The sequence below is a fragment of the Serratia sp. 14-2641 genome, from assembly GCF_001692375.1.
In the GTDB taxonomy this organism is placed as follows: Bacteria; Pseudomonadota; Gammaproteobacteria; order Enterobacterales; family Enterobacteriaceae; genus Chania; species Chania fonticola_C.
The window spans coordinates 286,052-400,112 of record NZ_LXKR01000066.1 but is presented as its reverse complement, the minus strand read 5'-3'; the positions used below and the strand labels follow the sequence as shown (position 1 = coordinate 400,112).

112 protein-coding genes and 1 pseudogene (2 of these 113 cut by a window edge) are annotated in these 114,061 nt (G+C 53.8%); 59 read left to right on the top strand and 54 right to left on the bottom strand.

Annotated elements, in window-relative coordinates; translation table 11 throughout:
- Nucleotides 1-829, bottom strand: the 5' portion of a protein-coding gene (locus A6U95_RS23170) for a hypothetical protein (RefSeq protein ID WP_139102440.1). It extends 8 nt beyond the left edge of the window; only the first 829 of its 837 coding nucleotides appear in the window; it begins with the start codon at nt 827-829; its stop codon lies beyond the left edge, outside the window.
- A gap of 362 nt (nt 830-1,191) precedes the next feature.
- Here A6U95_RS23170 and A6U95_RS30150 point away from each other — a divergent pair, with 362 nt between their 5' ends.
- The 3 genes from A6U95_RS30150 (at nt 1,192) to A6U95_RS23160 (ending at nt 4,831) form a co-directional block, all read left to right on the top strand.
- Nucleotides 1,192-1,458, top strand: coding sequence for a tyrosine-type recombinase/integrase (locus A6U95_RS30150; protein WP_074423394.1), 267 nt, complete (start codon nt 1,192-1,194; stop codon nt 1,456-1,458).
- 238 nt (nt 1,459-1,696) lie between these two features.
- The gene (fusA, locus tag A6U95_RS23165; RefSeq protein ID WP_065686192.1) at nt 1,697-3,802 is read left to right on the top strand and encodes an elongation factor G; all 2,106 of its coding nucleotides are present in this window, start codon (nt 1,697-1,699) and stop codon (nt 3,800-3,802) included.
- Nucleotides 3,803-3,961: 159 nt separating this feature from the next.
- The gene (locus A6U95_RS23160; RefSeq protein ID WP_065686191.1) at nt 3,962-4,831 is read left to right on the top strand and encodes an arginase family protein; all 870 of its coding nucleotides are present in this window, start codon (nt 3,962-3,964) and stop codon (nt 4,829-4,831) included.
- A gap of 103 nt (nt 4,832-4,934) precedes the next feature.
- On the opposite strand, the gene A6U95_RS23155 is transcribed toward A6U95_RS23160, so the two are convergent.
- Together A6U95_RS23155 and A6U95_RS23150 are read right to left on the bottom strand one after the other, a co-directional pair.
- Complete coding sequence (locus A6U95_RS23155) at nt 4,935-5,900, bottom strand: DMT family transporter (RefSeq protein WP_065686190.1); 966 nt, start codon at nt 5,898-5,900, stop codon at nt 4,935-4,937.
- Between the two features lie 195 nt (nt 5,901-6,095).
- Entirely contained in the window at nt 6,096-7,178 is a 1,083-nt protein-coding gene (locus tag A6U95_RS23150; protein ID WP_065686189.1) for a Gfo/Idh/MocA family oxidoreductase, read from the bottom strand.
- A 130-nt stretch (nt 7,179-7,308) separates the two neighbouring features.
- On the opposite strand from A6U95_RS23150, the gene A6U95_RS23145 reads away from it, so the two are divergent.
- A complete protein-coding gene (locus tag A6U95_RS23145; protein WP_065686188.1) occupies nt 7,309-8,259 on the top strand; it encodes a LysR substrate-binding domain-containing protein in 951 nt (316 codons plus the stop codon).
- A gap of 65 nt (nt 8,260-8,324) precedes the next feature.
- Here the strand turns inward: A6U95_RS23145 and A6U95_RS23140 are convergent, their stop codons facing one another.
- From A6U95_RS23140 to A6U95_RS23120, 5 genes are all read right to left on the bottom strand, one after another.
- Nucleotides 8,325-9,149 carry an AraC family transcriptional regulator gene (locus tag A6U95_RS23140; protein WP_065686187.1) on the bottom strand — a complete coding sequence of 275 codons (825 nt, stop codon included), beginning with the start codon at nt 9,147-9,149 and terminating at the stop codon, nt 8,325-8,327.
- 32 nt (nt 9,150-9,181) lie between these two features.
- Nucleotides 9,182-11,050 (bottom strand): KUP/HAK/KT family potassium transporter, encoded by a 1,869-nt coding sequence (locus A6U95_RS23135; protein WP_065686186.1) that lies wholly within the window; start codon nt 11,048-11,050, stop codon nt 9,182-9,184.
- Between the two features lie 108 nt (nt 11,051-11,158).
- Nucleotides 11,159-12,076, bottom strand: coding sequence for an alpha/beta hydrolase (locus tag A6U95_RS23130; RefSeq protein WP_065686185.1), 918 nt, complete (start codon nt 12,074-12,076; stop codon nt 11,159-11,161).
- Nucleotides 12,063-12,962: an alpha/beta hydrolase gene (locus A6U95_RS23125; protein ID WP_065686184.1), complete on the bottom strand. Its 900-nt coding sequence runs from the start codon at nt 12,960-12,962 to the stop codon at nt 12,063-12,065. The genes A6U95_RS23130 and A6U95_RS23125 overlap by 14 nt, the downstream gene beginning before the upstream one ends.
- Nucleotides 12,963-12,977: 15 nt before the next feature.
- The gene (locus A6U95_RS23120) at nt 12,978-14,033 is read right to left on the bottom strand and encodes a sugar phosphate isomerase/epimerase (RefSeq protein ID WP_065686183.1); all 1,056 of its coding nucleotides are present in this window, start codon (nt 14,031-14,033) and stop codon (nt 12,978-12,980) included.
- Nucleotides 14,034-14,171: 138 nt separating this feature from the next.
- Here A6U95_RS23120 and A6U95_RS23115 point away from each other — a divergent pair, with 138 nt between their 5' ends.
- The 4 genes from A6U95_RS23115 (at nt 14,172) to nudI (ending at nt 16,305) form a co-directional block, all read left to right on the top strand.
- Nucleotides 14,172-14,768, top strand: a complete 597-nt coding sequence (locus A6U95_RS23115) for a TetR/AcrR family transcriptional regulator (protein ID WP_065686182.1) — start codon at nt 14,172-14,174, stop codon at nt 14,766-14,768.
- A gap of 88 nt (nt 14,769-14,856) precedes the next feature.
- Nucleotides 14,857-15,204 carry a metalloregulator ArsR/SmtB family transcription factor gene (locus tag A6U95_RS23110; protein WP_065686181.1) on the top strand — a complete coding sequence of 116 codons (348 nt, stop codon included), beginning with the start codon at nt 14,857-14,859 and terminating at the stop codon, nt 15,202-15,204.
- 4 nt (nt 15,205-15,208) lie between these two features.
- Nucleotides 15,209-15,742 carry an SRPBCC family protein gene (locus A6U95_RS23105; RefSeq protein ID WP_024531294.1) on the top strand — a complete coding sequence of 178 codons (534 nt, stop codon included), beginning with the start codon at nt 15,209-15,211 and terminating at the stop codon, nt 15,740-15,742.
- A gap of 134 nt (nt 15,743-15,876) precedes the next feature.
- The gene (gene nudI, locus A6U95_RS23100) at nt 15,877-16,305 is read left to right on the top strand and encodes a nucleoside triphosphatase NudI (RefSeq protein WP_065686180.1); all 429 of its coding nucleotides are present in this window, start codon (nt 15,877-15,879) and stop codon (nt 16,303-16,305) included.
- 213 nt (nt 16,306-16,518) lie between these two features.
- Here the strand turns inward: nudI and A6U95_RS23095 are convergent, their stop codons facing one another.
- The 6 genes from A6U95_RS23095 to A6U95_RS23070 form a co-directional block, all read right to left on the bottom strand.
- Nucleotides 16,519-17,778: a NupC/NupG family nucleoside CNT transporter gene (locus A6U95_RS23095; protein WP_065686179.1), complete on the bottom strand. Its 1,260-nt coding sequence runs from the start codon at nt 17,776-17,778 to the stop codon at nt 16,519-16,521.
- 115 nt (nt 17,779-17,893) lie between these two features.
- Nucleotides 17,894-18,832 carry a pseudouridine-5'-phosphate glycosidase gene (locus A6U95_RS23090; protein WP_065686178.1) on the bottom strand — a complete coding sequence of 313 codons (939 nt, stop codon included), beginning with the start codon at nt 18,830-18,832 and terminating at the stop codon, nt 17,894-17,896.
- On the bottom strand, nt 18,817-19,920 hold the full coding sequence (locus A6U95_RS23085) for a PfkB family carbohydrate kinase (RefSeq protein ID WP_065686177.1): 1,104 nt from the start codon (nt 19,918-19,920) through the stop codon (nt 18,817-18,819). The genes A6U95_RS23090 and A6U95_RS23085 overlap by 16 nt, the downstream gene beginning before the upstream one ends.
- Before the next feature lie 411 nt (nt 19,921-20,331).
- Entirely contained in the window at nt 20,332-22,494 is a 2,163-nt protein-coding gene (gene dcp / locus A6U95_RS23080; protein ID WP_065686176.1) for a peptidyl-dipeptidase Dcp, read from the bottom strand.
- A 220-nt stretch (nt 22,495-22,714) separates the two neighbouring features.
- On the bottom strand, nt 22,715-23,842 hold the full coding sequence (ompC, locus tag A6U95_RS23075; RefSeq protein ID WP_065686175.1) for a porin OmpC: 1,128 nt from the start codon (nt 23,840-23,842) through the stop codon (nt 22,715-22,717).
- A 415-nt stretch (nt 23,843-24,257) separates the two neighbouring features.
- Nucleotides 24,258-24,716 (bottom strand): GNAT family N-acetyltransferase, encoded by a 459-nt coding sequence (locus tag A6U95_RS23070; RefSeq protein WP_065686174.1) that lies wholly within the window; start codon nt 24,714-24,716, stop codon nt 24,258-24,260.
- 283 nt (nt 24,717-24,999) lie between these two features.
- On the opposite strand from A6U95_RS23070, the gene A6U95_RS23065 reads away from it, so the two are divergent.
- The 5 genes from A6U95_RS23065 (at nt 25,000) to ydfG (ending at nt 29,768) form a co-directional block, all read left to right on the top strand.
- Nucleotides 25,000-25,641 (top strand): HAD-IA family hydrolase, encoded by a 642-nt coding sequence (locus tag A6U95_RS23065; RefSeq protein ID WP_065686173.1) that lies wholly within the window; start codon nt 25,000-25,002, stop codon nt 25,639-25,641.
- Nucleotides 25,642-25,828: 187 nt separating this feature from the next.
- On the top strand, nt 25,829-27,271 hold the full coding sequence (locus tag A6U95_RS23060) for an MFS transporter (protein WP_065686172.1): 1,443 nt from the start codon (nt 25,829-25,831) through the stop codon (nt 27,269-27,271).
- A gap of 3 nt (nt 27,272-27,274) precedes the next feature.
- The gene (locus A6U95_RS23055) at nt 27,275-28,333 is read left to right on the top strand and encodes an aldo/keto reductase (protein WP_065686171.1); all 1,059 of its coding nucleotides are present in this window, start codon (nt 27,275-27,277) and stop codon (nt 28,331-28,333) included.
- Between the two features lie 98 nt (nt 28,334-28,431).
- Nucleotides 28,432-28,956: a GNAT family N-acetyltransferase gene (locus tag A6U95_RS23050; protein ID WP_021804471.1), complete on the top strand. Its 525-nt coding sequence runs from the start codon at nt 28,432-28,434 to the stop codon at nt 28,954-28,956.
- Between the two features lie 65 nt (nt 28,957-29,021).
- A complete protein-coding gene (gene ydfG, locus A6U95_RS23045) occupies nt 29,022-29,768 on the top strand; it encodes a bifunctional NADP-dependent 3-hydroxy acid dehydrogenase/3-hydroxypropionate dehydrogenase YdfG (protein ID WP_021178016.1) in 747 nt (248 codons plus the stop codon).
- A 42-nt stretch (nt 29,769-29,810) separates the two neighbouring features.
- Here ydfG and A6U95_RS23040 read toward each other — a convergent pair whose 3' ends face one another.
- Nucleotides 29,811-30,137, bottom strand: coding sequence for a YnfA family protein (locus A6U95_RS23040; RefSeq protein WP_065686170.1), 327 nt, complete (start codon nt 30,135-30,137; stop codon nt 29,811-29,813).
- Between the two features lie 134 nt (nt 30,138-30,271).
- Between A6U95_RS23040 and A6U95_RS23035 the strand changes: the two genes are divergently transcribed.
- Nucleotides 30,272-30,631, top strand: a complete 360-nt coding sequence (locus tag A6U95_RS23035; protein ID WP_024486637.1) for a DUF1283 family protein — start codon at nt 30,272-30,274, stop codon at nt 30,629-30,631.
- A 77-nt stretch (nt 30,632-30,708) separates the two neighbouring features.
- The gene (locus tag A6U95_RS23030) at nt 30,709-31,008 is read left to right on the top strand and encodes a DUF1161 domain-containing protein (RefSeq protein WP_065686169.1); all 300 of its coding nucleotides are present in this window, start codon (nt 30,709-30,711) and stop codon (nt 31,006-31,008) included.
- 42 nt (nt 31,009-31,050) lie between these two features.
- Here the strand turns inward: A6U95_RS23030 and A6U95_RS23025 are convergent, their stop codons facing one another.
- Entirely contained in the window at nt 31,051-32,544 is a 1,494-nt protein-coding gene (locus A6U95_RS23025) for an MDR family MFS transporter (protein ID WP_065686168.1), read from the bottom strand.
- A gap of 365 nt (nt 32,545-32,909) precedes the next feature.
- On the opposite strand from A6U95_RS23025, the gene A6U95_RS23020 reads away from it, so the two are divergent.
- Together A6U95_RS23020 and clcB are read left to right on the top strand one after the other, a co-directional pair.
- A complete protein-coding gene (locus tag A6U95_RS23020; RefSeq protein WP_065686167.1) occupies nt 32,910-34,283 on the top strand; it encodes a cytochrome-c peroxidase in 1,374 nt (457 codons plus the stop codon).
- Between the two features lie 107 nt (nt 34,284-34,390).
- Nucleotides 34,391-35,671, top strand: a complete 1,281-nt coding sequence (clcB, locus tag A6U95_RS23015) for a voltage-gated ClC-type chloride channel ClcB (protein ID WP_021178022.1) — start codon at nt 34,391-34,393, stop codon at nt 35,669-35,671.
- Here the strand turns inward: clcB and bioD are convergent.
- The 4 genes and pseudogenes from bioD to A6U95_RS22995 form a co-directional block, all read right to left on the bottom strand.
- Complete coding sequence (gene bioD, locus A6U95_RS23010) at nt 35,659-36,339, bottom strand: dethiobiotin synthase (protein ID WP_065686166.1); 681 nt, start codon at nt 36,337-36,339, stop codon at nt 35,659-35,661. The two genes, clcB and bioD, sit on opposite strands and share 13 nt — an antisense overlap.
- A gap of 246 nt (nt 36,340-36,585) precedes the next feature.
- Entirely contained in the window at nt 36,586-37,032 is a 447-nt protein-coding gene (locus A6U95_RS23005) for a cyclophilin-like fold protein (RefSeq protein ID WP_065686165.1), read from the bottom strand.
- A gap of 59 nt (nt 37,033-37,091) precedes the next feature.
- A pseudogene (locus tag A6U95_RS23000) lies at nt 37,092-37,313 on the bottom strand (hypothetical protein); the annotation flags it as partial.
- An 11-nt stretch (nt 37,314-37,324) separates the two neighbouring features.
- Nucleotides 37,325-38,521, bottom strand: a complete 1,197-nt coding sequence (locus tag A6U95_RS22995) for an MFS transporter (protein ID WP_065686163.1) — start codon at nt 38,519-38,521, stop codon at nt 37,325-37,327.
- A gap of 227 nt (nt 38,522-38,748) precedes the next feature.
- Between A6U95_RS22995 and A6U95_RS22990 the strand changes: the two genes are divergently transcribed.
- The gene (locus A6U95_RS22990; RefSeq protein ID WP_065686162.1) at nt 38,749-39,672 is read left to right on the top strand and encodes a LysR family transcriptional regulator; all 924 of its coding nucleotides are present in this window, start codon (nt 38,749-38,751) and stop codon (nt 39,670-39,672) included.
- Between the two features lie 55 nt (nt 39,673-39,727).
- Here A6U95_RS22990 and A6U95_RS22985 read toward each other — a convergent pair whose 3' ends face one another.
- Both A6U95_RS22985 and A6U95_RS22980 read right to left on the bottom strand, forming a co-directional pair.
- A complete protein-coding gene (locus A6U95_RS22985) occupies nt 39,728-40,945 on the bottom strand; it encodes an ROK family transcriptional regulator (RefSeq protein WP_065686161.1) in 1,218 nt (405 codons plus the stop codon).
- Between the two features lie 143 nt (nt 40,946-41,088).
- Nucleotides 41,089-41,991 carry a LysR family transcriptional regulator gene (locus A6U95_RS22980; protein WP_065686160.1) on the bottom strand — a complete coding sequence of 301 codons (903 nt, stop codon included), beginning with the start codon at nt 41,989-41,991 and terminating at the stop codon, nt 41,089-41,091.
- A gap of 144 nt (nt 41,992-42,135) precedes the next feature.
- Here A6U95_RS22980 and A6U95_RS22975 point away from each other — a divergent pair, with 144 nt between their 5' ends.
- The gene (locus A6U95_RS22975; RefSeq protein ID WP_193569076.1) at nt 42,136-43,392 is read left to right on the top strand and encodes an MFS transporter; all 1,257 of its coding nucleotides are present in this window, start codon (nt 42,136-42,138) and stop codon (nt 43,390-43,392) included.
- Nucleotides 43,393-43,517: 125 nt separating this feature from the next.
- Here A6U95_RS22975 and A6U95_RS22970 read toward each other — a convergent pair whose 3' ends face one another.
- Nucleotides 43,518-44,105 (bottom strand): TetR family transcriptional regulator, encoded by a 588-nt coding sequence (locus tag A6U95_RS22970; RefSeq protein ID WP_065686158.1) that lies wholly within the window; start codon nt 44,103-44,105, stop codon nt 43,518-43,520.
- Between the two features lie 107 nt (nt 44,106-44,212).
- Here A6U95_RS22970 and A6U95_RS22965 point away from each other — a divergent pair, with 107 nt between their 5' ends.
- The 5 genes from A6U95_RS22965 (at nt 44,213) to tus (ending at nt 49,061) form a co-directional block, all read left to right on the top strand.
- Entirely contained in the window at nt 44,213-44,932 is a 720-nt protein-coding gene (locus A6U95_RS22965; protein ID WP_065686157.1) for an SDR family NAD(P)-dependent oxidoreductase, read from the top strand.
- The gene (locus tag A6U95_RS22960) at nt 44,925-46,166 is read left to right on the top strand and encodes an MFS transporter (RefSeq protein ID WP_198927319.1); all 1,242 of its coding nucleotides are present in this window, start codon (nt 44,925-44,927) and stop codon (nt 46,164-46,166) included. Before A6U95_RS22965 ends, A6U95_RS22960 begins: the two co-directional genes overlap by 8 nt.
- Entirely contained in the window at nt 46,163-46,888 is a 726-nt protein-coding gene (locus A6U95_RS31295) for a hypothetical protein (RefSeq protein WP_198927318.1), read from the top strand. Before A6U95_RS22960 ends, A6U95_RS31295 begins: the two co-directional genes overlap by 4 nt.
- The gene (locus tag A6U95_RS22950; protein ID WP_065686156.1) at nt 46,876-47,943 is read left to right on the top strand and encodes a metal-dependent hydrolase; all 1,068 of its coding nucleotides are present in this window, start codon (nt 46,876-46,878) and stop codon (nt 47,941-47,943) included. Before A6U95_RS31295 ends, A6U95_RS22950 begins: the two co-directional genes overlap by 13 nt.
- A gap of 182 nt (nt 47,944-48,125) precedes the next feature.
- On the top strand, nt 48,126-49,061 hold the full coding sequence (tus, locus tag A6U95_RS22945; protein WP_065686223.1) for a DNA replication terminus site-binding protein: 936 nt from the start codon (nt 48,126-48,128) through the stop codon (nt 49,059-49,061).
- Nucleotides 49,062-49,150: 89 nt separating this feature from the next.
- Here the strand turns inward: tus and A6U95_RS22940 are convergent, their stop codons facing one another.
- From A6U95_RS22940 to A6U95_RS22930, 3 genes are all read right to left on the bottom strand, one after another.
- Nucleotides 49,151-49,522, bottom strand: a complete 372-nt coding sequence (locus tag A6U95_RS22940) for a VOC family protein (RefSeq protein ID WP_065686155.1) — start codon at nt 49,520-49,522, stop codon at nt 49,151-49,153.
- Nucleotides 49,523-49,604: 82 nt separating this feature from the next.
- Nucleotides 49,605-50,291, bottom strand: a complete 687-nt coding sequence (locus A6U95_RS22935; protein WP_024530509.1) for a YafY family protein — start codon at nt 50,289-50,291, stop codon at nt 49,605-49,607.
- A 3-nt stretch (nt 50,292-50,294) separates the two neighbouring features.
- Nucleotides 50,295-51,182, bottom strand: a complete 888-nt coding sequence (locus A6U95_RS22930; RefSeq protein WP_065686154.1) for a LysR family transcriptional regulator — start codon at nt 51,180-51,182, stop codon at nt 50,295-50,297.
- A 106-nt stretch (nt 51,183-51,288) separates the two neighbouring features.
- Between A6U95_RS22930 and A6U95_RS22925 the strand changes: the two genes are divergently transcribed.
- On the top strand, nt 51,289-51,945 hold the full coding sequence (locus A6U95_RS22925; RefSeq protein WP_065686153.1) for a peroxiredoxin-like family protein: 657 nt from the start codon (nt 51,289-51,291) through the stop codon (nt 51,943-51,945).
- A gap of 41 nt (nt 51,946-51,986) precedes the next feature.
- Here the strand turns inward: A6U95_RS22925 and fumC are convergent, their stop codons facing one another.
- Nucleotides 51,987-53,384, bottom strand: a complete 1,398-nt coding sequence (gene fumC / locus A6U95_RS22920) for a class II fumarate hydratase (protein WP_065686152.1) — start codon at nt 53,382-53,384, stop codon at nt 51,987-51,989.
- A gap of 205 nt (nt 53,385-53,589) precedes the next feature.
- Here fumC and manA point away from each other — a divergent pair, with 205 nt between their 5' ends.
- The gene (gene manA / locus A6U95_RS22915; RefSeq protein WP_065686151.1) at nt 53,590-54,768 is read left to right on the top strand and encodes a mannose-6-phosphate isomerase; all 1,179 of its coding nucleotides are present in this window, start codon (nt 53,590-53,592) and stop codon (nt 54,766-54,768) included.
- Nucleotides 54,769-54,903: 135 nt separating this feature from the next.
- Nucleotides 54,904-56,451, top strand: a complete 1,548-nt coding sequence (locus A6U95_RS22910; RefSeq protein WP_065686150.1) for a YdgA family protein — start codon at nt 54,904-54,906, stop codon at nt 56,449-56,451.
- Nucleotides 56,452-56,489: 38 nt separating this feature from the next.
- Here the strand turns inward: A6U95_RS22910 and A6U95_RS22905 are convergent, their stop codons facing one another.
- Nucleotides 56,490-57,638, bottom strand: coding sequence for a serine hydrolase domain-containing protein (locus A6U95_RS22905; protein ID WP_065686222.1), 1,149 nt, complete (start codon nt 57,636-57,638; stop codon nt 56,490-56,492).
- A 91-nt stretch (nt 57,639-57,729) separates the two neighbouring features.
- Here A6U95_RS22905 and A6U95_RS22900 point away from each other — a divergent pair, with 91 nt between their 5' ends.
- Nucleotides 57,730-58,647 (top strand): LysR family transcriptional regulator, encoded by a 918-nt coding sequence (locus A6U95_RS22900; RefSeq protein WP_065686149.1) that lies wholly within the window; start codon nt 57,730-57,732, stop codon nt 58,645-58,647.
- Nucleotides 58,648-58,734: 87 nt separating this feature from the next.
- Here A6U95_RS22900 and A6U95_RS22895 read toward each other — a convergent pair whose 3' ends face one another.
- Both A6U95_RS22895 and A6U95_RS22890 read right to left on the bottom strand, forming a co-directional pair.
- Nucleotides 58,735-59,772 (bottom strand): alpha/beta fold hydrolase, encoded by a 1,038-nt coding sequence (locus tag A6U95_RS22895; protein WP_065686148.1) that lies wholly within the window; start codon nt 59,770-59,772, stop codon nt 58,735-58,737.
- A gap of 121 nt (nt 59,773-59,893) precedes the next feature.
- Nucleotides 59,894-60,925 carry a Mal regulon transcriptional regulator MalI gene (locus A6U95_RS22890; protein WP_046808213.1) on the bottom strand — a complete coding sequence of 344 codons (1,032 nt, stop codon included), beginning with the start codon at nt 60,923-60,925 and terminating at the stop codon, nt 59,894-59,896.
- A gap of 224 nt (nt 60,926-61,149) precedes the next feature.
- Between A6U95_RS22890 and malX the strand changes: the two genes are divergently transcribed.
- Nucleotides 61,150-62,733: a maltose/glucose-specific PTS transporter subunit IIBC gene (malX, locus tag A6U95_RS22885; RefSeq protein WP_029711750.1), complete on the top strand. Its 1,584-nt coding sequence runs from the start codon at nt 61,150-61,152 to the stop codon at nt 62,731-62,733.
- A 46-nt stretch (nt 62,734-62,779) separates the two neighbouring features.
- On the top strand, nt 62,780-63,961 hold the full coding sequence (locus A6U95_RS22880; RefSeq protein ID WP_065686147.1) for a MalY/PatB family protein: 1,182 nt from the start codon (nt 62,780-62,782) through the stop codon (nt 63,959-63,961).
- Between the two features lie 44 nt (nt 63,962-64,005).
- On the opposite strand, the gene A6U95_RS22875 is transcribed toward A6U95_RS22880, so the two are convergent.
- The gene (locus A6U95_RS22875; protein ID WP_065686146.1) at nt 64,006-64,596 is read right to left on the bottom strand and encodes an NUDIX domain-containing protein; all 591 of its coding nucleotides are present in this window, start codon (nt 64,594-64,596) and stop codon (nt 64,006-64,008) included.
- Nucleotides 64,597-64,695: 99 nt separating this feature from the next.
- Between A6U95_RS22875 and A6U95_RS22870 the strand changes: the two genes are divergently transcribed.
- The 3 genes from A6U95_RS22870 to A6U95_RS22860 all read left to right on the top strand — a co-directional run bounded on the left by A6U95_RS22870 (nt 64,696) and on the right by A6U95_RS22860 (nt 67,750).
- Nucleotides 64,696-65,451: a DeoR/GlpR family DNA-binding transcription regulator gene (locus tag A6U95_RS22870; protein WP_065686145.1), complete on the top strand. Its 756-nt coding sequence runs from the start codon at nt 64,696-64,698 to the stop codon at nt 65,449-65,451.
- Nucleotides 65,452-65,618: 167 nt separating this feature from the next.
- Complete coding sequence (add, locus tag A6U95_RS22865; protein ID WP_065686144.1) at nt 65,619-66,617, top strand: adenosine deaminase; 999 nt, start codon at nt 65,619-65,621, stop codon at nt 66,615-66,617.
- A 230-nt stretch (nt 66,618-66,847) separates the two neighbouring features.
- A complete protein-coding gene (locus A6U95_RS22860; protein ID WP_065686143.1) occupies nt 66,848-67,750 on the top strand; it encodes a LysR family transcriptional regulator in 903 nt (300 codons plus the stop codon).
- 14 nt (nt 67,751-67,764) lie between these two features.
- Here A6U95_RS22860 and A6U95_RS22855 read toward each other — a convergent pair whose 3' ends face one another.
- The 8 genes from A6U95_RS22855 to A6U95_RS22820 form a co-directional block, all read right to left on the bottom strand.
- Nucleotides 67,765-68,949: an MFS transporter gene (locus A6U95_RS22855; RefSeq protein ID WP_065686142.1), complete on the bottom strand. Its 1,185-nt coding sequence runs from the start codon at nt 68,947-68,949 to the stop codon at nt 67,765-67,767.
- 275 nt (nt 68,950-69,224) lie between these two features.
- Entirely contained in the window at nt 69,225-69,530 is a 306-nt protein-coding gene (locus A6U95_RS22850; RefSeq protein ID WP_029711754.1) for a hypothetical protein, read from the bottom strand.
- A gap of 16 nt (nt 69,531-69,546) precedes the next feature.
- Nucleotides 69,547-70,542 (bottom strand): bile acid:sodium symporter family protein, encoded by a 996-nt coding sequence (locus A6U95_RS22845; RefSeq protein ID WP_065686141.1) that lies wholly within the window; start codon nt 70,540-70,542, stop codon nt 69,547-69,549.
- A gap of 75 nt (nt 70,543-70,617) precedes the next feature.
- Nucleotides 70,618-71,658, bottom strand: coding sequence for an oxidoreductase (locus A6U95_RS22840; RefSeq protein ID WP_065686140.1), 1,041 nt, complete (start codon nt 71,656-71,658; stop codon nt 70,618-70,620).
- A 270-nt stretch (nt 71,659-71,928) separates the two neighbouring features.
- On the bottom strand, nt 71,929-72,846 hold the full coding sequence (gene araC / locus A6U95_RS22835; protein ID WP_065686139.1) for an arabinose operon transcriptional regulator AraC: 918 nt from the start codon (nt 72,844-72,846) through the stop codon (nt 71,929-71,931).
- 348 nt (nt 72,847-73,194) lie between these two features.
- Nucleotides 73,195-74,178 (bottom strand): L-arabinose ABC transporter permease AraH, encoded by a 984-nt coding sequence (araH, locus tag A6U95_RS22830; RefSeq protein WP_024486688.1) that lies wholly within the window; start codon nt 74,176-74,178, stop codon nt 73,195-73,197.
- 17 nt (nt 74,179-74,195) lie between these two features.
- The gene (gene araG / locus A6U95_RS22825; protein WP_065686138.1) at nt 74,196-75,719 is read right to left on the bottom strand and encodes an L-arabinose ABC transporter ATP-binding protein AraG; all 1,524 of its coding nucleotides are present in this window, start codon (nt 75,717-75,719) and stop codon (nt 74,196-74,198) included.
- A gap of 60 nt (nt 75,720-75,779) precedes the next feature.
- Complete coding sequence (locus tag A6U95_RS22820; protein ID WP_024486690.1) at nt 75,780-76,763, bottom strand: arabinose ABC transporter substrate-binding protein; 984 nt, start codon at nt 76,761-76,763, stop codon at nt 75,780-75,782.
- Nucleotides 76,764-77,122: 359 nt separating this feature from the next.
- On the opposite strand from A6U95_RS22820, the gene A6U95_RS22815 reads away from it, so the two are divergent.
- From A6U95_RS22815 to rsxC, 7 genes are all read left to right on the top strand, one after another.
- Complete coding sequence (locus A6U95_RS22815; RefSeq protein WP_065686137.1) at nt 77,123-78,802, top strand: ribulokinase; 1,680 nt, start codon at nt 77,123-77,125, stop codon at nt 78,800-78,802.
- A 55-nt stretch (nt 78,803-78,857) separates the two neighbouring features.
- Nucleotides 78,858-80,363 carry an L-arabinose isomerase gene (araA, locus tag A6U95_RS22810; protein WP_065686136.1) on the top strand — a complete coding sequence of 502 codons (1,506 nt, stop codon included), beginning with the start codon at nt 78,858-78,860 and terminating at the stop codon, nt 80,361-80,363.
- A gap of 105 nt (nt 80,364-80,468) precedes the next feature.
- Nucleotides 80,469-81,881 carry a family 1 glycosylhydrolase gene (locus A6U95_RS22805; protein WP_065686135.1) on the top strand — a complete coding sequence of 471 codons (1,413 nt, stop codon included), beginning with the start codon at nt 80,469-80,471 and terminating at the stop codon, nt 81,879-81,881.
- A gap of 188 nt (nt 81,882-82,069) precedes the next feature.
- Nucleotides 82,070-82,510 carry a DUF2569 domain-containing protein gene (locus tag A6U95_RS22800; RefSeq protein ID WP_024529933.1) on the top strand — a complete coding sequence of 147 codons (441 nt, stop codon included), beginning with the start codon at nt 82,070-82,072 and terminating at the stop codon, nt 82,508-82,510.
- A gap of 144 nt (nt 82,511-82,654) precedes the next feature.
- A complete protein-coding gene (gene rsxA / locus A6U95_RS22795) occupies nt 82,655-83,236 on the top strand; it encodes an electron transport complex subunit RsxA (RefSeq protein WP_021178056.1) in 582 nt (193 codons plus the stop codon).
- The gene (rsxB, locus tag A6U95_RS22790) at nt 83,236-83,811 is read left to right on the top strand and encodes an electron transport complex subunit RsxB (RefSeq protein ID WP_021804523.1); all 576 of its coding nucleotides are present in this window, start codon (nt 83,236-83,238) and stop codon (nt 83,809-83,811) included. Before rsxA ends, rsxB begins: the two co-directional genes overlap by 1 nt.
- Nucleotides 83,804-85,900 carry an electron transport complex subunit RsxC gene (rsxC, locus tag A6U95_RS22785; protein ID WP_065686134.1) on the top strand — a complete coding sequence of 699 codons (2,097 nt, stop codon included), beginning with the start codon at nt 83,804-83,806 and terminating at the stop codon, nt 85,898-85,900. The genes rsxB and rsxC overlap by 8 nt, the downstream gene beginning before the upstream one ends.
- A gap of 34 nt (nt 85,901-85,934) precedes the next feature.
- Here the strand turns inward: rsxC and A6U95_RS22780 are convergent, their stop codons facing one another.
- Entirely contained in the window at nt 85,935-86,828 is an 894-nt protein-coding gene (locus tag A6U95_RS22780; protein WP_065686133.1) for a helix-turn-helix domain-containing protein, read from the bottom strand.
- A 296-nt stretch (nt 86,829-87,124) separates the two neighbouring features.
- Here A6U95_RS22780 and rsxD point away from each other — a divergent pair, with 296 nt between their 5' ends.
- The 6 genes from rsxD (at nt 87,125) to A6U95_RS30420 (ending at nt 92,734) form a co-directional block, all read left to right on the top strand.
- Nucleotides 87,125-88,210, top strand: coding sequence for an electron transport complex subunit RsxD (gene rsxD, locus A6U95_RS22775; protein ID WP_065686132.1), 1,086 nt, complete (start codon nt 87,125-87,127; stop codon nt 88,208-88,210).
- A 9-nt stretch (nt 88,211-88,219) separates the two neighbouring features.
- Entirely contained in the window at nt 88,220-88,849 is a 630-nt protein-coding gene (gene rsxG, locus A6U95_RS22770) for an electron transport complex subunit RsxG (RefSeq protein WP_065686131.1), read from the top strand.
- Nucleotides 88,846-89,547, top strand: coding sequence for an electron transport complex subunit E (locus A6U95_RS22765; protein ID WP_024529926.1), 702 nt, complete (start codon nt 88,846-88,848; stop codon nt 89,545-89,547). Before rsxG ends, A6U95_RS22765 begins: the two co-directional genes overlap by 4 nt.
- Complete coding sequence (gene nth, locus A6U95_RS22760; protein WP_024529925.1) at nt 89,544-90,185, top strand: endonuclease III; 642 nt, start codon at nt 89,544-89,546, stop codon at nt 90,183-90,185. Before A6U95_RS22765 ends, nth begins: the two co-directional genes overlap by 4 nt.
- Nucleotides 90,186-90,779: 594 nt before the next feature.
- Entirely contained in the window at nt 90,780-92,288 is a 1,509-nt protein-coding gene (gene dtpA, locus A6U95_RS22755) for a dipeptide/tripeptide permease DtpA (RefSeq protein ID WP_024486618.1), read from the top strand.
- Nucleotides 92,289-92,581: 293 nt separating this feature from the next.
- Nucleotides 92,582-92,734: a Hok/Gef family protein gene (locus tag A6U95_RS30420; RefSeq protein ID WP_059200725.1), complete on the top strand. Its 153-nt coding sequence runs from the start codon at nt 92,582-92,584 to the stop codon at nt 92,732-92,734.
- 104 nt (nt 92,735-92,838) lie between these two features.
- Here the strand turns inward: A6U95_RS30420 and A6U95_RS22750 are convergent, their stop codons facing one another.
- Entirely contained in the window at nt 92,839-93,402 is a 564-nt protein-coding gene (locus A6U95_RS22750; RefSeq protein WP_065686130.1) for an XRE family transcriptional regulator, read from the bottom strand.
- A 110-nt stretch (nt 93,403-93,512) separates the two neighbouring features.
- Between A6U95_RS22750 and A6U95_RS22745 the strand changes: the two genes are divergently transcribed.
- Nucleotides 93,513-94,697 (top strand): benzoate/H(+) symporter BenE family transporter, encoded by a 1,185-nt coding sequence (locus A6U95_RS22745; RefSeq protein WP_065686129.1) that lies wholly within the window; start codon nt 93,513-93,515, stop codon nt 94,695-94,697.
- Between the two features lie 6 nt (nt 94,698-94,703).
- Here A6U95_RS22745 and A6U95_RS22740 read toward each other — a convergent pair whose 3' ends face one another.
- Complete coding sequence (locus tag A6U95_RS22740) at nt 94,704-95,558, bottom strand: aminoglycoside phosphotransferase family protein (protein WP_083196451.1); 855 nt, start codon at nt 95,556-95,558, stop codon at nt 94,704-94,706.
- A gap of 126 nt (nt 95,559-95,684) precedes the next feature.
- On the opposite strand from A6U95_RS22740, the gene A6U95_RS22735 reads away from it, so the two are divergent.
- Nucleotides 95,685-96,062, top strand: coding sequence for a RidA family protein (locus tag A6U95_RS22735; RefSeq protein ID WP_065686220.1), 378 nt, complete (start codon nt 95,685-95,687; stop codon nt 96,060-96,062).
- 11 nt (nt 96,063-96,073) lie between these two features.
- Here A6U95_RS22735 and A6U95_RS22730 read toward each other — a convergent pair whose 3' ends face one another.
- Nucleotides 96,074-96,454 (bottom strand): nuclear transport factor 2 family protein, encoded by a 381-nt coding sequence (locus A6U95_RS22730; protein WP_065686128.1) that lies wholly within the window; start codon nt 96,452-96,454, stop codon nt 96,074-96,076.
- A gap of 31 nt (nt 96,455-96,485) precedes the next feature.
- Nucleotides 96,486-96,797 carry a hypothetical protein gene (locus A6U95_RS22725; RefSeq protein WP_065686127.1) on the bottom strand — a complete coding sequence of 104 codons (312 nt, stop codon included), beginning with the start codon at nt 96,795-96,797 and terminating at the stop codon, nt 96,486-96,488.
- A gap of 187 nt (nt 96,798-96,984) precedes the next feature.
- On the opposite strand from A6U95_RS22725, the gene A6U95_RS22720 reads away from it, so the two are divergent.
- The 5 genes from A6U95_RS22720 to gstA all read left to right on the top strand — a co-directional run bounded on the left by A6U95_RS22720 (nt 96,985) and on the right by gstA (nt 100,231).
- Nucleotides 96,985-97,254: a hypothetical protein gene (locus A6U95_RS22720; protein ID WP_065686126.1), complete on the top strand. Its 270-nt coding sequence runs from the start codon at nt 96,985-96,987 to the stop codon at nt 97,252-97,254.
- Nucleotides 97,255-97,292: 38 nt separating this feature from the next.
- The gene (locus tag A6U95_RS22715; protein ID WP_065686125.1) at nt 97,293-97,958 is read left to right on the top strand and encodes an HD domain-containing protein; all 666 of its coding nucleotides are present in this window, start codon (nt 97,293-97,295) and stop codon (nt 97,956-97,958) included.
- Between the two features lie 71 nt (nt 97,959-98,029).
- Nucleotides 98,030-98,293, top strand: coding sequence for a DUF3811 domain-containing protein (locus A6U95_RS22710; protein ID WP_024486509.1), 264 nt, complete (start codon nt 98,030-98,032; stop codon nt 98,291-98,293).
- A gap of 356 nt (nt 98,294-98,649) precedes the next feature.
- A complete protein-coding gene (gene dapA, locus A6U95_RS22705) occupies nt 98,650-99,531 on the top strand; it encodes a 4-hydroxy-tetrahydrodipicolinate synthase (RefSeq protein WP_065686124.1) in 882 nt (293 codons plus the stop codon).
- A gap of 97 nt (nt 99,532-99,628) precedes the next feature.
- Nucleotides 99,629-100,231 (top strand): glutathione transferase GstA, encoded by a 603-nt coding sequence (gene gstA / locus A6U95_RS22700; RefSeq protein ID WP_021178076.1) that lies wholly within the window; start codon nt 99,629-99,631, stop codon nt 100,229-100,231.
- Between the two features lie 53 nt (nt 100,232-100,284).
- Here gstA and tyrS read toward each other — a convergent pair whose 3' ends face one another.
- From tyrS to anmK, 4 genes are all read right to left on the bottom strand, one after another.
- The gene (gene tyrS / locus A6U95_RS22695; protein WP_065686123.1) at nt 100,285-101,559 is read right to left on the bottom strand and encodes a tyrosine--tRNA ligase; all 1,275 of its coding nucleotides are present in this window, start codon (nt 101,557-101,559) and stop codon (nt 100,285-100,287) included.
- Nucleotides 101,560-101,700: 141 nt separating this feature from the next.
- A complete protein-coding gene (gene pdxH / locus A6U95_RS22690; protein WP_021804541.1) occupies nt 101,701-102,354 on the bottom strand; it encodes a pyridoxamine 5'-phosphate oxidase in 654 nt (217 codons plus the stop codon).
- Between the two features lie 233 nt (nt 102,355-102,587).
- Nucleotides 102,588-102,905 (bottom strand): MliC family protein, encoded by a 318-nt coding sequence (locus A6U95_RS22685; protein WP_065686122.1) that lies wholly within the window; start codon nt 102,903-102,905, stop codon nt 102,588-102,590.
- A 44-nt stretch (nt 102,906-102,949) separates the two neighbouring features.
- Nucleotides 102,950-104,071 carry an anhydro-N-acetylmuramic acid kinase gene (gene anmK, locus A6U95_RS22680; protein ID WP_065686121.1) on the bottom strand — a complete coding sequence of 374 codons (1,122 nt, stop codon included), beginning with the start codon at nt 104,069-104,071 and terminating at the stop codon, nt 102,950-102,952.
- A gap of 368 nt (nt 104,072-104,439) precedes the next feature.
- Here anmK and A6U95_RS22675 point away from each other — a divergent pair, with 368 nt between their 5' ends.
- Nucleotides 104,440-104,904 (top strand): glycine zipper 2TM domain-containing protein, encoded by a 465-nt coding sequence (locus tag A6U95_RS22675; RefSeq protein WP_021178081.1) that lies wholly within the window; start codon nt 104,440-104,442, stop codon nt 104,902-104,904.
- An 89-nt stretch (nt 104,905-104,993) separates the two neighbouring features.
- Here A6U95_RS22675 and slyA read toward each other — a convergent pair whose 3' ends face one another.
- Complete coding sequence (gene slyA, locus A6U95_RS22670; protein WP_021178082.1) at nt 104,994-105,428, bottom strand: transcriptional regulator SlyA; 435 nt, start codon at nt 105,426-105,428, stop codon at nt 104,994-104,996.
- A gap of 179 nt (nt 105,429-105,607) precedes the next feature.
- Here slyA and A6U95_RS30855 point away from each other — a divergent pair, with 179 nt between their 5' ends.
- The 3 genes from A6U95_RS30855 to A6U95_RS22660 are packed head-to-tail and all read left to right on the top strand — an operon-like array spanning nt 105,608 to nt 108,742.
- Entirely contained in the window at nt 105,608-105,844 is a 237-nt protein-coding gene (locus tag A6U95_RS30855) for a DUF1656 domain-containing protein (RefSeq protein ID WP_024486868.1), read from the top strand.
- 3 nt (nt 105,845-105,847) lie between these two features.
- Nucleotides 105,848-106,711: an HlyD family secretion protein gene (locus tag A6U95_RS22665; protein WP_065686120.1), complete on the top strand. Its 864-nt coding sequence runs from the start codon at nt 105,848-105,850 to the stop codon at nt 106,709-106,711.
- A 3-nt stretch (nt 106,712-106,714) separates the two neighbouring features.
- A complete protein-coding gene (locus A6U95_RS22660) occupies nt 106,715-108,742 on the top strand; it encodes an FUSC family protein (RefSeq protein ID WP_065686119.1) in 2,028 nt (675 codons plus the stop codon).
- Between the two features lie 14 nt (nt 108,743-108,756).
- Here the strand turns inward: A6U95_RS22660 and sodC are convergent, their stop codons facing one another.
- The 5 genes from sodC to A6U95_RS22635 form a co-directional block, all read right to left on the bottom strand.
- A complete protein-coding gene (gene sodC / locus A6U95_RS22655; RefSeq protein ID WP_021804545.1) occupies nt 108,757-109,281 on the bottom strand; it encodes a superoxide dismutase family protein in 525 nt (174 codons plus the stop codon).
- Nucleotides 109,282-109,580: 299 nt separating this feature from the next.
- Nucleotides 109,581-110,546 carry a hypothetical protein gene (locus A6U95_RS22650; RefSeq protein ID WP_241810712.1) on the bottom strand — a complete coding sequence of 322 codons (966 nt, stop codon included), beginning with the start codon at nt 110,544-110,546 and terminating at the stop codon, nt 109,581-109,583.
- Nucleotides 110,547-110,776: 230 nt separating this feature from the next.
- Entirely contained in the window at nt 110,777-111,673 is an 897-nt protein-coding gene (locus A6U95_RS22645; RefSeq protein ID WP_065686118.1) for an aldo/keto reductase family oxidoreductase, read from the bottom strand.
- A 108-nt stretch (nt 111,674-111,781) separates the two neighbouring features.
- The gene (locus tag A6U95_RS22640) at nt 111,782-112,021 is read right to left on the bottom strand and encodes a DUF1289 domain-containing protein (RefSeq protein WP_065686117.1); all 240 of its coding nucleotides are present in this window, start codon (nt 112,019-112,021) and stop codon (nt 111,782-111,784) included.
- Nucleotides 112,022-112,042: 21 nt separating this feature from the next.
- A complete protein-coding gene (locus tag A6U95_RS22635) occupies nt 112,043-112,972 on the bottom strand; it encodes a LysR substrate-binding domain-containing protein (RefSeq protein ID WP_065686116.1) in 930 nt (309 codons plus the stop codon).
- Nucleotides 112,973-113,110: 138 nt separating this feature from the next.
- On the opposite strand from A6U95_RS22635, the gene A6U95_RS22630 reads away from it, so the two are divergent.
- Complete coding sequence (locus tag A6U95_RS22630) at nt 113,111-113,752, top strand: NAD(P)-dependent oxidoreductase (protein WP_065686115.1); 642 nt, start codon at nt 113,111-113,113, stop codon at nt 113,750-113,752.
- A 122-nt stretch (nt 113,753-113,874) separates the two neighbouring features.
- On the top strand, nt 113,875-114,061 hold the 5' end (the start) of the coding sequence (gene eptA / locus A6U95_RS22625; RefSeq protein WP_065686114.1) for a phosphoethanolamine transferase EptA. It continues 1,448 nt past the right edge of the window; only the first 187 of its 1,635 coding nucleotides appear in the window; the start codon lies at nt 113,875-113,877; the stop codon falls past the right edge of the window.

Here is a 114,061-nt window from a genome sequence, read left to right as displayed (position 1 = left end):
CTCTAAACACCCATCTCAATTTAGCAGGATAGACTTCGCCTGTTTTAGCATTTACAAGTCTTGCTGCGATTAATTCAGCATTGAACGCCACAATATCCCCTTTGATATCATCTGGACTGTCCAGCGTGGGGGACCGGTCCCTTCCCCCAATAACGAAACTATTGCTTAATCCTGTTACTCTCGCTAAATATTCTATTTTGCATTCTTGCATGCTTAAGGTTGTGGGTAGATCACCGATCACCTCTATATCAGCATCAACGCCAAGCTCGCTATCAGGATTGATTCTATTGTTTCCGAAAACTAAGAGTGCCCCCTTATAACGCAGGCGCTCTACACGAGCAGTAACCCCAAATGCATTGGACCCCACATATTTATCATGGCTAGTGGTAACATTATCACCAACGGGGAATCCATGCCAACCAATAACATTCCTTACGGCACCTTCCCGGGTGCCTTGCATTACAAAATACCCTCTAAGGTTGTAACTTCCTTTTTTATAATTCTCTGTTCCTGCAAACCATCCTTTTTTACTCCATGTATTGTTATAAGGTGCATATGTGACAGAGTGAACAATATATCCTGACAACTCACCATTTTTGCTGCGTTTTGCAATCTCTTTTCTGAGTTGAACTCCGTTTATTGGCTTTCCTGAGAAATCACCTTGTGAAGATATCTCTAATATTTTGTAATTCTCTTTTTCCTCAACACGTTGTTCTGCCTGTTTTTCGCGCTGATACGAAGGATTGTGCGAAGCACACCCGATAAGCGATAGTGATAACAGAGATAAAAAAGTAATTTTTTTCACTTCCATGCCCAAAAAAAATAACAAGTGGCAGCATCCTATCACTACTTGTAACCACCAAGCATCTCAGCGCATCACGATCTTGAAAATTATCTCCGATTCAGCACCGTCCATATCTGCCCGCTTGGTTTAAACTCCCTTGCAATGCCCTTCCTAATCGATGCATCAACAACTTGCTGATAAGCTCTAGCAACTGCGTCATTTTTACGGGCTGCGTTTGCCCCCCTCCTTGTTGATTAATGGTCACAGGCGCATTGACGGTTAACGGTGGATTATCAGAGCTACGTAATCCATAAATTGGCGCAGAGTCGGTAACGGCGTTTCCGACTAACCCCCCAGTGGCATAGCCTGGCATCATGGCATACAGATTATCAACGCCAATACGCTGCGTGGCCACTTTGGGCACCACGAACTCGCCACGATGCACAACACCGGCTGGTTCGTATTTATCTACAGCATTCAAAGACAGCAGGCGCGCTTCTGGGCTTGAGTGGAAAACATCCCCGCCTTCATTTCATGAACTGCGCAGTTTGTCCGCAAGACTGCACAAAAAAGAAAATGGCGAGGAATTCTCTCAGCATTTACTTGGCCATAAATCCGCAGAAATGACGGCCAAGTACCATGATGAACGCAGCGATAAATGGGTGTTTGTGTAGGTTAATTATGACCTAATAGTGACTTATAGTGACCTGTCACTTTTAACATTATGATTTTAAATGTTTTATTTTTATGCGACCTATCACAGTCATAGGTTAATAAACTTAATACTATCAACTACGATTACTCTAAGGCCGTAGGACGTTGTTGTTCCAGGCCTGGTTGATAACCCATTGAGGGATATCATTTTACGTAAACAGTTAAAGCCGTACGCCACAAGGCTAAGAAAGGTTGATTATGGCACGCACTACCCCCATCGAACGCTACCGCAATATCGGCATCTCGGCGCACATTGATGCCGGCAAAACCACGACGACCGAGCGGATTCTGTTTTACACCGGGGTCAGTCACAAGCTGGGCGAAGTCCACGACGGCGCCGCTACCATGGACTGGATGGCGCAGGAACAGGAGCGCGGGATAACCATTACCTCCGCGGCTACCACCTGCTTCTGGAACGGCATGGAGCATAATTATCCTCAGCACCGGATCAATATCATCGATACCCCCGGGCACGTCGATTTCACCATTGAGGTGGAACGTTCGATGCGCGTGCTGGACGGTGCCGTGATGGTGTATGACTCGGTCGGCGGCGTGCAACCGCAGTCTGAAACCGTGTGGCGTCAGGCTAATAAGTACAAGGTGCCGCGTCTGGCCTTCGTCAACAAAATGGACCGTACCGGCGCAGACTTTTTCCGCGTGCGTAGCATGATGATAGAACGCCTGAAAGCCAATCCGGTGCCGGTGGTGATCCCCATCGGTGCAGAAGACCATTTTGCTGGCGTAGTGGATTTGATCCGCATGCAGGCCATCTTCTGGGATGAAGCGACTCAGGGTATGACCTACCGCTTCGAGGCGATCCCAGCTGAAATGCTCGAGCAGGCCCAAGAGTGGCGCGACAAGATGATTGAAGCTGCAGCGGAAGGCTCCGAAGCGCTGATGGACAAATACCTCAATCAGGTCGAATTAACCAATGAGGAGATCGTTCATGGGTTGCGCGCCCGCACCGTTGCCGGTGAGATCCAGCCAATGCTGTGCGGTTCGGCATTCCGCAACAAGGGTATCCAGCGCATGCTGGACGCGGTGATCGAACTTATGCCCTCTCCGCTGGATGTACCGCCGATGGAAGGCCATGATGAACGCGATAACATTATCACCCGTAAGGCCGATGATAATGAAAAATTCTCCGCGCTGGCATTCAAGCTGATGACCGACCCGTTTGTTGGTCAGTTGACCTTCGTGCGCGTCTATTCCGGCATCGTGGCCAAAGGCGATAGCGTCTATAACCCGGTAAAAGGCAAAAAAGAGCGTATTGGGCGTATCGTGCAGATGCACGCCAACGATCGTAAAGAAGTCGATGAGTTGCACGCCGGGGATATTGCCGCCTGTGTGGGCCTGAAGGATGTGACCACCGGCGATACGCTATGCGATCCCAATGCCATTATCACGCTGGAACGCATGGTGTTTCCGGAGCCGGTTATCGCACAGGCCATCGAACCAAAAACCAAGGCCGACCAGGAGAAAATGGGGGTTGCGCTGCAACGCCTGACTTCGGAAGATCCTTCGCTGCGCGTACGCACCGATGAAGACTCTGGCCAGACCATCATCTACGGCATGGGTGAATTGCACCTTGAGATCATAGTCGACCGGATGCGGCGCGAGTTTGGCGTTGAAACCAACACCGGCAAACCGCAGGTCTCTTACCGCGAAACCATTCGCCAGAAAGTGACCGACGTAGAAGGCAAATTTGTACGTCAGTCCGGTGGTAAAGGCCAATATGGCCACGTGGTGTTAACGGTGGAACCCAATGAACCCGGTAAGGGTTTTGAGTTCTTTGATGAGATCAAAGGCGGCGTGATCCCCGGTGAATATATTCCAGCAGTCAAAAAAGGCATTCTGGAGGCGCTGAATAATGGCGTGCTGGCGGGTTATCAGATGGTCGATGTCAAAGTGCATCTGACCTTCGGTTCCTACCACGATGTGGATTCCTCCGAGCAGGCTTTCCGTATGGCGGCTATCTTTGGGTTTAAAGAGGCCTGTCGCCTGGCCAGTCCGGTGATCCTGGAGCCGCTCATGGCGGTAGAGGTGGAAACGCCTGAGGATTACGCCGGAAACGTGATGGGCGATTTGTCGTCACGACGCGGTATGGTGCAAGGGATGGAGGATATCCCCGGTGGCGGAGGCAAAGAGATCCATGCCAAGGTTCCGCTGTCTGAGATGTTCGGCTATTCCACCACCCTGCGCTCCATGTCGCAAGGCCGTGCCACCTACACCATGGAGTTCAGCCACTACGCAGAGGCTCCGCGCAATGTGGCCGAAGAGATTATCCACCACAGTAAACGTTAATCGATAACGGCTACGGGGAAACCCGTAGCCGCTTTTCTAGCTGGGGCCACCCCTCATCTGGGATGAAGTCTGGCAACCCACCCACCACTTCTCTACAATGCCAAAGGCGGCGCGCCTCTCAGCTGCGTTGCTTTTAGCATCAATCGAGTAGGAGAAGTGATGGAATCTGAAAATAAGCATATCCGCGTGGTTTTCCCTATGTGGCAAGGGGGTAACAACCCCGCCTACCAGTTTGGTGCCGAACTGCTGGCATGGCTGGCACCGCACACCGACTCTCCTGTTATCCATATTCCTGTGACGCCGCCAGGCGAGCCGCTGGCGATAGAAGATGGCATAACCGGGCGCTCTCAAATCAAACAGCAGCTTGCTAGTGCCGAACAGCTCATTGCAGAACAGTCCCCAGACACCATTGCCGTATTGGGCGGCGACTGTCTTGTCGATCTGGTTCCCTTTGCCTGGCTGAGTGACAAATATCAGGAAGGGTTTGGCATACTCTGGATCGATACTCACCCTGATGTTATGACTCCGGCACAATTCCAACACTCCCATGCCCACGTGCTTGGTGCACTGATGGGAAACGGGGATGCGGATTTGACGTCAAAAGTCAGTACACCCGTTCCAGCATCAAAAATCATGATCACCGGTATTCACGGCACAACCCCTTATGAAACCGAGTTTTTGGCCAAACATTCGATTGCCACTTGCTCGCCTGAACAAGCGGCCAAAAGTACCGACAGCCTGAAAGCGTGGATCCAACGTGAGAACATAACGCATCTGGCCATTCATTTTGATCTGGACGCGCTGGATGAGAGGTCATTTAAATCTCTGCTGTTCCAGAACCCAGATGCGGATGAAAATGCCTTCGAAGGGATCGCTCGTGGAAAAATGACGCTGACGAACGTCGCCAAATGGATCGCCGACGCAGAGCAACTTACCGACATCGTCGGGCTGGGGATCACGGAGTTTTTCCCGTGGGATGCCATCAAACTCAAAGAATTGTTCAGGAAATTGCCGCTGATCGGTAAATAAGCCGTGAGATGGGCCGCCAGGGGTCCACTATGGCGGCAACGGGCGCACTGCGCAGAGTTTGCTCAATCTCTGACGCAGTCATCCCCATCAAATAAAAAATGTTTTATCCCCGTTCCTCTAACGCAACGACTACCGGTTCCAGCTTGATGCGCATAGCGTAAATCACCCCGATCATCAAACAGGCAATGCCACATAGCGTCATCAACGGCGGCCAGCTATGACGCAGCATAAAGGTATAGGCCAATCCAGCCAGGATCTCGAACACGATCAGCGGCCCAAGCAGCACCGTCGGTAAACGCTGGCTCGCCTCGTTCCAACACAACGTACCTAGCCAGGAACACAAGACGCCAATAGCAATCATCAACGGGATAAACACCTGCGGCCTTGGGCCAAACGGCAGCGCGAACTGCGGCTGTGTCAGCGCCAATTGCCCGCAAACCAGCACATAACCCACCAACGCCAAAGGTAAGGTCACAATCCCCTGCGCCGTGGCCCAGGTTGTGGGCCGTTTATCCGGGTTATCGCGTAGCCAACGCGCGTTACGCAGAGGGAACCAGGTCCAACACGCCACCGCTAATAGTGCCAACCCCAAGCCGCTGGTATAACGCCAGACATCAATAGGCTCGCTATTGCCTTGCAGTTCCGCAACGTTGACCAGCACCAGCCCCAGCGCAATCACCAGCAAGGCCGGAGTCAATTTTCGCCAGGAGAGACGGCCGTCGTGATGGCCGTAAAACAGATTGGCAGCGACCGATATCACCACCGGTAGCGTGCCGATAATCATGGTCGATACCGGCGCTCCGGTACGTTGGATCGCACTGGCCAGGCACAGGTAATACAGCAGATTGCCAATCGCGGTCAGTTTTAACGCCTCTAGCCAATCTTTAGCCAGCAGTTGACGCAGGCGGCGGCGATCCAGCCAGGCCAGCGGCAGCACGACAAGCCCAAAAGCCAGATAGCGCCCGGTGGATTGCAACGCGGCTGGATAGTCCGGCACCAATACCGGGCCAATAAATATCAGCCCCCACATCAACCCGGCAATCAGGGCAAACAACACACCGACAAACATAGTGACTCCATCATCAACAGCCATTCTCAAGTGGCTTAAGGATAGAGGCACGTGGGGGCAGAATATTGTACCAGGTTGCTGTTTTTAGAATGATGGCACGCTGCTAACTATGCATAGGGTCGAACATGCTCACCCCCTGGCCACGCTTGCCCGCCCATAATGTCTCCATTCTGAGCAGGCGATTGGAACAAAATCTCAGCTGAAGAAACGCTCAGAAGATTCAGTGATCCGATCGATTAAACGATGCTGGCGCAACGCATCTTCAAACGTAGTTGCTTCACTGGAGCCCCTCGCTTTGTCCCGGGCATAGGCCGCGTAGAGATAGGCCACATCCTGTGAACTGGCATCAAGATGAGAAACGGGTAAAAACGCATATTCTGCGGGGACAGTCAGAGGTTCAAATGTCTCAACGCCATTGCGCATTATCGCTATCGCGTTATCATCTTTATTCTCAAAACCACGCGCATTAGTAATACGCAGCACGCCTTCAGTGCCAGTGATATCAATCTGCAGGCCGGTACGATGTTTCTGGCCCCCCTCAAGCTGCACCGAGAACAGCCCACCGTCGGTAAGTGTCCCTATAACCATCACTTCATTTGGGCTGGTATAAGGCACTTTCTCACCGGTTTCCGCAATCGTGGTGACAGGAAACTGGTTTTCAGTAATTGCCGTCAGTTTTTGTGGGAAACCCACACCGTGGAACAACATATCGTGGAAGTGGCCGCCGTATATCGACAGTATTTCGGTGAAGTTAGCCGCATCCAGCGCCCATTTTGCAAACGCCGGCATGACCTCACCAAAAGCATCGACACCTACGGACATGCGTACCGCACGGATTTTACCGACGCAGTTTTGTTTTATCAGGTCGTGCCAGAAACGCGAGCTGGGAGAAAAGCGGCGCTGAAGGCCGACAATATGTTTAACCCCCTTTTCACGCGCCAGCGCCAGAATCTCTTCTGATTCTGCTGTGGTGGTGGAAAGAGGCCATTCGCTGTAGACATCCTTTCCTGCCTCAATGACCGCTTTCGCCAGACGGCCATGTTCAGGCGTCGGTGCCAACACCACAACCAGATCTACATCAGGATTAGCCAGCAGTTCTTCCGGGCTACCATAGGCCTGGCCGATGCCGAACTGAGCGGCATACTTCTCAACCTTTTCTTTATTACGCCCGGCCAGCGCCGTAATCTCAAAATCTTCCAGCGACTGAAGGGCCGGAATATGGCCATACCTTGCCCAACCGCCGGTACCAATAATACCTACGCGAATTTTGCTGCTCATGATGTTTCTCCTGTGTCTGTTTATCAGAACTCTGGGACGGTCTTAGTAAGCCGTCCGTTGGGTCGTGTTATGACGGTAATAATAAGCGGATATCCGCTTGCCATTGATGGGGCTGACTGGCATAACACAAATGACATATTTGTCAGCAATGATCGGGCAGAAACAAATGATGGAAAAAATGACCGGGCTGGAGGTGTTCATGCACGTGGCACAGACGAGAAGCTTCGTCGCCACCGGGCGGGTAAAAGGTATTTCATCATCCGCGGTCAGCAAGAGCATATCGAGGCTGGAAGAGCGCCTGGGCGTACGCCTTTTCCAGAGAAGTACACGCTCGGTGCGTCTGACATCTGAGGGCGAGGTTTTCCTGGAACGGTGTCACCGAATTTTCAGCGAAATTCAGGCCGCAGAAGATGAGATTTCAGCCATGACCGGTCAACCTCGCGGAAGGCTCCGTGTTGGACTGCCGCTAGCCGGAGGGTTGATGCTGCCGATGATTGCGCAATTTATGGAGCGTCATCCGCAGATTGAGCTTGATCTCGATTTTTCAGACAGATTATCTGATGTCATTGAGGACGGGATGGACGTTGTGATACGAGGGGGAGAACTGAGCGATTCCAGGTTGATATCACGTCGTCTGGGGTCATTCAGACTCTGCATTGTGGGTTCTGCTGAATACTTCGAGCGAAATGGAGCGCCATCCAGTCCGGATGAACTGTCCGGGCATGCCTGCTTTCACTATCGCTTCCCCAGTTCAGGGAAAGTTGCACAGTGGCCGTTTCAGCATGTAGGGGCAAGAAGTAGCGGAAAGGTCGCTCCCTTGACACTTGTCTGCAGCAGCCTCGACGTTCTGTTGTTTATGGTAAAAGAGGGGCGTGGTGTCGCCTGCTTGCCGGATTATTCGGTAAAAGATGAACTTGCCACCGGGGAACTGAAGACGGTGCTGGACAGCTTTATGGCTCCCGTAACGACCACTTTTCACATGCTCTGGCCCAGTACCCGCCAGATGACGCCAAAGGTACGCGTTTTTGTGGATTACATGGCGGATATTTTTGACAACTTCATGGTCCCCTCCAAGCGATAAGCCGCAGAACATAGTGTAAAAATACCGTTGGCAGCGTACTGGTATTCCGTTTGCCAAGTGTGCCCTTAACGCATCACCTGCTTTTGGTAGCGCGCAGGCGTGACACCGTAACGATTGACCAGGGCTTTGGTGAGATGTGCCTGATCGGTTAACCCCACAGCTACGGCCACCTGGGCCGCAGGCATTCCCCGCCCGAGCATCTGCTTGGCCTTCTCGAGCCGGATCGCCATCAGCATCTGATGTGGGGTGACATGGAATTGCGCTTTGAATTTACGTTGGAAATGATACGGGCTGAGCGAGACCAACGCTGCCAGATCGCTCAATGTGATCGGTGAAGCGAAGTTATCCCGCAGATACTCCTTCACTATCACCATACGATGAGCGGCTTCATTCTGCTGCGGCTGAGCAATACGCACGTGAGGACGGAAAACATCAACGACGGACAGCAGCAGGCTATCGAGCGCCAGCGTGTCCCGGGTTTGCCATAACGCCGCCAGCGTTTGCGAAAGCCGCTTGGCGGCCGCCGCATCATGGTGGATCACGTCGTGGAACCAGCAGCCCTTCTCACCGGAAATCCGCTCCAGCGCCGCAGGCTCCAGATAGATCATCCGATAGTTCCAACCGCCTGCCGTTTCCGCTTCACCGGTATGCAGCTCGTCCGGATTCATCAGCACCAAGGCACCCGGAGCGGCTAAATGTTGTGCCCCACGGTAGCGAAAACGCTCCGCACCGGCTTCCACCGTGCCGATGCCAAACGCATCATGGGAGTGTGGTTCAAATGCATAGCGATCGATATGGGCCTGATAAAGCTCCACGCCCGGCAACTGCGGCAAATGCCGGAACTGGGCGCGATCTTTCTCAAACGGAAACTGTTCTGGCACACCTTGCACTTCCCTGGCTCCTGTTATCTTTTAGGGCGGAATTAAACCGGTACGCGACGGCTGATTTCGACCACCTGATCGCTGGGTAGGTAATAATAATCGGTCACATGCATGCCGTTACGCACCATCAGTGCAAAGAGACTACGCTGCCACGCTGGCATCGCGCCACGGCCTTCACGTTTGACAATGGTTTCATGCCCCAGATAGTAGGTTACGTCGTTGAGATTAAAGCCGCACTGCTGCGCTTCCAGATGACGTAACAGCTGAGGAATGTTTGGCCGCTCCATAAAACCATAATGAGCGACGCCACGCCAGAAGTCGGGTGCCAGTTCGGTCATGGTTAACCGTTCTTCGTCGGCCACTCGCGGTACGTTTTGCACCTCGATACTCAATGCCAGCAAGTCGGTATGCAGCGAACCATTGCGTTTGACGTGCCATTTCATTACCGGCGGCGTGCCTCCCTGGGAGCGCGTCAGGAAGATCGCCGTGCCCGGTACCCGTGGGATAGCCTTTTGCTCAATCTCCGTCATAAAGGTGGTCACCGGCACCACTTTCTCGTCCAGGGTTTGCGAAGCAGACACCACGCCACGGTGCCAAATCAGCATCACGGCATACACCGCTGCGGCCAGTAACAGCGGCATATAGCCGCCCTCCAACACCTTACTCATGTTGGCAACCAGGAAACTGAGATCGACGATGAAGAAGCCCCCTGCCACTATCAGGCTGGTCGCCAGGCTCCATTGCCACACTTCGCGCATGGCGACAAACAACAACCCCGTAGTCATGATCATGGTCAGGGAAACGGCGATCCCGTAAGCCGCCGCCAGATTATCGGAGGATTTGAAAAACACCGCCAGGAACACCGTTACCGCCATCAATAACCAGTTGATCGCGCCAATGTAGATCTGCCCGTAGCTCTCTTCGGTGGTTTGTTTAACCCGTAAACGCGGTAACCACCCCAGTTGGATGGCCTGACGCGTCATGGAAAACGCACCGCTGATAATGGCCTGGCTGGCGATAATGGTGGCTAGCGTGGCCAAAATAACCAGCGGGATCTGCAGTACGGGTGGGCACAGGCGGAAGAAGATGTTTTGTGTCACATCTGCACCGGACAAGATCAAGGCCGCCTGCCCCGCATAGTTCAGTAGCAGGCTGGGGAAGACGATAGCAAACCAGGCCAGCCAGATAGGCTTTTTACCAAAGTGCCCCATATCGGCATACAGCGCTTCCGCACCGGTCACGCAGAGGAAGACCCCGCCGAGCACCAGAAAGCTGACCATCCCGTTGGAGAACAGAAACTCGACGCCATACATCGGATTGATCGCCATCAGCACCGCTGGGTGTTGGATAATGCCCCAAATGCCCAGCGCAGCAATCACCGCAAACCACAGCGCCATAATCGGCCCGAACACTTTACCGATGCGGGCCGTGCCCAGCGCCTGAATGGCAAACAGACTCACCAGGATCGCCACGGTTGCGGGCAGAATATAAGGCTTGGACTGTGGTAAGACGATGTTCAACCCTTCCAACGCTGAAAGCACCGAAATCGCCGGGGTAATGGCCCCATCGCCGTAGATGAGTGCTGCACCAAACAGCCCGGCAAATACCACCACCGGTCGAGTGCTCTTCTTACTGACCAGCAACGACATCAGCGCCAGGATGCCGCCTTCGCCGTTGTTATCGATACGCATAGCGAAGGTGGCGTATTTTACCGAGGTGACGATCACCAAGGTCCAGAAAATCAGCGACAGCAACCCGAGGATCACCGCTGGTGTTGGTGCATCCCCAGACAGGAACAGCACGGTTTTCAGGGTATACAGCGGGCTGGTACCAATATCGCCAAATACCACACCCAGAGCACCGCCTGCCATCAGCGTCAGGCTGCTCTTGTTACTACCTTCGGCGGACATTGCATCTTCCTTAACTGTTTGATCGGACAAGGTGAGTCTTACGTAACAAGGATAGTGCAAAACAACACAAACAGGTCTATTGCCCTGCCTTCCTTGGCGGGCAACAAATTAAGGCAATGCCTCCAGCGCAGTAAATAAAACCTGGGCAGCCGGAGTCAAACCGGTCATATGTATACAAGCATGCACCATCCCAGGCAAACGCTGGCAATTCACGTTAACGCCTGCTTCTTGCAGTCGCTGCGCATAGCGTTCACCTTCATCCCGCAGCGGATCGTATTCGCATACCAGGATCGTCGCTGGTGGTAAACCTGCCAACGTTGACGCATACCAAGGAGAAGCGTAAGGCTCCCGAGAGTCGGTATCCTGCCCAAGGTAGTTTGCCCAGCACCACCCCATGATCTCTTGTGTCAGGTAGTAACCTTCGCCATAAGCGGCAAAGCTGGGCATCGCCATCTCGCTATCCAATGCAGGGTAAAGCAGGTATTGATGTTCTACTGCAGGCCCTGACCGATCTCTTGCAATCAGAGCGGCCGCAGCCGCCAGGTTCCCCCCCGCACTATCCCCGCCAAGCGCAATTCGCAGAGGGTCAATGCCGATTTGCGCTGCTTGTTCCGAGGCCCAACATAGCACCTGATAAACGTCATGCAACGGCGTCGGGAAAGGGTATTCCGGTGCCAGGCGATAGTCGACAGACAGGATCACTCGCCCAGTGGCATTGGCCAACGCGCGGCAAGGCCCATCGTAAACGTCAAGCGAGCCCAGACACCATCCGCCGCCGTGAGCGAACACCATCGCCGGAAGCGGTATTTTCTCCAGTGCATTAAGGGGAATATAACCGCGCACGGTAATAGTTTGCCCACCGCCAACCAGGATATGGAACTCAATTATTTTCTGGACGGGCTGGAGTGCACCCTGCAAGCGCTGTAACCCAACTGCCGTCTGCGCACGTAGCTCCTCCAATGAAGATGGTGCGGGCGCATCGTCCTGTTGCTGCAAAAATAGCGCGATCTGCTTATCCAACGGCATGGGCTTTACCCTCCTGTAAAAAAGGCAGGATCAGGGCGATAAATTCCTCGTGGCACTCCTCGGTAATGAAATGTCCACAGCCAGGCACCACTTCCCCTTGGAGTTGATGAGCCTTGCCCTGCAAGGTAAGGAATGGCGCATCGCGGGTAGCATGCTCTGCGCCAATCGTCATTACTGACATCGTTAGGGGCATTTTAGCCCGTTGTTGGTTTTGTCGAATGGTCTCCGGTATGGCCCGATAATAATCAAAACCGGCCCGCAAGCTACCAGGCACCGAGTAAGCCGCGATATAGGTTTCTGCGGCAACTCGATCGCGGCGGTAAGACCAGCGGTTGAAAATGTACCCCAGATACTCAGCCTCTCGGCCGGTGGTCAAGGCTTCGGGCAGGTCGGTTAGCTGGTTAAACATAAAATGCCACAGGAAGATGTTGTCCTCGGCGGGAACAAAGATCGGCGGTGCCTCTGCCAAGCCGGGGATCACCGCTTCGGTCAGCACCAGTCTGCTAACCGCATGAGGGTAATCGCTTGCCAACGCATAACCCAACCACATGCCAATATCATGGCCGATCACCGCATAGCGCTGATGCCCCAGTTGCGCCATGACCTGATGGAGTTTTTCGGCAACGCTGCCGGTGTCATAACCGCCGAGGGGTTTGTCCGAGTCTCCAATACCAGGAGGATCTACAGCAATAGCCTGAAAGCCCGCATTAGCTAACGCCTGCATGACGTAACGCCAGGTGTACCAGGTTTGTGGCCAGCCAGGGATCAGCAGCACCGGTTGCCCACTTCCGGCGATGGCGCAGTGAATACGGTGGCCGTTGATTTTAATATAGACGTGTTCGGCCTCGAGCCCATTGGATAATGGCCCGTGAGTCAGCATAGTCATAAGGTGCTCCGGAGGTTAGCGAATGCCCAGCAAGGCGTTGATTTGTTGTTGGTTGACCGGCGCACCGGCAAAGTCATCGAACACTTTATCCGTGATCGGAATAATATGGTTGCGGATAAACGCAGCTCCTTCTTCCGCCCCGGTTTGCGGATGCTTCAGGCAGCATTCCCATTCGAGCGTGGCCCAACCGGCATAATCGTACTGCGTCAGCTTGGAGAAGATGCCTTTAAAGTCTACCTGCCCATCCCCTAATGAACGGAACCGCCCCGCCCGATCCGCCCAGGACTGATAGCCGCCATAAATCCCCTGCCGACCACTTGGATTGAACTCCGCGTCCTTAACGTGAAACATACGGATATGATCTTTATAGATATCAATAAATTCCAGATAGTTGAGCTGTTGCAACACGAAATGGCTGGGATCGAACAGCATTTGGCAGCGTGGATGAGCCGCAACGCGCTGATGGAACATTTCAAAGGTAATGCCATCATGCAGATCTTCGCTGGGGTGGATCTCATAGCACAGGTTGATGCCCTGCTCATCACAGGCGTCGAGCACGGGTAACCACCGTTTGGCCAGCTCATCGAAGGCCGTTTCAATCAGCCCTGCTGGCCGTTGCGGAAATGGAAACAGATAAGGCCAAGCCAACGAACCGGAGAAGGTGCCCATTTCAGTCAGGCCTAAGCGTGCAGAAGCTTTTGCCGCCAGCAGCAGGTTTTCTTTGGCCCAAAGCGTTCGCCCTTGCGGATCGCCACGCAGCCCCTCCGGTACAAAGCTATCGCATAGCGCATCGTAGGCTGGATGCACCGCCATCAGTTGCCCGAAAATATGCGTGGTCAATTCGCTGACCACCAGGCCGTGCTGCGCCAGCATGCCAGTGATGTCATCGCAATAACTTTGACTTTCCGCCGCCGTTTTCACATCAAACAAACGGCTATCCCACGCGGGGATCTGCAAAGCTTTAAAGCCGGTCTCTTTTGCCCAGGCGGCAATCGCTGGCAGGCTGTTGAACGGAGGAACTGCATCACTAAATTGGGCAAGGTGCAGGCTGGGGCCTTTGATCGTTTTCATCGTCTTTCCTATTGTTTGTCGATTGACAAACAATAGGCTTAAATCCAATTATCGGCAAGAGGATTTTGAAATTCGTTGGCGTTATCCGCCATTTAAGCGATCCTGTAGCCCGCAGCAATATCACCGGAGAAGATGACGATGGCAGGCAGACCCAGAGAGTTCGATCGTGAACAGACCCTATTGCAAGCACGTGACTTATTTTGGCGACAGGGATTTGAAGGCACCTCAATGTCCGACCTGGTGGCCGAACTGGGCATTGCCTCGGCGCGGATCTACAAAGCCTTTGGTTCGAAAGAGCGACTGTTTCGTGAAGCAATAGCACACTACGAAGCCCACGAAGGCGGCTTTGCCGAGCGTGCGTTCGAAGAAAAAGCCAGTGTGCGTGAAGCCATCAAACAAATGCTAAACGACGCGGTTGCCCTCTACAGCCACGGTGATCTTCCCCAAGGATGCATGGTGGTTTCATCTGCGGTCAGCGTCAGTGAAGAAAATCAGGGTGTCAGGCACTGGTTGATGGAACACCGCCAACAGCGCACCCAAGGCATTATCGACAGATTACAGGCTGCGATTGAGGCTGGTGAACTGCCCGCCAACACCGATGCAGAGAGCCTTGGCGATTATTTTGCGGCGTTCCTGCATGGCTTGTCCGTTCAGGCTCGGGATGGCGTGAGCCGTGCCCGGCTGGAAAAAGCGGTGAATGTCGCCCTTACTATGCTCGATCGTTCTCCGGCGTAACGCCTTACCCACACTTTTATTGTGACAAGGTTAAAAAATATTCAACAAACCGGTTGAGTATTGACGTTGACGTTCTATATTTAACCATATGGTTAAATTATCTTCCTCACCGCTGGACGCCATTTTCCACGCACTGGCCGACCCGACAAGGCGCGCCATTCTGCGCACATTGGCCGAAGGCGAACACAGCATCGGTGAACTGGCTGCGCCGTTCGAGATGTCGTTTGCCGGAGCTTCCAAGCATATCAAAGCGCTGGAGCTTGCCGGGCTGGTGCAACGCACCGTGCAGGGAAGAAACCATATCTGCCGGCTCGCTCCCGAGCCAATGGTGCAGGCCATGCAGTGGCTGCAAACCTACGAACATTTCTGGAATGAGCGGCTGGACGCGCTAGAACAAGCGCTGTTGCAGACTGACTCGCATCCTCCGACGGAGTGAACCCATGAACGACTACGGTATGATTATTGAAACCGGTACGCTGCGGATCCAGCGGCTGCTGCCCGGCCCGCTCAAACGCGTCTGGGCCTACCTGATCGAATCCGATAAACGTGCCAGCTGGCTGGCCGCCGGTGAGATGCCCATGCAGGTCGGGGCCAAAATCGAGCTACTGTTCTGCAATGCCGATTTGGCCGGTGAGGATGAAAAACCGCCGGCAAAATACAAATCCTGTGCCGGTAAAATCGCCCAGATGGGGCATATCACCTGCATTCTGCCACCGCGCCTGGTGAGCTTTACCTGGGCAGAAACAGGGGAAGCCCGCCCTTCTGAAGTCACTATTGAACTGACCGAGCAAGAGGATAAGGTGCTGTTGACTCTTACCCATCGCCGTCTGGCCAACCGCGATACCCTGCTCAGCGTTGCCAGCGGCTGGCATACTCATCTGGATCTGCTGGCCGATCGCCTGCTGGAGCGGACACCAAGCCCATTCTGGGCCTCAATGAGCCGGTTGGAAGACGAGTACCGGGCCAAACTGTAAGCCAGCGGGATGAGGATCGCGGTTCTCATCCCCGTTACCGCTCAAAGCCGGAAGATGAGAATTTAAAACTCCGACCTGGTGACTGGCGTATAATGCGTTGCACCAATATGATGCCCTTGAAACATGGAGTTACGATGCGTCAACGTATTATTGTTTGCCCGTTAATTGAAAACGATAACGCCTATCTGCTGTGCAAAATGGCGGCCCATAAAGGGGTGTTCCCCGGTCAGTGGGCGCTATCCGGCGGCGGGACCGAGCCAGGAGAAACCATCGAGGAGGCGTTGCGTCGTGAAGTAAGTGAAGAACTGGGTAGCGATCTGGTGCTGGACCGCATTCAACCCTGGACGTTTCGCGATGACGTGCGGGTAAAGACCTACGAAGACGGCAGCAAAGAACAAATCTATATGATTTACCTGATTTTTGATTGCCATGCCGCCAACCGCACCATCACGCTTAATGATGAGTTCGAAGAATATGCCTGGGTGCGGAAGGAAGAACTGGCCAGCTACGATCTGAACGAAGCGACCCGATTCACTCTGCGCCAGCGTGGGTTGTTGGAGTAGTGATGCCCCTCACCCTAACCCTCTCCCACAGGGAGAGGGAACCGATCGAGTTCGTTGATTGTCTTGAGTAAAACCGTGCCTTTCTTGTTTTTATTCCCTACTTCCCGAAGCTGCACAACCTCATCCAAAAAGCCGTGCAGCTCCCTCGCCTACGGGAAAGGATTGGGGTGAAGGGCAATCGAGGACGGATTAGCCTGCAATTGCCCCGGTTCTTCAAATCCCCCCTAACCCGATAAACAACCCGGCAATGGTGGCGCTCATCAGGTTGGACAGCGTCGCCGCCAACAGGGCCCGGAACCCTAACTGGGCAATTTCCGAGGCCCTTTCCGGCACCACCGCACTGAATGCCCCCACTACCACGGCAATCGAACCAAAATTGGCAAAACCGCACAGTGCGAACGAAATCACCGCGATGGTTTTCGGATCGAGTAACATCGCGCTTTCTTTCAGGTAAGGAGAGAAGCTGAGGTAGGCAACAAACTCGTTAATTGCCAGTTTCTGGCCAATCAGCCCCCCTGCCAGATCGGCATGTTCCCAGCTCACGCCCATGATGTAGGCTAACGGAGCAAACAGATAGCCCAGCAGGCTTTGCAGGCTGACGCTTTCAACGCCAAACAGGCCGCCAACGCCCCCGATAATGCCGTTGATCAACGCGATCAGCGCGACGAAGGCCATCACTACCGTGGCAACCCCCACCGCAATTTTCAGCCCCAACATCGCACCGTTAGCCGCTGCTTCGATTATGCTGGCGGGCCGTTTATCGCTGAATGACATTTCGCTGAACTCAACGCGGGAAGGCTCCGTCGCCGGGCTGAGCAAACGGGCGAACAGGATCCCCCCAGGGATAGCCATCAGCGAGGCCGCCAGCAGATACTCGATGGGGACGCCCAAACCGGCATAACCAACCAGCATCGAACCGGCAATCGAGGCCATGCCGCTACAGATCACCGTGAACAGTTCATTGCGGTTCATGTTTTTAACAAACGGCTTCAACACCGCAGGCAGCTCATTTTGCCCCAGGAAAATGGTGGTGACGGCGGCAAAGGACTCCACCTTGCTGATATTCATAAGCCGCTGGAAGACATAGCCAAGGATATTGATCACCCACTTCATCACCCCAAGATAATATAAAATAGAAATCAACGAGGTGATAAAGATGATGGCGGGTAGCACGTGAAAAGCGAACACAAAACCTGAGCCATCGAAAAGCTCATTCATTTTCGGCCCAACCAGGCCGCCAAAAATAAATGCGCTCCCCGCATCGCTGTACGAAATCACACGATTGACACCACTGGCAATGGCGTTAATTAACCATTTGCCTGCGGGGACATACAGCATAATAGCGCCAAGCAATACCTGAAGTAACAATGCCGCACCGACCGTGCGCAAACTTATTTTTCTTTTATTGACGGAAAACACAAAGCCGATTAATAACAGGATCGACATACCTGCAAGACTGCGCAACAACTCCATAAGGCCCCCTTCTATTTTGTTTATTTCCTTCTTTACTCGGCAAACGGCAATAGCCTGCCGCCTGCCGAGGCAGAAGTGTTTTATCAAGGACAAACGTAGAGTGCTAATTTAAGCGTTAAGCGCAATTTAGCTGATAATGACCCGCGATCTTGGCTGCCAACTCGGCATTATTAAACACCAGCTGAATATTGGCCTGCAGGCTATCGCCGCCGGTCAATTCAGCGACTCTGGCCAGCAGGAATGGCGTACTCTCCTTGCCGGACACACCCTGCTCCACGGACTCCTGAACAGCCTGCTCAATGGCCTGATTGATCTTCTCTTCAGACATGGCGTACTGCTCTGGGATTGGGTTGGCAATCACCATCCCGCCCTGCAAGCCAGCAGCCCACTTGGCGGCCATTGCCCGCGCGATTTCCTGCGGCGTATCCAGGCGCACGCTAACGGAATAAGGGCTGGTACGGCTGAAGAATGCGGGCAGACTATCGGTGCCATAACCCACCAGAGGCACGCCGTGGGTTTCCAGATATTCGGTGGTTAAACCAAGATCCAGAATCGATTTGGCACCGGCGCAAATCACCGCCACATTGGTTTGTGCCAATTCCTGTAAATCGGCTGAAATATCAAACGTCTGCTGTGCTCCACGGTGTACACCGCCAATCCCGCCGGTGGCGAATACGCTGATCCCGGCCAGTTCGGCAATGATCATGGTAGAAGCCACGGTAGTTGCGCCGTTTTTGCCACTGGCAATCACAAACGGCAAGTCGCGGCGACTCACTTTGGCGACCCGGTGCCCTTCGCGGCCCAGCGTTTCTATCTCATCATGGGATAGCCCCGCCTTCATCCGCCCATTGATCACCGCAATGGTCGCTGGTATCGCCCCGTTGGCACGGATCTTTTCCTCTACCTGTAAGGCGGTTTCAACGTTTTGCGGGTAAGGCATGCCGTGGGAAATAATCGTCGATTCCAACGCCACCACCGGCCGATTTTCGGCCAAGGCTAGCGCCACTTCAGGCGCGATATCCAGATATTGATGAGTGATTAGGCTATTTTGCATGATTGTAATTCCAAAAGTTTTTGAACGCTGCCTTGCGACAGGTTCGGGTTATTGGTGAACTCAGAGGCCAGGGTCATTGCCGAACAGCCCTGGGCAAAACGGATACTGTGATCGAGTGGGAAATCCTCAAGCCAGCAACTCACCAGCCCCGCCATCATGGCATCCCCGGCTCCAGTGACGTTGACGACCTGAGTCGTCAGCGGTGCCGACCAACCGTGCTGGCCGTCCACTTCGCTGAAATACACGCCGTGGCTACCCATACTCAACGCTAAACGCTGCACGCCTTGCTGGTGGAACCATTGGGCGACTGCCGGTGCATCGCTTGCCTGGGATATTTTCATCCCACTGAGGATTTCTGCCTCAATCCGATTTGGCTTCAACGTATGGATATGCGAGAGCCAGTTTTTGATTTTTGGCGCTTTAAAAGCGGAAACCGTATCGACAAATACCGGTACATTACCGGCATTGCTAAATAACCAGGCTAACGCGTCTTCGGTCAGGTTGCAGTCCAGCACCAATACGCCACTGTGCTGAATTAAATCCTTGGAATGGGACAACAGCGCTGGAGTCAATTTTTCCAGGATGCGCATATCATTGATAGCGACCAGCATTTCACCATTGCCATCCAGCAACGAAACGTAGGTCGAGGTATTTTCACCATGCAGTCGGTGGCAATTATCCACATTAACGCCCGCCAATTTCGCCTGTTCCAGCAGCGTAGTGCCGTAGAAATCGTCGCCAACCACGGAAACCAGGTGGCATTCGGCACCTAATAACGCAATATTTTGCGATATATTTCGGCCAACACCTCCCGGGGTACACTTTATTTTCCCTGGGTTGGAGTCTTCATAAACCAGCTGCGTATTGGCATAACCACAAACATCCATATTGACCGAACCAACGGTGACCACATAGCGGTGTTCGGAGAGAATATAGCCTTTACCTTTAATATAGCCTTTATTCATCAAATTCATGATGTGGCCTGCCACACCAGAACGGCTAATACCTAGAATATCGGCGATTTCGTGTTGTTGAATCAACGGGTCCCGCCGAAGGAGTTGCAGTATCTGTTTTTCCCGGTTGGTCATAATTAACACTTGTTTGTTTTTGAACAGGTGTTTGTTTTAAATCGGAACCCGACAACAGTAAAGCGGCAACTATCGGAGTTGAGATTATGATCGTAACTTGTCGCTACGCCGTTTTCAGCGGTTAATTTGTGACGTTAATCATATTAACCCAGGCTTAACACGTTTTTTCTTATGGCTTTTCGGCGGGGGCAAAATTTTGTGCTGAAGATAAACTCATTAAAACAATGGGATGGATTTTGCCGTTATTTAAACCAACACGTGTTGGTAACCCTGTTAATTAAAAGGATTAATCTCACTACGGTTAATTTCGGTTGCATAGAAAAACGATCGGCCTCACACAATTCTCTTTCAGGGCATCGATTATAACCATCCGAGAGCAGTCACCTGCCCTCGGAGAGCGTTAAACGGTAGTTACTTATCCTTCAGCCCGCGGTTGATCAGCATCGGTTCAATGCTCGGCTCTTGCCCACGCCATTTAACGTACAGCTTTTCCAGATCCTGACTGTTGCCCTGTGACAACACCTGCTCGCGGAAACGCTGGCCATTCTCTGCCGTTAATCCGCCGTTATCGCTGAACCATTGGAAGGCGTCATCTGCCAACATCTCCGTCCACAGATAGGCGTAATAACCGGCGGCATAGCCGTTGCCCCAGATATGCTGGAAATAGCTGGAGCGATAGCGTGGTGGCACATAGCTGAGGTCGATCTTGTCCTGGCTCAGCGATGCGGCCTCGAACTTGTCCACGTCCTGCTGCGGTTGCTCGGCGCCCAGCATGTGCCAATGCATATCCAGCAGCGCGGCGGCCAACAGCTCGGTCATGGCGTAGCCCTTGTTGAACTTGTCGGCCTTGTTGATTTTATCGACCAACACCTGCGGCATCGCCTCACCCGTTTGGTAATGCTTGGCAAAGTGGGCAAATACCTGCGGATCGCTGACCCAGTGCTCGTTAAACTGCGACGGGAACTCGACAAAATCGCGGGCAGTGTTGGTGCCCGACAGGCTTGGATATTGCTGATCGGCAAACATGCCGTGCAGCGCATGCCCAAACTCGTGGAACATGGTGATCACGTCGTCATAGGACAGCAACGCCGGTTGACCCGCTGCGGGTTTGGTGAAGTTGGAGACGTTGTAAATCACCGGCTTGGTACCGTTGAGTTTGGACTGCTCAACGAAGTTGCTCATCCAGGCACCGCCGCCCTTGTTGTCACGCTTAAAGAAATCGGTGTAGAACAGCGCCAGAGACTGGCCGTCTTTATCAAATACTTCGTATACCCGCACGTCCGGATGATAAACCGGGATATCTTTGCGCTCTTTAAAGCTGATGCCGTACAGCAAATTGGCGGCGTAGAATACGCCGTTATGCAGCACGTTGTTCATCTCAAAGTAAGGCTTGATCTGTGATTCATCCAGATCGTACTTCTCTTTACGCACCTGTTCGGCATAGAACTGCCAATCCCAGGCGGCCAGCTTAAAACCGCCGTTTTGCCGATCGATCACTGCCTGAATGTCTTTGGCCTCACGCTCTGCCCGGGCCGTGGCGGCAGGCACGATATTACGCATAAACGCCAACGCCGCATCCGGAGTTTTCGCCATCTGATTTTGCAACTTCCAGGCGGCATAGTTCGGGAAACCCAGCAGTTTGGCCTGCTCGGCACGCACTTTAGCTAACCGCGCCAGGGTTTGGCGGGTATCGTTGGCGTCATTTTTTTCTGCACGGTTGATCGAAGCTTCGAACAACTTGTGACGAGTATCGCGATCTTGCAGGTTTTGCAAATCAGGCTGTTGCGTGGTGTTTTGCAACACCAACAGCCATTGCTTATCCAGCTTACGTTCACTGGCCGCCTGCGCTGCTGCCGCCAACTCACCCTCTGAAAGCCCGGCCAGCAGGGTTTTATCCGTTATTGCCAACGCACCGTTTTTGCTGGCAGCCAGTAATTTATTGGTGAACTGAGTGCTCAACGTCGCCGCTTCCTGGTTTAACGCTTTCAGTTGGGTTTTATCCGCGTCCGAAAGATTGGCCCCGGCCAGCACATAGTTCTTGTAGGTAACCTCTACCAGCCGCAGGGACTCGGCGTCCAAGTTGAGGCTATCACGCCGATCGTAAATCGCCTTGATGCGCGCAAACAGTTTGCTGTTCAGCATGATGGCATCGTCTAACGCCGCCAGCTTCGGTGAGGTTTCTTCATCCAGCTTTTGCAGTGCGTCGCTGGTGTTGGCGGAGGTCATAGCGCCGAACACGTTCATGGTGCGCGTCAGCAGGGCGCCACTTTTTTCCAGCGCCACGAAGGTGTTGTCGAACGTAGGCTCAGCCGGGTTATTGGCGATCTTTTCGACTTCTGCCAGTTTCTGCTGGATACCGGCGGCAATGGCCGGCGCATAATCGCTTTCGCTGATGACATCAAAACGCGGGGCCTGGAATGGTAACTGACTGGCGGCAAAGAACGGGTTTTCTCCCTGCTTATCCTGTTTAACTTCTCCGGCCACTTTCGCCTCCTTTGTCTGGGTATTGGTTTCTGCCAGCGCGGGCGTGCTTAACGCAACGCCGATCGCCAGTACCAGGGTTGATAAACGCATCAAATCGAAACTCCTCCATGTCTTAATGTAGGGACGCTGCGTCCAATTGGATAGAAGCTGTAAATTCAGCAACATAGCCTAGCTTAGGCTCAGATGGTCGTTTGAGCAAAAATAACTGGAAATTTCTCAACAGGCTAGCGGCTGCATACTGCGGGGGGAGAACAAAGAAAAAACGCGGCCAGAAGGCCGCGTTACCATAAGCTGACTTATTTCGCTGTCATTAGAACTGATAAACCAGGCCGACAGCAACCACGTCGTCGGTATTAATACCGGCCGATTTGGTGAAGTCATTTTCATCCAACAGGTTGATTTTATAATCCACATAGGTGGACATATTTTTGTTGAGGTAATAGGTCGCACCCAAGTCAACAAACTTGACCAGGTTTTCACTGCCGTAGGTATTGCCGTTGGCAGCTTGCCCCAGGTTCTTGCCGTTGGTTTGGTTATAACCCACAAATGGACGCAGGCCGAAATCAAACAGGTAGTGTGCATAAGCCTCAAAACTTTGCGCTTTATTGGCGTAGCCATAAGCCTCGCTGTCTGAACTGCCGAAACGCGCTGCATTATAGGACTGGGTAAACATAACGGCCACATAGGTATTGCTGTCGTCATATTTCAGGCCGCCTGAATAACCTTCTGCATGGTCACCACGCCCCATGATGCCGCTATATGCGCCACCGCCATTTTGCTCGCTGGTACGTTTGGAATTAAAGAAGGCACCTGCTGCACTAATGCCGTAGCCAATATCATAGTTCACCGACATACCATAACCATCACCATTCTGACCCAGAACGTCGCGACCATTATTAGTTTCTTCCGCACTGCCGTTTTTACCCTGGTATTGCACAGCAAAATGCAGGCCATCAATCAAACCAAAGAAATCATTGTTACGATAGGTTGCCAGCCCGTTTGAGCGTTGGAACATGAACTGGTCGGCTCCATAGGTGGAACCGTCAAATTCTGGCTGCATGTCGGTATAAGCTGCCACGTCATACAGTACGCCATTGTTACGGCCATAATCGAATGAGCCATAATCAACGGCCTTCAGTCCTGCAAAACCATAACGGGTGAAGGCATTGTTTTCGCTTTCCGGGGTGTTGACGTTGACCTGGTATTCCCACGTGCCATAGCCAGTGAGCTGATCGTTAATCTGCGTTTCACCACGCAGACCCATACGTATGTAGGACTGGTCGCCATCAACGCTATTGTTATCAGAGAAATAGTGCAGGCCATCAACTAAACCGTACAAATCCAGTTTATTACCGTCTTTGTTGTAGATTTCAGCGGCGCCTGCGTTGCCAACCATCAGCAAAGCAGGCACCATCAGAGAGAGTACTCGAAGTTTCATCGTGATTATCCTCTATTATTATGTCGTGCTATAGCCACTGCTGTTACGAGCATGATTAGCTCGTGGGTCTATTACCGTTTTAATGGCGGTAATGATATTAATTTATACCGCCATGACTTGAATGCAAGGTCGGCTGGTCGTTTTTTGACTATGAATGAGTGTCTAAGACTGGGCCAACGTGGCGTAATGGATAAAAGAGGGTTATGTCAGGATAAAAAACATAATTGATGCAACAGGTTGGAATTTTGGCAATTCATTGCTCATGCATCAATTAATAAAACCAATCATTCACGTTGACTTTATATGACTTTATGCTACCCACTCAGTGAGTGTAATAAAACGATTTCAAAACATTGCCAATCATTTCTTTAATAAAGATATCAAATGAAATACGTGAGTTCCGTATCTGCCTTAACTACAAAACCAGTGTCATAAATCTGCTGTTTGGATCAGGCTGATATTCTGCAAACGGTTCGCAATCCACAAAGCCATGCTTGCGGTAAAGTTGATGACAGGCGGCAAATCCCGGCTGTGTCCCCGTTTCCAGGCTGAGACGCGAAATGCCCCGTGCGCGCGCGACTTGCAGGATGTGCAGCAAGAATTGATTCGCCACGCCACGACGTAAAAACGCCTCCGCCGTGCGCATTGATTTCAGCTCGCCATGCTTTGCATCCAACATTTTCAACGCACCAATCCCGGCTAATTGATCCCCTTCCCACGCAGACCAAAATGTCACGGCCGGGTCACGAAGTTTTTGAACGTTCAACGCATGGCTGCTCTCTGGGGGAGATTGCTCCAACATGCCAGAAATATGATAAGCCACTAATGTTTGCACGGCATGATCGGTAAGATCGTCAATTTTGATGGTGAACATACTCGGTTTCCAAAGGTTGATTTTAATTGTTTGCACTATTAAAGCGAACGACCGATTTTTCGTCCAATATCGATTTCTTATGGTGGTAGCAAACCGACAGGCAAGATGGCCAACGCAACTGTTTACGCCCAGAGCAGGCAGAAAGTTAATTTGGTAAGGCACACCAGGGCCGCATTTTTTCACTTCCCGGCGGTGGTTCAGGCCATCACTTGATTTCCGTCAACAAGACCTTACCGCCACTCTGTTGTTATTGGGAAACCGAAGCTTTAAATCAAAGGGACTTATGAACGCTATCGCTTGCAAGGCAGTACTGTTTGACCTGGACGGCACCCTGGTGGACTCAGGGGCCTGTATAGAGACATTGTGGGCCGAATGGGCAACCCGGCATCATCTGGATGTAGACTATGTCCTGGCAAATATTCACGGGCGCACCATCGAGGAAACGCTGCGGATCGTCTCCCCTTACTTTGACAATCCACAGTGCGTTGATGAAGTCAAAACGCTCGCCATTGAGGCTCTCAGCCAGGTTGGTGCCATTACCGGTGCCGTTGAGCTAGTGCGCCAGTTGCCGCCGCAATGCTGGGCAATTGTCACCTCCGGCGCCAAGAAAGTGTCGATGCAAAGCATGATCAGCGCAGGCATCCCACGGCCCCACATGATGATCACTTCGGAAGATATCGTGCACGGCAAACCCCATCCAGAACCCTATCTGATGGCGGCAGCCGGATTTGGCCTGCCGGTGCAGAAATGCGTGATTTTTGAAGATGCGATTTCTGGCGTGAACTCCGCCCTTGCCGCCGGTGGGCAAGTGATCGTCATCGGTGACGGCGTGCCGATTTCCTCCCCGCAAATCAAGGCCACCGTGGCCGACCTGAGTAGTTTTAAAGCCGAGTTTATCGACGGTATCATACATTTATCCTGGTAATTACCATACGCGGGCGGACACACGATACATCTAGATGGGCACACTTGCTGTGCCCGCTAATAATCACCACATTAACTTCTTTTTAACCTCCCTATGATGCGTTATGCTCAAAAATCCGACGTGGTGATTTTTGAAACGGGATTTCTGTTATGCATGCGTATTTACCCAGCTCCAGTTGGGGGCGTCCATGAGTTGGTTCTCCCGCGCTAGCGCGCTCCCCCTGCTGGTTGCCGGGGCGTTCTTTATGGAGAACCTGGACGGCACGGTGATCGTTACCGCGATGCCGCAAATGGCGGCGGCTTTTGGCGTACAGCCGGTAGATATGAACATTGGGGTTTCGGCCTATATTCTTACCCTGACGGTGTTTATCCCCGCCAGCGGCTGGATCGCCAACCGCTTTGGTGCTCGCAATATTTTCACCGCCGCCATCGTTATTTTTACCCTGGCCTCGGTGCTATGCGCCCTCAGTACCACCTTGCCACAGTTTACCGCGGCTCGTATCCTGCAAGGCTTTGGTGGCGCGCTGATGGTGCCGGTTGGCCGCCTGGTGGTGCTGCGCAATACTGCCAAACCCGATTTGATCAACGCCATTGCCACTATCACCTGGCCGGGGTTAGCCGCCCCGGTCCTGGGGCCACCGGTTGGCGGTTTCATCACCACCTACGCTTCCTGGCACTGGATTTTTATCCTCAACGTGCCGCTTGGCCTGTTGGCCCTGTTCTTCGCCTGGCGTTTGATCCCTCATGAACCCGCGCAGAAAGGCGTTCCCTTTGATGGATTGGGTTTTGCACTCACCGGAGTCGCCTGCTTTGGGCTGATGTTTGGGCTGGATCTGATCAACAGCCCGCAACTTTCCTGGCTGGTGCCTCTGTTATGTCTGGCTGCTAGCCTGGCGCTGGGAAGCCTGGCGATACGTCACGCCAAACGCCACGCCTATCCCTTAATGGACCTCTGGGCGATGCGGATAAAAAGTTACGCCGTCACGATTAAAGGCGGCACGCTCTTTCGCATCGCCATCGGTGCCGTGCCGTTCCTGCTGCCCTTGCTGTTCCAAATCGGCTTTGGACTGAATGCCTTCGATGCGGGGTTACTGGTGCTGGCGGTGTTTGCCGGTAATCTGGTGATGAAGCCATTCACCTCACCTATCCTCTACCGGTTCCGCTTTCGTACCACGCTGGTGGTCAACGGCTTACTCAATGCCGCCACCATTTTTGCCTGCGCGCTGCTAACCCCGCAGACCCCCATCTGGCTGATCTTGACGCTGCTGTTTGTCAGTGGTTTGACACGTTCAATGCAGTTCACCGCGCTGAATACGCTGGCGTTTTCCGAAGTGCCGCAACCCCGCATGAGCGGAGCCAACACGCTATTCAATATGGCCCAGCAGATGGGGAGTGGCCTTGGGATCGCCATCGGCGCACTGGCACTGCGGTTGGCGGAGATGCTGATGCCGCAGCAACAGGGGGTAGTGCCGCTGGCCGACTTCCAACTGGCCTTTATTGTGATTGGCGTGATCGCCCTGGTGGCGGTGTTAGATAGCTTTACGCTGGGCGCAGAGGCGGGCAATGAAATCCGCCAGAGGAAAAGCGCCTCTAAGTCTGAAAAATCTATGGCAACCAAAGTAAGGAGTTAAACGATGCAATACCGTCAACTTGGCCGGTCCGGCCTTAAAGTTTCGGCTCTAAGTTTAGGCACCATGACCTTTGGAGGACAAGGCAAGTTCGCCAAAACCGGCGCGACAGACGTTAACGAAGCGCGCAATCAAATCGCCATGTGTATTGATGCGGGGATCAACCTGTTCGATACCGCCGACGTCTATTCCGCAGGCCAATCGGAGGAAATCCTCGGTCAGGCATTGGGCAGTAAACGCCACGAAGTGCTGGTCGCCAGCAAGGCCCGTTTCCCTATGGGCAGTGGCCCGAACGATGCCGGGTTATCACGCCACCACCTGATCCGCGCCTGCGAAGCCAGCCTGAAACGCCTGAATACCGACTATCTCGATCTCTATCAGCTACACGAGTGGGACGGCATCACACCGGTGGAGGAAACGCTGCGGGCGCTTGAGGATCTGGTGAGCAGCGGCAAGGTGCGCTACACCGGTTTGTCCAACTTCTCCGGTTGGCACCTGATGAAACACCTGGGCAGCGCGGAACGGTTGGGATTGGTGCGCCCGGTCAGCCAACAGATCCATTACAGCCTGCAGGCGCGCGAAGCGGAATATGAACTGCTGCCTGTTGCTCAGGATCAGGGGCTTGGAGTGTTGGTCTGGAGCCCATTGGCCGGTGGCCTGCTCTCGGGCAAATACCGCCGTAATCAACCCACACCGGAAGGCACGCGCCATCTGGCCAACTGGGGTGAGCCGCCGGTGCGTGATCAAGACGCGCTGTTTGATATTGTTGAGGTGCTGGTGGATATCGCTCATTCCCGCGGTATCTCTGCGGCACAAATCGCGCTGGCCTGGCTGTTGGCTCGCCCAACGATCACTTCGGTGGTCATCGGTGCCCGCAACGCAGAGCAGCTCAAAGATAACCTGCACGCGGCCAACCTGATCCTCAACGAAGAAGAGCTGCGGCGCTTGGAAGAAGTGAGCCGTCCGCCGCTGATTTATCCCTACTGGCACCAAGCCTCAACCGCGCCGGATCGTCTCTCTGCGGCCGACCTTTTGCTCCTTGCCCCTCACCTGGTAAAAAAATAAGTCGCATCTGCCGCTAATCAACGTAATATCGATGATCCGCCCCGTTTTAACGGGAGCGGATTTTTGCCGTTTTAGGCCTGAAAAGCGAGGTAATAATAATGATGCACAGTGACCTTACTCAGTGCCGTGTGAATACCGATCGGTTGTTGATTGCCCCCTTTACCGCAGCAGACGCCGACGATGTTTACCAGGCGATCACCCCTACGCTAACGCGTTTTATGACCTTTGAACCAGAAGAGTCTCCCGAGGCATTTGCCAACGTCTGGGAAGGCTGGCTACCGTTGATCCGTGAAGGTGAAGAAGTCATCTTTGTGGCACGACTGCGTGACAGCAAGCAGTTCGTTGGCATGGGTGGCGTGCATAATCTGCACCAGCAAAAACCGGAACTCGGGATCTGGGTGAAAGAGAGCCTGCACGGTAACGGCTATGGCCGCGAAATCGTCCATGCCATGGCGAAGTGGGCCAGCGAGCGCTACCACCCGCCGTATTTCATTTACCCGGTCGCCGAGCAGAACACACCAAGCCGCCGCATTGCCGAATCGCTGGGTGGCACCGTGCAAGGCCGCCGCGAGAATATCAAATACGACTGTGTGGTTTACCACGTGCCGGCCATCACCGGTTAAAATTGCAGGGTTAATGCAACCGCGTTAGAGTGGATGCAGGCTAAAAACAGTTAAGGAACAGCAGCATGATTATTTTTGTCACGGGCGCTACCTCCGGTTTTGGTGAAGCTATTGCCCGCAAGTTTATCGGTGAAGGCCATCAGGTGATTGCCACTGGCCGTCGTGTGGAGCGCCTGGAGGCGCTGCAGGCAGAATTAGGTGAGGCGCTGCATATCGTGCGTTTGGATGTCCGCAACCGTGCGGCGATCCAGCAAGCCATCGAAGAGTTACCCGCTGCACTGCGCAACGTCGACGTGCTGGTGAATAACGCTGGTCTGGCGCTGGGCCTGGAGCCTGCGCACAAGGCTAATGCGGACGATTGGGAAACCATGATCGACACCAACACCAAAGGGTTGGTCAACATGACCCGCGCGCTGCTGCCAGCCATGGTAGAACGTAACGTTGGCCATGTGATCAACATCGGCTCCACCGCCGCCAACTGGCCTTATGCCGGTGGTAACGTTTACGGCGCTACCAAGGCCTTTGTTAAACAGTTCAGCCTGGGTCTACGCGCAGATCTGCACGGCACCCATATACGCGTTACCGATATTGAGCCAGGTATGGTTGGCGGCACCGAGTTCTCCAACGTGCGTTTCAAAGGGGATGACGGCAAGGTAGATAAAACCTATCAAGGGGTAGATGCCCTGACGCCGGATGATGTTGCCGAAGCGGTATTCTGGGTGGCAACGCTACCTGCCCGCGTCAATATCAATACCTTGGAAATGATGCCGGTCAGCCAGTCCTTTGCCGGGCTGAGCATTCATCGCGGTTAATAGTCCTACTCTGTGGCAGGGCACCAGCCCTGCCATTTTGGCTCACGCAGTACGCCAGCCAGAAACGATAATCAGCATCCCCAGCAGTGCCACTCCGGCCCCCAACCAATCCATGGTCGACAACTTCACGCCATCTACTACTCGCAGCCAAAGCAGCGCCGTTGCCACATAGACTCCACCATAGGCAGCATAGACTCGCCCACTGGCAGCAGGATGCAGCGTCAACAACCAGACAAACAGCATCAGGCTGAGGGCCGCAGGCAGCAACAGCCAGGCGCTGGCGTTTTTCTTTAGCCACAGATAAGGCAAGAAACAGCCAATAATTTCGGCCAACGCTGTGGCAAAAAACAATAAAGTGGTTTTTAACATTACCGCTCTTTCTCTCAGTAAATTAAACGAACAAGGCGATGCGCTGGTGCAATATTACAGCACGGTGATATATTTAACCCATGCTATAGCCAGTGTTGCTGGTGGATGCAACACTCACTGATAAGGATGAAACGATGAAATTACTTTCCCTTCCGCGCCTGATGTTACCGGTTGCCATGTTGTTGCTGGCCGGTGCCTGGCAAGCTCCTGCCTTCGCTGCCTCTTGCACCCAGGGCAGCACCTGCGTCACGGTTGACGGCAGCGGCGGCGCAGCCATGAGCAACGAACAGGCTCGTCAAAGCAAAGAGCAGTGGAACGAAACCAAATCGCTGCGCAGCAAGGTTAACACCCGTGTCGAGAAGGAGTTTGACAAGGTTGACCGTGCTATTGATGACGAAGATCGTTGTGATAACAGCTACAACGTCAATGCCTATTGGGAATCGTCAACCCGTAAGTGTCTGGATCGCACCACTGGCCGTCCAGTCACGCAGTAATAGCGAGTAAGGGTAAACTATTCAACCTGATGCTGCTATCCTGACAAAGAACATTCGTCTCAAATAAGGATCCAATGATGAAAAAAGCGCTTGTAGTAGGTGTACTGCTGTTAGCCACCGCGCCGCTGGCCGCTTTTGCCTCATGTGAGAGCATAAAGGCGGATATTGCCCAGAAGATTGTCAATAACGGCGTACCGGAATCCGGCTTCAAGCTGGAGATCGTGCCTAACGATCAGGCGAACCTTACCGGTGGACAGGTTGTCGGCCACTGTGGCCAAGACACGCAGAAAATCGTCTATACCCGCCTGATTAACGGCGACGAAAGCGGCGATGCGGCGCAAACTGGCACCAGCCAAGACACCCAAGCCCCGCAGTAACCGGCTCCAGGGCGCAGTTCGTTACTGCGCCCTTCTTCTTCGTTAGGCCTGTTTAACCTCTTCACCTTCGCCCTGTGGCCGATGACGCGCCGGGATCAGCATAGCCGCGCCCAAGGCAAACAGCGATATCAACGCCGAGACCAGGAATACCCAATGCATTGAGGCGGCAACATGCCCAATGAGATCCGCCAGCGCCTCTGGCCGCATGGTGTTGCGAACCTCTGGCTCCATCAACTGCTGCACCGGATCAACCGTGTGTGGCAGCCGCAAATGCAGGTTGATATTCAACGTGGCCCCCAAAATGGCGGTGCCGATGGCCGAACCGACCATCCTGGTGAATACCGTGCAGGCGGTGGCGATACCGCGAATACTGTAATGTGCTGCATTCTGTACTGAGACCAGGAAGGTGGTGTTGCACAACCCCATACCGACCCCGATGATGAACGCCGCAACCCGCCCCCACAGTAAACCACCTGAAGGCTGTAACAACAGCAGGATAAAGCCCCCGGCCGCCAACAGCAGCGCACCAAGCAGTGCTGTGGTGCGATAAGACGTCAGCAGCATCAAACGCCCACTCAGCATACTGGCCAACGGCCAGCCAATCGACATCAAGGCCAACGTGGTTCCGGCTTCCAGCGGAGTTCCCCCCTTCACGCCCTGAATAAAGGTTGGCAGGAAGGCGCTGATGCCCATCATGGCAGCACCGATCACCACGCCGCCAATATTGCCAGCCACAATCACGCGGTTTTGCCACAGGGCCAATGGGAACAACGGTTCAGGAGCACGGCGCTCCTGACGAATTAACAGGTTGAGCGCCACTAACGCCAACGCCAGCAACGGTATGACCCACCATCCCAGCATTTCCGCCTGTAAGAGTGAAAGCAGCAATGCAGCGACAAAGATCGTCAGCCAAGCCGTTCCCGCCAGATCCAACGCATGTTTGCGCCCCTGTTTGAGGTCTGGCAGGTAGCGCCCCAGGAAATACATCGCCAGCAGGCCAATGGGCAGGTTGACCCAAAATACCAGGGCCCAAGACGTGTGTTGCACGATAAATGCACCCAGTAACGGGCCAAGAATAGCCGAAACACCCCAGACGCTAGAAAGATACCCCATCACTTTTGGCCGTTCGGTGGCGCTGTAAATATCACCGATCACAGTGGTGGCGATCGGCATGATCGCCCCGGCGCCCAGCCCTTGCAGCAGGCGGAAGGCAATCAGCCAATACATATTCGATGAGAAACCGCACAGGACCGACCCCAACAGGAACAGCGTGGCGCCAAAGAAAAAGATCGGTTTCCGGCCGTATAAATCTGCCAGGCGCCCGTAGATCGGGATGGTAATGGCCTGTGCCAGCAAATAGACCGAAAACACCCAGCCCAGCAACGAAAAACCACCCAGATCGCCAATAATCGTCGGCATCGCGGTAGCGACAATGGTCGCTTCAATGGCAGACATGAACATCGCCAGCATGCAGGCAATCAGAATCAACGGCCGATGGGCTACTTGGGCGGTGCTCGCAGAAGTGTTAGTGGTCATCAGTTTAAAATGTGTCCCTATGTCTTTTATTTTCCCCGGATTATAACAGCCAAGGGATATTCTGTAGTTTGTCTGGGGAGGTGGTGCACCAAATTCCCGCAACAACGCACCAATCGAACAAATTGTGACGGTGTCACCTATAAATCGTCACCTAATTGAATAATAAGGTATTTCTTAGAAATGGCCTGTGAGCCTCGCCACGCCTGCCTCATCGTTAAAACCTATCTGAACGATAGCGTACGCCAATGATAGTGATTGATTTTAATCAAGTTGCCAACCGCCCCTGGCCATGACAATCCGATTGCCCAATTTATTACCTCTTTATATGTAGGGTTATCTGGCAGTCAACTCATTGGAGCGAGAACATGATTAAAAAAATTATTCTGGGATGTGCCGTTACCGCCGTCGTCGGCTATTTGGGGACCGTCGGCTATGTCTACCATTACGATCAACAGCGTAACCCCGTCGTTGCCAGCAATCAAATCGATACTCTGTTAACCCGCAATGGCTGCGACTATTGCCACTCCAACTCGGCCAAGCTTCCCTTCTATGCCGAGTTGCCGATCGCCAAACAAATTATGGCGCAGGATATCCTCAGTGGAAATCAGCATTTCAACCTTGATGCTACCCGCACTGCTCTGCAACAAAAAACCGCGGTACCTGAAGTCGATCTGGCCAAGCTGGAAGCCGTGCTGCAAAACCAGGAGATGCCACCGCCAATGTACAAGATGGTCCACTGGGCCGGAAACGTCAGCGACGGCGATCGCAATGAACTACTGAGCTGGGTTCGTCAACAGCGCGAACAGTTCTACACTTTGCCGGATACGCCAGCGGAACTGCGCGGTGCCGCTTTACAGCCGTTGCCAGCCTCGCTACCTACCGATCCGCAGAAAGTGGCGCTGGGCTTCCGGCTGTTCCACGATCCGCGCCTGTCTAAAGATAACAGCATCTCATGTGCCCACTGCCATAAGCTGGGAGAAGGTGGCGTGGATGGCCGCGTCTCATCATTGGGGGTTGGCGATCAGGTTGGGCCAATCAACGCCCCGACGGTGTTTAATGCGGCCTTCAATATGGCGCAGTTCTGGGATGGCCGAGCAGCAGATTTACAGGCCCAGGCCGGTGGCCCGCCGATGAACCCGATCGAGATGGCCTCTGAGTCCTGGGATGAAATCATCGCTAAACTGGATCAGGACGCCTTGCTGAAGGCCGATTTCCGGCGCGTCTATGCTAACGGCTTCACCGGCGATAACATTACCGACGCCATTGCCGAGTTCGAAAAGACGCTGATCACGCCAGACAGCCCGTTTGACCGTTACCTGAAAGGCGATAATGACGCTCTGACGGCGCAGCAAAAACACGGTTATCAACTGTTCCAGCAAAACAAGTGTGGCACCTGCCACACCGGGGTCAACCTTGGGGGCCAGTCCTATGAGGTGATGGGGCTGAAAGCGGATTACTTTGCCGCTCGCGGTAACCCCACGGAGGCGGATCTTGGCCGTTACAACGTCACTAAAAATGATAACGATCGCCACCGCTTCAAAACCCCTACGTTACGTAACATCGCCCAAACCGCCCCTTACTTCCACGATGGCAACGTGGCTTCGCTGCAGCAGGCAGTCAAGGATATGCTGACCTACCAGGTCGGCGTTGACCTACCAGAAAGCGACATCAAGGATCTGGTTGCGCTATTGGAAGGTATGAGCGGTAAATATCAGCCTGCCACGCCTCCTGGAGGTTAATACTTTGGCCACAACGCCAGGGTTCTGATAAAGATTCTCTGGTTTTCAGGTGGGTAGACAAGCACAATGCCCACCTGAACCTCTTATTATTCATCATCTGCCAGCACATGAATCAATTGGTCCCTCTGCACCACTATCGCGCCCTGCTGCGCCATCTGTTTATTGCCATCCTACTCGGCATTTGTGCTGCGCTGGCCGTGTGGTTATTTCACCGCGCCATGTTCGGGCTTGAATGGTTGTTGCTGGATCACGAGGAAGGCAGTTTGGTGGCCGCTGCCGCTGCACTGCCCGGATGGCGGAGAGCGTTGACACCTGCATTGGGTGGATTGGCCGCCGGCTTTTTGTTGTGGATCTACCAGCGGTACCAACATCAAAAACCCATCGCTCCAACGGATTATATGGAAGCGATTGAAGCCGGTGACGGACGATTGGCCGTTAACGCCAGCCTGATAAAATGCCTGGCCTCGCTGTTGGTGGTTTCCAGCGGCAGCACCATTGGCCGAGAGGGGGCGATGATCCTGCTGGGGGCGTTGGTGGGTTCGGTATTTGCCCAGCGCTTTACCCCGGCAAAAGAATGGAAATTGTGGGTGGCTTGCGCTGCCGCAGCCGGGATGGCTAGCGCCTATCATGCCCCGTTGGCGGGTAGCCTGTTTATCGCAGAAATCCTGTTTGGTTCGTTGATGCTGGCCTCGCTTGGCCCAGTAGTGATTGCCGCCGTGAGCGCGCTGCTGATGACCAATCTGCTGAACGGTGGCCAGGCTCCGCTCTATATCGTGGAGCCGCTTGCTGCGCCCTGGCCGGTGCAGTATCTGTTAATGGCTTTGGTGGGCATACTGGCAGGCGTTTGTGGCCCGCTGTTTCTGTGGGCGATGGCGGCCAGCGGCCGGGCATTTCGCTCACTTAACCTCATACCGCCATTACAGCTGGCGCTTGGCGGGCTGATCGTCGGGCTGCTTTCCTTGTTGTATCCCGAAGTCTGGGGAAATGGCTATAGCGTGGTGCAATCTTTGCTCTCGGCACCACCGGGGATGCTGCTGGTCAGTGCGATCCTGATTTGCAAACTGTTAGCCCTGTTGGCCAGTAGTGGATCAGGTGCACCTGGTGGCGTGTTTACGCCGACATTGTTCGTGGGGGCCGCATTGGGCTCGGTGGTGGGCCAGATGTTTGGCCTATGGCCAGAGTTGGGTACCGCAGTGCCCATTTTGCTGGCACTGACCGGTATGGCGACATTGCTGGCTGCCACCACTCATGCGCCAATTATGGCGGCATTAATGGTGTTTGAGATGACCGGGGAATATACCCTGCTGCCAGGCATTCTGTTGGCTTGCGTTATCGCCACTACCATTGCTCGCGGGCTACGCCCACAGTCGGTTTATCACAACGCGTAGCGGTCAACCAGCTGCGAAACGTCCAAATATTGTGCCAGCTCACGTTGTTCCGCGCGTGGCAGATAAGGGATCTCACCCAGCAACGGAGCCGGAATACGCTGCTGCATCGCATCGATAGTTTCTGCATAGTGCGCTAAACCAGGGTTGATACGATTAGCCACCCAGCCCAGCAATGGTAAGCCATCGTTAATAATTGCCTGTGCGGTCAATAGTGCATGGCTGACACAGCCCAGTTTGATCCCGACCACCAGGATAACCGGCAGTTGTTCCTGTACCACCCACTCGGCATAAGGACGGAGATCGTTCATCAATACCCGCCAGCCGCCGCTGCCCTCAACCACTACCGTATCGGCCTTGGCGGCAAGATGGTGCAAACCACGGCTCATCAGGCCGTAATCAATATCCTGGGTTGCATGGGCATGAAAAACCTCATCCAGACAGGTGATCGGATTGATTTCGTCATAGGACAGCGGCAGTGAGGAAGAGGCCTGTAAAACTAAAGCGTCTCGATTGCGGATGCCTTCACTGGTTTCCTGGCAGCGTGCCGCAATGGGCTTATAACCCGCCACTGAGCGACCTTGTGCAGCGAAAGCCTGCAATAAACCGCGGGAAACCACAGTCTTACCTACGTCGGTATCCGTGCCTGTAACAAATAAACGCTTTAACATGAATAGATTGCCTTGAAATGCCTCGTTAACCTAAAAAATCGCCGTAAATCACGGCGAGAGTCGTCCTACGGCAAAAGTCTAGGGGATGCAACTCAACGGGGGCTTGAGGTAGCTCAATCTTTTGGCGGTAAATAATAAGAAACTCTGATAAGGGGCATCAAGGCCAATGGAACGAAAACGTACCCAGGTTTTTGTGGCGCCGAGTGCCCCGTATCGGCATGCACCGGGGATCTCACTACCGTTGTTTTAATGGTCGTTGAACCTAACCCCTATTGTCTTTTTGTCCACCACAGTGGGGAGATTTTCTGGATGAATAACTTTCCCGATGGGGGTATAGCGGTAGGAGGATTCAAATGATGTATAGAACAACACCAACGTTTGCGTGCCGTACAACATGAGATCGCCTGCCTGAATGGTCCCAGGCCATACAGGACTTGAAGGCAACTTATAAGGAAGGTCGGCAAATATCTCATTACCATTCAACTCTTCCATGCCAAGTTGCAATGGTAAAGTATTAACAAATGCTTTAGCCGCTGGATTGTCGTGAAGTTTGACCTCAAATTGTTGGTCATCAATATTCATTTTAACCGTCATCGGGCTCTCCTTAAGGGGCGGGTTAATGATCATGTCGGCATGAGCTGCCAAAGTACAAGCCAGCAGCAGACCCGGTACTAAAGTGCTCTGATATTTCATACGATGGATCCAGAAAGGATTAGCCACACCCGTCAGAATGCGGCTTTGGACATTATTTGAGGATGGCCAATGACAATCGCCGGGTGTTGAGCATTCTGATCCATGCCTTTCGGCATAAACAGATTACCGACCACATTCATCTGATACTGGTTTTTAAAGGCCACCTTTTGCTGGGTGACCTCATCGCTTTTGTAAAAGTTATCGGCTCCGTTAGACATATCGGCTCCAACTGCCGCAAACGAACTGATTAACAGCCCTAACAGCATGGTAAATTTTCTCATCAGAGAATTCCTCATTGGGTTTGGTGGATATCTTTACGTGACGTCAATAGCGCCAGGGCGGCGGCTATCACTAACAAAATGCCGCTGATGGTGAAGGTGCTTTGATAACCGCTATGGTCAAATGCTAACCCGCCGATTGTGGAGCCTAATGCGATGGACAGTTGCACTATGGCAACCATCAGGCCACCGCCAGCTTCCGCATCCTCCGGCAGTGTTCTGGCGATCCACGTCCACCAACCGGTAGGTGCAGCTGTGGCGATTAAGCCCCATAAACCAAGTAGTGTTGCCACGATCCAAACACTCTGACCAAAAGCGATCAGTGCTCCGGCAATAGCGGCCATCAGCAAAGGGATGGCAATGAGTGTGGGGTAAAAACCTGATGCCAAAAATGCGCTAATCACCAGGGTTCCCATAAAGCCAGCAACTCCGATTGTCAGTAAAATAAGCGACAACGTGGTGATATCTACCTGCGTTACCCTCTCAAGGAACGGACGTAGATAAGTAAACAAAGCAAATTGGCCCATAAAGAATAATCCGCAGGCCGCAAGCCCCATCGCCACAAGCGGGTTAGCCAAAAGACGAAAAACAGTACCGGTAGGCTTATCGCTTTTATCAGCCGTCATTGCAGGCAGGCTGAACCACTGCCAGATAAAAACAATCACTCCAACCGGAACAAGGCAAAAGAATGCACCTCGCCAACCGATGACCGAGCCCAGATAACTGCCAAGTGGTGCAGCTATAACGGTTGCCAACGCGTTACCACCGTTAAAAATGGCCAGCGCACTTGGAACCTTGTGTTGCGGAACCAGGCGAAGAGCAGTAGCGGCTGATAAGGACCAGAACCCACCAATAGCAATACCAATCAGGGCACGGCCAACCATGTAAATCAGGTAACTGGGTGCTAACGCGAGAATGGCTCCGGAGAGCGCCATCAACGCAGTCATACTCAACAATAATGTCTTGCGATCGAGACCTCCGGCCAATGTGGAAATGGAGAGGCTCGTCAGTACCGCAAATACGCCGGAAATAGCGATCCCCTGCCCAACCAGCCCTTCACTGACGCCTAGATCTCCCGATATGGGCGTCAACAGGCTGACAGGCATAAATTCCGAGGCAATGAGCGCAAAGACGCACAACGTCATGGCGAATACTCCGCTCCAGTACGCGCGTTCTTTATGAGGAGAGAGGTCGTTCGACAATATGGGCATAAATTGCTGCTCCCGAATAATCCCCGGCAGTTTTCAGGTAAACCGCGGCCGAACGCTATTCGTAGGAATAACGTCAGGAAAGTAAAAATGAAAAGAGCAACAGCGTTTATCTGCCATCGCTTAATAATCTCTTGCTGGAAATTTTACACTCAGGGTGCATCATTACTAGCTAATGAATACTTAATAGGTTTATAACTGTAGCTTATTAATAACACGGGCCATACCTGATGAAACGCAACCTGAACGACCTGCTCTATTTTGTCACGGTCGCACGTGAAAGCAGCTTTACCCGTGCCGCGGCAAAGTTGGGCGTCACGCAGCCTGCACTCAGCCAGGCGCTTTCTGCACTTGAAGGTCGTATGCAAATTCGCCTGCTGACGCGCACCACCCGTAGCGTATCGCCGACTTCCGCCGGAGAGCGGTTGCTACTGGCTATTGGTAATCGCATCGATGAGATTGAAGCCGAACTGGATATGCTGACCGAGCTGCGCGATAAGCCTGCAGGTACGGTCCGTATCACCTGCGGGCCAAATTTTTTACACAGTACCCTGCTGCCAAAGCTGACCCCGCTGTTGCATGAGTACCCGGATATTAATATCGAGTTCGACGCGAACCATGGTTTTCGCGATATCGTGGCAGATCGTTTTGATGCCGGAGTTCGACTGGGTGACACCATTGATAAAGACATGATAGCGGTCCCCATCGGGCCCAAATTACGTATGGCCGCAGTGGCATCTCCGGGCTATTTTTCACGTTATCCTGTCCCCAACACCCCTCATGAGTTAACGCAACACAGGTGCATCAATCAACGTATGGTCAGGTCTGGAGGGTTATATATCTGGGATTTTGATCAAGATGAGGGGGATCTTAATGTCCGCGTCAGCGGACAGCTCATTTTCAATACCTCTGAACATATTTTTGCTGCGGCGCTCGCAGGACACGGGATTGCTTTTTTGCCAGAAGAAGAATTTGGAGCACATATTAAAGAAGGTAATCTGGTTCGTGTGCTGGAGCAATGGTGCAAACCCTTCCCTGGCTACTACCTGTATTATCCCAGTCGCAAACAGCCTTCTCCTGCATTCTCGTTGGTCCTTGAAGCTCTTAGGATCGGCCAAAAACGCACCCCCGCCAAGGAGACGCTGGAAGTGTAGCTTTTGGATCCAATCCCAGGCAATTAACGCCGTAGCGTGAAAGACGACCGCTAAATCAACCTTGTAGCAACTTCACCAACAATGAACCGTTATACATGGCTTCTTTCACCAGTGCGGCTCCCGGCATGGTGCCTTGGTTGAAGAACTGGGTGGACTCAACTTGGACATGCTCGCTGTACGCAGGCAAGGATTGCTGACGAATGCAGGAAGCAATCGCCGGATGCAGGATTTCTGCGGCACGGTTCAACGGTGAACCCACCAGGATTTTTTCCGGGTTGAACAGGTTGACCATGATCGCCACGATGCGCCCGACGCTGTGCCCGACGCCAAGAATAATATCTTTGGCTAACTGATCGCCAGCCAAAGCCGCATCGCACAGTGATTCCACGGTCAATGGCGCGCCATGCAGCATGGAAGACATCGAACCTCCCAAACGTTGCTGGGCAATTTCCAGCATGTTTTCAATGCTGGCGACCGTTTCCAGGCAACCGTGGTTGCCGCAATAGCAGCGCTTACCGTAAGGATCGACCTGTGTGTGACCAATCTCCACCACGCTGCTGCTGCCCGCATGCAGTACGCGTCCGTTAGTGATCACCCCTGCGCCGACGTTATGATCAATGACAACCTGAATGACGTTGTGGCTGCCACGGGATGCGCCATACAGCGCCTCTGCCATCGTCCAGGCGCAGATATCATGTTGAACATAAACCGGCAGGCCAGTCAGTGCCTCTAGCGCTGGCCCCAACGCCATTTCGTTGACGTCATAAAACGGCATGCGGTGAACAATACCCGCGGCGGTATCAATCATGCCGGGCAGCGTAATAGCGATGGCGGTTAAACGTTCCAGTTTGCTTTGGTGGCGGATAAAGAACTGCTCTACTTCGCTGACGATGCGCTGTAATAAAGGCTCAGCATGTTCGGCTTTTAACGGCAGCAGTTCTTCAACCACCATCTTGCTACTGAGATCGCGCAGCGCCAGGGTAATGGTGCCACGGCTGATGCGTGCAGAGAGGTAATGCCAGGCTTCGGTGTCCAGCACCAGGCCAACGGCCGGTCGGCCACGGCTGCCCACTTCCTGATATTCGGTTTCTTTAACCAGATGCGCTTCGAGCAGCTCACGCACTATCTTGGTGATACTGGCAGGTGCCAGCTGTGCCCGCTTGGATAATTCGATGCGCGAAATCGGCCCCAGCCGATCTATCAGCCGGTAAACTGCCCCTGCATTGGTTTGCTTGATCTGATCAATATGCCCAGGCTGCCCATCAGCAATCACACACCCGCTCCTGCTATTTTTCGCGCTTCTAAATAAAGATTAGAGGCTATGGTGGGGCTTTTGGAATACAGCGTCAACTATTTGATTCGTTATGTGATTAACAGCACAAATTCACCGAGTTTTCCGCCAAAAACGCCTCTTATTTACACAGCTTTGGGCTCGAGCATCAGCGCCATTAACGCCTTGGCCGCTGCCGTTAACGGCCTGCTACGATGGTGCACCAACCAGACCTCGGTCATCGCCTCCGGCTCGGCCAACGGGAGATAGGTCACCCCATCGATCTTCACTCTGCCAAATGACATCGGCAAAATGGAAATCCCTAACCCGGCAGCGACCAGACCGATAATAGTCATCGCTTCCCCCACTTCTTGCGTGATGTAAGGGGCGATACCAGCATTGGCCAGTAAAGCCAGAATTTCGTCGTACAGCGCGGTGCCCACTTCGCGGGAAAAGAACACGAAAGGTTCCTGGGCCAAATCACTGAAACGCAGCGTGCCGGGTGCCTTTAGGGTTAACGGGTGGCCATTTGGCACCACGGCAAGCAAGGGTTCGCGTAATAACAACTGATGCTGCAGCGCATCCGGCAGTCGGGTATTGCGCATCACGCCCAGATCCAGTTCTCCGTTGAGCAGCGGCTCAAGCTGCTGCTTGGTGTTCACCTCACGCATTTTGATATGCACATCCGGTGATAACTGGCGAAAGGCTCGCAAGCTACGGGAAACCACGCTGATAAACGGCGCCGAAGAGGTAAAACCAATCGTCAGTTCACCCAATTCGCCACGCTCCAGGCGCGCCGCCTTCTCTGCTGCCCGGTTGACCTGGGCAAGCACCTGATAGGCTTCTTTCAAGAACATCTCCCCCGCCTGGGTCAGGCTGACGTTACGGTTATTGCGCGCCAGCAAACGCGCACCCACCATATCCTCCAGTGCCTGGATCTGTTGGCTAAGGGGCGGCTGGGAAATCCGTAACCGCTCCGCCGCTCGACCAAAATGCAGCTCTTCGGCGACGGCCACAAAGTATCGTAAATGTCTGAGCTCGATATTCATACTTTAAACGTCTTAATTAGGATGATTAATATATTAGACAAAAAACTGGCCGCTCCCTATGATTTTGTGACTCAAGACGTATTTTTCATCTCCCGAACCCGGTAAGGAACCGCTGTGACAACCGCTTCGCGTTCTGCGGCCAGTATGCCAAAAACGCTGCCTGCCCCTGACAGTGCCCCAACAACCAAACGCACCACGCTGAATAAACTCCCCTACATCGAACGCGGTACACCGCAGTTTATGCGCGTGACCCTGGCGCTGTTCTCTGCCGGGCTGGCTACCTTTGCGTTGCTGTACTGTGTGCAACCGATCTTGCCGGTGCTTTCGCAAGATTTTGGCATCTCCCCAGCGGAGAGCAGCCTTTCTCTCTCCTTCTCCACTGGGATGTTGGCCATCGGCCTGATGTTTACCGGCCCGCTGTCAGATGCTATCGGCCGCAAGTCGGTGATGGTAGTAGCCCTGCTGTTGGCGGCGATCTGTACGCTAATCTGTGCATTCATGACCAGTTGGCACGGCATCTTGCTGATGCGGGCGCTGATTGGGCTTTCGCTGAGCGGGGTTGCGGCAGTCGGTATGACCTACCTGAGTGAAGAGATCCACCCGAGCTTCGTGGCGTTTTCTATGGGCCTCTATATCAGCGGCAACTCGATCGGTGGGATGAGTGGGCGCCTGGTGACCGGGGTGCTCACCGATTTCTTCTCCTGGCGGATCTCGCTGGCGGTGATTGGGGTGTTCGCCCTGGCGGCGGCTTGCATGTTCTGGCGCATTCTGCCCGCGTCCAAGCACTTCCGCGCCAGTTCATTGCGGCCAAAAACGTTGCTGATTAACTTTAAGCTGCATTGGCACGACAAAGGGCTGCCGCTGCTGTTTGCCGAAGGTTTCCTGCTGATGGGCAGCTTTGTGACGATGTTCAACTACATTGGCTACCGCCTGCTGAGCGATCCTTATCATCTTAGCCAGGCCATTGTGGGCCTGTTGTCAGTGGTGTATCTCACCGGTTCATACAGTTCACCCAAAGCGGGTGCCCTGACCTCCAAATTTGGTCGCGGTCCGGTGCTGCTGGCGTCCATTATCATTATGCTGATCGGGATACTGATCACCGCCCTGGCCCCTGTCACAGTGATCTTTATTGGCATGATGCTGTTCACCGCCGGTTTCTTTGCCGCCCACTCGGTTGCCAGTAGTTGGATTGGCCGCCGCGCACGCCGCGCCAAAGGCCAGGCTTCTTCGCTCTATCTGTTCTGTTATTACGTTGGTTCCAGCGTTGCCGGGACGTTGGGCGGGGTGTTCTGGCATAACTTTGGCTGGAGCGGCGTAGTTGCCTTCATCAGCGTGATGCTGTTGCTGGCCCTGCTGGTTGGCCATTACCTGAAGAAATTGCCGGAAGCGGCGCGTATTTAATATCCCGCTCAGGGAAAACCAAGGGGCGCACATGCTGCGCCCCTTCGGCGCTTATTATGACTGAGAAACGCTACTGTCATGATTTTGCTTAATTGGTTTTACCCGTGCTTTTTCCAACATGCATTTTATGGGGCTGTCGCCAGGCGCCGGGCAGCCTCGACGACAGAAGCTCTCCGTCTGGCATGTTCTTCAGCGCTGTCTGGCCCCGTTAACATACGCGCGACCTGTGGCACTGCAGACCACCATCCGGCCAGAGCCAATATCAGAAAAGCCAGGTGATCGGCGTCAAGGGCCTGGGTAACAACTCCCTGGTGCTGCCCATCGGTCACTGCCTGAACCTTATACCCATAATATTCACGTCGCAGTTCTTCGTCTGGCACCTCTCCGTCGTAAGCAAGCCCTTCCCAGCGCATAAGCCTGCTAAGCTCAGGGTTTTCGAGGTGATAGTCATACGCACGCCCCGCGTAATCGCCAATATCTTCGACAGCAAAAGATTGTACAGGCACAGCCAATGCCACCTTGGCTAGTTCATTGCGTAACACGGCTGCGAATAACGCTGGCTTGTCGCCAAAGTAATTGTAAACACGTTCTTTATTTACTCCAGCCTGCCTGGCGATCCGTTCGTGGGTGGTGCCATTCGGGCCAAACTGGGCAAATTCAGCCATCGCTGCTTGCAGAATTTTACGTTTCGTCCCTTCAGTATCCCAGGCCATTTTTTACTCTCTTAATTATCGGTTGTGGTTGTCGCGTAATCATACTATAGTAATTTCCAACTAAAACGTTGGAGTTGTAATTTTACCTGTTAACTGGAGTATGAACTATGAAGAACACCATTCTTATCTGTGGATATGGCCCGGGTATCTCCCACGCAGTTGCCCGCCGCTTTGGCAAGGCAGGTCATCCTGTTGCCCTGATTGCACGCAATGTTGAACGTCTTGCTAAAGCGGAAGCAGAGCTGACGGCCGAAGGTATCAAGGTTCAAGCTTTCTCGGCCGATTTGAGCGACGTTAAGGCGATACAGCATGTCGTCAAGGGTGTCCGTGAGATACTTGGCCCTATAGGTATCCTGCACTGGAACGTCTTTCTCGATATCGAAGGCGACCTGCTATCCACCTCTCCTACGGAGCTGAGCAAGAGTTTCGATCTCCGGGTTGCTGGCTATATCGCTGCGGTACAGGAGAGCCAGGAAGACCTTGCAGTATCGAAAGGCACAGTACTGGTGACCAGCGGCGTCATGGCACTGGATCACCCGCAAATCAATGCATTCGCCGTCAATTATGCTGCGCTGGCCATCAGTGTTGCAGCGCAACGTAAAGCCACCCATATCCTGGCGCATACCCTCGCACCACGTGAAATTCATGTCGGTGAGGTGGTCGTCAATGGTTTCGTTGAGGGAACGCCAGGCGGGATTGGAAAAAGTGATACCGTCGCACCGGCAGACATCGCTGAACAATTCTGGGAATTACACGCATCACGTCAGGTGCACTCCGTTATGGTTGGAGGAGCCGTTCCGGTATCGGAAACAGGATTCTATGGCTGATTACAACAACACTCTAGATCTGGCGGCTAACCCCGCCAGCAATCACACCCACCAAAACCCAGCTCATAGTGCGAGTGGACGTGAAGTGACGTTACTGGTCGTAGTGGCGTTGTTGGTGCTGACCCAGCTTTATCTGGCAATCCCTCTACTCACACCTGTCGGTCAATCTTTCAGTTCGGCAACACCAGGCTCAGTCACGTTCGCGCTAGCCAGTTGTTTCAGCCTTGCCTATGCTGGAGGATTCCTGTTCTGGGGGCCGTTATCCGATCAGTATGGTCGTCGGCTAATCATGCTGGTCGGGCTGAGTGTTCTGTCGGTTGCCACACTCGCCTGCGTTTTTGCGCCTTCATTGCCTTGGCTGGCAGGGCTAAGGATGTTGCAGGGGCTCGCTGCATCCAGTTTCGCCCCTGCGGCACTGGCCTATCTTTCCGAAGCGGTATTGCCACGCCATCGGGCAATTGCCATCGGGGCCATGTCTACGTCTTTTCTCGTGGCGGGTATCCTAGGGCAAGTGTTCGCGGCTTGGGTGGCACTACAGTGGGGTTGGATCTGGGTATTTATAGCCACGGGAACTGGCCTGATGGCCGTGTTCCCATTCATTGTGCTACTGATCCAGGAACCCGTCCGCACTGCCGTTGATGGCCACCTGGGCCATCGTTTCATCGCGCTAGGCAAGATTGCCATGCGGCCTGCCATTGTGCTGCTTTCATGCGCGCATATCACACTTCTCCTGTCTTTTGTTGCGATGTATACACTGTTGGGGCCGCATTTGGCTGGGTTGAACCTGGATCCTGACCTGGTCATTGCACTTCGCCTGTCTGGATTGCCAGGTATGTTCATGGCCTTGCTGGTTGGGCCGCTTGCAAACAGATTCGGGATGCCGGGCGTCGCAAGTGTGGGTTACCTGGTTGCGGCCGTCGGCCTCACCCTGGAGGCGATTCTGTCGCAGACGATAATAGGTATTGGCATCGGGAGCCTGCTCTTCGTTACCGGTGTCGCTTTGGCTGTCCCGGCAATGATTAGCCGATTTGGCGATCTGGCCGCACCTGACCGCGCAGCTGGCATGGCACTGAATGGCTTTGTCTTGTTCATCGGTGCCAGTATTGGCCCGCTTATCGTGTCATGGGTACCCGATTTCGTCCCGCTCCTTGCGGGGCTGACGGTGGTGCTTTTACTGGCCAGTATCTGCGTGATGAAAAGCGCATCACTTACCTCATCCCCGAGGAAATCATGAACGCTAAACGTTCTTCGCTCACTTCAGTCCTCTCTGTCTGGTGGAACCTCTACCGCTTTGTCCTGGTGCTCCACATCGGTATTGGGCTTACTGCTGGTTTTTTTGCTTTCGGCTTGCAGGCAGCTACTGCCGCAGTTGATCATGACTCAGCCAGCATCCCTGATACTCATCATCTCGCCAGTCAGCGTTCAGTTACTCTGGATGGTAAGGTCGTAGTGCTTAGCCGCTACGAGAGGCGTGACGGTCGGAATGCCGCCCTGGAGGGTGAACACTTTAGTACTGTGATCGCCTCCGATGGAACACTCAAAGGTTTTGCTAACATCTCGCTAGAGCTGGCAGGAAAACCTTTACCATCCCGAGAGCGCTCTGAGCAGATTGCAACAGAATTCCTGCGCAGGGCTGCGCCCGATTTGCTGGTCAACATGAAGGTGGCTTCTGTCGCTCCCCACAGTGAACCGGTGCGTATTACACACGCTGACCGTAGTGAGACCGTTCAGATCAGCGGTGTAAAGTTCAAGGCGCGTAATCTTGCTGATGGGAGTTGGTTCTGGGTCATAGTCGGCAGCGATGAGAAACCCATGTTGTTCGAACGAGATTTGCAATGGGCAACGCTACTTGCTCGCCGTAAATCGGAACAATGGCTGCATGACCGGTGGATAAAGGCACAGCTTGCCCAACAGATCGATAAAACAGACCGTTGGAGCCTACCATGGACTCATTAACACAAATTGTTCTTGGCAGCAGCGTTGCTGCACTTGTCGTCCCTCCACGCCATCGGCGCATGGCGATACTGGCTGGCGGTATACTCGGGACTTTGCCCGATCTGGACGTGGTTTGGTTTAAATTTTTCAGCCGCGATGTTGTTACAGAAGTGACCTGGCACCGGGGGCCATCGCATTCACTTTTGCTGTTAACGGTGTTGGGAATATTGCTCTGGTTAGTGCTTAAATCCCGCAGCAGCCTAGTGCAAAGCTCCCCGCTGCGGTGGCTATTGGCGATCTGGCTTGCCTTGATAACGCATCCTCTGCTGGACGCTTTTACCGTCTACGGTACCCAGTTGTTCTGGCCCATGAATACCCCGCCAGTGATGTGGGCGACAATCTTCATCATTGATCCGTTGTACACCGTACCCTTGTTGACAGGGGTTATTGCTGCCTGGCGGCTAACCTCCCAATCCTCGCAGCAAACGAATGAGCCAGGCCGAGACAGGGCGGCACGCAACTGGCTGGTAGCTGGCTTGCTGGTAAGCTCGGTTTACCTAGCGTGGAGTGTCGGCGCCAAAGCACTGATCGACAGAACGGCATCGAAAAGCCTGGCAGTCCTGAACTTACAGAACGCACCTCGTTTTTCAACCCCCCTGCCGTTCAACACCCTGGCATGGCGAGTGATCGTGATGGAGCCAAAAGGTTACTGGATCGGTGACCGGTCCCTTGTTGCAGATCGAGAGACAATGCCATTTACTTTTTACCCAAGCGACAACGTTATACTGGAGCAGTTGATATCCGAGCCGCAGTTGGAACGTCTGCGGTGGTTCACACATGGATTTCTCGCTGCCCATACGCAACAACGAAACGATGGTGAGCTTCGTCTGATCCTTGCCGATCTACGCATGGGATTAGAACCCGACTATCTTTTCCGTTATGACATTGCTGGCAAAGATGAACACGGCGTTTGGTCCGTCACCCCCGAAATTACCCAAGTATCCACATCTGCTAAGTTCTTCAACACGCTAAGCTGGGTGTGGAGGCGCATTTTTGACAGTAAAGCAATACCGTGATCAGGGCGCATCGATGGAGCACGGTTCATGCTGGATTAGTTTCGTGCTCCTCGCCTCCTCATGCCAGCCGGATTAAGTGGGGGATATTTTCCGCTCCTAAGCGGCCCCTACTCTTAGGCTGAAGTTGCCACCCTGGTTATACTTCCCTACAATGTATGTTGTAACTAAAATGCGAGGTGATGATGGATAAGTACAGCCTGATCGGCAGAATGAATGCGCGTTTTAGCGAGCTGGAACAGGCGCTGGCGCAACTCCACCAGCAAATCCAGCCGTTGCGATTGCTGGCAGCAAGGGTATTCAGCCTGCCAGAAATTGAGAAAGGTAAGGAGCATAGCGCCATCGAACAGATCAGCGTGCAGCAGCATGTGGGCCAGGCTGCCCGTGACCTTGCCCTGGAACACTACCAACGGCTGTTTATCCACCACAACCGCCAGCATATCAGCAGCAAGGCGGCGGTAAGATTGCCCGGTGTCATTTGTCTTGAGACCGAACGAGCCGAGTATCTGGCGCTACAACAGCAGATCGCTCTGATCAACCGGCTGAAGGCGGAGCTGGAACAGATCATTACCGTAGAATCTGGCCTGGCACCTGAGCAACGTTTTGAGTTTGTGCATACCCACCTGCACGGTTTGATCACCCTCAGCGCCTATCGCTCCATCACCCTGCTCACCAACCCGGACTCGGTGCGTTTTGGCTGGGCCAACAAGCACATCATCAAGAAGGTGAAGCGCGATGATATCCTGGTGCAGTTGGAGAAAAGCCTGAAAGCCGGGCGCGCCGTTCCGCCCTTCAACCGCGAACAGTGGGCGGAACTGGTCAGCCGTGAAATAGATGACGTCAGCCGCCTGCCGCAGAACGCGACGCTAAAAATAAAACGGCCAGTGAAAGTGCAACCCATAGCGCGCGTATGGTATCAACCGCAGCAAAAGCAGGTGCAACACCCCTGCCCGCTACCGCTGATTGCCTTGTGCCAACCAGAGATGGGTGCACAGGTGCCAAAGATCGGTGAACTGCTCAATTACGACGTGGCGGCGGTAAAACACAAATATAAGCCGGAGGCTAAACCCCTGCGCCTGCTGGTGAAACGCCTGCATCTGTATACCGATATTGAGGGATAATTAACGGACGTAAATCGGTTTATCAGGGTATTTGGTTGAACGGGCACAGCATGTGTACCCCTGCACGTCAAATCGAGCAGTGAAAGCAATTACTCGTCGTTAAGCTTGTAAACACGCAGCCGATGACCATCGGGATCGGTGGCAACAAAGGTGTAGCCGAAGTCCAGTTCGACCGGAGATTGCACGATAGTCAATCCTTTATCCCGCCACTGTTGATAGAGCGCATCGACCTGTTGCGGTTGTTCGCACATAAAACAGATCTCTGTGCCGCCACCGGTCGCCGCCGGTGCAGGCTCTACGGTATGTTTTGACCACATGCCCAGCTTGAAGCCGTTATTCAAGATAAATAAGGCAAAGGTGGAAGACTGCTCGACAGGTTCAACTCCCAACAGCTGGCGATAAAATTCGGCGCTTTTTTCTGGGCTATCGACATAAATCATGGTCATGCTTGGGGTAGTCATTACGTTATCCTCTGGATGGGAACCGGCTGGCTCCTGATAGCGTCACTCTAGTGCACCCTACTGTCAGTTTATGGCAGTAGGGTCATTGGGCAATGCCCTCACTTTCCCGCCACAGCTTCATCAATGCCCGGCGGCCACGCGGGTAACGTAGCTCCAACAGCGTTAAGCGGCCAATACGGTCAAGGCGGAAATGGCGTATCGAGCCACGCAATTCGCACCAGGCCATCAGGATCTGCACCTGTTCAAAGTAGCCCATGGCAAACGGCCACAGGATACGCTCGCTGCCATTACCGGCATAATCCCGATACTCCACCTTGATTTTACGCTCTAAACGGATGGCTTCACGGATCGTCACCAGGGTCTCATCCGCCACATAGGCAGTAGGCACCGGGCCGATCAGCAGCGTATTGGCATCCAGCTCTTCGCGCAGTTCCGCAGGCAACACGGCGGCAATTTTTGCCAACGCATTGGTTGCCGCCCCGGCAAGTTGGCTGTCACCCCGGCGTTCCACCCAGCGCATACCCAGAACCAGCGCCTCGATCTCAGTTTGCGAGAACATCAACGGCGGCAGCATAAATCCCGGCCGTAATACATAACCGATCCCCACTTCACCAACAATATCCGCCCCCTGCTGCTGCAAGGTGGCGATATCACGGTATAACGTGCGCATGCTGATCCCCAGTTCTTCGGCCAGGGAATGCCCGGCGACCGGGTAACGATGGCGGCGCAGGATCTGCATCAGATCGAGCAGGCGTTGAGTGCGGGACATGGGTTACTCCCGTTGCAGCAGTTGTTGAATAAAGTCGGCAAAGGCACGGGCCTTGGCCGAGATGAAGTGCCCACTGGGAAACACCGCCCACAGCGCCAACGGTGGTAACTGCCATTGCGGCAAGACGGCAACCACCTTGCCCTCACGTAATTCACTACGAAACAGCCCTTCACAGGCTACCGTCGCACCAAAACCAGCCACCACCATTTCACGTAAGCATTCGGTAGCACTCACGCGCACCCGGCCCTGCAATCGGACCTGTTGCTGCTGTCGCTCATGGGTGAACAGCCACTCCTCAGCGCCACCAGCGCGGTGATGGATCACCATATCATGCTGTAGCAACTCCCGGGGCATTTGGGGCATCCCTGCTCTGGCAAAATACGCCGGGGCCCCAATGACTCGTTGGGTTGCTGAGCCCAATTTGCGGGCGGTAAAAGCAGAGTCAGCTAAATCACCAATACGCAAAGCGATATCGATCCCCTCAGCGATCAACCCCAACTCTCCCTCATCAAGCAGCAGATCCATTGCCAACTCAGGGTTGTCGTGTAGAAACCGGCTCAAGTCCGGCAGTTCAATCAGGCGGGAAAACACCGCAGACGAAGCGACCCGCAGCCGACCGGTCAACACCTCGGCCACGCCTGACACGGCCGATTCGGTTTCTGCGACTTCATGCAAGATGTGTTTGGCCCGCAGATAGAGCTGTTGCCCAGCTTCCGTTGGCCGTAAACCGTGAGTGGAGCGGAGAAGCAAGCGCGTATTCAGCTGTTGTTCCAACCGGACAATCGCCTTGGATACCGCCGGTTGACCAACGTTAAGACGCCGGGCCGCAACGGAAAACGATCCCGCCTCAAACACGCTGATATAGGTGGCGTAGTCGCCTAGCTTGTCCATTCTGCCATTCCCCGTTGGAATAACCATTAGTGATCACTGCACTCTACCCCCATACAACGACAATAGGCAAACTGGTTGCTGTCCATTCGTTATCTTAAGGAACAACATGAAACTTCAGGATCAGCTCGACGCATTCAAGGCCGCTTTTGAAGCAGGCCAACTGCCCTTCAAGCTTGCGCCCTCGGATCATGAACTCTTGCGTCAGGGTATCGACGAGCTTATCAGTACAGAAATGGCCAACAACGCCTTGTCGGTCGGTGATCGCGCCCCTGAGTTTACTTTGCCGGATACCCAGGGTAACCCAGTCTCTTCCCAGCAATTGCTGGCACAAGGGCCGCTGGTCGTCAGTTTTTATCGGGGAGGATGGTGCCCATACTGCAATATGGACCTCCAGGCACTGCAGGCCGTTCTGCCTGAGTTGCATGACCGTGCCAACCTGGTGGCCATCTCGCCACAATTGCCGGTTAACGGCCAGCAAATGCAGCAAGCGCATGGCTTAACGTTTCCTTTACTGACGGATAGCGACAATAGCCTGGCAGCACAGTTTGGTTTACGTTTCGCGTTGGCGGATGAACTTGTCGAGCTGTACATCAACAGCTTGGGTATCGACCTGACCAAGCTTAACGACGAAAGTGGTTGGACATTGCCGATGCCTGCCCGCTTCGTTATCGCGCCTGGCGGCGACATCATTTATGCAGAAGTTAACCCGGATTATACCCAGCGTGCGGATCCGTGGGCGTTGGTTTCATTGCTGAAGGGGTGAGCCGCATTGCCAGGCGCTATCACAGCGCCTGGCCTTTGGCGTTACTTCCTCATGCTGCCGACCATTTCCTCTGGCCGCACCCATTCGTCAAACTGCTGCTCGGTCAGATAGCCCAACTTCAGCGCCGAGGCTTTCAGCGTCAATCCTTCCTTGTGGGCCTTTTTGGCGATTTCCGCCGCCTTGTCATAACCGATATGGGTATTCAAGGCGGTAACCAACATCAACGACTCGTTAAGCAACTGGCCGATGCGTTCGCGGTTTGGTTCAATCCCCACCGCACAGTGCTCATTGAAGCCGCTCATCCCATCTGCCAGCAAACGAATAGATTGCAGATAGTTGTGAATAACCATCGGGCGGAATACGTTCAGCTCAAAGTTACCGGACGCGCCGCCAATATTCACCGCCACGTCGTTGCCCATCACCTGCGCACAGAGCATGGTCATGGCTTCACACTGCGTTGGGTTGACCTTCCCCGGCATGATTGAGCTGCCCGGTTCGTTTTCTGGGATAGAAATTTCACCGATGCCGCAGCGTGGGCCAGAGGCCAGCCAGCGCACATCGTTGGCGATCTTCATCAACGAGGCGGCCAATCCCTTCAAGGCACCGTGGCCATGCACCAGCGCATCGCAGGTTGCCAGGGCTTCGAACTTGTTCGGCGCGGTGACAAAAGGCTGCCCGGTCAGTTCTGCCAGCGCCTTCGCCACACGCACCGCGTATTCGGGATGAGTATTCAGCCCAGTCCCTACAGCCGTGCCGCCCAAGGCCAACTCACTGAGATGCGGGATGCTGGCTTCGATATGTTTGAGGTTATATTCCAACATCGCCGCCCAGCCGGAGATTTCCTGGCCCAGCGTCAGTGGCGTAGCATCTTGTAGATGGGTGCGACCGATTTTAACGATATCGTGGAAAGCTTCCGCCTTGGCATGCAGCGTGTGGTGCAGCGCTTTCAGCTCAGGGATTAGATGCTCGCGCACCGCGATCACCGCCGCCACATGCATTGCGGTAGGGAAAACGTCGTTGGAACTCTGGCTTTTGTTGACGTCGTCGTTGGGGTGAACCCGCCGCGCTTCACCGCGTTCGCCCCCCAGCAACTCGCTGGCACGGTTGGCCAGCACTTCGTTCATGTTCATATTGGTCTGGGTGCCGGAACCGGTTTGCCAGATCGACAAAGGGAATTCATTGGGGTGCTTGTCCGCCAGCACTTCATCGGCAGCCTGGATAATCGCCTTGCCCCGCTCTGCTGGCAGCAACCCCAGATCCATATTGACGCTGGCTGCCGCACGCTTGGTCATCGCCAACGCATGGATCAGCGCCGGGGGCATTTTTTCTGACGAGATACGGAAATGTTCCAACGAACGCTGAGTCTGCGCGCCCCATAGTTGGTCGGCGGGTACTTCGATGGGGCCCATTGAGTCTTTTTCAATCCGAACGCCTGCCATCACGGTCTCCTTAGCACAATTCCTAAAAATTAAGGGGAAATGCCAACGAGTGATAGCCCGTTGGCGAGCCTCCTCAGTATAGCCAGATAATAACTATTCGCATTAACGTCCAGAGCAAAGAGCATTTTTAGCCATCTTGGCTTGCATGCGCCTGCGCCACATTGTTTACTTAGCGCAATTTTCTTGAGAAAGCAGGGATACGATCATGCAAAAAATGACAAATGCCATCCAAAACTACGCCTGGGGCAGCGTTGATGCGTTAACCAAGCTGTATGGCATTGCCAACCCGACAGGCAAGCCAATGGCCGAACTGTGGATGGGTGCCCACCCTAAAAGCAGCTCACAGGTCGCCGATCAGGCGGGGAACCTGCGCTCTCTGCGTGAGGTGATTGATACCGACCAGCCGAAACAGCTGGGTACCGAAGTGGCGCAACGCTTTGGTGAACTGCCGTTCCTGTTTAAGGTGCTGTGTGCCGACCAGCCGCTCTCCATCCAGGTCCACCCAAGCAAGAGTGCCGCAGAGGTGGGCTTTGCCAAAGAAAATACCGCCGGTATTCCGTTTGATGCCGCTGAGCGCAACTATAAGGATCCGAATCACAAGCCGGAGCTGGTGTTTGCCCTGACGCCGTTCCTGGCAATGAATGGCTTCCGCGAACTGGACGATATCGTTGCGCTGTTACAACCGCTTTCCGGCGCACATCACGATATCGCCGCTTTCCTGCAACAGCCGGATACTGCCCACCTGGCGACCCTGTTTGCCAGCCTGCTGGGGATGAGCGGTGAGCAAAAAACGCTGGCGCTTGGCGTGCTGAAAGCCGCCTTGAACAACCAGCAGGGTGAGCCTTGGGATACCATCCGCTTTATCGCGCGTTTCTATGCCGACGATAGCGGCCTGTTCTCTCCGCTGCTGTTGAACGTAGTCAAACTGGCACCGGGTGAAGCCATGTTCCTGTATGCCGAGACCCCACATGCCTATCTGAACGGCGTCGCGCTGGAGGTGATGGCAAACTCGGATAACGTGTTGCGCGCAGGTCTGACGCCAAAATTCATCGATATTCCTGAACTTTTGGCCAACCTGCAGTTCCGTCCGCAACCAGCGTCTGGCCTGTTGACTCAGCCAGAGCAACGTGGCAAAGAACTGTTCTTCCCAATCCCCGTTGAGGACTTTGCCTTCTCGTTACACGATCTGGATGCCACACCGCAGCCACTGGCGCAAAACAGTGCGGCGATTGTATTCTGCGTAGAAGGTGAAGCAACACTGGAGAAACAGGGCCAACAGGTCATCTTGCAGCCAGGTGAATCCTGCTTTATTGCCGCCTTTGAATCCCCGGTTAACGTCACCGGGAGTGGCCGTATCGCCCGCGTTTATAATCAGTTGTCCTAATTGACGGTAAAATATAGGTAAATAAGTTGCTAAGATGATTAGTTTACCTACACAATAAAACGCCTACGGGCGTTTTTTCGCAGGCCCAATTGGTCGCCCTGCCCTCTACCGGCTTAACAAAGGAATAACAGAACTATGAAAAAATCGTTAGTCGCTGTCAGCGTCATTGTGGTGCTCGGCGCAGCATGGACTGGAGCCTCTTGGTACACCGGCAAGCTTATCGAGCAACGGATGGGGGAAATGGTAGACACAGCAAATAGCCAGTTGAAAACCATACTGCCTAAGGCTGGGGTCAAGATGAGCTATGAAAACTACCAACGCGGGATTTTCAGCAGCCAAGCCCGTTTTGTGCTGCGTGCCGATGGTAGCATCACCACCGACGATGCCCTGCTGAAGTCCGGCGAAGAAGTGGCCTTCATTGAAACCGTCGATCACGGCCCATTCCCGCTGGCCCAGTTGAAAAAATTCAACCTGATCCCAAGCATGGCTTCGGTACATACCGAGCTGGAAAACACGCCAAAAGTCAAAACCCTGTTTGAAATCACCAAAGGTAAGTCGCTGTTCAGCGCCGATTCACGCATTGCCTACAGCGGCGATGTTGCCAGTTCCATCGATGTGATCCCGGTGGAATACCAGAAAGATAAGTCCTCACTGAAATTCAGCGGTGCAAAAATTGACGCGGATGTCGGCAAGGACATGCAAAAAGCTATCCTGGACGCCAGCAGTGACAGCCTGGTGATCAGTGGCCCGAACCAGTCCGGCCAGAACGAACAGATGACGATGCAAGGGCTGACGCTCAAAAGCAACACCCATCTGGGCCAGTACGGTCTGAGCTTGGGTGAGCAAGCGCTGGGCATGAAGCAACTGACCGTGGCTGTCGACGGTAAAGACGCCATGACGATGGAAGGCTTCAACCTGGCCAGCCAGTTCGGCGAGAAAGGCAACAGCCTCGCAGGCCAGTTGGATTACACCATGACAGCGTTAAAAATTCAGGGCACCGATTTTGGCGCGGGTAAACTGCTGCTGAAAATCGACAACCTGGACGCTAAAGGGCTGAAAGAGTTTGCCGATCGTTACAACCAGCAGGCTATGGCCTTGCTGCAACAGGCCGAAACACTGTCGCCAGAAGCCTACCAACAGCAAACGGCTGAGATGCTGGTGCAAAACCTGCCGCTGTTGCTGAAAGGCAACCCAACCATCAGCATCGCACCGCTGAGCTGGAAAAATGCCAAGGGTGAAAGCACCTTTACTCTTAACCTCGATCTGCTGGATCCCGCACAAGCTGGCGCTGCGGCCGAATCACCGGACCAACAGCTTGCACGCTCGGTCAAGAAAATCGACGCCCAGTTGACTATTCCGGTCGCTATGGCGCAGGAAACCATGGCTCAGGCGGCACAGCTGCAAGGTGCCAGTGCGCAACAAGCACAGCAGCAGGCCGAACAGCAGGTGAAAAGCCTGGCGGCGATGGGCGAGATGTTCAAGATCACCACGCTGAAAGATAACGTGATTGGCAGCAGCTTCAAGTATGCCGATAACCAGATCGAGCTGAACGGCAGCAAAATGTCGCTGCAGGAGTTCGTGGGTATGTTCGGGATGCTGGGCGGCGGTTCCGCACCAGAAGAAGATAGTGCTCCAGAGCCAGATGCTCCGGCACCAGAGCAACCCACTCTGCAAGGGCAATAAAAACCTTCTGGGGTCAGATGATATCTGGCCCCTTTTTTCTAACCGTAAACCGCATCGCGGATCTGCACGGGATATAAACCGCTCATTCCTTCGATCGCGGTGTTGGTCAACGCTACCACACTCAACTGCGCGACCGGATCGTAAAACCAACTGTGCCCATATACGCCACCCCACTGCATAGTGCCATTATTCTGCGGCGTTGCTGCCAATGCGGCATCCACCAGCACCGCGCCACCAAAACCAAAGCCCCAACCCGGCCCCTGAATTTCTGCCTGCGCTCCTACATGGGGTTGACGCATCAATGCGGCGGTTTCTGGCTGTAAAACTCCGTCGCTACCATTACGCAGCGTCTCCACCAGGCGCAGCACATCGTCAGCGTCGCCAACCATTCCCGCGCCAGCCGAAGGATAAGCGTGGCGGTCAAGCGCTCGCGAAGGCGCAAACTCCACGTCAAAACCAAACTCCTCAGGAAGCCTCAACAGAAAGCCGTCATACATCGCTGCCGGTTGCGGTTCAGCATTGTAATAGGCCGTAGCCAGCTTATCGGCATTAAACGTATAAAAAACGGTATTCCCGAGCCCTAACGGTTGACCAACCCAGCGCTCGAATAGCTGTGGCAAAGGCATACCAGCCACCTGCTCCAGCACCGCACCCAATACGTCAATTGCCAATGAGTAGCTGAATTCGCTCCCCGGCTCTGCCTGCAATGGTGCCTGCGCCAACCGACGCAGATTTTGCTCCAGCGTTAACGAGGACATCTCCATGCCGTCGTGGATCCCTAACCGCTGGTAGATCCCGCCCTCTGGTTGCTTGAAACGGTAATCAAGCCCGGCGGTGTGTGTTAACAGGTGGCGAATAGCGATCGCTGGCCGACGTCCATCCGGCAACGCCGGAGTAAACCACGGTAGCCAACGGCTAACGGCATCATCCAGACTCAGCAGTTGCTGTTCTATCATACGTAGCGCCGCCAGTGTGGTGTAGGGTTTAGAGACCGAAGATAGCCGGAATTGGCTGTTACGCTGCATGGGTTGCCGCTGCTCGCGATCGGCATAACCGCTGGCACCGGCGTAAATCACTGCCCCCTGTTGAGCCACCAACACCACGCTACCCACGATCCGCCCTTCGGCGATCGCCTGCTGATTGACTGCCTCTATCCGTTGTGTCAATGCCTGAACCATAACTGTGATCCTCTTAAGGTAATCAGGCCAGTCTACGGTTTTGATCATTAAATTAAATAGGCTAAAATTTAATGAATCATTAAGTTGGAATTATCGATAGATGAGCTCACTGCTGCAATTACTGCCGTTTTTCGACGCCGTTGCCAAATTGGGCAGTTTTACCCAGGCGGCCAATCATCTGGGCGTCACACCGCCTGCGGTTTCACAAAATATCCGCGCGCTAGAGGCCCATCTGGGAGTACGCCTGTTCAACCGCACCAGCCGTTCAGTCAGGTTAAGCGATGAAGGGTTGGCATTTTATGAAAAAATCGCCCCCGCTATGGGCCAGATTGAGATCGCGGCAGAAAATGCCAGCAGTCAACGTGGTGAGCCAAGCGGCTTATTACGTATTACCTTGCCGCAGTTGGCCGCGTCGATGCTGGTCATGCCCTATCTGCCGGAGTTCCATGCGCGCTATCCTGAACTTAAGCTGGAGCTGTTTACCGACGATCGTTTTGCCGATCTGGTGCTGGATAATTTTGATGCGGGCATCCGCATGCAGCGCATGTTGCAAAAAGACATGGTGGCCGTCCCTATCGACCAAGGCCAACAACATGTGATCGTGGCTTCTCCGGGCTATCTGGCACAACACGGTCAGCCCGAAACGCCGCAGGAGTTACAGCTGCATGACTGCATGCGCTACCGCTTTCCCGGCAGTGGCAAACTGGAACCCTGGTATTTCAGCAACGGGACTGAGCAGTTGACGCTGGAGGTCAACGGGCGGCTGATCTTCAATGAAAACCAGTTGCTTAAAGACGCGGCGATAGCGGGATTAGGGCTCAGCCAACGCTTTCGGGCTGCCGTACACCAAGAGTTGCAGAGCGGACAACTGCGAGAGGTTCTGCAGGATTTTAGCAACGTCGCGCCGGGGTTCTTTATCTACTTTCCAGCGGGCCGCCATATGCCGCTCAAGCTGCGCGCCTTTATCGATTTTATGCGGGAAAAACGCGAGCGGCAGATCAAGCCGATCCGCGCTTGAGCTTCTGGGTATTGAACGCCTCGGAGGTTGCGAAAGCCGGGCCAAAGTCTTTCATTTTTTGTTTTCAGCGTGGCTTCAGAATGCGGTTCACTCATGACATTGCTGACTAAGTATCCAGTCTGAAATAGCCCTTAGTGAACCCGGCGAGTAAGCATGCTGCCCGGACAACAGAAATCCACCTTGCTTCCACCAAGGCCACTGCGAGGATAGCTGGTAGTCAAACCATTCGCTCCGCAAAAGCCCATGGGTAGCCTCAGCAACCAGCCTGATGCAGCGAGGTGTTTTGGCCGGGAGTTCTTCGCTCCAGACAGTGATCGTTTCGTGAGGATCGACATTGCGATCATCCGCCCCCATCAGGATCATTACCGGCGTTTGCATCGCTGAAATCTCTTTCCTTGCATCGGCCTGTGAGTTTCGACGCTCAAAGTCCTGCCGGGTACAACGAGAAATACAGGGAGATGCGGCTTCCTCCTGCGTAAACTGCCTGTCAAAAGCGGCAGCTTCTCGTGCTTGCGCCTTCACGATATTTTCAGCTGACAGGCCCTCAGATTGCAGACGTTGCCCCGTATAATAAATCCCCTGAGCTCGCCAATTTATCGCCGCGCCCACCAGAATAGCAAAGTCGGTTTTTACCTGTTGACTGGCCTTTGGCACGACCCAGCCCGCCTGAGAAAAGCCAAGAAAACCTATATCGCTGTGCTTAAACTCCGGTTCCTGTTTCAGTCTTCTCAGAGCCGATGCCGCTTCATCTGCGCGATCTGGCAGGGTTTGTGCCAGCCAGTTACCACTACTTGCCCCAACGCCGGGTTTATCCCATGAATAAACCGCGATCCCCTGGGCAACCAGGAATTTCACCAACGGAATATAGCCGCCTTCAGACCAACGATCTTGAGCGCCATCGCCATGTACCAGCAGGATAAGCGGTGGCGATATCTTCCCAGGAGGAAGGATTAATGTACCTTCCAGAACGTCCTGATGATGCTCAAATCTGATAGTTCGTTGGTGATCATCATCGGATAGTTCAAATTCAGATAACCGAATCAGCAAAAAAGCAATCAGGAAGCTCACCATGCAGAAACCAAATATCCCATATCTGTTCACAGCAGCTCCCAAATTAAATCTCATATCGTGTCGGTTATATCAAAAATTTCGCTTTAATTTAATCGGCTTCAGAGCAAGGCTGTTTAGAGACATCTGAGAATTTATATTATTGGGACAACGGCAAGATTAGAGATTTAGCTACGGATCAGGCCGATCCGCGCTTGATCAGCTCTGGGGACAGGATCACATTCTGCGGCGCCAATGAATCATCGCCAATACGTTGCAACAGCCGCAGAGCAGCACTGCGCCCAACCTCACGAGCCGAGCTGGAGATAAAGGTCAGCGGGGGTTCGGTCAGTTCGGCCTCCGGCACATCGCCAAAACCGATCAGCGCCACCTGTTGACCATAAAAGCTGTCCATCCCTTCCGAGCCAATACTACGGCCACTGCGCACAATACCAAAATAGGCACCCAACGCCACCGAGGCCTTATGGCACACCAACGCACTGATATTGGGATACTGACGCAACAGATTTTCGGCAGCTTCAGCCGCCGCCCGTTGATGACAATCGCATTCGACGATCCATTCTGAGCGGAATGGCAGGCCGTATTGCACCAGGGTGGCACAGAATCCCCCCAGACGTTCGGCGCGTGTGAGCGAATCGCTTTGTCCACCAAGGTAGGCGATCTGGCTATGCCCCCGTTTGATCAGAAATTCGGTGGCCATTTTCGCGGCCTGCATATTATCGGGCCGCACCACGTCTACACCTTCCAGCCCATTGGAGCGCGCGGCACACACCAGCGGTACCCCCTGAGCCTCGGCTTTCTCTTTCAGCCCTTTCGCGGTACGTACCCCACCCGCCAACACCATGCCGTCAACGCCATGCTCCAGAAGCATATCAAAACAGCGCATCAGCCCTTTGCCTTCGCGCCCGCTTTGGGTCAGAAACAATACTTTGCCATTGGCTTCCAGTACCTCACTCACCCCGGCGGTCATCTCGGCATAAAACGGTTCGCAGATATCACGCAGGATCAGCCCTACCACCCCCGATTCGCCGCCGCGCAACGTAGCGGCCTGACGGTTACGCACATAGCCAAGCTGCTCGATCGCCTGATTCACACGGGTCATGGTGGTGGGTGAAATACGCCCTTTGCCGCTCAGCACCAGAGAAACGGTGGTCACGGATACGCCTGCCAACTGTGCGACGTCAGTGATAGTGATCTTTTTGATGGTAATAACCTCTGCAATGCCCTATCAGGGCGAGTTTCACCCTGATAGCAAATGGTATACCGAATCTCTCAATGCAGTAAAACGATTTACCCACATAAGCATTGTCACCGCAAAGCACCGTTCATAATTGTGATTAGGGACGCATTTTTACTAGGTAAAACGTTTTATCTTATTTTTACCTAATCGGGTACACACAACATTGCATGCTTTTTCGCCAGGAGTCGTCGGTTATGCCAGCGTCTAAAAAACAAAAAATTACGCTTTGGGAGTTTTTCCAAAGTCTGGGCAAGACATTTATGCTGCCCGTCGCACTGCTTTCATTCTGCGGCATCATGCTGGGGATCGGTAGCTCACTAAGCAGCCGTGACGTGATCACGTTGCTGCCTTTCATTGGTCATCCGGCTTTCCAGCTGCTGTTCACCTGGATGAGCAAGATCGGCTCCTTTGCTTTCAGCTTCCTACCGGTGATGTTCGCCATTGCCATTCCTTTGGGCATGGCGCGTGAGAACAAAGGCGTAGCCGCCTTCTCTGGGTTTGTCGGCTTTGCCGTGCTGAACCTGGCGACCAACTTCTACCTGACCACGTCAGGCGTGCTGCCTACCGTCGATCCGCTGGTGCTGAAAGCCAATAACATCCAGAACATCCTGGGCATTCAGTCTATCGATACCGGTATCCTCGGCGCGGTGATCGTCGGGATCATCGTTTATCTGCTGCACGAGCGTTTCAACACCATCCGCCTGCCGGATGCGCTGGCCTTCTTCGGCGGTACTCGTTTTGTCCCAATCGTCACCACCGTGGTACTGGGCCTGTGCGGTCTGATTATCCCGCTGATCTGGCCTTGGTTCGCTGCCGGTATTAACGGGTTGGGTCGTATGATTAACGGTGCAGGCATGTTTGGACCGATGATTTTCGGCTCCGGCGAACGTCTGCTGCTGCCATTCGGGCTGCACCACATTCTGGTCGCTCTGATCCGCTTTACCGAAGCGGGCGGTACGCTGGACGTTTGTGGCCGTGAAGTCAGCGGTGCATTGACCATCTTCCAGGCGCAGCTCTCTTGCCCAACCACTCACGGCTTTGCCGAAAGCGCTACCCGCTTCCTGTCCCAGGGTAAAATGCCTGCCTTCCTAGGCGGCCTGCCGGGTGCGGCGTTAGCCATGTACCACTGTGCCAAGCCGGAGAACCGCCACAAGATCAAAGGGCTGCTGATTTCCGGTGTAGTGGCATGTGTCGTCGGCGGTACCACCGAGCCGATCGAATTCCTGTTCCTGTTTGTGGCTCCGTTCCTGTACCTGATCCACGCGATCCTGACCGGTCTGGGCTTCACCGTGATGGCCTTGCTGGGCGTCACTATCGGTAACACCGACGGCAACATTATCGACTTCGTGGTGTTTGGCATCCTGCACGGCACCGCCACCAAGTGGTATCTGGTGCCGTTGGTGGCCGCCATCTGGTTCGTTGCCTACTATGCGATCTTCCGCTTCGCCATCCAGCGCTGGAACATTAAAACGCCGGGCCGTGAGACGGAAACCACCGCTACACAGAGCGCCCCTGTCGGTGCCGTGGGTAAATCCGGCTATAACGTGCCTGCTATCCTGGCGGCGTTGGGCGGTAAAGAGAATATCGTTTCGCTGGATAACTGCATTACCCGCCTGCGTATGTCGGTCAACGACATGAGCAAGGTGGATGATGCGGTGCTGAAAGCCAACCGGGCTATCGGCGTGGTGCACCTTAATGACCATAACCTGCAAGTGGTTATTGGCCCACAGGTGCAATCGGTGAAAGATGAGTTAGAATCACTGATGGCCAACGCATAACCTTCCCTCCGGGCGCAGCCTGCTGCGCCCTTGTTCGGAGTTTCACATGTTTGATTTTTCTACCCCGGTAGATCGTCACGGTACCTGGTGCACCCAGTGGGACTACATCGCCGACCGGTTTGGCACCGCAGATCTGCTGCCTTTCACCATCTCCGATATGGATTTCGCCACCGCCCCCTGCATTCTTGAAGCCCTGCAAAAGCGCCTGCAACACGGCGTGTTGGGCTACAGCCGCTGGCAGCATGAAGACTTTCTTGGCGCGGTGCGGCATTGGTATCAACAACGCTTCAATGCCCCCATCGATACGACCAAGGCGGTCTATGGCCCTTCGGTAATTTACATGGTGGCGCAACTGGTGCGTATCTGGTCGGCTCCGGGGGAATATGTGGTCACCCATACGCCAGCCTATGATGCGTTCTATAAGGTGATCCTGGGTAATCAGCGCCAGGTGTTACCTTGCCCGCTGCACAAAGTGGATAATGATTGGCAATGCGACATGGCGCATTTGGAAGCCCTGCTGGCCCGGCCGCAAACCAAGATCCTGCTGTTGTGCAGCCCGCAAAACCCCACCGGCAAGGTGTGGACACAGCAAGAGCTGGAGCAGATGGCAGAGCTGTGCGAACGCCATGACGTGAAGGTGATCAGCGATGAGATCCATATGGATATGGTTTGGGGGGAACATCGTCATACACCATGGAGCCAGGTGGCTACAACCCCGTGGGCATTGCTGACTTCCGGCTCTAAAACCTTCAACATTCCGGCACTCACCGGTGCCTATGGCATTATCAGCGATGATAACGCGCGGGATAGCTATGTTCAGGCACTAAAAAGCCGCGATGGATTATCCTCACCTGCGGTGCTGGCGGTGGCAGCCCATATTGCCGCCTATCGCCACGGCGAGCCTTGGCTAGACGCCCTGCGCGACTATCTGCAAGATAACCTGACCTACGTGGCAGAAAGGCTCAACCAGGCATTGCCACAGCTAAACTGGCAGCCACCACAGGCCACCTATCTGGCGTGGATCGATATACGCCCGTTGGGCATTGACGACCGCGAATTGCAGCAGATGCTGATCGAACGTGAGAAAGTCGCCATCATGCCCGGCTTTACCTATGGCGAAGAGGGCCGTGGTTTCCTGCGCTTGAACGTCGGCTGCCCACGCAGCAAGGTTGAAGCTGGGATGGATAAGCTGATCGCCGCGTTACAATTTGTCCTGGACGCAAAATAGGTTATATCGCCAGGGGCGGAGTGCCCCTGGTTTATGGTCTGACTTCACTTCTCCAAGGTACCGTTCAACGCCGCGTATTGCAGCAGCATGATGGTTTTAGCGTCGACAATCACACCCTGATTAATCGAATTTAACGCCTCTGAAAGCGACATCTCCAATACCTCCAGATCCTCACCCTCTTCTTCGATACCCCCTCCGGCAGCCACTTTGCTCCGTGCATCGTATTCTCCGATAAAGAAGTGCAGTTTTTCGGTTACCGAACCCGGACTCATATAGGCGGCAAACACCTTCTGCACGTTTTGCACGAAATAGCCGGTTTCCTCTTCTGCCTCGGCCCGAATGCGATCTTCGGGGGAAGCATTATCCAGCAGGCCTGCGGCAGCCTCTATCAGCATGCCATCGTGACCATTAACGAACACCGGAAAGCGGAACTGGCGCGTCAGCACCACTGTCTGATGCTGGCGATTGAACAACAAAATGGTGGCTCCATCACCGCGGTCGTAAGTTTCACGGCTCTGCCGCTGCCATTGCCCATTACGCCGCAAAAAGTCAAAGGTGGTTTTTTTCAGCACGTACCAATCGTCGGACAACACTTTGCTTTCAATAATACGCACTCTGTCTTGGGTGGAAACCATCTGCTCAACCTCGTTATGGCCGGAAAGAGCGTTGATATTATCGTGCAGCTTCGTGTATTATCAAGATAATTCATGCATAAAAAGAGATGGGGATCCCACATGCTGACCAGCCAACGTAAAAAGATCATTCTTGAAAAACTGGCCCAGGATGGGCAGGTTGTCGCCAAACAGCTGAGTGAGTTTTTTGGGCTTTCCGAAGATACCTTACGGCGAGATCTGCGCGAATTAGACAGCGAGGGGTTGCTACAGCGGGTGCATGGGGGCGCCCTGCCGGTTTCATCCGCCATTGCCACCTTTGCCGAAAGGAATACGCTGGAATCTGCCGCCAAAACCGCCATCGCCAAAGCAGCAGCCGCCATGATTATGCCTGGGCAAGTGGTGATACTGGACGGCGGTACCACCTCTGCTGAACTGGTAAAGCAGCTACCGCGTAATTTGCAGGCCACCATTGTGACCCACAGCCCAAGCGTCGCAGTGGGTTTGGTCGAACACCCCAATATTGAGGTGATCATGATCGGCGGACGGCTCTATAAACACTCTATCGTCTGCGTAGGCGCCGCGGCGGTAGAGGCCATGTCACATATTCGTGCCGATATCTATTTTATGGGGGTCACTGGGGTACATCCCGTTGCAGGGCTGAGCACCGGCGATCTTGAAGAAGCCTATATCAAGCGGGCGTTAGCCGCCCGAGCGGCTGAAACCGTGGTGCTAGCCTCTGCCGCCAAGTTAAATGCCGCCTCACAGTATGCCATTGGTGAACTCACCTTGGCGCAGACGATCGTGGTGGAAGGTGATACCGCTGATGCCTTAATCGAGCCGCTGCAGCAGGCTGGCGTGACCGTAATCAAAGCCTGAGGCTAAACACACATAGCCCAAGGTGACTTAGCTTTACCCTAAACTGCGATCGGCATCGCAGTTTAATGTGACTTGAGTCACTTTTTCATGCAACGATATGGCTATTTTCATTCGTTTGTTTTTATACTGATCTGCACTTTACCTATACAAAAATAATGAGTGCCGCCATGATTGACTCCCGCTTGCCCCTTACCGATATTCACCGTCATCTGGACGGTAACATCCGCGCGCAAACCATTCTTGAGCTGGGGCGCCAGTTCAATCTAGCCCTGCCAGCCAACGAGCTGGCTGCCCTGCTTCCCCATGTGCAAATCACCCATACCGAACCCGATCTGATGAGCTTTTTGCAAAAGCTGGACTGGGGGGTGGCGGTACTGGGCGATCTGGACGCCTGCCGTCGCGTGGCCTATGAAAACGTGGAAGATGCGGCAAACGCGGGGTTGCACTACGCCGAGCTGCGTTTCTCCCCTTACTACATGGCGATGAAGCACCAGCTACCGGTGGCTGGCGTGGTGGAAGCGGTGATTGACGGCATTCGCTCTGGTTGCCGCGACCGCGATATTGACGTGCGCCTGATTGGTATCATGAGCCGCACCTTCGGCGAAGCCGCCTGCCTGCAAGAGCTAGACGCTTTGCTGGCCCACCGCGACGGCATTACCGCGTTGGATCTGGCCGGTGATGAGCTGGGCTTCCCTGGCAGCCTGTTCCTCAACCATTTCAACCGTGCTCGTGACGCAGGCCTGCGCATTACCGTTCATGCCGGTGAAGCCGCTGGCCCAGAAAGCATCTGGCAGGCGATCCGTGAGTTGGGTGCAGAGCGCATCGGCCATGGGGTTAAAGCAGTGGAAGATCCGGCACTGATGGATTACCTGGCGCAGCATGCCATCGGGGTGGAATCGTGCCTGACCTCGAATATACAAACCAGCACCGTATCTTCGCTGGCACAGCACCCGCTGGCCACCTTCCTACGCCACGGCGTGCTGGCCTCAATCAATACCGACGATCCAGCCGTGCAAGGCATCGAGATTGAGCATGAATACCGCGTGGCAGCTCCACAAGCCGGATTAACCCCACAGGAAATCCGCACCGCGCAGGAAAACGGCCTGAAGATGGCGTTCCTCAGCGAGCAGGAAAAACAGGCGCTACGCGCTAAAGTGCTTGGCTAATCCCCTGTTGCAGACTCAGCGGCCTTGCCCGTTGAGTCTGCTCTCAAGACGTTGCCCTGGCGGTTCTGGATATTCTCATCTCAAAACGCAAAACTCAGTAATCATGAGTGTTCGCTCTATAAGTATCAGACTATAGCCCCAGAATAAAATGTGTTATGGTTTATCTTTGAACTCATCATTTGTCCTCAACAGCATAAACGTCAGAAACGAAAGTTATAAATGGTGTGCATATGGACTTGTACAGATATACGGAAAACTTATCTCTATTTATTGATATTGCCAGAAATGGTTCATTTTCTTCTGTTGCACGCAGGCACGGGGTGAACCCATCCTCGATCATGCGCAAAATAAACAGGCTTGAAGATGTGATGAGGATAAAATTATTTATCCGTTCGCCCCGTGGTCTAATGCTTACCGATGCTGGAGAGGCCTTATATCTTCGATCAATAAAAATCCTTGATGCTCTCTGTGATATGTATAGTGAAATCGGCTCAATGAATACAGGGCTTAAAGGAACTTTACGTGTTAGTTGTTTGCCCACCTTCGCCAAACTTCATATATTCCCATGGCTATCTGAGTTCAAGAAAAACTTCCCTGATATTGATCTTGCGTTGGATTTGACTGAACGGTTGACTAATCCATCGATCGAACGGCTTGATGCCGTCATCAGAATTGGTCCCCTAAAGGACAGCGTACTGTATGCCACTCATATTGCGGACCAGTATTGGATAGCATGTGCAAGCCCGTTTTATCTGCAGAACCATGGTCATCCAAGCGGACTTGATGAACTTGAAGGGCATCATCTACTAGATAAATTTCAGGATCCCTATTCGATATGTTGGCGGAGGGTGATCTATCAGGATCCCGAGAGGAAGCACCATATCTATTTACGCTGCAATGATTTTGACGCACTGCGCATTTCGGCTGTCCATGGATTAGGTATTGCATTCCTTCCTAACTGGGTAGTCGGTAATGATATTAACGCAGGGCGACTCGTGAAAGTCTTTGATGATCCTCAACGGCAGACTCAGGAAATCCACCTATTACGTGCCGAGCCAAAAGTCTCCCCTAGGCTGACGGTGTTTCTTCAGACGCTACGTAAACACCTTGCCAACGAATTGGGGAAACCTTAGACATAATCCTCATATTACCACGAAGGGGGAGATGGCCGCCGGAACAAAGACAGCATCCCTGTGAAGTTGAAGAACATGACGATCAGGGAAGTGATAACGCCAAGCAACGCAATGCCAAACCATCCAAATCGCAGGCTTAGTTCTGCACCTATGTATGTGCCAAAGGCTCCGCCTAGAAAATAGCAAAACATAAAGACAGTATTGAGCCGACTGCGAGCGGTTTCCGACAGTGCCAAAGCACGTAATTGATTGCCAACTAAGCCTGCCCGTCCCCCTACATCTAGAAAAATGACGCTGATGATGAGGGCGGTCAAATAGTGTCCTGACATTGCCAAGAGTAAAAAACCGACTATAGTGCAGAGGCTGCCTAAAAAAACAATCGCCTGTGGTGTATACCTGTCCGCTAAATTACCGATAATCGGTGTCATCAGGATCCCTGCAATTCCTGCGAAACCGAAAGCACCAACAATATCACTGCCGAAATGATAAGGAGGACGAGACAGAAGCAAAGCCAGAGCCCCCCATAATGCACTGAAAGATCCAAACATTAAGGCTCCAGACAGACAGGCTTTGCGTAACTCACTCTCTTGCCGGAAATAGGTTAAAAGCGATACGATTAGCTGCCGGTAAGGCATCGGATTTTTTGATGGGCTGTTATGAGGCAGTAGACGATAGATTATCACTATCATTATCACATTGATGGCTGCTGCCACGATATACATGGCACGCCATCCCCAGTGCTCACCAATCACGCCGGAAAGGATGCGAGCAAATAGGACTCCGGCCATCAGTCCACTCATCACTATTCCTACAGCCCGCCCCCGTTGTTCCGGGGGGGCCAACAAAGTCGCCATTGGAATAATTATTTGTGCACCCACTGCGGTCATACCAATAGCGATACTGCTCATCAGCAGTTGTGCAATATCTTGAGCCATAGCGGCGAACAGTGAAGCAACAGCATTAATCCCCAGCAAAAAGCTCAGCAACTTTCGCCGCACAACGCGATCGCCCAAGGGGACAAAAAAGACCAATCCTGCAGCATAGGATAACTGAACAACCATCGCAATTGAGCCTACGGTCTTGGTATTAGCGCTGAATTCCCTGGAAAACAACTCCAGTAACGGTTGGTTATAATAAATATTTGCCACAGACAGCGCACACAAACAGGCTAACGAAAAGTAAACCCTTGTATCTATCATAGTAAATTCACCATTATCATTAACTGCTTCAGTAGAATTAAAATGAGTCTAAAATAGTAAACATCCTGCCTTCATTTTATTTACTGGAGACAATAGTGGAATACCATTAAATCAGATAATGGCTTTGCAGATACCGCAAAGCTCATGCTGAGAAAATAAGAGATTTATCCAAAGCCTGAAATACGTTTGCCCGTTGGAGACGACACCGATCCCGATATCCACCAGTGCTAAATCCCCGACTGGACAATTCCATTTAGCCCACAACCCACGGCAGGTCAGGGCTGATATGGCAGCACCACCCGGTGACTCTCTTCAATCAGGGTCACAATCTCGGTACGTGGCCCCTCCAACCAGGCTTGGCTGCGGTAAAAGGCCTGCAATACCTGTTCCATTTCCACCATGCCATCAAACCGCCGCAGCAGGTAATAGGCATCGGGATCGTGAAGTGAAACACCGTACTCAAGCACGGTGATCCCTGCGGCCTGATGCAGCGGCACGCTATCATGCTGCATGATGTGGTGAAAACGCTCGCCACTGCCCGCTTGTAAACGATATTGCAAAATTTCGACTACCTTGGTCATGCTGCATCCCTGTTTTTTATTTAGTTACGGCAACTTCGCGCTGCTGGGCTGTTTTACGCGCATAGCGCTGTGCCAGCACCGCACATACCATCAACTGTACCTGATGGAAAATCATCAAGGGTAATACCATTGCCCCAACGGCAGCGGCTGGAAATAGCACGTTGGCCATCGGAATGCCGTTGGCCAGGCTCTTTTTCGAACCGCAAAATACAATAGTGATCTCATCGGCTGTATCAAAGCCCAGCCAACGTGCGGCATAGGTGTTGATAATCAGTACCACCGCCAACAGCACCAGCGACATCACCAGGATCGTCAGCAGCGACCAGCCATCAATGGTGTGCCAAATCCCCTCAACCACCGCAGCGCTGAACGCGGTATAGACCACCAGCAAGATCGAGGAACGATCGGTGAGGTTAATCAGTTTGCGATGGCGATCGATCCATTTGCCAATCAGCGGACGTGCCAGATGGCCAATAACAAACGGCACCATCAGTTGCAGAATAATCGAGCCGATGGCATGCAATACGTCAGTATTGCCTCCTTGTGTATGCATCAATGCCCCCACCAGCAGCGGAGACAGGAATACCCCAAGAATGCTGGATGCCGAAGCGCTGCAGATCGCCGCCGCCACGTTCCCGCCAGCTGCGGAGGTGAAAGCGATTGCCGATTGAACCGTGGCAGGCAAAGCACAAAGATAGAGGAAACCCAGATAAACGGTGGGCGTCATTATGCCCGGTACCAGCAGGTTCATCGACAACCCTAGCAGCGGGAAGAGCGCAAAGGTACTGAGAAACACCACCAGGTGCAGTTTCCAGTGGCTCATGCCGGCAACGATCGCCTCACGGGAGAGTTTCGCCCCATGCATGAAGAACAACAGGGCTATCGCGGCGGTGGTTAAATGTTCGAAGAAGGTCTGCCAAATCCCTTCACAGGGTAGCAATGAGGCCAACAGCACCACCATCAGCAGTACCAGTAAAAACTTGTCGATACGTAGACGTTGTAACCAGGACATCCTGCACAATTCCTTGCTATTTAATGCGTAAAAAAGGGTTCAGAGGCGCTCTGAACCCTACTGTTATTATTGCTATTAGCTGACCGGTAGCGCTTTTTGCTGTTTGGCCGACTCAATGCCCAGCTCGATCATTTCCATGACCTGTATCGCCTCGCTTGCCGGAACCGGGTTGGTACCTGCACCGGAAATCGCGTCGCGAATGGCGGCGTAATAGGCTGGGTAATTGCCCGGAATGGTCAACAGCGGCTGTTCCGCCAGCATGCCGTCACGTGACAACGTCACTACCCCGTCGCGCATATCGTAACCCCAGTCGGCCTGCGGCAAACGTTCACCGGCTTTCAGGCGATCTTCCTGCGGATCCAGACCATACTTGATAAAGCTGCCCTGTGTACCGTGCACAATGTAACGTGCAGTTTCTGCCGCGGCCAGCACCGTGCCATGCAGCACCACACGCCGATGGCCGTAATTGAGCACCGCATGGAAATAATCTACCGATTGTGAACCCGGGCGTAGCTCGCCGAGATCGACAAACAGCGTTTGTGGCTTGCCAAACAGCTGCAACGCCTGGTCGATCAGATGCGGCCCCAGATCGTACCAAATGCCACTGCCAGCCCCACCTTGCTCACGCCACCGCTGGCGGACTTCTGGGCGGAAACGATCGAAATGGGATTCAAAATAGACCACTTCCCCTAAAGCGCCGTCTTTCAGCAAGGCTTTTAAGGTCAGGAAATCGCTGTCCCAGCGGCGGTTGTGGAATACCGAAAGCAGTTGTCCACTCTGCTCTGCCTGCTGTTGTAACTGCTGCGCCTGTGACAGTGTCACGGTAAACGGTTTGTCCACCACCACATGCTTGCCTGCCGCCATCGCCTGTTGTGCCAATGGGAAGTGGGTATCGTTCGGTGTTGGAATGACAATCAGGTCAATCGAGGGGTCGTTGAACAGCGCCTGCGGGTCGCTGACCACCGTCATCATCGGCCAGTCGGCGTGGACTTTACCGGCGTCGCTGCTGGAAACAGCTGCCAACTCCATGCCAGGGGTTCCTGCGATCAGCGGAGCATGAAAGGTCTTGCTGGCGTAACCATAGCCCACCAGACCAACGCGGATTGTTTCAGACATCTTGTTTCCTCATACAGGGCGATATATGCATCAATTCCAGGCAGTTGAAATGCTACGTCCTTGTAAATTGCGGCGAGAAACCCGCTCCTGAGTGTTGCCGCTAGAAAAAGATGAAGTAGCAATTGATTCGATTTGACACCATGCTGGGGGATGGAACAAGAGCTAAATGCAGATTGATAACAAACTGGCAGTATGGCTAAGCGGGCATGGCATGCGATAAATCGGGCGCAGCATGCGGCGCCCCCAACAACGTTCGTATCCTCAGGATGATTAACGGGTTGCGGCAATCAGTGGCCGATCCCGCGAATGGTTCACCGGGTAGTTGATCTCCAGGCTACGGCGGCGAAAATCGCTGGGGCTGACGCCAACCCGCTTGCGAAACACCCGGGAAAAATAGAGTTGATCGTCATAGCCAACCACCCGGCCAATAGTGGCAATCGATTCCTGGGTAGTTTGCAGCAGTAGTTTGGCGCGGATCACCCGCTGATCTTCACGCCAGCGCAGGATATTTATACCAACCTGGTCACGGAATAGATGCGCCAGCCGCGAAGGCGAAAGACAAACGTGGCGGGCCACTTCATCGATACGCAACTCCCCTGCCAGATTGCCGGTAATAAACTGGCAGGCCTCAATCACCCGTGGGTCCATAATCTTCTGCGGGCTGAGGGGATCTTCCTCCATCGCACGCAGCAACAGTCGTTCCAGCAGGTTCATGCCAATCTCTTCGGCAAAACGGCGGCCGGAGCGTTGGGTCTGCTCAATGTTGGCAAACAGCCGGTCAAACTCCGTCAGCAACTGGTTGTTGGGCAAAGTCAGACGCCCCACCTGATGCGCCTTGCTGTGCCATTCCAGCCAGTCTGCCCAATAGGCACGCGGACGGAAATAGACCCAGCGGTGATACCAGCAGTCACTATCCGGTGATCGGCCATAGTTATGTGCCGCCTTCGGCGGAAACAACAATAGATCGCCAGGATTACAGTAAAGCGTCTCCTCACCGTCAAACACCTTGCCCTGGCCTTTAATGGTCAGATTGAGGATGTAACCCTTCATGCCGCCAGGGCGATCGATAAAGAAATCCAGCGGCCCGTCCGCCATAATCGGCGTCAGCCCGGCAACCAGGTAGGCGTTAAAGGTGTAACCCGGCAACAACGGGTTCGGTTGGGGTTCCTGAACCATGCGATGATACATCTGGCCTCCAAATGTGTCGTTTCTTTGTCCCAAAACTTGGCAAGATGAGTGGTCAGTTCCCCTCACCCTAACCCTCTCCCACAGGGAGAGGGGACTGTCCGTGCAACAAATTAACTCTCATGGCTAACCTTTGTTCCCGCGCCAAAAGGATTAAGCTCAGGGACGTACTACATATTGCGCAGGTGCCAGTCCACAACACCGGACCAGCTCCCTCTCCCTGTGAGAGAGGGAGCTGGTGTGAGGGGAAATAGAGATTGCTCAATAAACGACAAAACACTATCCACCTATAGCAAGTTTACCCATTCGGCAAAATGCTGCTCATAGCAATAGCAAAATTGTGATGGGTCTTCACGCCCTGCTCTTCGCTTGTTGCTTGTAGCGGTCGAAAATCACTGCAGCCAGCAGGATCACGCCGCGCACCACATACTGAGAGAACGGCGAGATATTCAGCAGGTTCATGGCGTTCTCCACCGTACCCAGGATCAGGATCCCAGCGATAACGTAGGAAATTTTGCCTATGCCCCCTTTGAGCGAAACGCCCCCCAGCACGCAGGCAGAGATTACGATCAGCTCATAGCCGATTGAAGTCATCGGCTGGCCGCTGGTCATACGCGAAGCCAGAATGATGCCCGCAGCAGCGGATACCAGCCCGGAAAGCACAAAGATGATGATCTTGGTGCGCACTACCGGGACCCCGGCCAGCCGAGCGGCCTCCTCGTTGCCACCAATAGCCAGTGTATTGCGGCCAAAGGTGGTTTTATTGAGCAGGAAACCAAACAGGATCAGGCAGCCTATGGTGATCCAAATCGGGGCAGGCAGTCCCCACCAGTTGGCATAGCCGAGCGCAAAGAAACGCTCATCTTCGATCCCCACCGCTTTCCCATCGGAAATAATATAGGCCAGGCCGCGGAAGATCTGCATGGTAGCCAAAGTGGTGATCAGCGCGTTAATCTTCAGCCGGGCGATCACAAAACCATTGATCAGCCCAGAAAGTACGCCCAACAGCAAACCGGCAGCCACGCCGATCCACAGGCTCTCGGTCATGTTGATGACCACCGCCGCGGTGACACCCGCACAGGCGATAACCGATGCCACCGACAGGTCAAAATCGCCCGAGGCCAGACAGAACAGCATGCCGCACGCCACCATCCCGGACATGGAGATCGCCAGCCCCAGACCCTTCATATTGATAAAGCTGCCAAAATTCGGCACAAACACGACGCAGGCAACAAACAGCACGGCGAATACCACCAGCATGCCATAGCTGTCCCAGATACGCGCCAACCCAAGGCCGCCGCGGTTTTTCACAGAATTGGTTGTCATGCTCGACATCTCTTGCTCCTTCACAATCAGGCCATCGCCGCTGCAATATCGGGGGTACGTAACATCGCCAGGCTGAGGGCTTTTTCCTCAGTGGCATCGCTATGGGTCAACTCGCCAGAGATCGCCCCTTCACGCATCACGATGATGCGATCCGCCAGCCCCAGCACTTCGGGCAAATCGCTGGAGGCGAACAGCACCGCAATGCCCTGCTGCGCCAGCTGATAAATCACGTGGTAGATTTCGTGTTTTGCGCCAACGTCAATGCCGCGTGTCGGCTCATCCAGCAGGATCACCTTCATCTCTTCCGACAGCCAGCGGCCCAGGATCGCCTTCTGTTGGTTGCCACCGGAGAGATTCATGATCAGTTGTTCTGCCGTTGGGGTTTTGATATTCAGCGCGCGGATATGGTGATCGGCATTGCTGGTTTCCCAGGCGTTATCGATCAGGCAGCCCGCCTTGATGCTTTTGCGGCGCGCGCTGATGTTGATGTTGTCACGTACCGAGTGCACCGGAATGATGCCGTCGGCCTTACGATCTTCCGGGCACAACATCACGCCCGCGCGAATAGCGTCGATAGGTGAACGGACATCGAGCCGCTTGCCATCGAGCATCAATTGGCCCGCAGTGACCCGCGTAGCGCCAAAAATCCCTTTCATCAGTTCGCTACGCCCTGCGCCCACCAGACCAAACAGGCCAACAATTTCTCCAGCGCGTACGTTGAGGCTGATAGGCGTTTTCACCCCAACGGCCTGCAACTCGGTAAGCTGCAACCGCACTTCTCCCAGCTCGCGTGGCTGATAGCCATAAACATCGCCAAGATCGCGGCCCACCATCGCCTGCACCAGCACTTCATTGTTTACCTGCTGCATATCGTCGAAGGTACGTACATAGCGGCCATCCTTAAACACGGTGATGGCATCACTCAGCGCAAAGATTTCCTCCATCCGGTGTGAGACATACAGGATCACTCGCCCTTCGGCCCGCAACTCGCGGATCACCCGGAACAGTTGCTCAATTTCACGTGCCGACAGCGAACTGGTCGGCTCATCAAACGCAATCACTTTGGCGTTACGCGCCAGAGCCTTGGCAATCTCCACCATCTGCCACTGGCCAATCGACAGGTACTTCAACGGAGTATCCGGATCGATGTCCAACCCGAGGTGTTCCAACTGTAAGCGGGACTCATAACGCAGCAGTTTGCGATCCACCAGGCCATGTTTGGTCGGCAACTGCCCCAGGTAGATGTTCTCTGCCACGGTCATTTCCGGTACCAGATGCAGTTCTTGGTAGATAATCGCCACCCCGGCGTTCAACGCGTCGGTGGTATTGGCAAACTGCACCGCTTGCCCCTGGAGGTGGATCTCCCCTTTGCTTGGGGCATAATTGCCGCTGAGGATTTTCAGCAGCGTCGATTTCCCGGCGCCGTTTTCCCCCATCAGCGCGTGGATCTGCCCGGCCTGACAGCTGAAACTGATATCATCCAGCGCTTTGACGCCAGGGAAGCTTTTACCGATGCCTTTGAAAGCCAGATAGGGCGTGACGGCAGTCATAGTGCTTTCCTCAATGCTGTGCGATAAATGGCCGCCCACTTGATGTAGGCGGCACACCCCTTACATCAAACCTTTTTTCTGCAGTTCGACCTGGAAGTTGTCGCGGGTGATCAGCACCACGTCGGTCACTTCGGTAAATTTCTCTGGTTCTACGCCTTTCTCTACCCAGTCATGCAGCATCTGAATGCTCTTGTAGCCATGAATATCCGGGCTTGGCAGCAGTGAGCCGTAGAAGCCTGTAGCCTGTTTCTTGGAGAGCTCGCTTACCGCATCAACGCCGTTGATACCAATGCCGATCACGTTAGGCGCTTTAAAGCCCTGGCCCTCAGTGGCACGCACGCCGCCCAGCACGGTGTTGTCGTTCATCCCGACGATCAGCCAGTTTTTCACTTCAGGATGCTGCACCAACATCGAGTTGGCGGCATCGAACGCCCCTGGGATATCGTTGGATTTGGTCGGTACCTTGTAGATCTGCTGTTCTGGGAAACCCGCGGTTTTCAATGCGTCCATAGAGCCACCGGTACGGCGGCGTGCAGTGTCCAGTTCATCGGAGGTGATCGCCATTACGCCGGTCTCTGCCACTTTCCAGCCACGCTTGTTCATCTCTTTCCACAGCTCTGCACCTTGGCGTTCACCTATTTTGGTGGCCGCCATCATCACTAGCGGCACGCTCTCCATCGGCTTGCCTTTGGCGTTAACAAACTGGTCGTCAACCGCGATCACTTTCAGGTCATAGCTGCGCGCCTTGGCGACAATCGCCGAGCCTAGCTTCGGGTCTGGGGTGCAGATGACAAACCCCTTGGCCCCGCTGGCCGCCAGGCTGTCGATGGCATTGAGGGTTTTCTCGCCGTCCGGCACGGCAATCTTGATCACTTCAAACCCCAGGTCCTTACCCGCCTTGTCGGCAAATTTCCATTCGGTCTGGAACCAGGGCTCTTCCGGCTGTTTAACCAAAAAACCCAGTTTCATGGTCTCTGCGACAGCTGAATGTGACATAACCGCCGTCAGACCAATCACTGCCAACGCCTTAGTGAATTTATGCATGGTACTCTCCGCTGTTTTGCTTTCATCGGCAGAAAAACCCGGTCACCGTGAAAACGTTATCATTATGAGATCCTGTCACGGCAATGGCCTTATATCTCGCTTCTTGCCGTCGACTCAGGTAAGACGCAAACAGTTTTAGCCGGTATTTGTTAGTTAAATGTAGAGCGCTATCACATCCCGAGATAACAGCAGATATGTGCATACATTTAGCAAATTTAACCAAGTGATAACTTTTGACCCCCATCACAAAATCACTGTAGCAAGCAGAAAAGTGCATACTTCCAGCCAATGCTTCCTCACCTGCCTCCCCGTCCCGCTCCTATCGTTAACCTCAACCTAACAAGTAAGGAGTCCGCATCATGACGGCAGGTGCTATTGCCCTGGGATTAGACTTCGGCAGCGATTCAGTGCGGGTACTGGCTGTCGACTGTCAAAACGGCAACGAACTGGATACCGAGGTGGTCTACTACCCTCGCTGGCAGCGTGGTGACTTCTGTAACGCCGCGCAGAACCAGTTCCGCCACCATCCACTCGACTATATCGAAGCCATGGAGCAGGCCGTCGTCGCCGTGGTGCAGCGCATGAGCCAGGAACAGCGGCAGGCCGTGGTCGGGATTGGGGTAGATTCCACCGGATCCACTCCTGCCCCGATTGATGAACATGGCGACGTATTGGCGTTGCGGCCGGAGTTTGCCAGCAATCCCAACGCGATGTTTGTGCTGTGGAAAGACCACACCGCCATCGAGGAGGCGGAGGAGATTAACCAACTGTGCCGCCGCGGCGATTTCCCCGATTATTCACGCTATATCGGCGGCGTTTACTCCTCTGAGTGGTTCTGGGCCAAGATCTTGCACGTTTCACGCCAGGATGAAGAGGTACGCCACGCCGCCGCCTCTTGGGTAGAGCTTTGCGACTGGGTACCGGCGCTGCTTTCTGGCACGACCGCACCGGATCGGTTAAAGCGCGGCCGTTGCAGCGTTGGGCATAAAACGCTGTGGCATCCGGACTGGGACGGTTTGCCACCTAAAGCCTTCTTTGCGGCGCTGGATCCGATGCTGGTGGAAGATCTGCCCTATCCACTGTTCAACGATTCCTACACTGCCGATTTGCCGGTAGGGACGCTGAGCAAAGAGTGGGCCACGCGGCTTGGGCTGTCAGAAAGCGTGGTGCTTTCTGGTGGTGCCTTTGACTGTCACATGGGGGCCGTGGGGGCCGGTGCGCAGCCTTATACGCTGGTGAAGGTGATTGGCACGTCAACCTGTGACATTCTGATCGCCGATCGTGAGCGCGTGGGCGATCGTGCCATCAGCGGCATCTGCGGCCAGGTGGACGGCAGCGTAGTGCCGCAAACCATCGGCATGGAGGCCGGGCAATCCGCTTTTGGCGATATGTACGCCTGGTTCAGCCGCCTGTTGAGCTGGCCACTGCGTGAAGCCGCCAAGACGCAACCGCAACTCCAGACACAGCTGCAACAAATCGAGCATAACATGCTGGCCGCCCTGACCGCCGCCTGGGCCAAAAACCCGTCGCTAGACCATCTGCCCGTCGTATTGGACTGGTTCAATGGCCGCCGCACCCCCTACGCCAACCAGCGTCTTAAAGGGGTGATCACCGATCTCAACCTTGGTACCGATGCGCCCACGCTGTTTGGTGGCTTTATTGCCGCAACCGCTTTTGGTGCCCGCGCCATCATGGAGTGCTTCGAACAGCAAGACATTCCCGTCGATAACGTGCTGGCTTTAGGAGGCATTGCCCGCAAGTCACCGGTGATTATGCAGGTTTGTGCCGATGTGATGGATCGCCCGCTACAGATTGTCGCCTCCGACCAATGCTGCGCGCTGGGTGCGGCCATCTTCGCCGCCGTGGCCGCCGGGCACTTCAGTGACGTTCCGCAAGCTCAGCAGCATATGGCTTGCAGCATTGAACGCACTTTGCAGCCCGATCCTGCAAACGTCGTTCGCTACCAACAACTTTATGAACGCTATCAACAATGGTGCCAAGCCGCAGAGCCGCGCTTTGCCGCAACCACCAAAAATTAATACGCCGGGGCAGATCCCCTCGGCTCAATAAAACCTCTAGATCCAGGAGTTTTTGATGAACATCTTTAAGCAACGTGAAGTGTGGTTCGTGATCGGCAGCCAGCATCTTTATGGCCCAAAAACCCTGCAACAGGTGATGGAAAATGCCGAGCAGGTCGTGAACAGCCTGAACCGTGACGCAGGTTTACCGGTGAAGATGGTGCTGAAACCGCTGGTCACCACGCCGGACGAAATCACCACCGTCTGCCGTGATGCCAACTATCACCAGGACTGCGTCGGCATCATCACCTGGCTGCACACCTTCTCACCGGCCAAAATGTGGATTGCTGGCCTGTCGATCCTCGATAAACCGCTGCTCCAGTTCCATACCCAATTTAATGCCGAAGTTCCGTGGGACAGCATGGATATGGACTTTATGAACCTGAACCAGACCGCCCACGGTGGCCGTGAGTTCGGGTTTATCGGTGCTCGTATGCGCCAGCAGCACAGCGTGATCGCGGGCCACTGGCAAGACAAAAATGCCCAGGAGCGTATCGCTCAATGGATGCGTGTTGCCTGCGCCAAACAGGAAAGCCAACAGCTGAAGGTGGCGCGTTTTGGTGACAACATGCGCCAGGTCGCCGTGACCGATGGCGATAAAGTGGCCGCACAGATCCAGTTTGGTTATTCCGTGGATGCTTATGGCATCGGTGATTTGGTCAGCGTGATCGATGAAGTGAGCAAGGGCGATATCGATGCGCTGATCGAAGAGTACGAAGCCAGCTATGAGCTGAGCGACGTGGCTAAAGTTAACGGTGCCAAGCGGCAGAATCTGATCGATGCAGCCGCTATCGAATTGGGTATGAAGCGTTTCCTCGAACAGGGCAAGTTCCACGCCTTCACCACCAACTTTGAAACGCTGCACGGCATGAAGCAGTTGCCAGGTTTAGCGGTACAGCGCCTGATGCAGCAAGGCTACGGCTTTGCCGGTGAGGGCGACTGGAAAACCGCGGCGCTGCTGCGCATTATGAAAGTGATGGGCAGCGGCTTAAACGGCGGCACCTCGTTTATGGAGGATTACACCTACAACTTCCAGCCGGGCAACGATCTGGTGGTGGGGTCCCATATGCTGGAAGTCTGCCCTTCCATCGCCAAAGAACAGAAGCCACTGCTGGATATTCAATATCTGGGCATCGGTGGCAAGGCCGATCCGGCCCGCCTGATCTTCTCTACCCCGGCAGGCCCGGCGGTGAACGCCAGCCTGATCGATATGGGCGATCGTTTCCGCCTGCTGGTCAATCAGGTGGATACCATTGAGCAGCCTAAACCGTTACCTAAACTGCCGGTGGCGCGGGCGATCTGGCGTGCTCAGCCTTCCCTGGCTACGGCGGCGGAAGCCTGGATCCTGGCGGGCGGCGCGCATCACACGGTGTTCTCGCAGTCGCTGAACGCCGACTACCTGCGCCTGTATGCCGAGATGCACAACATCGAATTCCTGCTGATCGATAACGACACCACCCTGCCAGCGTTCAAGAACGAAATCCGCTGGAATGAAACCTACTACCAAATCAACCGCCGCTAAACGCGCCCGCAAAAACTGCAACCGGTTTCAGAAACCGGTTGCAAACTCATTTCAACTCGACCTAAACTAGACTCAATATTTAACGTATAGATAGAGAGAATAGTTATGTCTGCTTTCCCGAAAGAGTTCCTCTGGGGCGCGGCTAGCGCGGCGTATCAGGTTGAAGGCGCACACGATGCCGACGGCAAAGGCCCATCCATCTGGGATACCTTCTCCCACCTGCCAGGTACCACTTACCAAGGCACTAACGGCGACGTTGCCGTCGATCACTATCACCGCTTCCGTGAGGACGTGGCGCTGATGGCCGAAATGGGGATGCAGAGCTACCGCTTCTCAATCTCTTGGCCGCGCCTGCTGCCACAGGGCCGAGGCACCGTCAATGAGGCCGGGGTCAAATTCTACAGCGATCTGATCGATGCCCTGTTGGAACACAATATTGAGCCGATGATCACCCTGTACCACTGGGATTTGCCGCAGGCATTGCAAGATGAAGGCGGTTGGGAAGCTCGCAGCACTGCGGAGGCTTTTGAAGAGTATGCCCGCCTGTGCTATCAGCGTTATGGGGATCGCGTCAAATTGTGGTCTACCTTCAACGAAACCGTGTGCTTTATCGGCTTCGGTTACATCACCGGCGGCCACCCACCGGGCGTACAAAACCCGGCGCGTGCTATCCAGGCCTGCCACCACGTCTTTGTGGCCCACGCCAAAGCGGTGGCTGCATTCCGCACCAGCGGCATTGCCGGTCAAATCGGCTTCGTCAACGTGTTGCAAACCCATACCCCGCTCAGCCAGTCTGCGGAAGATCTGGCGGCCTATCAGTTAGCCGAAGGGATCTTTACCCACTGGCTGTACGATCCGGTGCTGAAAGGGGAATATCCGGCTGAACTGTTGGCGCAGACTCAGGCGCTGTGGGGCGTACCGCAATTCGCACCTGGTGATGAGCAACTGCTGCGCGACAATATCTGTGACTTTATTGGCCTGAACTATTACAAACGTGAAACTATCGCGGCCAATAATCAAGAGTCACATCTGACCATCAACACCACCGGTGAGAAAGGCAGCGGCCACCAGCAGGGTAACGAATTCGGCTTTAAGGGGCTGTTTAAGTTCGTTCGCAATCCGAACGGCGTGTATACCGATTGGGACTGGGAGATTTATCCGCAGGGCCTTACCGAAGGCATCATGAATATCAAGGCGCGTTACGGTGATATTCCTATCTACATCACCGAGAACGGTCTCGGAGCCAAAGATCCGATTATCGATGGTGAGGTGGTGGATGACGATCGTATCGACTATCTGCGCCAGCACATTGGTGCCATTGAAGACGCCATCAAACAGGGCGCCGACGTGCGCGGCTATTACCCATGGTCGTTTATCGATCTGCTGAGCTGGCTCAACGGCTTCCAGAAGCAGTACGGCTTTATCTACGTTGACCACAACAAGGATCTGGCGCGCCAGCGTAAGAAGAGCTTCTTCTGGTACCAGAAACTGATCGCCAGCAACGGTGCGGAACGTTAACTGCCGCTAAGTGGGCGCAGCATCCAGCGCCCGACAATGAGAACCGGCTGAGGTTTGTAAGCCCTATCATGCCAGTCAGCGCAATCTGACTGGCATTTTGTCGTTGGTGCCGCCTTCTCCTCGCGCATTAGCACATATTTGAGTAAGCTATGCGGCTTACTTCGTTGGAATACCACTCAGGATCTCGTATGACCCAAGCTGAATATTCGCGCATTGGCGGTTGGCTGCTAGCCCCGATGGCCTATCTGATCGTTACCCTGCTCAGCGCCAGCCTGATGTTGGCCCTGTACGGTATGGCCATTTTTATGCCCGAATCACGCGAGTATCTGAGCACCAATGCTCAGGCCTTCTCCACGCAGTGGTATCTATCGGTGATCACCACGCTGGTAATGTGGTGCTTTACGCTGTACCTGCTGTGGCTGTTCTGCCAGCGTTCACAACGTTTTCCAAAGCTGTTCCTGGTCTGGCTGCTGATCACCGTGCTATTGGCGATCAAGGCTTTCGCCTTTGCCCCCGTACCCGATGAACTGGCCGTGCGTAGCCTGCTATGGCCGTTGGTGATGGCCGCCCTGCTGGTGCCCTATTTTAAGCGTTCCCAGCGCGTGAAAGGCACCTTCACCGAGAAGTAACCACGGCAAGGCACGATTTGATCGCCCTGCTGTGTAAATTTTCAACAAAACGGGCAAAAAAGCGCAATACCCTTGCGATTAGTATGTTGTCGTTACGCCGCCGATTACCGATAATAGGCGGCTTTTATTTTTTTAGGCATTGCAATGACCGAATACCTGCTCTTGTTTGTTGGCACCGTACTGGTGAACAACTTTGTCCTGGTGAAATTCCTGGGCCTGTGCCCCTTTATGGGCGTTTCCAAGAAACTGGAAAGTGCCATCGGCATGGGCATGGCCACCACATTCGTGATGACGCTGGCCTCGGTCTGCGCCTGGCTAATCAACAGCTTTATCCTGATCCCGTTGGATCTGGTTTATCTGCGCACGCTGTCCTTTATTCTGGTGATCGCCGTCGTGGTGCAATTCACCGAAATGGTGGTGCGTAAAACCAGCCCGGCGCTCTATCGCCTGCTGGGGATTTTCCTCCCGCTGATCACCACCAACTGCGCAGTGTTAGGCGTGGCGTTGCTCAACGTCAACCTTGGCTACAACTTCCTGCAGTCTGCGGTTTATGGCTTTAGCGCCGCCGCAGGCTTCTCATTGGTGATGGTACTGTTTGCCGCCATCCGTGAACGTCTGGCGGTAGCCGATGTGCCCGCGCCGTTTCGCGGTTCCTCCATCGCCTTGATCACCGCAGGCCTGATGTCTCTGGCCTTTATGGGCTTTACCGGGCTGGTGAGATTCTAATGACTGCGTTGTGGATTGCGGTGGCGGCATTAAGCGCTCTGGGGCTGCTGTTTGGCTTGGTGCTGGGCTTTGCCGCGCGCCGCTTTGAAGTGGAAGAAGATCCGGTTGCCGAACAGATCGACGAAATTTTGCCGCAGAGCCAATGTGGCCAATGCGGTTATCCTGGCTGTCGCCCCTATGCCGAAGCGGTTGCCAATGGCGAGATGATCAACAAATGCGCCCCGGGTGGCGAGCAGGTGATGCTCAAGCTGGCCGAATTACTGAACGTTGAGCCGCAACCGCTGGACGGCGGTGCTGCCGTGGCCGAACCGGTACGTAAGGTCGCCTTTATTGACGAAGCCAACTGCATCGGCTGCACCAAATGCATTCAGGCCTGCCCGGTGGACGCCATCGTGGGCGCCACCCGCGCCATGCACACGGTCATTACCGATCTCTGTACCGGCTGTGACCTGTGCGTTGCACCCTGCCCAACCGACTGTATTGAAATGAAACCGGTCGCCACTACGACCGCCAGCTGGAAATGGGATATGCAAACCATTCCAGTGCAAGTGATCCCCGTGGAGCAACATGTTTAATCTGTTCGCCGCTTTGAAAAAAGATCGGATTTGGGATTTTGACGGTGGCATTCATCCACCCGAAATGAAGACCCAGTCCAGCGGTGTGCCACTGCGCGTGGCTCCCCTGCCTGATATTTTTATCGTCCCCTTGCAACAGCATCTGGGGCCTGAAGGCGAGCTGTGTGTCAAAGCCGGTGACCGCGTACTGAAAGGCCAACCGCTGACCTTTGGCCGTGGCCGCACCTTGCCGGTACATGCGCCAACCTCCGGCACCATCCGCGCCATTGAGCCTCACGTTACCGCCCACCCTTCAGGGCTGGCGGAACTGTGCGTGATTATCGACCCAGACGGTGAAGATCGCTGGTGCGAACTGACGCCGGTCGCCGATTACCGCCAACTGGATGCGGTAGAGCTGATCCAGCGTATTCATCAGGCCGGGATTGCCGGTCTGGGGGGCGCTGGTTTCCCAACGGCCAGTAAGCTGCAAGGCGGCCGCGAAGAGGTGGAAACCCTGATCCTCAACGCTGCGGAATGCGAGCCCTACATCACCGCCGACGATCGGCTGATGCAGGAACAGGCCGCTCAGATTATCGAAGGCACCCAGATCCTGCGCCACCTGCTACAACCCAAGGTCACGCTGATCGGCATCGAAGATAACAAGCCGGAAGCCATCGCCGCTCTGAAAGCCGCTTTACGCGGGCAGGATGGGATCGCCCTGCGGGTGATCCCCACCAAATACCCTTCCGGCGGTGCCAAGCAGTTAACCAAAATTCTGACGGGCAAAGAAGTGCCTCACGGCAAGCGTTCGTCCACCATCGGCGTGCTGATGCAGAACGTGGGCACCGCCTTTGCCATCAAGCGGGCGATTATCGATGGCGAACCGTTGATTGAGCGCGTCGTCACCTTAACCGGTGAGGCCATGAGCCAACCTGGCAACGTCTGGGCGCGCCTCGGCACGCCGGTGCAACACCTGCTGGCCTTTGGCGGCTATCGTCCGCAATCCCAGCAGATGGTGGTGATGGGCGGCCCGCTGATGGGCTTTACGCTGCCAACGTTAGACGTGCCGATCGTCAAAATCAGCAACTGCTTGCTGGCCCCAACGGTTGACGAAATGGCCGTACAAGAACCAGAGCAGTCCTGTATCCGCTGTGGGTTATGCGTTGATGCCTGCCCTGCCGGGCTGTTGCCGCAGCAGCTTTACTGGTTCAGCCGTGGCGAAGAGCACGAGAAGGCGCGTAAGCACAACCTGTTCGACTGTATCGAATGTGGTGCCTGTGCCTACGTTTGCCCCAGCAATATTCCGCTGGTGCAATATTATCGCCAAGAAAAAGCTGAAATTAACGCGTTGGATCAGGAAGCGGCACGTACCGCCGAGGCCAAAGCACGTTATGAAGCTAAGCTGGCCCGCTTGGAGCGTGAGAAACTGGCGCGCGAAGAGCGTCATAAAAAGGCCGCGGTGAAACTGACCGACAGCGATCAAGATGCCGTTCAGGCGGCGCTGGCTCGCGTGCGCAGTAAAAACAGTGAGGCTGCTGGCATTGCTATCACCGGCCAGGAGCCGGATAACAGCGCTGCCATTGCTGCCCGCGAAGCGCGTAAGGCACAGGCCAGAGAACGTAAGCTCGAGCAAGCAAGCGAAATGCCTGCAGCAGCGGTACAAGACGAAGACCCGCGTAAAGCGGCCGTGGCTGCGGCGTTGGCACGAGTCAAAGCCAAGAAAGCGGCGCAGGCGCAAGACGCAGAAACCGTGGCGGAAACTGTAGCTTCAGAGGATCCGCGTAAGGCTGCGGTAGCGGCAGCATTAGCCCGCGTGAAGGCGAAAAAGGCGGCGCAGCAAGCCGAGCTTTCACAACCGCAAGTTGATGAAGAACCCATCCCCACGGCTGAACCAGAGGATCCGCGCAAGGCTGCCGTTGCCGCCGCGCTGGCCCGAGTCAAAGCCAAAAAGGCGGCGCAGCAAGCTGAGCTTTCACAACCGCAAGTTGATGAAGAACCCATCCCCACGGCTGAACCAGAGGATCCGCGCAAGGCTGCCGTTGCCGCCGCGCTGGCCCGAGTCAAGGCCAAGAAAGCCGCACAGCAGCTAGCGATGGTAGATAAAGAGTAAACGCCATGGGGTCTTGCCGGACGCAAGGCCCCACTTAATCAATAGAAATCAGGTAGGTGTAATTGACATCGATCTGTCGCAGTTTGGCATCCTGGTTCCACGCTTTAGCTTCGATCACCTCCATCTCTACGCTCCCGCACACTTCGTTACGCAGCCCTGGCATCACGTGCGAGATCAGGTAAGAGATAAATTTCACGCACTCTTTGGCCGTTCCCTGATGGGTAATCGCGATGTACTCGCGCGCCGGCAAGCGAATATCTTCAATCTTGTGGCCAGAAAGGATGTCCTTCTTGAATTCCGGCTCCACCGCCATGGTATGAGTGACCGAACACTCGCCTTCGCCGCGCTCATTGTCAGAATGGATGCTGTAAACCTTGTGGCACTCCATATTCAGCCCTTTGAAGAAGTCATTAAATATTTCCCCCTTCATGGCGATACAGGACGAAATTGCCATCTCTTGGGCAGTATCAAATTCCATCTCACGCGTAAAACCGACCAGGTGCGTATCCGGCAACGTCAGCCGTTGTATCTCAGGATAAAAACCTGCCTCGTACACGGCTTCGAAGTCGAAGCGCGGCATCAGGCTCTTCACGTCCCATTTCTCCATGGTACGGTAGCGGTTTGGCGTAATGCCAAAACGTTGCTTAAACATCCGGGTAAAGGTCTGCTGTGAATCAAAGCCCAATTCATCGGAGATATCGATAATCGTACGGTTGCTGATACGCAGCGCGACCGCCGCACGGGTAAGAATGCGTGAACGTATATAAGTGGCGAGCTGGATACCGGTGATACGCTTGAACTTACGCTGCAGGTGCCACTTGGAGTAGCCGGAGATACGCGCAACTTCATCCAGATTTGGCCGAGTCTCCAGATGAATTTCGACCCATTCAATCAGCTCTTCAATAAATAAAATATCTTCATTAGTCATTATTAGTTGTTCGCTACTTCAAAAATGCTCAGGATAGTAACCTACGTTAATTATATGAAAGTTGTTATTCCGTGCGCAAAGCAGTCCAAAAAATAGCAGTTCGATCATCAGTATGACAACCTATACTGCACGTTTTACATCCAGCCTGGCTTTTCCTTACCGCAAAAGCTGAATATCCTTATGATTAGCACGTATTACCCAGCATATGATTGAGGTAGAATGCAGCGCTGTAATTTCCCCCGGTGCCCGCACCGTGAATGCACTGATTAACATGGCAAAGAAATGGTAGTTATTCTATGAAGTTCAGGCCGGTACAACAGGCAGCCCCCAAGGGCTTACACATCGCCAGCTCTCCGTTTACCCATAACCAGCAAAGCACCAGCCGCATCATGCTTTGGGTTATGCTGGCCTGCATTCCTGGCATGGCCGCACAGGTGTGGTTCTTTGGCTATGGCAACCTTATTCAGACCGCGCTGGCCATGGTGACCGCCCTCGGGGCCGAGGCCGCCATTCTTGCGCTACGTAAACAGCCAGTCAAGGCACGGCTGGGAGATAATTCCGCCCTGCTCACTGCGCTGTTGCTGGGCATTAGCCTGCCACCGCTGGCTCCCTGGTGGATGATCGTTATCGGCACCTTCTTCGCCATTGTGATCGCCAAACAGCTGTACGGCGGACTGGGGCAAAACCCCTTCAACCCGGCCATGGTGGGTTACGTGGTGCTGTTAATCTCCTTCCCGGTACAGATGACCAGTTGGCTCCCCCCGGAAGAACTGCGTGCTACCGCCCTGACCCTGCCCGATACCTTGCTGGCTATTTTCAGCGGCCACACCGCCCAGGGAGCCACTCTGCACGAATTGCAGATGGGCGTTGATGGCATCAGCCAGGCCACGCCATTAGACGGCTTTAAAACCGGCCTACGCAGCGGTCACTCGGTGGAACAGGTACTCCAGCAACCGCTGTTCGGCGGCACCCTGGCCGGCATCGGCTGGCAGTGGATTAACCTGGGCTTCCTGCTCGGCGGCCTGTTTATGCTGGGCCGTAAGCTGATCCACTGGCAAATCCCGTTCAGCATGTTGGCCGTCATTGCCCTGTGCTCAGGATTAGCCTGGACGTTAGATCCCACCCATCAGGCTTCCCCGCTGATCCACCTGTTTTCCGGGGCCACTATGCTCGGGGCTTTCTTTATTGCCACCGACCCGGTCAGTGCCTCAACCACGCCCAAAGGGCGGCTGATATACGGTGGTCTGGTTGGCTTGCTGGTCTGGCTGATCCGCGTGTATGGCGGTTATCCCGACGGGGTAGCCTTTGCCGTACTGCTAGCCAACATTACCGTACCGTTGATCGATCACTACACGCAGCCACGCGTGTATGGCCACCGTTGAGGAGTCAATATGCTTAATTCCATGAGAAAGCATGGCACCACACTGGCCGTGTTTGCCGCGGTCACCACAGGCCTGACCGCCGTGGTGTACCAGTTAACCAAAACTACCATTGCCCACCAGGCCGCGTTGCAACAAAAAGCGCTGCTGGACCAAGTCGTCCCACCGGAACATTATGACAACGATATGCAGAGCGAATGCCTGCTGGTCAGCGATCCGGCGTTAGGCAACGGCGCACCGCACCCTCTGTATCTGGCCCGCAAGAATGGTCAACTGGTGGCAGCCGCGTTGGAAACGACCGCGCCAGACGGTTATTCTGGTGCGATCCAACTGCTGGTCGGGGCCGATTTTAACGGCACGGTATTGGGAACCCGCGTGATAGAACATCACGAAACGCCCGGGCTGGGCGATAAAATCGAATTACGTATCACCGACTGGATCACCTTCTTCAGCGGTAAAAAGATCGACGGCCCGGATGACAAACGTTGGGCAGTGAAGAAAGACGGCGGGATGTTTGATCAGTTCACTGGGGCCACCATTACCCCGCGAGCCGTGGTCAACGCCGTGCGTCGTACAGCGTTGTTTATGGAGACGCTGCCGCCTAAACTGGATACCTTGCCTGCCTGCGGAGCCAGCGAATGAGTGAAGCCAAAGAGTTAATCGTACAGGGGTTGTGGAAAAACAACTCTGCGTTAGTCCAATTATTGGGGCTGTGTCCGCTGCTGGCGGTAACATCAACTGCCACCAACGCCTTGGGGCTTGGGCTAGCCACCACGCTGGTGCTGACCATTACCAACGGTTCCATTTCCGCCCTGCGCCGTTGGATCCCGAGCGAGGTCCGCATTCCGATTTATGTGATGATCATTGCTGCCGCGGTGAGTATCGTGCAAATGCTGATCAACGCCTACGCGTTCGGCCTGTATCAATCGTTGGGGATATTTATCCCGCTGATCGTCACCAACTGCATCGTGGTGGGCCGGGCTGAAGCAGTAGCGGCGCGAAAACCGGTAGGACTGGCCTTGATCGACGGTATGGCCATCGGCCTTGGTGCCACCAGCGCCATGTTTGTGCTGGGCTCGCTACGCGAGCTGATTGGTAACGGTACTCTATTTGATGGCGCTGACCTGCTGCTGGGCAGTTGGGCCAAGGTGTTGCGCATTGAGATTGTCCATTTCGACACCCCTTTCCTGCTGGCCATGCTGCCACCGGGTGCCTTTATCGGTCTGGGCTTGATGCTGGCAACCAAATATCTGATTGACGAAAAAATGAAGGCGCGTAAAGCCAAGGCTTTGACAGTTGAACCGAACATGGAACAGGGACACGTAGAGAAAGCGCTATGAATAAAGAGAAACGCCTGGAGATCCTGACCCGCTTGCGGGATAACGACCCGCATCCGACCACCGAGCTGGTGTATACCACCCCTTTTGAGCTGTTGATTTCCGTGCTGCTCTCCGCTCAGGCAACCGACGTCAGCGTTAACAAGGCCACGGCCAAGCTCTACCCGGTTGCCAACACGCCTGCGGCCATGCTGGCGTTAGGGGTCGACGGCGTCAAAGAGTACATCAAAACCATCGGCCTGTTTAACAGCAAAGCCGAGAACGTGATTAAAACCTGCCGTATCCTGCTGGAAAAGCATGACGGTGAAGTGCCGGAAGATCGTGCGGCACTCGAAGCCCTGCCCGGCGTGGGGCGCAAAACGGCCAATGTGGTGTTGAACACGGCCTTCGGTTGGCCAACCATTGCTGTTGATACCCATATCTTCCGCGTCTGTAACCGTACCCACTTCGCCCCAGGGAAAAACGTGGAGCAGGTAGAGGAAAAGCTGCTGAAAGTGGTTCCCGCCGAGTTTAAAGTCGACTGCCATCACTGGTTTATCCTGCATGGTCGCTATACCTGTATCGCCCGTAAACCGCGCTGTGGTTCATGCATTATCGAAGACCTGTGCGAGTTTAAAGAGAAGGTCTATCCGCTAAACTGAGCCTGCCGGGCACGGCGATCCGTGTCCGCGACTCTTCCCTCCGGTTTTTTATCAAAAATGTGACTTCAAGCAGCATTAACCTTGGTGGAACCCGAGATTACCCTACAAACTCGCTGTTTCAGATATTTTCAACCGTAAAATTAGTCAAAAATTGTGGTTAACCTCACGTCTTGACGATCACATCTCATTTACAAACCTCACTACCGATCTGTTCATTTTCAGATATTTTGCATAACCCAATTTATGCACAACAAACCAAGGCCTAATCAATCATGAGCATTGGTATGGACTGGATATGGATTAAATAGCAGAAGATATAACTAAATTAATTCAGGATAGCTTTTAATCAAAACAAAAACTCGGCAAATTTAATAATGGCAAACGTTAATACTGCATAACATTTGCAACATAGTTGCATAGCGTTGTCTATGTTATATGTAACAGAACATGTCAAAAAGCTTGCCACGTTGACAAAGATAGTGAACATTAACCGCCGGCATTCATCCTATAACAATGCAGAAGTGTGCAGCCCTGCATCACATTCTGCTATTTCCCGTCCTGACAATACGGGTAGTGAAAAAACCAGAGGTACCAGTGTCAACTGCAAACAACAATTCTTCGGAAAACATTAGCCTTAACGCGTTTAAGCAACCTAAGGCCTTCTACCTGATCTTCTCGATTGAACTCTGGGAACGTTTCGGCTACTACGGTCTGCAAGGCATCATGGCGGTCTATCTGGTCAAGATGCTTGGCCTGAGTGAAGCCGACTCGATTACGCTGTTCTCCTCATTCAGCGCGCTGGTGTACGGTTTCGTGGCCATTGGTGGCTGGTTGGGGGATAAAGTTCTTGGCTCCAAGCGAGTGATCGTATTGGGGGCCATCGTGCTGGCCGCCGGTTACGCCATGGTGGCCTATTCTGGCCATGATATCTTCTGGGTTTACCTGGGGATGGCCACCATCGCCGTGGGTAGTGGTCTGTTTAAAGCCAACCCTTCTTCCCTGCTGTCTACCTGCTATGAGAAAGACGATCCGCGTTTGGACGGTGCATTTACCATGTACTATATGTCCGTCAACATCGGCTCATTCTTCTCCATGCTGGCAACCCCATGGCTAGCGGCCAAATATGGCTGGAGCGTCGCCTTCTCACTGAGCGTGGTGGGGATGCTGATCACCCTGGTCAACTTTATGATGTGCCACGGCTGGGTTAAGCAATACGGTTCAAAACCTGACTTTAAGCCTCTGCAGGTCAAAAAACTGCTGATGGTGATCGTTGGTGTAGTGGCGTTGATCGCCATTTCCAGCTGGTTGCTGCACAACCAGATTATCGCGCGCTGGGCACTGGCTATCATCTCTGTGGGTATCGTCATCGTGTTCGCCAAGGAAACCTTCGCCTTACACGGCGCCGCACGTCGTAAAATGATCGTGGCCTTCCTGCTGATGCTCGAAGCAGTAGTGTTCTTCGTGTTGTACAGCCAAATGCCAACCTCACTGAACTTCTTTGCTATCCACAACGTTGAGCACAATATTTTAGGGATCGCTTTTGAGCCAGAGCAGTATCAGGCACTGAACCCGTTCTGGATCATGATGGCCAGCCCTATTCTCGCCGCGCTGTATAACAAGATGGGCGATCGTCTGCCAATGCCGCACAAGTTTGCCTTCGGCATGATCCTGTGTTCCGGGGCGTTCCTGGTGCTGCCGTGGGGCGCAAGCTTCGCCAACGACCAGGGCATCGTGTCCGTTAACTGGCTAATCTTGAGCTATGCGCTGCAGAGTATCGGTGAGTTGATGATCTCTGGTCTGGGCTTGGCCATGGTCGCCCAGTTGGTACCACAGCGCCTGATGGGCTTTATCATGGGCTCATGGTTCCTGACCACCGCCGCCGCCGCGCTGATCGCCGGTAAGGTCGCGGGTCTGACCGCCGTTCCAAGCGACATCAACGATGCGCATGCTTCTTTGGCTATCTATAGCCACGTGTTTATGCAGATTGGTATCGCCACGGCGGTGATCGCCGTACTGATGATGCTGACCGCACCAAAACTGTACCGCATGACGCTGGATACCGCAGAAGATACGGCAGCAAAAGCGAAAGCTGCTGCTCTCTAATCTCTGCAGTAACCTGACCTCAAAAACGCCGGAGCCAAGCTTCGGCGTTTTTTTATGATGCACAGAAAAATTGCGAAACGCTTCGCTATCTGAACAATCGCGTGCATTCAACAGCATGGGTATTAAGTAGACTGCAGGTGGGTGCTCTGGATCTTTCCGTCTGGAGCATTTGGTAAAGGATGGAAAGAGAAAAGCCCCGGACCGATTTACATCAATCCGAGGCCGATCTCACTCCCAAACAAGGTGAGGTTAGCCTCTTAAAATCCCAAAATCAAGGGACAAGGAGGTTAAGAATGCCGCAAAAACTGCTGGTTTTATGCCTGATCGTTATCTGTGTGACGCTGATCGCATTCACCTGGATAACACGTGATTCGTTGTGTGAATTACGCGTCAGGCAAGGAACAACGGAAATTGCCGCCATTCTGTCTTGCCTGAAACAGCGGTAAGGCGATCCCACGGATGGGGTTCGCCCCGTCCGTGACTTGTCGGGAGACGATCCGTGAGCACCCTTTTTTGCACGTCAAAATTCACTGCTGCGATTAAATCCGGTTTAAACCAGTGGGTAATGGATCAAGTCGTGAATACGTACCGGCTCCGCGCTGGCATTATGATACGCATGTGGGCAATCCGCCTGGAAACGCATGGCTTCGCCGCTGGCAAGGCTATGCCACTCGCCGTTAATCGCCAGTTCAAGTTGGCCACTGATGACAATGACATGTTCAATCACACCCGGCTCATGAGCCGAGGATTCACTGAGCGCGCCAGGAGCTAAGTCGATCACAAACATATCAAAACCCAGTTGGCGGTCGAATGGGAAAAGCGGCACCACACGCAGGTCGGCATTGTCTTGATGGAAGATGGGCAAATCACCATAACGATGCAGCATAGCCGCCGGTTGCAGAGGCGCCGTTTCCAGAAAGGCAGAGAAAGCCACGTTAAACCCGGTAGCAATTTTCCATAAGGTCGCCACCGTTGGGCTGGATTCACCCCGTTCGATCTGCCCCAGCATCGCCTTGCTGACGCCCGTATTTTCGGCAGCCTGATTAAGGCTCCAGCCGCGTTGCGTACGTAATGACTTCAGCGTTTGCGCCAAATGGCTGGCAAGATCCTGCATAGCTATTCTCCTGAAAAACCTGCGGTGATTATAGCCTCTTGTGCGCTATAACGCACGATGCTATGCTCCGTCAACTCGACCGTTATAACGCACACTACTCGGGAGCGGTTATGCGTCCTGCACTCTCATTACGTGATATTTCCTTTTCTGCCGTTGTCGCGGGTTTTGTAGCGGTGTTGGTGGGTTACACCAGTTCCGCAGCGATTATCTTTCAGGCGGCGGCAGCGGCGGGTGCCAGCCCAATACAAATCGGCGGTTGGCTAAGCATGCTTGGTCTAGGCATGGGTATCACTTCGTTGGGGCTCTCGCTCTATTACCGTACGCCAATCCTCACCGCCTGGTCGACGCCCGGTGCCGCGTTGCTGGTCACCAGTTTGCCTGGAACCCCGCTCAATGAGGCCATCGGGGTATTTATTTTTGCCAGCGGGCTGATCCTGCTGTGTGGCGTCACCGGCCTGTTTGCCAGGTTGATGAATCATATCCCGCAGGCCATATCGGCAGCGATGCTGGCCGGTATATTGCTCCGCTTCGGGTTGGATGCCTTCGCTTCCTTGCAGATCAATTTTTCACTCAGCGCCGGTATGTGCCTGGTGTATCTGTTCACCCGCCGCTATCTGCCGCGTTACGGAATCGTTCTGACATTGCTGGTTGGGCTGATCATCGCGGCGTTACAGGGTAACATTCATTTCACCCAACAAACGCTGTCCTTCGCCAAGCCAGAATTTATCGCTCCGCACTTCACGCTGTCGACGTTGCTGGGCATAGGTATTCCTTTCTTTGTCGTGACGATGGCCTCACAGAACGCGCCAGGCATCGCCACTCTCAAGGCTGGCGGGTATGACGTCCCCACTTCTCCCTTAATCAGTTGGACGGCCCTGACGGCTTTGGTGCTGGCCCCCTTTGGCGGCTTCACGGTGTGTATTGCGGCCATCACCGCCGCCATCTGTATGGGGCCTGACGTACATCCCGATCCCAAGCGCCGTTATATGGCTGCCGTGGCCGCCGGTGGCTTTTATCTGTTAGCGGGGGTGTTCGGCGGTACCATTGGCATGCTGTTCAGCGCGCTGCCGGTAACCTTGATCCATACCATCGCCGGGCTGGCGTTATTAGGCACCATCGCTGGTAGTCTGCAACGCGCGCTCCAGGATGATAAACAGCGGGACGCAGCGGTGATCACCTTTCTGATCACCGCTTCCGGGCTGACTTTGCTAAACGTGGGGGCTGCGTTCTGGGGGTTGATTGGCGGCGTGCTGGCGTACGCTATTTTCTCATTACCACGGCGCAAAACACCTTGAATCCCGCTATTGGCTCTCAACGATTGGTAGGATAAATCCGCTATCACCTTGCGGCAGCGCGATACCCAAGGCACGCGCTGCCAGTTCTGCTACACGAAAATCGATATCCGCTTGCTCACCATCTTCCAAAAACCAGGCCGCGGAAAGCCCCGCCCAGGCCAGGATCCACTGCAGCAGACGGTAACGTTCCAAGCCAGCCAGCGAGCAAACCTGCTCAACGCGACGATGGAAGATATCGGGATCGGTGGCGACACCGTAATTGGGGTTGCAGAAGATATTGGCGTAATCAAATCCACGCTCGCCATACAGACGCTTGGGATCGATCACTAGCCAGCCGCGTTCGGCAAAATCCAGCACGTTGTCATGGTGAATATCCCCATGCAACACCCCTTGATCCCGTGGGCTGGTCAACAGTTCCGCCGCAGCGGTGGCGCTCAAGCGCAGCATGCCTCCGTGAGCCTGCGCTGCGGGCCATAGGGCATTAAACCACTGGTGCAAGGGGATCAGTTCGGGGTAAGGTTCATCTCGTGGCGCATGCAATCGGGCAATGACCTGGCACAGAATAGAAGTTGCCCGTTGGTCTTCACCGTTGCGTACCAGCTGCGCTAATGATAAAGGCCCCATAGCCCTTTCCAGCAAAATGCCGTCATCATGCCATGCCAGCACCCGCGCAGCGCCCTCTCCACGCCACCAGCACATCAGCTGGCCGCCAAATTTTTCTTCCTGTTCGCGGGCAATTTTCAGCATTGCGGGCATCATTTGATAGCGCACCGGCATCAACAGGCTGCTATGGGTTTCAAACGCTGTCCCGTCTGGCTCAAGTTGCCAACGTTGCAGATAAGGAATAAATGCCTGGTTGATCACCCTTATGCACCCTTCTTGCGTGAACGACTGCCTGGGATGATAGTATTACCAGGCAGCATCCTGCAAAACTTTCGGCTGCGCGCGCTGATGAGTGCGTTCTCTTGGTCATCTCGTGGGGTCATCATGTCATTACTCAAACGTACCAACTATGCAAAATTACCTAAGCCGGGTGGGCCCTATGTGCACGCGGTACGCCACGCCGATACGCTGTACGTCTCTGGCCTGACCGCCTTTGCCACCGAAGCCCAGGGACAAGCGGTACAAGACCAGGCTCGCGCCATACTGGAACAACTGGCGGCCGTGGCTGCCAGCGAGGGCACCAATCTTAAATCACTGATCAAGATCACCGTTTTTCTGACCGAGATAGCCGACCTGGCGGCCATCCGTGAGGTCCTGTTCGACTATCTGGACGGTGCGCTCCCTGCCAGCTCTCTGGTTGCCGTCAGCGCCCTGTTTTCGCCAGATCTCAACGTCGAGATAGAAGCCATTTTGGCACTGTAAATCAGGGGGCGCTATAATGCGCCCTCATCCAGTTCACAAGGCCCAATCTTAAACCAGGCCTTGGCGATTTTCCCTTGCTCAATCTCATAGATGGCAATGATGTCCATCTTCCCGCGCCCCTGCGGAAAATTGCGCGTGACCACCTCTTGGTCGATCACCAAATTCTCCACCACCATACGTTTGATACGCTCACCGTAAAGGCTAGGCTCTTGGAAGCGGGCAATATGTCGTTCACGAATTTCACCTTTACCACGGGCAAGCAGCGTATCCGGATGCTGATAATACAGCGCATCGTCCGCCCAACAGGCCATAAAGGCGTCGATATCACGGGCATTGTAGGCATCAAGCTGCTGTTGCACGATCTCTTCTGGGCGTACTGTTTTGCTGTTCATCGTAATCCCCTGCATAACGTTGAATCCGAGGTTAAAGCTCGACGATTTTATCAACCTGATGGTGAAACACGTAAGGATCGGAGATCAGCGCGAAGGCTTCATCATCCGGATAAGTTACCGCAACCTGATAGGCTTCACCGGCGAAACATTTGATGGCCTCAAGCGAGGTCCAATAAGTTGCCAGAAAGAAATGTGCATAGTCTCCCTGCACCTCTTGCCTGACAAAAGCCCCACGGTTGCCCGCAATCTCTTTAGCATGCTTGACGCCTGTGACATGCAAATGATCGGCAAATCCTTGCCGATGTTGTAGCGGCACGCAGCCGTGCCAGGTTCTGACAATCATCGCCACCCACTGAATATAAAATCGAAAATAATGAATAAATAACCTATCACGTTTTTGGCCGATTTCAATCCGTCAGCGCATGATTTTTAAACCGATGTAGAAAGTGACATAACAGCCCTTATCCGCTATGACGCTGTCGGGAATAATCTGCTAATTTAGCAACTGGACTGATTGATGATGAGTGACTATGCAGCAAAAGCCGGTTTTGCATGAAGCCAGACAGTTAAAACGCCTTAATGCCGCAACGCGGCGGCAGTCGCACATGTATAAGTGGATTGCCCTGGTGGCGGCGCTGGATGCATTGTTGGTGTTTTATTATGACCGGGATATGCGTAATGTTTCATTTTCAACCCTGGTGGCCCTGGTTTGCGGCTATCTATGGATCCGCGATCGCAATAAAGCGCGCGGCTATCGGCGCGAGTACGACAACAAATACGGCAACTCTCGCAACGGGTAATCCCTCCACATTTCCTGCCTATTGATAAGGATCGATTTGTGCATTTTCCAACTGTCTCCCCAGAGCTGCTACACCCCTTCTCTCCGTTTCAGGCATTAGCGCAAGCGTTGCTGCCGCTGACGCTAGAGGGTGATGATGGCTCGCATGATGTGGCCCACCTGCACCGCGTTTGGAAAAATAGTCGCCAAATCAGTCAGGATGAAGGAGGAGACCAGCAAATTCTGTGTGCCGCCGTATTGCTGCATGACTGCGTTGCGGTAGAGAAAAACTCCCCTCAGCGCCATCTGGCCTCCCGCATGGCGGCAGAAAAAGCCGGCATCGCGCTGGCAACCCTTGGTTGGTCTAAGGAGAATATCAACAAGACTGCGCACGCGATCGAGGCCCACAGCTTTTCTGCCGCTATTGCGCCGCAAACGCTGGAGGCCAAAATCCTGCAGGATGCCGACAGGCTGGATGCGATTGGCATGATCGGCGTTGCCCGCTGCTTCTACATCGGTGGCCGCATGCGTAGCGCCCTATATGATGCCGCCGACCCGCTGGCGCAACAGCGCCAGTATGATGACAAGCGATTCACTCTGGATCACTTCGAAACCAAGCTGTTCAAACTACAGGAAGGGTTTCAGACTGCGGCAGGCCGAAGGATGGCGGCATTACGCACCGAACGCATGCGCCGCTTTCTCAGCGAACTGCTGGAAGAAGTTTGATAACTACAGAGCAATATCTTTGCCATAAATGCTGTACACTGAAAGTCAACTTCACAACACAGGTTGCCAAAATGAAGAGACTAACGCTGAAAGAGATGACAGAAAGCGAACAACGTGAAGTAAAGACCGATCTGGACAGAGCAAGCAAAAACCTCGAGCGCCAGTTGACCAACTCCGAACATAATAGAATTAAAGACGAAGCCATCGATCGCATTATGGCCGCACGTGAAAAGATTGCCAAAGCGACCCGCGCAGAACGCAAAGCCAACCGGGCACAGCCAACAGGTGCCACCTTCAGTTGGACTGCCTCCATCAGCACGCGCCCACATCGTTGATCACAGACCCCGCTTTAGCGGGGTCTCTGTTTGATAAGCCAGACTCATCTGCACCCAACTATTATTAATATCCCTATTATCATCTGGTTATCCATTGACAGCTGACCGTGACCTCTCCACTATCGGGTGACATTCACAGGTTATGAGATCGCCATGTCCCCTTTCATCCAACAGGCCACACCGCAGCAAACCGCGTTGACCGTGGGTGAAGCTTTGGCGCTTACTTCGAAGAAACAGCCGCTCATTTGACCGGGGCGCGCTGTCCCGTCAGATGAGCTGACTGGATGGTGTGCAACGCGATACTCCTCTCTGGTTTTTCATCTGACTCCTAGTCGGTCACGCAGCAGGAGTTTTACATGGCTTCATTTTCCGGTATTTGGGTAGCACTGGTTACCCCATTCAATCATGACGAAGTTGATTTCCCGGCAGTCAAAAGGCTGGCTCAGCATCTGATCGCCAAAGGCGTCGCTGGCGTGGTGGTCTGCGGTTCGACCGGCGAAGCCGCAGCTCTGAGCAAAGAAGAGCAGTTGGCGGTGCTGGATGCCGTTCTCGAGGTGGTGCCAGCCCACCAGGTGGTCATGGGCCTTTCCGGGAATAACATGGCTAGCACCTTGCAGATGCAGCAGGCTATCAACCAGCGCGATATCGCCGGTGTGCTGATCCCCGCGCCATATTATATTCGCCCTTCGCAGGCGGGCCTGGTGGAGTATTTTACCCGCCTTGCCGATGCCTCTCGCGTCCCAGTGATTTTGTATAACGTGCCTTATCGCACCGGAGCAACTTTTGAGTTGGCAACGCTGAGGCAACTCGCCCGCCACCCGCAAATCAAGGCGATCAAAGATTGTGGCGGCTGCCCCGAGGCCACCATGTCGCTGATCCACGACGGCGAGATCGACGTGCTGACCGGCGAAGACCCTCTGATCCTAACCACGCTGTGCCTGGGTGGTACTGGCGCAATTTCCGCTGCGGCACACCTGCACCCGGAACGCTTTGTTGCTCTGGTTGAACAAGTCGCGCAAGGCGATCTGGCCGCCGCACGCAGCAATTTCTATACCCTGCTGCCGATGATCCAACAAATGTTCAGCTACCCGAACCCAGGCCCGGTTAAAGCGGCGCTATCTCAGCAAGGGCTGATAAAAAACGAGCTTCGCTCCCCAATGCAAACCGCGCCACAGGTATTGCAACAGCAAATCGCCGATTTACTGGCGCAGATGCCAGCACTCACTCTGGCGAAGTAATAAAATATTGTTGGCAAAACCGCTGTAATTTTTCTGGCCTAGGACTAGGATGGGAGGTTAAACCTGCCTGTCCTTCATCACCATCAAGGAGTTTTCGATGAAATTGTTCTATAAAGCTGGCGCCTGTTCCCTGTCCCCTCACATCGTATTACGTGAGGCCGGGTTGGATTTCACCGCAGAGAAAGTCGATTTAGCTCACAAGAAAACCGAAAGTGGTGCCGACTATCTGGCGATCAACCCGAAGGGGCAAGTCCCGGCGTTGGTACTTGACGATGGCAGCCTGCTGACCGAAGGCGTGGCGATTGTGCAATACCTGGCGGATCGCGTACCGGATCGTAACCTGATCCCAGCCGCTGGCACACTTTCTCGCTATCATGCGATCGAATGGCTGAACTACGTGGCCACCGAGTTGCACAAAGGCTTCAGCCCACTGTTTAACCCGAAGACGCCGGATGAATACAAAGCGATTGCCCGCGATAAGCTGGCTAGCCAGTTCAGCTACCTGGACTCGGTGCTGGAAAAACAGCATTACCTGTTAGGCCAGCGTTTCAGCGTGGCGGATGCGTATCTGTTCACCGTGTTGCGTTGGGCGAAAGCGTTACAGTTTGATCTCACGAAGCACGCGCACCTGACGGCTTATTTCGATCGCGTAGCGGCTCGCCCTGCGGTAGCAGCAACGTTGAGTGCCGAAGGGCTATAAAGCCTGAATAAAGAAAGGGGCCACATTGGGCCCCTTGTCAGTATCAAAACAGATTATTTCCAGTCAACCAGGCAGTAATGCTTTTTGCCGCGACGCAGCAGCGTGTAACGGCCAAACAGGCGATCGCTGTCGGTAAACAGATATTCCGGGTTGGACTGCTTCTCACCGTTGATGGTCACCGCGTTGGAACCGATCATGGTGCGAGCCTGCCCACGAGAAGGAACCAGCTCGGCATTCACCAACGCCTGTTGCAGATCTGCATCGTTCTCCAGCTTGATGGTTGGCATGCCATCCTGAGCCAGCTGCGCAAAGTCCGCCTCGGTCATTTCGTGCAGCGCGCCGGAGAACAGGCTCTGGGTGATACGTTTCGCAGCGGCCAAACCCTCAGCGCCATGCACCATACCGGTCACTTCTTCTGCCAGCACATACTGGGCACACGGCGCTTTGCCGCTGTTCTTGTCTTCTTCTTCCAGCGCATTAATCTCTTCAATGCTCAGGAAGGTGAAGAACTTCAGGAAGCGATAAACGTCCGCATCCGCGGTGTTGATCCAGAACTGGTAGAATTTGTACGGGCTGGTTTTTTCCGGAGCCAGCCATACCGCGCCGCCTTCGGTTTTACCAAACTTGGTACCGTCAGACTTGGTGATCAACGGCACCGTCAGGCCAAACACCTGTTTCTGGTGCATGCGGCGAGTCAGGTCGATACCCGAGGTGATGTTGCCCCACTGGTCAGAGCCGCCGATCTGCAGCTCCACCTGATGGCGGTTATACAGCTCGGAGAAGTCGAACCCTTGCAGCAGGTTGTAGGAAAACTCGGTGAAGGAGATCCCGGAATCATCACGGTTCAGGCGCTGCTTGACCGCTTCCTTGTTGATCATCTGGTTAACCGAAAAGTGTTTACCGATGTCACGCAGGAAGGTCAGCACGTTCATGCCGCCAAACCAATCGTAGTTGTTGGCCGCAATGGCGCTGTTGCTGCCACAGTCGAAATCGAGGAACGGAGAAACCTGCTTGCGGATTTTCTCGACCCATTCGTTGACCGTTTCCGTGGTGTTGAGTTTGCGTTCGGCGGCTTTAAAGCTTGGGTCGCCGATCATACCGGTCGCGCCACCCACCAACGCTACCGGCGTATGGCCGGCCAGTTGGAAACGCTTCAGGCACAGCAGAGGCACCAGATGGCCCAAATGCAAGCTGTCAGCGGTCGGATCGAAGCCGCAATACAGTGCAATTGGCCCTTGCGCCAGTCGCTCTGCTAACGCTTCCTCGTCCGTCACTTGAGCCACCAGGCCCCGCTCTTGCAGTTGTTGAATCAGGTTGATGCTAGCCATCAATTTCTCCATGTATAAACGAATGCACCTTTGCCGGTACACGGCCTTCGCCCATTGGCGAAAATCACAAAATTCGGGGTAGCGCATAGAATAAAGCGCCAGCGGCATCAGTGCCAGCGCTTAAGGGGGATTTTCCGTGTATCAGGGTGCCAGTCGGTCAATTTTCCAGTCATTTCCCTCGCGTTGATACAGGAAACGGTCGTGCAAGCGGTGCGCGCCCCCTTGCCAGAACTCAACGGAGTCGAATCTGACGCGGAAACCGCCCCAGAAACTGGGCAAGGGCACCTCGCCTTGCTGGAATTTTTGCTTCAGTTCGAGGAACTTGCTTTCGAGGATGCCACGGGCAGAAATGCGCGTTGACTGTTGCGACACCCAAGCGCCGATCTGGCTGTCTTTGGGCCGACTGTTGAAATACTTCATCACTTCCAGCGTTGACAACCGCTCGGCCTTGCCGAGGAAGATCACCTGGCGATCCAGCATATGCCACGGGAACAGCAGGCTGATATGCGGGTTTTGTGCCAGTTGTTGCGCTTTGCGGCTGCCAAGGTTGGTATAAAACACCAGGCCCTGGTCATCGAAGTGCTTTAGCAACACGATGCGTTGGAAAGGCTGCCCCTGCTCGTCCACGGTAGCGACGCACATGGCGGTAGGATCGGCCAGACGCGCCTCACAAGCCTGTTTGAGCCAGCGTTCGAACAAATCCAGGGGGTTGGCGGTCAGATCGTTACGGCGTAGCCCGCCACGGGTATATTCACGGCGCAGATCCGCCACATCAAACTCATTATTATCAGTCATCTGGATTAGCAACCAAGCGGTAAATTCGTTGTCATATTCTGCGCCTGTAGCAGCAGGATCTCAATCATTCTGCTAGCAAATAGCTGCGCCCCGGTAGTGCAACAAGTGAGAGTCATGCAGAACGCCGACACGCCGTAAATCCATCCATGGAGGCTCGTATCGCGCATCTTCTGCGCTCATCGGTTGGTTAACCTGCACAACTCCCACCTGCCTCAGGCTTCAGTGGCGCGGTATTAAGCGTGGTTAGCGTCTTGAGCTAGCACGCAGTCACTCATGATCACTTTATCATTGCGCTCGACAAAGGCGTTTGGCCCTTTCGACCAGAAGGTGTATTTACCGTCGCTGTATTTGGCGCCGGACGCCGCCAGCACCTGTTTCAGCTTCAGTTGTTCGCCGTCCATCAGGAAGCTGACCGTGCTCTCCTCACCATTGAGTTCCACGGTAAGCGGCGTCGTCCCGCATTGATAGTGCAACGTTTCGCTTTTTTGTGGGACCACGTAGCTGCAACCCGCCAACACGAGAACTCCGGCAACCATCACTATTTTTTTCATCAGGTGCTCCTTAAGATATTAACCCTTTCTTTATCCTAACAGAGCTAGCGGTGGCCCAACGGCAAAACCGGATAAATCCCACCTAGCAGCGTTTCACAACTGGCACCGGTAACTGAAGGCAGATTTCCCGGCAGACCGGAAAGGGTCCTGAATGCTAGCCAGGCAAAAGCCAACGCCTCCATGTCATCTCCACTGACGCCAAAGTGATCGGTGGTTGCCACCTCGGTACCTGGCAGTAAAGCGGACATTCTCGCCATCAACAGTGGATTACGGGCACCACCACCGCAGACCAGCAGCCGCTCACAGCCCCCAGCCAGCATCACCTGCTCGCTAATGGTGGTGGCGGTCAGTTCCACCAGCGTGCTCATCACATCCACTGGAGTTAACCCTGGCAACGTCGCCAGCTGTTTTTCCAGCCAGCTGATATTGAAATATTCTCGACCAGTACTTTTCGGTGCCGGTAAGGCGAAATAAGGGTCCGCCAACATCTGCTGCAATAGCGGTAAGCAAACGCGCCCTTCCATCGCCCAAAGGCCATCTTTATCAAAAGGTTTCGAACGATGGCGCCATACCCACGCATCCAGCAGCATATTCCCTGGCCCGGTATCAAAACCGCGCACCGGTGCGCCGGGCAAAAGCAGTGACAGGTTAGCGATGCCGCCAATATTCAGCACCATACGGCGCTCGGTCGGGTGAGCCAATAAAGCCTGATGAAACGCGGGAACCAAGGGAGCCCCTTGGCCACCATAGGCCATGTCACGGCGGCGAAAATCCCCCACGGTAGTGATATTGGTCAATGCCGCCACCCGGTTATTGTCCCCAAGCTGCATCGAAAAGCGTGTCTCGCCCTCCGGTTCATGCCACACCGTTTGGCCATGACAGCCAATGGCGGTGATTTCATGGGCCGGAATACCGGTCTGTTTTAACAGCCCCTGCACCGCTTCACCGAACAGCGTGCCCAACTGCGCATCCAACCGTCCTACGGCAGAAAGCGTAGTCTGCTGCCCTTGGCACATCCCCAGAATATCTTTTTTCAGTTGGATCGGCATGGGGTGGCTATAGCTTGCCTGTTGCGCCACCATACGTTCATCGATCGCGGCAAGCACCACGTCGATCCCATCCAGACTGGTGCCAGACATAACACCAATATAGCGGCCTGACTTCATCAGCACTATCCTTTACCTTTTCCAGGTTGCAACCGTTTTCACCCTTTAAATAGACCAGAATTGTGCGATTAACGCCATGAATTATGATGTCTTTTTTACAGCATGTGAGCGAAGTTGTTTATTTTATGCCGACAATTGGTTACATAACAAACAATTCAGGGGAGGATAAAGCGCCGGTTATTTGTTTTCAGTTCTGTCACAAAGTTAAACCACCGTTTATTATTGGTTGAACAGAGAAAAGCTAAGCTGTATACAGAAGGCAACACATGGGTGATATCAAACCGATTCAACCATAATTGCTGTAATATTTATAGAACTTGGTTTGGGCCTATCTCCCAGATCTGGATTACCAACTGCAGGAGCTTTATATGATCAAGCGTCTTCTTGTTGTCGCTCTCGCCTCAGTCACACTGGCGGGCTGTGCAAACCAAACCGCGTCCGGTGATGTCTATTCCGCCTCTCAGGCCAAACAGGTACAAACCGTGACCTTTGGGACCTTGGTGTCCGTACGCCCGGTGCAAATTCAGGGCGGTGAAGGCTCAAGCATGCTTGGCACTATCGGCGGCGCAGTCCTGGGTGGATTCCTGGGGAATACCATTGGTGGCGGCACTGGCCGTAGCCTGGCAACCGCAGCAGGCGCCGTAGCCGGTGGTGTGGTAGGTGACAGCGTCGGTAGCGCGGCTAGCCGTAGCAACGCCTGGGAGCTGGAAATCAAAACCGATAATAAAGAAAATATCGTGGTGGTACAGAAAGCCGGGTCGACTAAATTCAGCCCAGGCCAGCGCGTTCGTATGGCGCAAAATGGCAGTACCGTTACCGTTTCTCCACTGTAACGTCCTTGCCTGAATGCAAAACCGGAGGCCCCTGGGCCTCCGGTTTCTGTTTGTTGCTGTGACTAAGCATAATAAAAAAGGCGCTGGATTTATTGTTTTTCTTGCAGTTCGATGATGTTCTGTTCCAGCTTGCTAATCAAACCAACTAAAAGTCTTACTTCTTCTGCCGAGATACCGCTGAGAATTTCGCCTCTGGTCGACGTGATCACACTATCCACTTCACGAATAATCGGCTCTGCCGCCTCGGTCAATTTGATGCGCTTGGCACGTCGATCGTTAGCGCAGGTGTGGCGGGTGATCAACCCTTTTTCTTCCAGCTGATCCAAGGTACGGACCAATGAAGGCTGCTCAATACCGATCGCTTTTGCCAATTGGATTTGCGACTGTTCAGGCGGTAATCGATTGATATTGTGCAATGTCACCCAATGCGTTTGTGTAAGCTCCAACGGCTTTAGCCGATGATCGATCAGCGCACGCCAAACACGAACTAATCGTGCTAAATCTGAACCTAACGTTGATTCCACTTCCCCCTCCTTATAGTTAGCATGCTAACATTACTCCCCAAAGTGTAGCCCATTTTGGTTAATTAACATTAAAAACACAAATGTATATAATCCAAATCGCAAAAATAGACACATTTTTATCGGTAATTGGTTATCCTCTATGCAAACATCCTTCATATTCACTCATCGGGATTGCTAACGTGAATACGACTTGGCTCCATACTGCGTCACCATTGCCCGATCTGGTGCTGGGTGCATCGCTTTATTTCCCCCCTCTATTTAAAGCTTTCTTACTTGGTTTAGTCTTCTGGCTGCTGGTGCATCATTTGCTACGCGACTGGATGTACTCCGGTGATATTTGGCACCCTATGCTGATGGATCTGTCCATCTTCGTCATTACCGTCAGCGGTTCCCTGTGGCTCCTAGCGAGTTGGTAGCTCATGAAGCATAAGACATTAAAGTATTTTTCGACGGTTATAGTTTGCGCCATCGCGCTTTGTGCCGGCTGGTGGTTATGGAATTACTACATGCAATCCCCTTGGACACGTGACGGTAAGGTGCGGGCTGAGCTCGTCAATATTACCCCGGAAGTCTCTGGCAGATTAGAGAAGATACTCGTTCATGATAACCAGTTCGTTACTGCGGGAAGCCTGATTTTCAACATTGATCCCGTGCCTTACCAAATTGCGTTGGACAATGCCGAGGCGGCGCTGGCCAAAGCGCAGGCAGATATGGCCAAGGCCGATCATGAAGCAGCCCGCCGCCGCAGCCTGCCCCGTAACGTCATTTCCTCTGAAGATCTGGATGAGTCCAACCTGGCCGCCGCCTCCATGAAAGCCTCGTATAAGGCGGCGCAGGCCAATCTCGAACAGGCCAAATGGAACCTCAGTAAAACGCGGATCTATGCCCCAACCGACGGTTACATCACCAACTTGCAGGCCCGCGTCGGCAACTACGCCACCGCAGGAACGCCGTTGGTGGCGCTGGTAGACACCCATTCGTTCTATGTGCTCGGTTATTTCGAAGAGACCAAGCTCAGGCATATCAGAGAGGGCCGCAAGGCAGATATCGTGTTGTATAACGGCAATATTCGGCTGCAAGGGGTGGTCGAAAGCATTGGCCGGGCCATTTACGACCAAAGCGCCGACAGCAGCAGTGATTTGCTGATGGATGTGAAACCCAACGTGCCTTGGGTACGCCTGGCACAACGGGTGCCGGTGCGCATCAAGCTGATCGATATTCCGGCCGACCTGACTCTGGTAGCCGGTACCACCTGCACCATTTCAATTCATCAGCAGGACTAATGTGTGAACCTGCCCTTTCTTGAATGGAAGCGCTCGCCCTGGGGTAAAGCCACCGCAGGGCAGTGGCGCTATGCGTTACGCAACACCCTGGCAATGTGCCTGGCGCTATGGGTCGCCTTCGTTTTACAGTTGGACGAGCCCTATTGGGCACTGACCTCCGCCGCCGTCGTCAGCTTCCCGACGGTTGGCGGCGTGATCAGCAAGAGCATTGGCCGCATTTTTGGCAGCCTGCTTGGCGCCATGGCGTCACTGCTGATTGCCGGTTGCCTGAACGATCCCTGGTTGTTCACCCTATCGATTGCCAGTTGGTTGGGGCTGTGCACCTACATTTCCAACCACTACCAGAACAATGTCTCCTACGCCTTCGCCCTGGCGGGTTATACCGCCGCGATCATCGTGTTTGGCACAGTGAATATTACCGACACCCAGCAAATTTTTGATATCACCCAGGCACGCGTCTGTGAGGTGATCACCGGTATCCTGTGCGGCGGCTTGATGATGATGATCCTGCCAAGCACCTCGGATGGCGAAACTCTGCTGGTATCGCTACGTCGCATGCACTTACGCCTGCTGGAACACGCCGCCATGTTGTGGCAACCGGAAATCAGCCTGCGGATGCGTACCTCCCACGAGGGCGTTATCGGCCAAATCCTCACCATGAACCTGCTGCGTATTCAGGCCTTCTGGAGCCATTACCGGCTGCGCCGGCAAAACAATATCCTCAACTACATGCTGCACCAGCAATTGCGCATCACCAGCGTCATCTCCAGCCTGCGCCGCATGTTGTTAAACTGGCCTGACCGCCCGGAGAATCTGGCGGTGGTGTTGGAGCAGTTGTTGAATGAATTACGTGACCCCACCACAGATAAATACCGGCTAGCGCATATTCTGGCCGCCATCGCCCCTCAGGAACCGGCCGATTATCGCCATCGGGCCTTCTTCCTGCGCCTGCGCCACTTTTGCTGGATCTATCTACGCTGTACCCGCTGGCTACAACGGCTGGAAAGCGCTACCCAGGTCAGCGATATCGAACCGCCACGGGTTACCTCGCTAGCGCGTCATACCGACAGCGTTGAGGCCGCCTACAACGGGCTTCGCACCTTCTTGTGCATCCTGATTGGTTGCGCTTATTGGATCACTACCCAGTGGGACTCTGGTAGCTCTGCGCTGACGTTGATTGCCATCAGTTGCGTGCTCTATTCCTCTACGCCTTCGCCGATCAAATCCATCACCACCTTACTGAAGGCCGTTTCCCTGCTGTTTGCCTTCTGCTTTGTGATGAAGTTTGGCCTGATGATCCAGATCGACGACTTTTGGGTGTTCTGCGCCTTCCTGTTCCCGACCCTGGTCACGATGCAGATGATGAAACTGCAAAATCCCCCCTATGCCCCACTATGGGGTCAGTTGATCGTGTTTATGGGATCGTTTCTCGCCGTGACCAACCCGCCGAGCTACGATTATCAGGGCTATATCAATGACAGTCTCGCCAAGATTGCCGGCGTACTGTTGGCCGGATTGGCGTTCCAAATCCTGAGGCCGAGTTCGGACAAACGCAAAAGCCGACGGATTATCCGCGCATTACGCCGTGACTTTATCGATCAGTTGAGTAAGAAACCGCAGCAAAGCGAAAGCCAGTTTGAGTCGCGTATCTATCACCGCATCAGTCAACTGAATCAAAGCCTGGATCAAGAGGCTCGCACCTGGCTATTGCGTTGGGGAGTCGTGCTGCTGAACTGCAGCCACGTGGTCTGGCAACTGCGTGATTGGCAAACCCGTTCAGATCCGCTGGCCGCCGTGCGCGACGTCTGTATTCATTGTTTGAAGGGAGTCATGACTGAGAAAGGGGTGCAACATGCGTCGTTAGACGCCACCTTGCAGGAGTTGCAGCGTATGAGTAACGCGCTTGCCCAGCATCCAGAACAGGCAGCACGTGATTTGGCAGGCTTGATTTGGCGGCTGTACTGCTCACTGCAGCAGTTACAGCAGGCGATCATTCCACCGGAAGCGGTAACAGCGCCCACGCCAGGCTGACGCGGGCGGCTGATTTATTTGATTACGCCACAGGCGAAGCGATCACCACCACCACCCAGAGGTTTGGGTTGATCGGAGTGGTTATCCCCCCCGGCGTGTACCATCAGCGCCTTGCCTTCGATTTCGCTGATTTTCTTCAAGCGCGGAGCCAGGACCTGGGTGTCAGCCATACCGTCCGCCGTGACATAGATTGCTGGCAAATCGCCTAAATGCCCGTTGGCATCATAAGGCCCGAGATGCTTGCCGGTTTTCTCAGGATCAAAGTGGCCACCCGCAGCCAGTGCGGCTACCGCCTTGCCTTCTTTCATACCCGGCTCACAGCTGCCTTTCTCATGCACGTGAAAACCGTGCACACCCGCAGGCAAAGCTTTCAGTTGTGGGGTGAACAACAGGCCGTAAGGCGTTTCGCTAATTGTGATTTTACCAATGTCCTGACCAATTCCCTGGCCGGTCACCAGATTCATTTCGACATCAACCGTTGCCGCCTGCGCAACGCCACAGGCCATCAACCCCAATGCCGCACACCAATAACGTTTCATCACTCAATCTCCATGCGATAAGTGTAACTGAGTTCGCAGTATAGAACGTATGTGGAATTAATCAATTCACTTACATTCGAGTTATTATCACGATTTTTTAACTCCTGTTGCGATTATAAAAAATCACATTACACAACCGAGGTAGAAAATTTATCAGAAAGCATACCTTTGCAAATGAAGGCACTCATTAAGGAATGTATAGAGAGTGGCCGAGATCCTTCTCGGTCACTTTAATTCCCCTATTGCACTGAGATATACTTAACATATGGAAACATGGTTCACCAATAGAGATACCACATTCAGTCCAAATCCAGAACCGTAGAGTTAGCCATATAAGACAACAGCGACGTTGATTTCAAATAAACCTTTCTTTTCTCTGTAACATCCCTATCAAATCTCCAATTCATGATGTAAATAATCGGAGCATTAGGATACTGCCTAATAAAATTACGGTATAATTTAATTTGAGCAGAAAGTTTTTCATCATTTAAACCCAGTGATGCGGTTGACGGTGGTACCAATACCCACTTAGGGCTCTCTTTGTTGGCCAATGGTGCAACTCGATTATAAGTCTCCCACATATCAGGTACAGACCAATTGTAATTATCGACACCAATCCAATCAGGCGTACTTTTATCCACTGCTGGACACGCCGTTGTTGGCGCACCATTCTGAATCTCATTTAGGTAGGCTTGAATCTGTGTGTGGCGATAAGAGAGCACAGTATAAATTGGGATGGAAATCCCATGATTTTTCATAGCTTGCCTCAAAGTACAAACATAGCTAGCATATTGATAGGCATCATAAACCTTGTTAGTCTGCAATGCAGGCACATCAAACGGCTCGTCAATAAAATAAATAGCTGAGGGTCTATTTGATGCATTAGCAATATCCTGGGTTATTTTCCAAATATTCACCCATGAACCAACTGCCTGGCAGGCATTATTACTTGCCGCGCCAGGGCAAATATCTACAAATGGAGAGCCAACCGATGAGCCAGATCCAGCTTGAATATTTAGAGCGCATTTCCCATCATTACAAACTGGCAAACTTAGACTTTTAATTGAGTGGACAACATTAAGATTGGTTTCACTGAACCCGGAGTTGTTAATTGCATTAAGAGCATCTGCAGCATTAAAGGCAGGGTTACTATATTGATAATAGTCCAACCAATCATAACCATAATATTTTATTTTAGCATTCGCTATTGTCGAATGCATGAGGCAACTCATTAATAAAGTTAAAGCAAGAGCTACATTTTTCATATTTCCTCCTAAGGAAAGAATGGGATTTGATCGCATTCTGGACACGACAGGATAATTTTATAATTTTATTAACGGAGGGGCTTGCTGTCCATGTTGTGTCATTGTTGAGTAAACAATTAAGCAATTTTATAACCAGGAGGATATTTTAATTGTATAAAAATATTCGAAAGGTCTTTACCTCGATCAAGATGCCCACCCCATCGATGGGCATCTGTTTGTTCACAAAATCCTTAAGGTACGTCGTAACCCAGTGCTGCTTTACGAATGCGGAACCACTGCTGGCGGCTCAAGGTCAGCTCTTGCGCCTTCAGGGCCGAACGTACGCGCTCGATCTTGCCGGAGCCGATAATTGGCAACGGTGACGAAGGCAGACGCATCACCCAGGCATACACCACCTGTTCAATGGTTTCGGCACCAATCTCTTGCGCCACCGTTTGCAGTTCATCGCGTAACGGCTGGAACTCAGCATCGCTGAACAACCGCCCGCCGCCCAGACAAGACCAGGCCATCGGTTTGATACGCAGCTGCTGGCATTGATCCAAAGTGCCGTCGAGGATCGCAGGCTGATAGATCGGGGAAATCTCGACCTGGTTGGTCACCAGCGAGAACGGCAGACGCGACTGCAATAAGGAAAACTGTGTTGGCGTAAAGTTCGAAACGCCGAAATGGCGCACCTTGCCGCTTTTATGCAGCGCTACAAAGGCTTCAGCTACCTCATCGGCTTCCATCAACGGATCTGGACGATGGATCAACAATAAATCCAGGTAGTCCGTATGCAAGTACGATAATGACTGCTCTGCGCTATGCACAATGTGCTCGCGATCGGTGATGTAATGCCCGATCGGGTTACCCGGCTTGGCGGTGGTAGCGATGCCGCACTTCGACACCAGTTCCATCCCCTGGCGCACCGAGGGCTGCAACTTGATCGCCTCACCAAAGGCCTGTTCACAGGCATAACCACCATAAATATCCGCATGGTCCGCCGTGGTCACCCCCAGCTCAACGTGTTGCTTGATAAACGTCAGCAACTGCTGCGGTGACATGCCCCACTCCATCAAGCGCCAGTAGCCGCAAATCATGCGTGAGAACTCAGGCCCAAGTGGTGCCAGCTTAATACGATTCAGCATTGTTAAACCTCATGACAATAGTTAACGCCAGCATACACAAGCGCCCAAGCCGTAGGAAACGCAAAAGTGGCCTTAACGTGCGGCGGATCGAAAAAATGAGCAATAAAGTTAAAACAGTGAGGGCTGCTCTGGCGGGATCTCTTCTGGCTGTTTGGCGGTACGCAGTGAGCGCAGGTAACGCTGGCGACACAGGCGCAGAACGTCCTTTTTCTGGACATCGTTCATTTGCATCCAGCCAAAGCGCTCCTCGCGGCTGCGTAGGCAACCACGACAATAGCCGCGCTCATCGGCCTGGCAAATACCACGGCACGGGCTTGGGATGTCAAAGAACTCGAGTTGCTGCGCCACACGTCCTCCTGCGTTGTCATGCTAATTGAAGACGTCATCGGTGCCATTGGCAAGTGGCTTTTCCCCATGACGGCGAAAATATTCTCGCAAATAGTGCAGCGCCTGGCGCGTTTTCTCTGGCAGAACCCGCTCAAGAGTCAACGCATGCAGCCGATATGGCGCTGGCCGCCACTGCGGTAACAGGGCAATTAATTCCCCCCGGCGCAGTTCATCACCAATTTCATACAGCGGTTGGCCGGAAATCCCCAAGCCATTGCGGGTAAAGGCCCGGATCACGTTCATACTACCGCTGACAACCTGCCCCGCCGCCAGGCGTAGTTTGAATGTTTCGCCCGCATGGTGATGCAAATCGAGATGCAGCCCGTGACCACTGCCGGTGATCCAGCGGTGTTGCACCAGCTCCTGGGGCGTTTCTGGTACGCCATGCTGGCTAAGATAGCGCGGCGCGGCGCAGAGCACCATGGGCCAGGCGGTCAGCGGGTGAGCAATCAGGTTGGTATCTGCCAGTTGCAGATTTACGCGCAGCGAGATATCTACCCGCTGCTCGATCATATCCACCACCTGGTCATCAGCCAGAATACGCAGCGTCAGTTTTGGGTGTGCCAGCAGCAAGGGAGCCAAGGCCTCCGCCAAGGGGCCGCTACCGATCCCGACGGTGGTGGCAATGCGTAGTTCGCCCACCAGCGTATCCCGCAGCTCCGCCAGCCGCTGCTCCGCGCGCTGTGCTTCCTGCAACATGGCTTCGCAACCTGGGTAAAAGGCTTCCCCCGCATCGGTCAGAGCCAGGCGGCGAGTCGAGCGGTGCAATAACGCCACGCCCAACGACTTTTCTAACGACCTCATATGCTGGCTGACCGCAGAGGGCGTCATCTCTAGTCGACGGGCCGCCGCAACAAAGGAGCCCTCGGCCACCACGGTGGCGAATACCGCCATTCGATTCAGTTTATCCATGATTATGAAGTTTTACTTAATCAAGAAAGCATAAATATGGCACTAATCAGCCGCATTGTTAAGGCTTATAGTATTTCTACTGCGCCGCCACTGAGTGGTACGGCAACCCGCTAAAAAACATTTCACAGGAGAGACCTCATGAAAGTCGCCATTATTGGAGCAACCGGTTTTGTTGGCCGCCGCGTAGTCGATGAAGCTTTGGCCCGCGGCCTGCAAGTGACTGCCATCGCCCGTCAGAAAAAAGATCTGCCGGATAATGCCAATCTCGCCGTCGCCCTAGGTGACGTGGCCGACGGCCCGTGGTTGGCAAAACAGTTAGTTGGCCATGATGTCGTGATCAGCGCCTATAACCCAGGTTGGGCGGAAGCGGACCTGTATGAGAAAACCGCTAAAGGTGCCCAACAAATCCTGGCGGCGGTAAAACAATCCGCGGTTAAACGTCTGCTGTACGTTGGCGGTGCCGGTAGCCTGGAAGTGGCTCCAGGAGTTGAGCTGGTTGATACCCCGCAGTTCCCGGAAAAAATTCGTCCAGGGGCCCAGGCGGTACGGGATTTACGTAATGCGTTGAAAAAAGAAACCCAGTTGGATTGGACCTACCTTTCTCCTGCCGCGTTGCTGGAACCCGGCAAGCGTACCGGCCAGTTCCGTTTGGGCACGACGCAATTGCTGATGAAGGGTGACGCGCCGGCCAATATTTCGGTAGAAGACCTCGCGGTTGCCATTATCGACGAAGTTGAAAAACCGCAGTTCATCAAGGCACAGTTTACCGCTGCCTATTGATCGTCCGCCAGCGGCTGTAATCGTTGCAGCTGCTGTCCTGCCGCTTGTTACGTCTAAGGTTATCTTAAGTTTCATCTGGTAAATTTCGGCGCATTACACCATGGCAGGATCCAGATTTCGCAATGCGCTTACGTCAATCATTACAATGCAACAGCTTGGGTTTTATCCTGGCTTGCGCCCTATTCTTCACGGTTTTCCAGAACCTGCTATTTATTCACCAGGCCTGGTCATATATCACCTTTGATAGCGTACATAGCATCATTTTTGCGGCGACTATGCCGGTGGTTATTTTCTGTGCCCTGAATATTA

Coding starts and splice junctions, on each gene's coding strand:
- fusA (WP_065686192.1), top strand. CDS start 1,697: ATGGCACGCACTACCCCCATCGAACGCTACCGCAATATCGGCATCTCG.
- A6U95_RS23160 (WP_065686191.1), top strand. CDS start 3,962: ATGGAATCTGAAAATAAGCATATCCGCGTGGTTTTCCCTATGTGGCAA.
- A6U95_RS23155 (WP_065686190.1), bottom strand. CDS start 5,900: ATGTTTGTCGGTGTGTTGTTTGCCCTGATTGCCGGGTTGATGTGGGGG.
- A6U95_RS23150 (WP_065686189.1), bottom strand. CDS start 7,178: ATGAGCAGCAAAATTCGCGTAGGTATTATTGGTACCGGCGGTTGGGCA.
- A6U95_RS23145 (WP_065686188.1), top strand. CDS start 7,309: ATGACATATTTGTCAGCAATGATCGGGCAGAAACAAATGATGGAAAAA.
- A6U95_RS23135 (WP_065686186.1), bottom strand. CDS start 11,050: ATGTCCGCCGAAGGTAGTAACAAGAGCAGCCTGACGCTGATGGCAGGC.
- A6U95_RS23130 (WP_065686185.1), bottom strand. CDS start 12,076: ATGCCGTTGGATAAGCAGATCGCGCTATTTTTGCAGCAACAGGACGAT.
- A6U95_RS23125 (WP_065686184.1), bottom strand. CDS start 12,962: ATGACTATGCTGACTCACGGGCCATTATCCAATGGGCTCGAGGCCGAA.
- A6U95_RS23120 (WP_065686183.1), bottom strand. CDS start 14,033: ATGAAAACGATCAAAGGCCCCAGCCTGCACCTTGCCCAATTTAGTGAT.
- A6U95_RS23115 (WP_065686182.1), top strand. CDS start 14,172: ATGGCAGGCAGACCCAGAGAGTTCGATCGTGAACAGACCCTATTGCAA.
- A6U95_RS23110 (WP_065686181.1), top strand. CDS start 14,857: ATGGTTAAATTATCTTCCTCACCGCTGGACGCCATTTTCCACGCACTG.
- A6U95_RS23105 (WP_024531294.1), top strand. CDS start 15,209: ATGAACGACTACGGTATGATTATTGAAACCGGTACGCTGCGGATCCAG.
- nudI (WP_065686180.1), top strand. CDS start 15,877: ATGCGTCAACGTATTATTGTTTGCCCGTTAATTGAAAACGATAACGCC.
- A6U95_RS23095 (WP_065686179.1), bottom strand. CDS start 17,778: ATGGAGTTGTTGCGCAGTCTTGCAGGTATGTCGATCCTGTTATTAATC.
- A6U95_RS23090 (WP_065686178.1), bottom strand. CDS start 18,832: ATGCAAAATAGCCTAATCACTCATCAATATCTGGATATCGCGCCTGAA.
- A6U95_RS23085 (WP_065686177.1), bottom strand. CDS start 19,920: ATGACCAACCGGGAAAAACAGATACTGCAACTCCTTCGGCGGGACCCG.
- dcp (WP_065686176.1), bottom strand. CDS start 22,494: ATGCGTTTATCAACCCTGGTACTGGCGATCGGCGTTGCGTTAAGCACG.
- ompC (WP_065686175.1), bottom strand. CDS start 23,842: ATGAAACTTCGAGTACTCTCTCTGATGGTGCCTGCTTTGCTGATGGTT.
- A6U95_RS23070 (WP_065686174.1), bottom strand. CDS start 24,716: ATGTTCACCATCAAAATTGACGATCTTACCGATCATGCCGTGCAAACA.
- A6U95_RS23065 (WP_065686173.1), top strand. CDS start 25,000: ATGAACGCTATCGCTTGCAAGGCAGTACTGTTTGACCTGGACGGCACC.
- A6U95_RS23060 (WP_065686172.1), top strand. CDS start 25,829: ATGAGTTGGTTCTCCCGCGCTAGCGCGCTCCCCCTGCTGGTTGCCGGG.
- A6U95_RS23055 (WP_065686171.1), top strand. CDS start 27,275: ATGCAATACCGTCAACTTGGCCGGTCCGGCCTTAAAGTTTCGGCTCTA.
- A6U95_RS23050 (WP_021804471.1), top strand. CDS start 28,432: ATGATGCACAGTGACCTTACTCAGTGCCGTGTGAATACCGATCGGTTG.
- ydfG (WP_021178016.1), top strand. CDS start 29,022: ATGATTATTTTTGTCACGGGCGCTACCTCCGGTTTTGGTGAAGCTATT.
- A6U95_RS23040 (WP_065686170.1), bottom strand. CDS start 30,137: ATGTTAAAAACCACTTTATTGTTTTTTGCCACAGCGTTGGCCGAAATT.
- A6U95_RS23035 (WP_024486637.1), top strand. CDS start 30,272: ATGAAATTACTTTCCCTTCCGCGCCTGATGTTACCGGTTGCCATGTTG.
- A6U95_RS23030 (WP_065686169.1), top strand. CDS start 30,709: ATGAAAAAAGCGCTTGTAGTAGGTGTACTGCTGTTAGCCACCGCGCCG.
- A6U95_RS23025 (WP_065686168.1), bottom strand. CDS start 32,544: ATGACCACTAACACTTCTGCGAGCACCGCCCAAGTAGCCCATCGGCCG.
- A6U95_RS23020 (WP_065686167.1), top strand. CDS start 32,910: ATGATTAAAAAAATTATTCTGGGATGTGCCGTTACCGCCGTCGTCGGC.
- clcB (WP_021178022.1), top strand. CDS start 34,391: ATGAATCAATTGGTCCCTCTGCACCACTATCGCGCCCTGCTGCGCCAT.
- bioD (WP_065686166.1), bottom strand. CDS start 36,339: ATGTTAAAGCGTTTATTTGTTACAGGCACGGATACCGACGTAGGTAAG.
- A6U95_RS23005 (WP_065686165.1), bottom strand. CDS start 37,032: ATGAAATATCAGAGCACTTTAGTACCGGGTCTGCTGCTGGCTTGTACT.
- A6U95_RS22995 (WP_065686163.1), bottom strand. CDS start 38,521: ATGCCCATATTGTCGAACGACCTCTCTCCTCATAAAGAACGCGCGTAC.
- A6U95_RS22990 (WP_065686162.1), top strand. CDS start 38,749: ATGAAACGCAACCTGAACGACCTGCTCTATTTTGTCACGGTCGCACGT.
- A6U95_RS22980 (WP_065686160.1), bottom strand. CDS start 41,991: ATGAATATCGAGCTCAGACATTTACGATACTTTGTGGCCGTCGCCGAA.
- A6U95_RS22975 (WP_193569076.1), top strand. CDS start 42,136: ATGCCAAAAACGCTGCCTGCCCCTGACAGTGCCCCAACAACCAAACGC.
- A6U95_RS22970 (WP_065686158.1), bottom strand. CDS start 44,105: ATGGCCTGGGATACTGAAGGGACGAAACGTAAAATTCTGCAAGCAGCG.
- A6U95_RS22965 (WP_065686157.1), top strand. CDS start 44,213: ATGAAGAACACCATTCTTATCTGTGGATATGGCCCGGGTATCTCCCAC.
- A6U95_RS22960 (WP_198927319.1), top strand. CDS start 44,925: ATGGCTGATTACAACAACACTCTAGATCTGGCGGCTAACCCCGCCAGC.
- A6U95_RS31295 (WP_198927318.1), top strand. CDS start 46,163: ATGAACGCTAAACGTTCTTCGCTCACTTCAGTCCTCTCTGTCTGGTGG.
- A6U95_RS22950 (WP_065686156.1), top strand. CDS start 46,876: ATGGACTCATTAACACAAATTGTTCTTGGCAGCAGCGTTGCTGCACTT.
- tus (WP_065686223.1), top strand. CDS start 48,126: ATGGATAAGTACAGCCTGATCGGCAGAATGAATGCGCGTTTTAGCGAG.
- A6U95_RS22940 (WP_065686155.1), bottom strand. CDS start 49,522: ATGACTACCCCAAGCATGACCATGATTTATGTCGATAGCCCAGAAAAA.
- A6U95_RS22935 (WP_024530509.1), bottom strand. CDS start 50,291: ATGTCCCGCACTCAACGCCTGCTCGATCTGATGCAGATCCTGCGCCGC.
- A6U95_RS22930 (WP_065686154.1), bottom strand. CDS start 51,182: ATGGACAAGCTAGGCGACTACGCCACCTATATCAGCGTGTTTGAGGCG.
- A6U95_RS22925 (WP_065686153.1), top strand. CDS start 51,289: ATGAAACTTCAGGATCAGCTCGACGCATTCAAGGCCGCTTTTGAAGCA.
- fumC (WP_065686152.1), bottom strand. CDS start 53,384: ATGGCAGGCGTTCGGATTGAAAAAGACTCAATGGGCCCCATCGAAGTA.
- manA (WP_065686151.1), top strand. CDS start 53,590: ATGCAAAAAATGACAAATGCCATCCAAAACTACGCCTGGGGCAGCGTT.
- A6U95_RS22910 (WP_065686150.1), top strand. CDS start 54,904: ATGAAAAAATCGTTAGTCGCTGTCAGCGTCATTGTGGTGCTCGGCGCA.
- A6U95_RS22900 (WP_065686149.1), top strand. CDS start 57,730: ATGAGCTCACTGCTGCAATTACTGCCGTTTTTCGACGCCGTTGCCAAA.
- A6U95_RS22895 (WP_065686148.1), bottom strand. CDS start 59,772: ATGAGATTTAATTTGGGAGCTGCTGTGAACAGATATGGGATATTTGGT.
- malX (WP_029711750.1), top strand. CDS start 61,150: ATGCCAGCGTCTAAAAAACAAAAAATTACGCTTTGGGAGTTTTTCCAA.
- A6U95_RS22880 (WP_065686147.1), top strand. CDS start 62,780: ATGTTTGATTTTTCTACCCCGGTAGATCGTCACGGTACCTGGTGCACC.
- A6U95_RS22875 (WP_065686146.1), bottom strand. CDS start 64,596: ATGGTTTCCACCCAAGACAGAGTGCGTATTATTGAAAGCAAAGTGTTG.
- A6U95_RS22870 (WP_065686145.1), top strand. CDS start 64,696: ATGCTGACCAGCCAACGTAAAAAGATCATTCTTGAAAAACTGGCCCAG.
- add (WP_065686144.1), top strand. CDS start 65,619: ATGATTGACTCCCGCTTGCCCCTTACCGATATTCACCGTCATCTGGAC.
- A6U95_RS22860 (WP_065686143.1), top strand. CDS start 66,848: ATGGACTTGTACAGATATACGGAAAACTTATCTCTATTTATTGATATT.
- A6U95_RS22855 (WP_065686142.1), bottom strand. CDS start 68,949: ATGATAGATACAAGGGTTTACTTTTCGTTAGCCTGTTTGTGTGCGCTG.
- A6U95_RS22850 (WP_029711754.1), bottom strand. CDS start 69,530: ATGACCAAGGTAGTCGAAATTTTGCAATATCGTTTACAAGCGGGCAGT.
- A6U95_RS22845 (WP_065686141.1), bottom strand. CDS start 70,542: ATGTCCTGGTTACAACGTCTACGTATCGACAAGTTTTTACTGGTACTG.
- A6U95_RS22840 (WP_065686140.1), bottom strand. CDS start 71,658: ATGTCTGAAACAATCCGCGTTGGTCTGGTGGGCTATGGTTACGCCAGC.
- araC (WP_065686139.1), bottom strand. CDS start 72,846: ATGTATCATCGCATGGTTCAGGAACCCCAACCGAACCCGTTGTTGCCG.
- araH (WP_024486688.1), bottom strand. CDS start 74,178: ATGTCGAGCATGACAACCAATTCTGTGAAAAACCGCGGCGGCCTTGGG.
- araG (WP_065686138.1), bottom strand. CDS start 75,719: ATGACTGCCGTCACGCCCTATCTGGCTTTCAAAGGCATCGGTAAAAGC.
- A6U95_RS22820 (WP_024486690.1), bottom strand. CDS start 76,763: ATGCATAAATTCACTAAGGCGTTGGCAGTGATTGGTCTGACGGCGGTT.
- A6U95_RS22815 (WP_065686137.1), top strand. CDS start 77,123: ATGACGGCAGGTGCTATTGCCCTGGGATTAGACTTCGGCAGCGATTCA.
- araA (WP_065686136.1), top strand. CDS start 78,858: ATGAACATCTTTAAGCAACGTGAAGTGTGGTTCGTGATCGGCAGCCAG.
- A6U95_RS22805 (WP_065686135.1), top strand. CDS start 80,469: ATGTCTGCTTTCCCGAAAGAGTTCCTCTGGGGCGCGGCTAGCGCGGCG.
- A6U95_RS22800 (WP_024529933.1), top strand. CDS start 82,070: ATGACCCAAGCTGAATATTCGCGCATTGGCGGTTGGCTGCTAGCCCCG.
- rsxA (WP_021178056.1), top strand. CDS start 82,655: ATGACCGAATACCTGCTCTTGTTTGTTGGCACCGTACTGGTGAACAAC.
- rsxB (WP_021804523.1), top strand. CDS start 83,236: ATGACTGCGTTGTGGATTGCGGTGGCGGCATTAAGCGCTCTGGGGCTG.
- rsxC (WP_065686134.1), top strand. CDS start 83,804: ATGTTTAATCTGTTCGCCGCTTTGAAAAAAGATCGGATTTGGGATTTT.
- A6U95_RS22780 (WP_065686133.1), bottom strand. CDS start 86,828: ATGACTAATGAAGATATTTTATTTATTGAAGAGCTGATTGAATGGGTC.
- rsxD (WP_065686132.1), top strand. CDS start 87,125: ATGAAGTTCAGGCCGGTACAACAGGCAGCCCCCAAGGGCTTACACATC.
- rsxG (WP_065686131.1), top strand. CDS start 88,220: ATGCTTAATTCCATGAGAAAGCATGGCACCACACTGGCCGTGTTTGCC.
- A6U95_RS22765 (WP_024529926.1), top strand. CDS start 88,846: ATGAGTGAAGCCAAAGAGTTAATCGTACAGGGGTTGTGGAAAAACAAC.
- nth (WP_024529925.1), top strand. CDS start 89,544: ATGAATAAAGAGAAACGCCTGGAGATCCTGACCCGCTTGCGGGATAAC.
- A6U95_RS30420 (WP_059200725.1), top strand. CDS start 92,582: ATGCCGCAAAAACTGCTGGTTTTATGCCTGATCGTTATCTGTGTGACG.
- A6U95_RS22750 (WP_065686130.1), bottom strand. CDS start 93,402: ATGCAGGATCTTGCCAGCCATTTGGCGCAAACGCTGAAGTCATTACGT.
- A6U95_RS22745 (WP_065686129.1), top strand. CDS start 93,513: ATGCGTCCTGCACTCTCATTACGTGATATTTCCTTTTCTGCCGTTGTC.
- A6U95_RS22735 (WP_065686220.1), top strand. CDS start 95,685: ATGTCATTACTCAAACGTACCAACTATGCAAAATTACCTAAGCCGGGT.
- A6U95_RS22730 (WP_065686128.1), bottom strand. CDS start 96,454: ATGAACAGCAAAACAGTACGCCCAGAAGAGATCGTGCAACAGCAGCTT.
- A6U95_RS22725 (WP_065686127.1), bottom strand. CDS start 96,797: ATGATTGTCAGAACCTGGCACGGCTGCGTGCCGCTACAACATCGGCAA.
- A6U95_RS22720 (WP_065686126.1), top strand. CDS start 96,985: ATGCAGCAAAAGCCGGTTTTGCATGAAGCCAGACAGTTAAAACGCCTT.
- A6U95_RS22710 (WP_024486509.1), top strand. CDS start 98,030: ATGAAGAGACTAACGCTGAAAGAGATGACAGAAAGCGAACAACGTGAA.
- dapA (WP_065686124.1), top strand. CDS start 98,650: ATGGCTTCATTTTCCGGTATTTGGGTAGCACTGGTTACCCCATTCAAT.
- gstA (WP_021178076.1), top strand. CDS start 99,629: ATGAAATTGTTCTATAAAGCTGGCGCCTGTTCCCTGTCCCCTCACATC.
- tyrS (WP_065686123.1), bottom strand. CDS start 101,559: ATGGCTAGCATCAACCTGATTCAACAACTGCAAGAGCGGGGCCTGGTG.
- pdxH (WP_021804541.1), bottom strand. CDS start 102,354: ATGACTGATAATAATGAGTTTGATGTGGCGGATCTGCGCCGTGAATAT.
- A6U95_RS22685 (WP_065686122.1), bottom strand. CDS start 102,905: ATGAAAAAAATAGTGATGGTTGCCGGAGTTCTCGTGTTGGCGGGTTGC.
- anmK (WP_065686121.1), bottom strand. CDS start 104,071: ATGAAGTCAGGCCGCTATATTGGTGTTATGTCTGGCACCAGTCTGGAT.
- A6U95_RS22675 (WP_021178081.1), top strand. CDS start 104,440: ATGATCAAGCGTCTTCTTGTTGTCGCTCTCGCCTCAGTCACACTGGCG.
- A6U95_RS22665 (WP_065686120.1), top strand. CDS start 105,848: ATGAAGCATAAGACATTAAAGTATTTTTCGACGGTTATAGTTTGCGCC.
- sodC (WP_021804545.1), bottom strand. CDS start 109,281: ATGAAACGTTATTGGTGTGCGGCATTGGGGTTGATGGCCTGTGGCGTT.
- A6U95_RS22650 (WP_241810712.1), bottom strand. CDS start 110,546: ATGAAAAATGTAGCTCTTGCTTTAACTTTATTAATGAGTTGCCTCATG.
- A6U95_RS22645 (WP_065686118.1), bottom strand. CDS start 111,673: ATGCTGAATCGTATTAAGCTGGCACCACTTGGGCCTGAGTTCTCACGC.
- A6U95_RS22635 (WP_065686116.1), bottom strand. CDS start 112,972: ATGGATAAACTGAATCGAATGGCGGTATTCGCCACCGTGGTGGCCGAG.
- A6U95_RS22630 (WP_065686115.1), top strand. CDS start 113,111: ATGAAAGTCGCCATTATTGGAGCAACCGGTTTTGTTGGCCGCCGCGTA.